The organism is Ensifer sp. LBL (genome assembly GCF_050435225.1).
Classification (GTDB): domain Bacteria; phylum Pseudomonadota; class Alphaproteobacteria; order Rhizobiales; family Rhizobiaceae; genus Ensifer.
In genome coordinates this window covers 500,113-614,106 of the sequence record NZ_JBNDJY010000001.1, presented here as the reverse complement: position 1 = coordinate 614,106, position 113,994 = coordinate 500,113, and the positions used below count along the sequence as shown (strand labels likewise).

Here is a 113,994-nt window from a genome sequence, read left to right as displayed (position 1 = left end):
CTTAACCCGCATGGCCGCATCCCCGCGATCGTGGATCGCGAGACGGGCATCATTCTTTTCGAGTCGGCGGCCATCCTGCTCTACCTTGCCGAGAAGACCGGCCGGCTCCTGCCGAAGGAGCAAAGGGCGCGCTGGGAGGCGATCAAGTGGCTGCAGTTCCATGCATCGAGCATGGGACCGATCCTCGGCCAGCGTGTCCATTTCGAGATCTTCGCCGATGAGAAGATCCCTGCCGCCATCGACCGCTACAGGCGCTTGACCGACGATGCTTTCGCCGTTCTCGACGGGCAATTGGCCGGCAATCGCTGGCTTGCGGGCGAGGACTACTCGGTCGCTGACATTGCCACCTTCGGCTGGACTCATATCGCTGCGATCAGCGGCTTCACCTTCGCCCAGCACCGATATCTGACGCGTTGGCACGAACAGGTGAGTGCACGCCCGGCCGTCGCGCGCGGCGTCTTGCTTCCTGCGCCGGCGACCGGCCCCTGATGATAGAAGAGGAGTTTCCCTTGAACATTGCGACTTCAAATATTGCAACGTCCGGCGCGCTCGCGGGCGCTTCGTCCGAGACGTTTGCCGACCACCCGGGCTATCGACGCATGTTCGCCCGAGATCACCTGACCGTCGGCATCTTCCTGCCGCTGCGTTTCTATCAAGGCGACATGGCGGTAGTGCAGGGGCAGGCTGATCTTGTCGCTGAGGCGGATCGGCGCGGCTTTGCGGCAGTCTGGGTGCGTGACGTACCGTTGTTCGATCCCGCATTCGGCGACGCCGGGCAGCTTTTCGACCCTTTTACCTACCTGTCCTATCTCGCGGCGCGCACGAACAGGATCGCGCTGGCGACCGGCAGCGCGATCTTTTCGCTTCGGCATCAGATCGATCTGGCAAAGGCGGCAAGCACCATCGATCATCTTTCAGGCGGTCGGCTTGTACTCGGAATCGCATCGGGCGACAGACCGGTCGAGTTCCCGGCCTATGGCCTGGACATGGACGAGCGGGGTACTCGGTTTGCGCAGGCCGTGGCCTATTTCCGGCAACTCCTTGCCCCCGGACGTTTGGCCATCGATACGGGCCTCGGCATGGTCACCGGCGCGGATTTCTTGCCCAAACCGCCGGTCGGCCGAATTCCGCTGATCGTCACGGGTTCCAGCCGGCAATCTTCCGCATGGGTCGCGGAACAGGCCGATGGTTGGTTGACCTATCCGCAAGCCACGCATACGGCCGATGGTCCGCGGCGGCTCGCTCTGAACATAAGCGCCTGGCGCGAGCGGATCGCGGATGGCGGGTTCAGGCCGCACATGACCAATGAATGGATCGACCTCGTCGACGATCCGAATTTTCCGAGAACGCCGCCTCGCGGCGGCTTCGTCCTCAAGACGGGTCGAAAGGGATTGATCGATCTTCTCGGCGAGTGGCGCGAGGCAGGGGTCAATCACGCCGCACTGGGAATGCAGTTCGCCGACCGGCCGGCGCCCGAAATTATCCAGGAACTGGCGGAAGAGGTCTTGCCCCAATTTCCGTCGCTGGAGGGGCCGAAGCCGCTTGCCGCAAAATGGTAACACCGGCCAAGGACGCGGCCTCACCCGATGCGGCGTTGAAATCGCTGTTCGCGCAGATTCCTACCGCAGTGACGATCGTAACGGTGGGAACCGGAGGGGAGCGCTACGGGGCGACGGTCGGATCGGTGGGGGCCCTTTCGCTCGATCCTCCATTGCTGATGTTTGCGATGAAGGAGGATTCCACCCTTCTGCGTCGCCTCGACGTGGGCTCGCCGATCGGCTTCAATCTGCTCGCAGCCAGGCAGCACGACATAGCCCGGCGATTTTCAACACCTGGTATCGACCGCTTTGACCTGACACATTGGTGCGAGGAGAATGACCTGCCTCGCATCGATGATGATCTGGTCTGGATTGCTGCGCGGGTGCGGGACCGGGTGCGTCTGGGCGATCACATGCTCGTCACGGCCGAAGTCAAACACGCAGAGATCGAAGCTGGCGCACCGCTGGTATACTGGAGGCGGGAATTCCGGTCGCTTGCCGAACACGGGACGGCCGGGCCCGATTCGAGATAGCGGGCACGGTCTTTCGTTCGCCAGCATCCCGGCAATCTGCTCCATCATTGGACGATTTGCAGACGGTTGCTCAGAAACTGGGCATATGCCATCGTCGATCGATAAGCGGAGTATGAGTTTATCTTTTTGAAATTGCTGATTATTTTCGCCGGATGTGAATCTGGCACGCATCCTGCATTTCTATTGGCATGTCCAGAGGGGACTAAAAAGAAGACAGCGCCCACGAAGGTCGCGATGAAAAGGGCCACTGCCCGCTCAAAGGTGATCCCGGATGTACGGACACCAAGGCGGGTGGTGGCCCTTGCTTTTTCCGATATGTCGCATTGGCGAAGCGCCTAGCCTCGACTATCTAAGAGATAACAAAAGAATGAGAGGGCGCGATGCCGGAAGTCACGAAAGAAGTGGTGCTTGAAAAACTGCGCGCGGTGCGTGGCCCGGGCATGGAAGGCAACATCGTCGACCTCGGGCTTGTGTCTGACGTCTTCATCTCCGACGGCAAGGCCTATTTCTCGATCACCGTGCCGGCCGAACGCGCCAAGGAACTGGAGCCGATGCGGGCTGCAGCCGAGCGCGTGGTGCGCGACATTCCCGGGATCACCGCGGCAATGGTTGCTTTGACGGCCGATCGCAAGGCAGCTGCCGGCAGCGCGCCGGTGCAGCGCCCGCAGCCGCAGGCGCCATCCCATGCAGGCCATTCCCACGCGCCGCGTCCTGCTGGCGGACCGCCTGCCAAGGCGGGCATCCCCGGCGTCGGCGCGATCATCGCCGTCGCCTCGGGCAAGGGCGGTGTCGGCAAGTCGACCACCTCGGTCAATCTGGCGCTGGCGCTCAAGGCAAACGGCCTGAAGGTCGGCCTGCTCGACGCCGACATCTACGGCCCCTCGATGCCGCGGCTCCTGAAGATCTCCGGCCGGCCGCAGCAGATCGAGGGCCGGCTCATCCGCCCGATGGAAAATTACGGCCTCAAGGTCATGTCCATGGGTTTCCTCGTCGATGAGGAAGTGGCGATGATCTGGCGCGGACCGATGATCCAGTCGGCGCTTCTGCAGATGTTGCGCGAAGTTGCCTGGGGCGATCTCGATGTTCTCGTTGTCGACATGCCGCCGGGCACGGGTGACGCCCAGCTCACCATGGCCCAGCAGGTGCCGCTGGCCGGCGCGGTCATCGTCTCGACGCCGCAGGACCTGGCGCTGATCGATGCCCGCAAGGGCCTCGCCATGTTCCGCAAGGTGGAAGTCCCGGTGCTCGGTATCGTCGAGAACATGAGCTACTTCATCGCGCCCGACACCGGAAATCGCTATGACATCTTCGGTCATGGCGGCGCCCGCAAGGAGGCAGAACGCATCGGCGTGCCCTTCCTCGGCGAAGTGCCGCTGACAATGGGGATTCGCGAAACGTCGGATGCGGGAACGCCGCTGGTTGCCTCCGATCCGGCCGGCGAAGTCGCGCGCGTCTATCGCGATATCGCGACCAAGGTCTGGGAGCAGGTATCGGCCACGCAGCAGGACAAGAGCCGCGCCGCGCCGAACATCGTGTTCGAGTGAAGTTCCCCAGGGGAACTTTGGCTCTTCGCCCCGCGTAGTTTTGCCCTTGATTCGATTTTGATTTAGGCGAACATGGGATAGGGTGGCGCCGAACTGGCGGCGCATGCCCGCGTGCCGGATTGCAAGAGGGCATTGATTTTGCGTTTGCGTTGCGCCATATGCCTTGCCGCACTTGCGAAGGTGCCCAACTTGACGCCCTCTCGCCCGAGATCTTGGCCTCTCGCGATGACTGAGTTGAAGACTTTGTCCTGACTGGCGGAACGTTCCATCCGATGGATCTCTATTGTGGGTATTTTGTGGCGCACGACCTTTCGCCTCTTCCATTCGACCCTAAGGTTGGCATGACGAGGATGCTCGCATGATCACCGGCTATTGCGCCGATGGAACGGCCGTCGTCCTGACGCCCGCCGAGCCGCCCGATAGCTTGCGCCCGGACGTCATCTGGGTGGATCTGCTCGAACCGAGCAAGGCCGAAGACCTGATGATGGAAAAGCTGCTCGGCATCTCCATCCCGACGCGCGACGACCTCAAGGACATCGAGCCTTCGAGCCGTCTCTATGTCGAGGAGAGCGCCGTGTTCATGACGGCGTCGCTGGTGTTTCGGTCGGAGACGGAGATACCCGGCCTGACCGACGTCGGCTTTATCCTGGCGGGTAGCCGGCTCGTCACCATCCGCTATGCCGAACCCCGGTCTTTCGCCCTCTTCAAGGCGTCGATGCACCGCTTCCCCGGAAACTGCCGCGACGGCGCGGTGGTTCTGACCCGGCTCCTGGAAACGATCGCCGACCGAACTGCCGAAATTCTCGAAGAGGCCGTGACCAAGATCGACGATCTGTCGATCGCCGTCTTCGGCGACAAGGCCGCCGGCAAGCGCCGCCCGCCGCATTTTCTCGAGGCACGCCTGCGTGACGTCGCCGGACATCATCGCCTGGTCGCCAAGACCCGCGACAGCCTTGCCTCGCTCTCGCGCCTGCTGACATTCGTCTACACGGTCCCGCAGGTGCAGGACGACAAGGAAACGCGCGAACTCTGCCGCTCGATTTCGCGCGATATCCAATCGCTGTCCGAACATGCCGGCTTCATTTCCGGCAACATTACCTTCCTGCTCGATGCATCGCTCGGCCTGATCAACGTCGAGCAGAACGCCATCATCAAGATCTTCTCGATCGCGTCGGTCGTGCTCCTGCCGCCGACGCTGGTCGCCTCGGTCTACGGCATGAACTTCCGCGTCATGCCCGAACTGGAATGGCAATTCGGTTATCCCTGGGCGATCGCGGCGATGGTGATATCGGCCGTGATCCCCTTTTTCTTTTTTCGCTGGAAAGGCTGGCTTTGAACGCCAGTAGGTTTGCATGACCCAATCGCATGCCCCTTCCACTCAAGAGCCGAAGGACCTGCGCCGCCTGCTGGTCCTCGGGCTTGGTTCGATCGGTGTCGTCTATGGCGACATCGGCACCAGCCCGCTCTATGCCTTTCGCGAAGCGTTGCGCCCGGTCTCCCATGACGGTGTGACCGATGCGGAGATTATCGGCCTGATTTCGCTGATGATCTGGACGCTGACGATCATCGTCACGATCAAATACGTGCTGTTCCTTCTGCGCGCCGACAACCAGGGCGAGGGCGGCACGCTGTCGCTGCTGGCCCTGTTGATGAAGTCCGCCAACGGCCACGCGTCCATTCTCTTCTTTATGGGCATTGCCGGCGCCGCGCTCTTTATCGGCGACGCGATGATCACGCCGGCGCTCTCCGTTCTTTCGGCGGTCGAAGGCCTGAAGCTGGTGACGCCGGCGCTGTCGGAATATGTCGTGCCGATCGCGGTGGTCATCCTGCTCATGCTTTTTGCGGTGCAATCCAAGGGAACGGCGGCGGTCTCGAACTTCTTCGGTCCGATCACCCTCGTCTGGTTCCTGGTGATGGGCGGCATCGGCTTCGTGCACATCGCCGACGACCTGTCGATCTTCAAGGCCTTCAATCCCTATTACGCCGTGAGCTTCATGCTCAGCGAAGGCTATGTCGGCATCATCGTGCTGGGCGCCGTCTTCCTGACGGTGACGGGTGCCGAGGCGCTCTACGCCGACCTTGGCCACTTCGGCCGTCGGCCGATCCAGTGGGCCTGGTTCCTGATCGTCTTTCCGGCGCTGACCCTCAACTATCTCGGCCAGGGCGCCTTCGTCCTGAAGAACCCGGAAGCGATGTCGGATCCGTTCTTCCTGATGTTCCCGAAATGGGCGCTGCTGCCCGTCGTCATTCTGGCGACGGCGGCAACCATCATCGCCAGCCAGGCGGTGATAACCGGCGCCTTCTCGCTGACGCGCCAAGCGATCCACCTCGGCTTCCTGCCGCGCATGGCGATCTTCCATACGTCCGAGACCCATACGGGCCAGATCTACCTGCCCAACGTCAACACGCTGCTGATGTTCGGCGTTATGGCCCTGGTCTTCGTCTTCGGTTCGTCCGAATCGCTCGCGACCGCCTACGGCATCTCGGTCACCGGCGCGATGGTGGTGACGACCGTGCTTTCCTTCGAGTTCCTGCGCATGCGCTGGAACTGGTCGGCGCTCGCGGCTGCCGCGGTGCTGGTGCCGCTCTTTGCGCTGGAGTTCATCTTCCTCGGCGCCAACATGCTGAAGATCCACGACGGCGGCTACGTTCCGGTGCTGATCGCCGCCACCTTCATCATCATCATGTGGACCTGGCGGCGCGGCACACAGATCCTGCACGCCAAGACGCGCCATATCGACATTCCGCTGGCAAGCTTCATCAAGTCGATCGAACGCAAGAGCGAACACGCGCCAGTGGCCGTGCCCGGAACCGCCGTGTTCCTGACGAGCGATCCGGAATCGACGCCGGCCGCACTGCTCCACAACATCAAGCACAACCACGTGCTGCACAATCAGAACTTCATCCTGACGATCCGCACGGCCAATACGCCGAAGGTGCCGAAGTCGGAACGGGTGAGCATGCAGCCGTTGTCGGACCGCTTCACATTGCTCGAAATGCGCTTCGGCTTCATGGAAACGCAGAACGTCTCGCAGGCACTCGGCCTGTTCCGCAAGTCGGGCCTGAAGTTCGACATCATGTCGACGTCCTTCTATCTCGGCCGCCGCAAGCTCGTGCCCGATGCGGAGAGCGGCATGCCGCACTGGCAGGACCGGTTGTTCATCGCGCTTGCGAATGCGGCAATCGACCCTTCGGATTACTTCCGGCTGCCGACCAACCGTGTGGTCGAACTCGGTTCGCACGTGATCATCTGACCTTATCCGGTCCTTGGTCGAGCGCGAGAAGCGCTGATCTGCAACAGAAGAAGCCGCCTTCCGACGGGAGGGCGGCTTCGCTGCTTTATGGGGCATCCGCCTTTCAGCGATCGCGCATTAACCAAACATCAAGGTTAATGCTTCATTTTCAAAGCACGAACGGAGCGGTCCCGGCGAAGTGTCCGGCTGCTTGATTGTCTAATCTTCCCGCGCGGAATTCTCGACGCTGGCGCATAGCCGGCGCGGGCGAAGCCGTGCCGCCTGATAGCGTTGCGTGGAGTCGGTTGGTGCGTAAGAGTCGGAACCTGCGTCTAAAGTCTCGCCTGAGCCCGTCTGCCTGGATGGCGCCCGCGATCATCGGCCTTGCACTATATCTGGGCTTTCCCTCGGCTGCCGCCTATGCCGACCTTGCGACCTTCCTGTCCGGCATCAACCGGGGCGGCGAGCGCTGGCGCATGTATATGACCGCGTCGCCCGCCGGTTCGATCCACGAAGCCGAAATGGTGTTTGCCGATCCGGTCACCACGGGCGCGCTCGACGGCGATGCCGGCATCACCATGCCCGATGGCAGCCGCGTCGCGCTGACCGCGGAAACCAAGCATTCGGGCACGCCCGACGAGGACCGCGTCAACCGTCAGGCAAAGAAAGGCCGCGTCGTCGCCGTGACCCCGGTAACGCCGCCCAAGGATTTCTCCGCCGGCTCCATCCTGCAGCGCACCAGCTCCCTGATGGAGCCAAGCCTGGGGGAGGGGGAGAAGATGGTCTTCGCCAAGTCTCGCATCGAAGGCAAGGAAATCGAGATCGCCACCGCCTTCTATCGGAAGACGCCGCCAAAGGCGGAGCCCGGCGTCTCGCCGATGCTGGCCAAGCTCGTTACGAACGATCGCCCCGACATTCTTGCGACTGCTTACGTCCGGCCCGAGCCGGACTATGCGCGTGAATCGCCCTTCGATTCGATTCTGCGCGAAGACAAGAACGCCGGTCGCTTCATTCCCGAGATTGCGCCGGACGATCACGCCTGGGCCGCCACCGCATTGCCGGGCTCGGTTTTCAGCAAGGAAGAGCAGACCTGTCTGGCCGAAGGCATCTACTTCGAAGCCCGCAGCGAGCCGCTCAAAGGCCAGGCCGCTGTCGCGCAGGTGATTCTCAATCGCGTGCGCAATCCCACCTATCCGAAGACCATTTGCGGCGTCGTTTACCAGAACAAGGCCTGGCGCAACCGTTGCCAGTTTTCCTTCGCCTGCGACATGATCCGCGACCTTATCTATTCCCGCTCGCACTGGAAGACCGCCAAGGAAGTTGCGATGGCCGTCACCGCCGGCAAGATCTGGCTGCCGGAAGTGGGCTCGGCCACCCATTACCATGCGACCTACGTCAATCCGCCGTGGGCGAAGACGATGAAGCGGGTCGGCAAGATCGGCATGCATATCTTCTACCGCACCTACGGCGGCGGCTGGAGCTGACCGGCGCCTGACGCGATTCCGCCGTCTTTCCCGAGCGCACGCTAAAGGGGAGATTCCCGCCGGTCTCCGGCCGGAATCCTGCCGCGACCTTGTTGCAGATCGGTGAATGCGTGCTTAACCCATTGAATTTCATGGAAAACATTGTCCACGATCAAGCGGCCTGCACGCCTTGACTATGCGGGTGCCTAAAACTATGTTGCGCGCGACTTCAAATGGGGCCGAAACGTGGCTTGTGCGAAGGCCTGTTGTGTGACCGAAATCGCGGTCTGAGACCCGATAAGGACGACAAGGGAGTAGCCACGTGGCGGAGAAACCTGAAGAAAGTCTGGAAGCGCGGCTGAAGCAGCTCGGCGACAAGATTGAGTCCAAGCGGCCCAATACGCCTGATGCAGCGGAAGCCAGAGCCGCCGAGAGCCGTAAAGGCTATGCGGCGGCGATGAAGCTCTCGAGCGAGTTCATCGCCGGCATCGTTGTCGGGGCGTTTCTGGGCTATCTTTTGGACCACTTTGCGGGTACAGGGCCGTGGGGATTGATTATCTTCCTGCTTCTCGGCTTCTGCGCTGGCGTGCTGAATGTGCTGCGCTCGGCCGGTATGGTGGCGACACCGGAAGCCGGAAGAGGCGGTTCTGGGAATGACAAGAAGGACGGCGACGCCCGCTGAGGCGTTGCCCCGAAGAAAACGGTTTCCGCTTCCGGGCGGGTAGAACGAAAGAGAAGCGCGGTGTCAAACGATCCGACCCACCAGTTCCTGGTCAATAAGATTGTCCCGATCGAAATTGGCGGAATGGACTTTTCCTTCACCAATGCGTCGCTGTTCATGGTTGCGACCGTAGGTGTTGCCGCAGGCTTTCTTTATCTGACGACGTCGCAGCGCGGTCTTATCCCGACCCGCATGCAGTCGGTCTCGGAAATGTCCTACGAATTCATCGCCTCGATGCTGCGCGAAGGCGCCGGCAACGGTGGCATGAAGTTCTTCCCGATGGTGTTCTCGCTGTTCATGTTCATCCTGACGGCGAACCTGCTCGGCATGATGCCATACTTCTTCACGGTCACCAGCCAGATCATCGTCACTTTCGCTCTGGCGCTGTTCGTCATCGGTACCGTCATTCTCTACGGCTTCTACAAGCACGGTCTTGGCTTCCTGAAGCTCTTCGTGCCGCATGGCGTTCCTGGCGTGCTTCTGCCGCTCGTCGTCGCGATCGAAGTCATCTCGTTCCTTTCCCGTCCCATCAGCCTTTCGGTCCGTCTTTTCGCCAACATGCTGGCCGGCCACATCACGCTGAAGGTCTTCGCAGGCTTCGTCACCTCGCTCAGCGCCCTCGGCGCAGTCGGCATCGGTGGCGCCATCCTGCCGCTCATCATGACCGTCGCCATTACCGGTCTTGAGTTCCTCGTCTGCTTCCTCCAGGCCTATGTCTTCGCGGTACTGACTTGCATGTACCTCAACGACGCTGTCCATCCCGGAAGCCACTAAGGAATAACAGTCGCTTGCTTCCGGCCGGTCCTCCGTCGGAAGCGCAATCCTAAGCCGCAACACCATTCGAAGGAGTTCACACATGGAAGCGGAAGCAGCAAAGTACATCGGCGCAGGTCTCGCTTGCCTCGGCATGGCCGGCACGGCTCTCGGCCTCGGCAACATCTTCGGCAGCTACCTCTCTGGCGCGCTGCGTAACCCGTCGGCTGCTGACGGCCAGTTCGGCCGCCTCGTATTCGGCTTCGCCGTTACGGAAGCTCTGGGCATCTTCTCGCTGCTCGTAGCCCTGCTCCTCCTCTTCGCCGTCTAATTATCGGCTGGAGTTTCGGCCGCGACCCGTCAAAAGGTCGCGGCCGCGCATATTCTTGAGTGCACCTGGAGGTGAGCATGTTTGTGACCGCGGCTTATGCCCAGTCAACCACCACTGAAGGCGCCGAAGCACACGATGCCGCTGCGGCCGGTGAGGTGCACACCGAAACGGGTGTGGCTCACGAAGGCGAGGCTGGCTCCGGCGTGTTCCCGCCCTTCGATACGACCCATTTCGCATCGCAGCTGCTTTGGCTCGCGATCACGTTCGGCCTCTTCTATCTCCTGATGTCGAAGGTCATCATTCCGCGGATCGGCGGAATTCTGGAAACCCGTCACGATCGGATCGCTCAGGATCTCGATGAAGCGTCCCGCCTCAAGGGCGAAGCCGACGCTGCCATCGCTTCCTACGAGCAGGACCTGGCAGCCGCCAAGTCCAAGGGTCACAAGATCGCCGACGACGCCCGCGAATCCGCAAAGGCCAAGGCCAATGCTGACCGCACCGCCGTCGAAGCCGACCTTGCCAAGAAGATCTCGGCTGCAGAAGACCGCATCGCCGACATCAAGGCAAAGGCACTGGCCGACGTCGGCGCCATCGCCGAGGAAACCGCAACGGCTGTCGTCAAGCAGCTGATCGGCGGAACTGTCACCAAGGCCGAGATCACCGCTGCCGTCAAGGCATCGGGTGGCAACTGAGGAGCACTGAACTATGCATCTTGATGCAACTTTCTATGCCTTCGTTGGCCTGATCCTGTTCTTCGTTCTGATTGCCTATCTCAAGGTTCCGGGCATGGTCGGCAAGGCGCTCGACGCCCGCGCCGAAAAGATCGGCAACGAGCTGACCGAAGCCAAGCGCCTGCGCGAAGAAGCTCAGGGCCTCGTCGCTGAGTATCAGCGCAAGCGCAAGGATGCCGAAGCGGAAGCTGCCGGCATCGTCGCTGCCGCCCAGCGCGAAGCCGAAATGCTGACCGCGGAAGCCAAGCAGAAGACCGAGGAATACGTCGCTCGTCGCACGGCTCTTTCGGAACAGAAGATCAAGCAGGCCGAAAGCGATGCGATCAACGCGGTTCGTTCCGCTGCCGTCGATCTCGCGATTGCCGCTGCCGAGAAGGTCGTTGCCGCCAAGGCCGACGCCGGCGCCCAGAACGATCTGTTCAAGAAGGCACTTGGCGACGTGAAGGCGCGCCTGAACTAAGCGTTCGGACATTCCGATTGAAAGAGCCCCGCCTCGTGCGGGGCTTTTTTTGTGCCTGTCTGTAGAGGCCGCATTGGCCCGAAGGGTGAGGCGCCAAGCTCCGCTGGGATTTCGGCAGGCGTCTCGCCTTCAGCTGCCGAAGCGAAGTAGTGCCAGCGTTCAAGGCCAAACGTGGCGCACGGCAGCATGTGCGGCACCGGATGGCTTCTGACGCGAGAAAAGCTGTTGGCGAGATATGTCAGAACCGAAACCGGAAGCGCCGGCGTGGCGCTCGCTACGCGGTTGCGCGGCGGTTAGCCGTCCTGGCGCAGTGGCCGGAAGCTCATGCGGTGCAGCGGGCAGGGGCCGTGGGTTTCGATGGCGCGACGGTGGGTCACCGTCGCATAGCCGGCATGGAGCGCAAAGCCGTAGCCGGGATGCGCAAGGTCGGCGCGGGCCATCATGCGGTCGCGGGTAACCTTGGCGACGATCGAAGCAGCGGCGATCGACAGCGACCGCGCGTCGCCCTTGACCACCGCCTTGGCGTGGCAGGAGAGGCCGGGCGGTACGTCGCGGCCGTCGACGAGCACGAAGCGTGCGTTCGAGGGCAGGCCGGCGACGGCCCGCCGCATCGCTTCGAGGCTTGCCTTGCGGATGTCGGTGGCGTCGATCGTGCCGGCCGACGCCGAGGCGATCGACACTTCGGATGTGGCGAGGATTTCTTCGAACAGTTTTTCGCGCGCCTGGGCCGTCAGCTTCTTGCTGTCGTCGAGTCCTGCGGGAATGGCGTCCGGATCGAGAATGACGGCGGCGGCAACCACCGGTCCCGCGAGCGGCCCACGACCGGCCTCATCCGCTCCGGCGACCGGCCAGAACCCATCGCCCTTGGCCGAAAGCTCGAAACTGAAATCGGGCGCTACGATGATATCGGGAAAAAGGGGAGAATCGGACGATCTGCGAGACATAAGTCTAGATCGCATGATCGACCGATTCTCTTCAAGCCCCCAGGTCCGAGTGCGGCGGCGGACGGGGGATTACCGGGGCCCACGGCGGGTAAGGGGGCACCGGAACTGCTATATGGTCTCAGGCGCCCGCCATCGGTCTTGCCTGGCGGGGCGGGGCGATCATCTCTCACCGTGCGCCATTACGGGTAGCGACGGTTACCGAGACATCGGAAAGCCGTCAAAGAAGCGAGAGCTGCACCCCCGTTCCAAGCGGCGGCACGAAGAGATCGTCCCGCAGTTGCCGGCGCGTCGGGTTGAAGCCGAGACGCTTGACTGCCAGGTCGAAGCGGCGGCCGATCTGCCACGCATAGGGGCCGGCGCCCTTCATGCGCTTGCCGAACTCGGCGTCATAGTCCTTGCCGCCCCGCATGGAGCGGATGAGGGACATGACGTGCCGGTAGCGGTCCGGATAATTGCGCAGCAGCCAGTCGCGAAAGAGCGGGCTGACCTCGAGCGGCAGCCGTAGCAGCACATAGCTTGCTTCGGTTGCTCCGGCCGTCCTTGCACCTTCGAGCACGCGCTCGATCTCGTGGTCGTTCAGCGCCGGAATGATCGGCGAAACGAGAACTCCGGCCGGGATGCCCGCTTCGGCGAGCATGCGGATCGCCTCCAGCCGCTTGCTCGGGGTCGAGGCACGCGGCTCCATCGTGCGGGCCAGCTTCCGGTCGAGCGTCGTGACGGAGATGCCGACGCGCACCAGCCCTTTTTCCGCCATCGGTGCTAGGATATCGATGTCGCGCGTGACCATCGCCGATTTGGTGACGATCATGACTGGATGGTTGGCATCCCGCAGCACCTCGAGGATCTGGCGCATGACCCGCCACTCCTTCTCGATCGGCTGGTAGGGGTCGGTGTTGGTGCCGATCGCGATCGGCCGCACCCTGTAGTCCTGCCGCGCCAGCTCGCGCTCCAGAAGCCGCGGTGCGTCCGGCTTGGCAAACAGCTTCGCCTCGAAGTCGAGGCCGGCCGAGAGGCCCATATAGGCGTGTGTGGGGCGGGCGAAACAATAGATGCAGCCGTGCTCGCAGCCGCGATAGGGATTGATCGAGCGGTCGAAGGAGATGTCAGGCGACTCGTTCCTGGTGATCACCGTGCGCGGCTTCTCGACCTGAACTTCGGTCTTGAAGGGCGGCAGATCCTCCAGGCTTTCCCAGCCGTCGTCGAACGTCTCGCGGCTGCGCGGTTCGAAGCGGCCGGACATGTTGATCCCGGCGCCGCGCCCGCGACGGCGATCGATATCGATCCGCAGGCCCGTTGCGCTCATCATCGCTTCGGCCACATCTGCCGTATTGGCGGGCGCAAGCGCACCCTGCCTGATCTGAGACAGCTCGGTCATTGGAATCTCCCCGGAATCAGATATTTGATCCCGTTTTGTTCTGACAATTTTCCTATCTCGAATGGAGGAACAATTCAAGAACAAAATTGGAGTTTCGAATTTGCCGATCAAGGCGCCGCTGCGGGCCGTGTCCCGGATGTAGCAATTGCCGTGCCGATGCGTTACGAGAAACCATGCTCACGATCATCATGGAAACCCGCGACAACGAGGCCGAACTGGCACAGACGCTTGCTGTGTTGGTGGCGGGCGCCGTGGAAGGCCTGGTCAGCGATGTGATCATCCTCGATCACGGCTCGAAGGACGGTTCGTCCGACGTGGCCGATGCCGCCGGATGCCGTTTCTGCCGGGATTGGGATCTCGCCGATGTGGTGGGCTCGGCGCGCGGCGAATGGCTGATGTTGCTGGAGCCGGGCGCGCGCCCGATCGGCCGCTGGATCGATGAGTTGGCCGAGTACGTGTCGATGAACAAGGCACCGGCCCGTTTCTCCGGATCGAGACTGCACCGCAAGCCTTTCTTCCGCCGGCTGACCGGGCGTGGAAAGCCGCTGGAGACGGGATTTCTCCTGCGCAAGAACGACGCGCTTGCGGCCGCCCGTGGCAAGGTGGGCCTGGATGCGATGACAAATGTCCGCTCAGTCCGCAAGCTTTCGACCGAACTCGTTCCGGCCTGGGTCGCTGTCGAAGCCAGGCGGTAACGCCGGTTCCCGCGCGAAAAATTAAAGGTGCCAGTCCCTTAGGGGACGGCACCTCCAAGCGGCTCTCAAATGACCTTGTTTGGAAGATTTCTGTCCGGGCAGCATTCTGGCTGCCCGTCGTATCCAACATTTCATTCCGCCCGGGGGACAGAGGCGGAAGGGTCTTGCGGTGCGAGGAACGGAACGTGCGGCGGTCGTTCCTCGCTGTGTCAACGCTTGAAAACTATCGGGAGGCGAAGCGAGCGTCAGTTACTAAGGTAACAGGTCGGCCGGGCCGGAACGGTCCATGCTCTTCAGCCGCGTTTCAGGTGCTCGTCGAGTCGCGGCATGATCTCCACGAAATTGCAGGGCATGTGCCGGTAGTCTAGCTGCTGCTTGAGGATGCCGTCCCACGCATCGCGGCAGGCGCCGGGCGAACCCGGAAGGACGAAGATGAAGGTGGCGTTGGCAACGCCGCCGGTTGCGCGCGACTGGATCGTCGACGTCCCGATCTTCTCGTAGGAGATACGGTGGAAGACCTCGGAGAACCCGTCCATGCGCTTTTCGAACAGCGGTTCCAGCGCCTCGGGCGTCACGTCCCGCCCGGTGAAGCCCGTTCCACCTGTCGTGATCACCACGTCGATGGTGGGACCGAGCGTCCAGGCCTTCACCTGGTCGTAGATCTTCGTCTTGTCGTCGGGAACGATGGCGCGCGCCTCAAGGCGGTGCCCGGCGTCACGCACCCGCGCTTCCAATGTGTCGCCCGACTTGTCGTCGGCGCGCGTGCGGGTGTCTGAGACCGTCAGGATGGCGATCCCGACAGGAATGAAGGGGCGCTTTTCGTCGATGCCAGCCATGTTAATTCCCTTTGCTCACCGAATTGCAGGCGAGAACGTACCACCCGGGGTAGGCCTCCGAAAGAGCGCGCGCTGTCGCAGCCGCGCGCGCCTCGCTGTCGAAAAGGCCGAAGCACGTGGCGCCTGAGCCGGACATGCGCGCGAGTGTCGCTCCGGCTTGCGTCAGCGCTTGGCTGACCTCGCCGATCACGGGTTCAAGGCTCTCTGCCGGCGGCTGCAGATCGTTGCGCATCGTGGCCATGGCGGAAATCCACTCGGCAACAGTTCCGGCACCGTGAGGCGCAGCGAGCGGCGGGTTCGTTTTGTTGGAGAGCGTCCGGAACACGACCGGCGTCGAGACGGCGACGAGCGGATTGACCAGCACGATCGGCAGGGCGGGGAAATCGTCGATCGGCGTGATCTCCTCGCCGATCCCCTTCGCCAAGAGGGGCCTGCCGGCAAGGCACATCGGCACGTCCGCCCCGAGCCGCAATGCGATGGCGGCGAGGCGGGAAGGCTCGATCGTCGCGCCCCAGAGTTCGAGAAGCCCAAGAAGCGTCGCCGCGGCATCCGCCGACCCACCGCCGATGCCCGAGGCGAGCGGCAGGTTCTTTTCGAGATGTAGGTGAACCGGCCCGGCCGCGTCGGGGGCATGCGCCCGCAGTTCGGCGCGCAGCAGGTCGCGCGCCTTCAGAACCAGATTGCCGCCATCAGCGCCGGCATCCATCGGCAACGCGGCGGCAAACGCGCCCGATACGGTGAAGCGGTCCGCATCCGCCAGCGAGAGACCGATGCGATCGCCGCGATCGGCAAAAGTGACGAGGCTTTCGAGAAGATGGTGGCCGTCGGCGCGCTGGCCGACGACGTGAAGGGCCAGATTGATCTTGGCGGGGGCTGCGCGCGTCAGCGCGAAGCCCACGATGTCACCTTCCGACATGGAACGATCAGGACTTCTTGTCCGGCGCCGGTGCTTCCGGGGTCACCTTCTTCGGCGCAGTTTCCTTGGCATCGGCCGAGGCGGGAACCGTTTCCTTGAGCGGCGGCAGCCCGTTCTCGATCTTCGCCTTGATCTTCGGGATCTCGGCTTCCTCGGGCTTCAGTTCGAGCGTCTGCGTCCACTGGAACACGGCCTCGAGCTTGCGGCCGACGCGCCAGTAGGCGTCGCCAAGGTGATCGTTGATCGTCGGGTCGCCGGCCATCAGTTCGGCCGCCTTCTCCAGCTCCACAACCGCGTCGTCGAAGCGGTTCATGCGGAAATAGGCCCAGCCGAGGGAATCGACGATATAGCCGTCATCCGGCTTCAGCTCGACGGCCTTGCGGATCATCTCCAGGCCTTCTTCGAGATTAATGTTCATGTCGACCCAGGAATAGCCGAGATAGTTCAGCACCTGCGGCTGGTCCGGATTGAGCTCCAGCGCCTTGCGGAAGTTCGGCTCGGCCTTGTCCCAGAGCTTCTGGCGCTCGTATGCGATGCCGCGCTGGAAGAACACGGTCCAATCGCTGCGCGTCGGCACGGAGCCGATCTGGTCGACGGCGCGATCGTAAAGCTCGCCCATCTCCTTGTAGTCCTTGGCGTCGGAAAGCACGCTGCCATAGGCGAGATAGTTGCGGATGTTCTTCGGATCGACGTCGATCAGCGCCTTCAGGTGCTTCTTCGCCTCGTCGACCTTGCCGATGCTGGCGAGGCTGAGGCCGAGCTGCAGTTCCGAAACGCGCCGCATCGGCGAGGTCTCGGGAATGGCCTTGTAGAGTTCGATCGCCTCGTTCGGCTTCTTCAGGTTTTCAGCGATGCCGCCGAGCATGACCAGGATGTCGGCGCTATCAGGGTCGAGCCGGCGCGCGGTCTGCAGGTAGAGCGAAACGATGTCTTCGGCGCCGTCGCGGTTGAGTGCGGCACCGATCGAAAAGAGCACGGCCGCAGTGCCCTGGGTGGCGTTCTTGACCTGCTGTTCCTGCGGGACGCCGTTCTCGATCTCGGTCCTCAGCGCCTGCAGCGGCGTGTAGTTGTTGACCATGTTCTCGCCGACGGCGACCGTGTCGAGCGCCTTCTGCTTGTTGCCTTCGCGCGCCTCGAAACGGGCGAGCGCTTCCACCGCACGCATGAAGGTGTCTGGAGCGGCACTTCCGCCCTCGCGGTCGAGAATGGCGTCGTTGAGCCTGCTGCGTGCCGTCTGCTTGTCACCCGCGGCAACCGCGATCGCGCCGGCATGGTAATTCTTGAACACGCGGAACCATTCGGGACCGTCGAGTTCCTTGATCTGGGCGAGCGCTTCCTTCGGCTTGCCCTGGCCGAATTTCGCCCAGGCAGAGAGCAGGCCGTTCATCAGCCGGTCGAGATCGTTCGGGCCCTGGTAGTTCAGAAGCTTCTGCGCGTTGCGATACTCGCGCTTGCGGATCGCTTCGATCGCCCGAATGACCGTCGTGATGCGCTCGACGGCTGGGTCGGACTTCAGTTGCTCGGCGATCTTCGCGCCTTCGTCGAACTGGCCCGCCATCAAAAGCGTGATCATCAGCCGCTGCTTGACGTCGTTGTTGTTCGGCTCGAACTGTAGCGCGATCCTGTAGAGCTCGGTGGCGGAAGCGAAGTCGCGGTCCGTATCGGCGGTGCGGGCAGCGAGAAACGCGCCGGAAAAGGTATTGACCGATTTGATGTCGAAGGGTTCGCTTTCCTCGGCGGCTGCAGCCTTCTCCTCGGCAAATGCCTGGTGGCCGCCGCTGACAGCAGCAAGAGCCAGCAGTGCTGCGCCGCTGAGGAGGCGGAGAATCGTCTTTTGCCGCATGTCAAACCTTTCGCGCCGATTGCTCGGCTTTCGCACCACTAAGGGTTGTTTCGGAGTCAGCCACATATTGCCCAACGCAACTCTTGAGGAACAGAATGGCTTTTTTGGCGCAACGCGGCAAGAAAATCCTGTCGTTCGTTCTGGCCTGCCCGGAGCCCGTCAGCTGACGCGATCGATGCAGAAGTCGATGACTTCCGTAAGCGCCGATTTCCAGGGTGACGCCGGCAGCGGCGCCAGGGCGTCGCGGGCAATCGTGCCGTAGTGCTGGGCGCGCGCGATGGTATCGCTCAAGCCGCCATAGCGCTTGATCAGCCCGAGCGCCTTGTCGAGGTTGGCGTCGCTGCTGTCGCCGCCTTCGATCGCCTCGCGCCAGAAGGCACGATCTTCCGCCGTCCCGCGGCGGTAGGAGAGGATCACCGGAAGGGTGATCTTGCCTTCGCGGAAGTCGTCGCCGACATTCTTGCCGAGATCGCTCGACGAGCCGCCATAGTCGAGCACGTCGTCGACGAGCTGGAAGGCGAGGCCGAGGTTCATGCCGTAGGATTTCAGTGCGTTGCGGTCGGATTTGCTGGTCTGCGCGACGATCGGGCCGACTTCGGCGGCAGCGGCAAAGAGCGCTGCGGTCTTGGCGCGAATGACCTGGAGATAGTCGTCCTCGGTCGTTTCCATGTTCTTGGCGACCGACAGCTGCAGCACTTCCCCTTCGGCGATGACCGAAGCGGCGGTCGACAGCACGTCGAGCGCGTCGAGCGAGCCGACATCGACCATCATGCGGAAGGCCTGGCCGAGCAGGAAGTCGCCGACCAGCACGCTTGCCTGGTTGCCCCAGATCGTGCGCGCGGTGGACTTGCCGCGGCGAAGGTCGCTTTCATCGACGACGTCGTCATGGAGAAGCGTCGCCGTGTGCATGAATTCGACGCTGGTTGCGAGCTTGACGTGGGCGTCGCCCTCGTAGCCGAACATCGCAGCGGAGGCGAGCGTCAGCATCGGGCGCAAGCGCTTGCCGCCCGAGGAAATCAGGTGGTTGGCGACTTCGGGAATCATCTGAACGTCGGAGCCGGCCTTCGACAGGATGAGCTGGTTGACGCGCTCCATGTCCGCCGCTGTCAGGTCAACGAGCGGCTTTACGGACGCCTGTTTGTTTTTGCTGTCTTCCAGCGGTATCACTACGCCCACACCGGGACTCCTGTTTTCATTGTCGCTTTCGACAATAGGAAGGGGTGTCCCGTGCGGCAAGAGGCGAATTGTCCCGCTTGCTGAAATAGGACAGGAAAAACCGCCGGATGAAGGAATTGATCCGTACCAACGATGCCGTCCTGCTCTCCTTCGCCGAGAGCCTGATGAAAGACGCCGGCATCGCAAGCCTGATTGCCGATCAGGGGATGAGCATTCTCGAGGGCTCGCTTGGCCTCTTGCCCCGCCGCTTTCTGGTCGCCGAGGAAGACGCGGATGCCGCGCGCCGGATCCTGATCGACGCCGGGCTCGAGGCGGAGTTGCGATCGTGAACTCGGCTCCGGCTCCGGTGGCAGCAACCGAAACCGTCGATGCCTTTCACCGGGGTAAGTTCCATATCGTCCAGCCGCTCGGCCAGGGCCACCGGTCGGGCATGGACGCCATGCTGCTTGCGTCGCTCGTCGCATCGGATCGTCCCTGTCGTGTCGCCGATCTCGGCGCCGGCGCGGGTGCGGCCGGCATGGCGGTTGCTTCGCGGATCGACGATGCGGAAGTGGTGCTGGTGGAACGATCGCCGGTTATGGCGGAGTTTGCCCGCCGCAGCCTGGCGCTCGCAGAAAATGCCCGCTTTGCGCAGCGGGTCTCGGTCGTCGAGGCAGACGTTTCGTTGACAGGTAAGGCGCGCGTCGCGACGGGCCTGGCGGATGACAGCTTCGACCATGTGATCATGAACCCGCCCTTCAACGATGCCTCCGACCGCAAGACGCCGGATGCGCTCAAGGCCGAGGCCCATGCGATGAGCGACGGGCTGTTCGAGATCTGGGTGAAGACGGCAGGCGCGATCATGAAGCCGGGCGGGCAACTGTCGCTGATCGCCCGGCCGGAATCGATCGCCGAGATCATCGCCGCCTGTGGCCGCCGCTTTGGTGGTATCGAGATCACGGCGTTGCATCCGCGGGTTGGCGAAAACGCCGTGCGCATCCTGGTGACGGCGATCAAGCAGAGCCGCAAGCGACTGGTCCTCCGCGCGCCGCTCGTCATGCACGAGGAGGGGCATCGCTTCGCCGACCATGTCGACGACCTCAACAATGGCCGTGCCGCCTATCGCCGCCGTTGATTTACCGTATGCGGCATTGCGTTCGCCGCGTCAGTGCATACATGGCATGGAAGAGCCCCTGACGACGATCCGGGCAGGGGAGGCGAAGCGTTCCGCTTATCGCCGATGAGACGCGGTCACGTCTATGATTTCCGGCTGTTCCGGCCCAAGATCATAGGCATGGCCCAGCAGGCAGGAGTTGAAATGAAGGCGTTCCTGAGACGGTTGTTGCCCAAGCGTTTTCGCAAGGAAGGCGTAACGATCCCCGTCGTCCGGCTCCACGGCGCGATCATGGCCGGCGGCGGGCAATTTCGGCCGGCGCTTAACCTCGCAACGGTCGCCCCGCTTCTCGAAAAGGCCTTCGCCGTAAAGGAGGCGCCGGCGGTGGCGATCTCCGTCAATTCGCCCGGCGGCTCGCCGGTGCAGTCGCGGCTAATCTACCAGCGCATCCGTGATCTCGCCCTTGAGAAGAAAAAGCGCGTGCTGATCTTCGTCGAGGACGTCGCCGCATCCGGCGGCTACATGATCGCGCTTGCCGGTGACGAAATCATCGCCGACCCAACCTCGATCGTCGGCTCGATTGGCGTCGTCTCCGGCGGGTTCGGTTTTCCGGAACTCCTGAAGAAGATCGGCGTCGAGCGGCGTGTCTATACCGCCGGCGAAAACAAGGTGATGCTCGATCCGTTCCAGCCGGAGAAGGAAAACGACATCGCTTTCCTGAAGAACCTGCAGCTCGATATCCATGATACCTTCATCCAGATGGTCAAGGCCCGCCGCGGCCAGCTGCTCGCCGACGATCCCGATATCTTCTCCGGTCTTTTCTGGACCGGTCGGCGCGGGCTGGAGCTCGGCATCATCGACGGGCTTGGCGATCTGCGCGGCGAGGTGAAGAAGCGCTATGGCGACAAGGCGCGGCTCGAACTCATTCAGCCGGTGCGCAGCCTTTTCGGCCGCCGGCAGAGCGGTGCCGCCGTCGCCGGCGCGATCGCCGCTCCATTGGCCGCTTCCGCAGCGGCGGGACTTGCCGAAGCCATCGAGGAAAGGGCATTGTGGGCCCGGTTCGGGCTTTGATGCCTGCCCGGCCTGACATGTCCTTGGAGGGAAAATGCCGCAACTCATCCTGCTCCTGATCGCAGGTTTCGTCTTCTGGCTCGGCTATCGCAAGTTCGTGGCGGATGCCCAGAAGCTGACGCGCCAGCGCGAGCGGGCGCGTCGCGAGGAGCAGACCGGGGCCCAGGGAACATTGGTGAAGGATCCGGAAACCGGCGAATACAGGCTGAAGCGCGACGGCGAGTGAGGGCGGTCTGAACGCGTCAGTGTGGCGGCGGTCTATTTGCCTGCCCGCTGCCGTAGCGCTTGACCCCTGTCATCAGGCGTGGCACCTGTCCGGCACATTTTCCAGAAGAAATCCGGACGCGATCCATGACCACTCTGCCTGATCATATGAACCCGAAGCGCTCGTTTCAGGCTCTGATCCTGACACTCCACAACTACTGGGCCGACAAGGGTTGCGCCGTGCTGCAGCCCTACGACATGGAAGTGGGCGCCGGTACCTTCCATCCGGCAACGACCCTGCGTGCGCTCGGCCCGCGTCCCTGGCGCGCGGCCTACGTTCAGCCGTCGCGTCGCCCGACCGATGGCCGCTACGGCGAAAACCCGAACCGCCTGCAGCACTACTATCAGTATCAGGTGATCCTGAAGCCGAACCCGTCCAACCTGCAGGAACTCTATCTCGGTTCGCTCGAGGCGATCGGCCTCGACCCGCTGCTGCACGATATCCGCTTCGTCGAGGACGACTGGGAAAGCCCGACGCTCGGCGCCTGGGGTCTCGGCTGGGAATGCTGGTGCGACGGCATGGAAGTGTCGCAGTTCACGTACTTCCAGCAGGTCTGCGGCATCGAGTGCTCGCCGGTCTCGGGCGAACTGACCTACGGTCTCGAACGCCTGGCCATGTATGTGCAGGGCGTCGACAACGTCTACGACCTGAACTTCAATGGCCGCGAGGGTGCCGAGAAGATCAGCTATGGCGACGTCTTCCTGCAGGCCGAACAGGAATATTCGCGCTACAATTTCGAATACGCCAATACCGCGATGCTGCATCAGCACTTCATCGACGCAGAGGCCGAGTGCCAGGCGTTGCTGGCTGCCGGCGCTCCCGGCGACAACAGCAACAACCACCTGCACAAATGCGTCTTCCCGGCCTATGACCAGTGCATCAAGGCGAGCCACGTGTTCAACTTGCTCGACGCCCGCGGTGTGATCTCGGTCACCGAGCGCCAGAGCTACATCCTGCGCGTACGCACGCTCGCCAAGGCCTGTGGCGAAGCCTTCCTTTTGACCGACGCCGGTGGCGCGAACCTTAGCCGGGACGCCGCTTGAGCGTCGAACCGTCCGGCCTTGTCGTTCATATCAACGGCTGGCCGGGCACCGGCAAGCTGACGATCGCGCGCCATCTTGCCGAAAGGCTGGGCGCGCGGCTCGCCGACAATCACACGCTGATCAATCCGGCCGAGGCGCTGTTTGCGCGCGGCACGCCGCTCTACCGGTCGCTGCGGGCGGCGATCCGCGAAAGCGTGTTCGAGCACGTCGCCAAGGCGCCGGCCGAGCAATCCTTCGTCTTCACCGATGCACTGTCGGATGATGCCGCCGATAGCCGTGCCTTCGAAGACTATGCAGCACTCGCGCAAAGGCGGGGTGCGCGCTTCGTCGCGGTCGTCATCGATTGCGATCTTGAGGAGAACTTGAAGCGGCTGACGCGCTCGGGCCGGGCCAAGCAGCACAAGCTCACCGATCCCGAGGTGCTCCTCGGATTGCGGCGCGCCCACGGGCTGTTGCGCGGCAACGGCGACCTGCTGATCGAAATCGACGTCACTGGTCTGGGCGCGGATGAGGCGGCAGAAGCAATCGTGTCGCAGATCAAGGGGCGGTCGGCGGTCAGATGATCCGGGTGGCGCCGACGTCGTTCTTGCAGAACGGTTTCATCGTCGGGTAGGCGCCGGTATAGACTTGACCGGAATAGGTCTGCAGGGCGCGGCGAACACCGGCCGGCCGTTCGGGCGAGTGAGCGCTCGCATAGGCAACGAAGAGCGCCGAAAAGGCGATCACGTTGATGAGAGTTGCGAGCGTTTTCATGGTCTTCACTTCGGTTCCGGGTTGTTCGATGAAACGACTATCGCCGATCGCCGGCGGGTCCGCCGTTACCATTGGAACAGGAATCGAGAGGTTTTCGCCTGGCGGGGCGTTGCTGCGGTGAACAGTCTGTTCACGCTGCAAATCGCAATTGGGGAGGAGTGCGTTTCTCGGCCCGATTGCTGCAGAAAGCGCTATGAAGCTGAGAAGCGAATGCTAATCTCTGCGCGAGTTTTTTGGAGGGTGCCCTATGATCGGTCTGGCAATCGCCGTCGTCGTGATCCTGTATCTGGTTTTCGTCTATAACGGTCTCGTCAAGGCGCGGCAGATCGCCGAGGAGGCGTGGTCCGGCATCGATGTGCAGTTGAAGCGCCGCGCCGATCTGATCCCGAACCTGATCGAAACCGTGAAGGGCTACGCCGCCCACGAAAAATCGACGTTCGAAGAAGTCATTGCCATGCGCAACCGCGCGCAGGCGGTGCCAGCAGGCGACGTCGAGGGGCGGGCCCAGGCGGAAGGTGCGCTTTCCCAGGCGCTCGGCAAGCTGTTTGCGCTCGCCGAAGCCTATCCGGACCTGAAGGCCAACGAGAATTTTGCCGAGCTGCAGCGCTCGCTGGAAACGATCGAGGGCGAGATCCAGATGTCGCGCCGCTACTACAACGGTGCGGCCCGTGACCTGAACGTCAAGGTCGAGAGCTTCCCGTCCAACCTGATCGCCAACGCCTTCCGCTTCGTCAAAGCCGGCTACTTCGAAATCACCAACGAGGCCGACCGCGCGGTGCCGCAGGTCAAGTTCTGACCGCCACGCTTCCCGAACATTCCTCGCCGCGGGATCCCGCCGCGGCGCCATTCGCATCAAGAGACCCATTCGATGACCTCCGATAGCATGAAAAAACTGACCATCCTGCCGACCGACCATCCGCTCCGCGGTCATGTCCGCCCGCCGGGCTCGAAGTCGATCACCAACCGGGCGCTGCTTCTGGCCGGCCTTGCCGAGGGCACGAGCCGGCTGACCGGTGCCCTGAAGAGCGACGACACCCGCTACATGGCGGAAGCCTTGCGCGCGATGGGCGTCGAGGTCAGCGAGCCGGATGAAACGACCTTTGTCGTGACCAGCACGGGCAAGTTGCTCCCGCCGGCAGCTCCCTTGTTCCTCGGCAATGCCGGAACCGCGACACGCTTCCTGACGGCGGCGGCCGCTCTCGTCGATGGCACGGTCGTGGTCGATGGCGACCAGCACATGCGCAAGCGGCCGATCAAGCCCTTGGTCGAGGCACTCGGAACGCTCGGCGTCGAAGTCACATCCGAGACCGGCTGCCCGCCGGTCACCGTCAAGGGCACCGGCGGTTTTCCGGCCGGCCGCGTCGTCATCGATGCCGGCCTTTCGAGCCAATACGTCTCGGCCCTGCTGATGGCGGCTCCCGGCGCCAAAGGTCCGGTCAGCATCGAGCTTGCCGGTGACGAGATCGGCGCGCGCGGCTACATCGATCTGACCGTCGTCGCCATGCGCGCCTTCGGTGCCGAAGTCGAGCAGGTGAGCCCGTCCGTCTGGCGGGTTGCGCCGACCGGCTACAAGGCAGCCGACTATGTCATCGAGCCGGATGCTTCGGCGGCGACCTATCTCTGGGCTGCGGAAGTCCTGACCGGCGGCGCCATCGATCTCGGCGTTCCGGCGGACGCCTTCTCGCAGCCGGATGCCCGCGCCCATGCGGTGATCGCGAGTTTCCCGAACCTGCCCGCCATTATCGACGGTTCCCAGATGCAGGACGCGATCCCGACGATCGCCGTGCTTGCAGCCTTTAACAACACGCCGGTGCGCTTCGTCGGTCTCGCCAACCTGCGCGTCAAGGAATGCGACCGCGTGCGTGCCCTGTCGCTCGGTCTGACGGTGATCCGGCCGGATCTGGCGCATGAGGAAGGCGACGACCTGATCGTCTCCTCCGATCCCACGCTTGCCGGCCAGACCTTGCCTGCCTCGATCGACACCTTTGCCGACCATCGCATCGCCATGAGCTTTGCGCTTGCCGGCCTGAAGATCCACGGCATCACCATCGAGGATCCCGGCTGCGTCGCGAAAACCTATCCGGCCTATTGGGACGCGCTCGCTTCGCTGGGCGTCGAATTCAGCGGCGACCGGCCTTGATGCCGGGCGGGATGCGGGGCCGCGACCGCGGTTTCCGCGCGCATCCCGCTCTCACCCATAAGAACCGATCTCGTGCCTTGAACCTCAACCGGAAGAAAGCTTGATCCTTATGCCTCGTTTCGCTGCCGCATTTGCCGTTCTGGTGTTTTTGCTGGCAACGGCGGGGGGTGGTCGGGCGGAGGAGGTCTTCTCCGCCTATCGCTCCGTCATCGATGTCGCCAAGGACGGCACGATGACGGTGACCGAGACGATCACCGCGACGGTCGAGGGCAACAAGATCCGTCGCGGCATCTATCGCGATATGCCTTTGACTTTCACGGACGCCAAGGGCAAGCGCAGCAAGGTCGATTTCAAGCTGCTCTCGGTGGAGCGTGACGGTGAGGAGGAGCCTTACCGCACCGAGACGATCAGTGGCGGCATCCGCATCTATACTGGTTCGGCTGAGGTTTTTCTGGAGCGGGGCGAGCATACCTTCCAGTTCACCTACGAAACCGGCCGGCAGATCCGCTTCTTCGACGATCATGACGAACTCTATTGGAACGTGACCGGCACCGAGTGGGATTTCCCGATCGACGAGGCGAGCGCGACCGTGACGTTGCCGCAGGGTGTCAGGGCCGAAGCGCTCGACTACTTCACGGGCGGCTATGGCGCGACCGGCAAGGATGCGCGCGCTTCCAGGGACGGCAGTGAGATCTTCTTTGCCACCACCCGCCGTCTCGATCCCCGCGAAGGCTTGACGATCGCGATCAAGATGCCGAAGGGCAGCATCGACAGGCCCACTTCCAGCCAGGAAAATGCCTGGTGGCTGCACGACCATCTGGCGCTCGTCATCGCCGGCGCAGGACTGGCCGTCGTCCTTCTCTACTATAGCCAGGCCTGGCTCAGGGTCGGGCGTGACCCGGACCGCGGCGTCATGGTGCCGCGCTGGGATCCGCCGGAGGGCATCTCGCCGGCTCTGGTCAACTATATCGACAACAGGGGCTTTTCCGGCGAAGGCTGGACGGCGCTGTCGGCGGCCGCACTCAATCTCGCGGTCAAGGGACACGTCGTTCTCGAAGACCTGAAGAACGCCATCGTCATTGCCGCCACCGGCAAGAAAGCCGACGAAAAACTGCCGACCGGCGAGGCGGCGGTGATGAAGGCGGTCAATGCGAGCGGCGGCAAGCTCACCATCGACCGCGCGCATGGCACCCGGGTGCAGGCGACCGGCGCCGATTTCCGCAACGCCATGGAGCGCGAGCATCGCGGCAAGTACTACCACGCCAACAGCGGTTACATCGTCGCCGGCGTCATCCTGTCGGTATTGGCGGTTGCGGCGGTCTTCCTGTTCGGCGACCTCAGCGAGGACAGCCTGCCGCTGGTGATCGTGCCGGTTTTCATCGCCTTCTTCGTCTCGATCCTCGCCGTCTCCTTCGGCAAGTCGCTTCGTCGCGAAAGGAGCCTGATGAGCCGGATCATGTCGATCGTTGTGGTCGCCTTCATCGGTTTCGTCGCCTTCACCATCTTCTCGACCATTCTCGCAGCCGTCTTCTATTCGGCAGCCGAAACCGACGAACTGCCGCTGCTCTTTGTCATTGGCGCGATCGTGCTCATCAACGTGCTGTTTTTCTTCCTGATGGGGGCGCCGACGCCGCTTGGAACGCGGATGATGGATGGCATCGACGGGCTTAGGCAGTACATGACGCTCGCCGAGAAGGACCGCATGAACATGCAGGGGGCGCCCGAAATGTCGCCCCGGCATTTCGAGACGCTGCTCCCTTACGCCGTGGCGCTCGGCGTCGAGAAGCCGTGGACCGAGACCTTCGATCGCTGGCTGCTGGCCGCGGCGGCTGGGGCGGCCGCGGCCGCCGCTTATCAGCCGGGCTGGTATCACGGTGACGGCTTCGGCTCGAGCACCTTCGGCGATCGCATCGGCGGTTTTGCCGGATCCATGGCCGACACGATGACGTCCTCCCTGCCGCCCCCACCCAAATCGTCGTCGTCGGGCTTTTCTTCCGGCGGCGGCTTCTCGGGTGGCGGCGGTGGTGGCGGTGGCGGTGGCGGCTGGTAAATCCGCCTCGCACTTGCCCTTCGAAAACCAAATTCATCGCGGCGCTTGGTGACAATCTTGCCAGAGATTGCTAAGTCCGCCGCAACCGTCAGGAACAGAAAAAGTCACTCCCATGCCCGATCTTCTTATCGAACTCCGCTCCGAGGAAATTCCTGCCCGCCTGCAGCGCAAGGCGGCCGGCGACCTCAAGAAGCTGCTGACCGATGCCCTGGTCGAAGCGGGTCTGACCTATGAGGGGGCGCGCGAGTACTGGACGCCGCGACGGCTGACGCTCGACATCCGCGGCCTCAACGCCCGCTCGGCCGATGTTCGCGAAGAGCGCAAGGGCCCGCGCACCGACGCCAACGAGAAGGCGATCGAAGGCTTCCTGCGTGGCGCCGGCCTTTCCTCGATCAGCGAGGCGCATGTCCATAGCGACCCGAAGAAGGGCGACTTCTACGTCGCCCACATCGTCAAGCCTGGCCGTCCTGCCGAAGAGATCATCGCCGCGGCGATGCCCGAAATCATCCGCAATTTCCCCTGGCCGAAGCCGATGCGCTCCGGCGTGGCGTCGGCCAAGCCCGGTGCCTTGCGCTGGGTTCGCCCGCTGCAGTCGATCGTCTGCACCTTCGGTTCTGAAACCGACGAGACCCAAGTGATCGCGTTTGAAGTCGACGGCATCGTCGCCTCGAACGTCACCTATGGTCACCGCTTCCATGCACCGGAAGCGATCACCGTTCGCCGCTTTGCCGACTATGCAGAGAAGCTGGAAAAGGCGAAGGTCGTTCTCGATGGCGAGCGCCGCAAAGAAATGATCCTTGCCGACGCGCGCAACGTCGCCTTCGCCAACGGCCTCGAACTCGTCGAAGACGAAGGCCTGCTCGAAGAAGTCTCCGGCCTCGTCGAATGGCCGCAGGTGCTGATGGGCAGCTTCGAAGAAGCCTATCTCGAAATCCCCTCAGAAATCATCCGGCTGACGATCAAGACCAACCAGAAGTGCTTCGTTACCCGCGCACCGGGTGCAGACACGCTCTCCAACAAGTTCATCCTGGTCTCGAACATCGAGGCGAAGGACGGCGGCAAGGAGATCGTGCACGGCAACGGCAAGGTCGTGCGCGCCCGCCTGTCGGACGCAGCGCACTTCTGGCACCGCGACCAGGGCAACCTGCCGGACCTCGAAACGCTGGAAGCATCGGCGAAGACATTCAATCTTGATCTCGCCAAGCCGCTCGACCAGCGTATGGCCAAGCTCGATGCCCTGAACGTCACCTTCCATGCCAAGCTCGGCACCCAGGGCGAGCGTGTCGCCCGCATTCGGGCGCTGGCCGGTGAGCTCGCCAAGGTGACCGGTGCCGACGCCAAGCTCGTCGACCGCGCGGTCGTGCTCGCCAAGGCGGACCTGCGCACCGAAGCCGTCGGCGAATTCCCCGAGCTTCAGGGCATCATGGGCCGCAAGTATGCATTGCTTCAGGGTGAAGACGACGCGGTGGCCACGGCGATCGAAGATCACTGGAAGCCGAACGGTCCCTCGGACCGTGCGCCGACCGATCCGGTTGCAGTGACCGTGGCACTTGCCGACAAGCTCGACACGCTCGTCGGCTTCTGGGCGATCGACGAAAAGCCGACCGGCTCGAAGGATCCCTTCGCGCTGCGCCGCGCCGCACTCGGCGTCATCCGTCTTATCCTGGAAGGCAAGGCGCGCCTGGCGCTGTTGCCCGCTTTTGAAACGGCGCTCGTCGCCCTTCGCGCACAGAAGCCGGCGCTTGCGGACGACGTTTCGGCCGATCTGCTTTCCTTCTTCCATGACCGCCTCAAGGTCTACCTGCGCGACCTCGGCGCCCGTCACGACCTGATCGACGCCGTACTGACGCCGGATGCCGACGACCTGCTGATGATCGCCCGTCGTGTGGAGGCGCTGACCGCCTTCATCACCGACGAGGAAGGCCGCAACCTCTTGGCCGGCACCAAGCGCGCCACCCAGATCCTGGCCGCCGAAGAGAAGAAGGGCACGGCTGTCGCCGACGCCGTCGACGCCGGCCTCTTCCGTCTCGACGCCGAAAAGGCGCTGCACCAGGCCGTCGAAATTGCTTCGGCTGAAGCACGCGATGCGATCGCCAAGGAAGATTTCCGTTCGGCCATGGAAGCGCTGGCCAAGCTGCGCGAACCGGTCGACCAGTTCTTCAACGACGTCCTCGTCAATGACGACGATGCGGCAATCCGCGCCAACCGCCTGGCGCTGCTCGGCCTGATCCGCTCGGCCACCGGTACGGTCGCGGACTTCTCGAAGATCGTCGGATAAGGCGGAATCGCCGCCGGGAGACCGGCGGCATCACGCCGCGCACAAACGTTCAAGCGGTTCGCTGCCCGGCGACCTATATCCTGTCTCCATCACACAGATGGAGACAGCCGATGACGATCGCGACGAAGACTTACAAGCCGATCAATTTCGCCGAAAAACTCTCGCTCTTCAGCGATCAGTGGCAGCCGCGGGTCCTTGCCGAACTCAACGACTACCAATTCAAGATCGTGCGCATCGAGGGCGACTTCATCTGGCACGATCATCAAGATACCGACGAGGCCTTCATCGTGCTCGAGGGCACGTTGCGCATCGATTTCCACGATGGGGCTGTGACGCTCGGTCCGGGCGAAATGTACGTCGTGCCGAAGGGCGTCGAGCACAAGCCTTATGCGGAGCAAGAGGTGAAGATGCTGCTGATCGAGCCGCGCGGCACGCTCAACACCGGCCACGAGGGTGGAGAGCGCACTGCGGAGAACGACCGCTGGATCTGATCCCTTGTCCCAGGGCACCACGATCGCACTTGCTGATCGGCATGGCGCCGGAGTAGAGAAAAGCATGCCCGCAAAGATCCTCGTCAGCGCCTGCCTCATGGGCCATGCCGTTCGTTATGATGGCCAGTCGAAGCCGCTTGTTCATCCGGCGATCGACCGCTGGCGCGCCGAAGGCCGTCTCGTGACTATCTGTCCGGAAATGTCGGCCGGCATGCCGGTGCCGCGCCCGCCGGCCGAGATCGCCGCCGGCGCCGTCGGCAAGGATGTACTTGCCGGCAAGGCGAGGGTGGTGGAGATCAGCGGTGGCGATGTCACCCAGGGATTCATACAGGCGGCTGAGAACGCGCTTTCGCTTGCCAGGCAAGCCGACTGTCGCTTCGCGCTCTTGATCGATGGCAGCCCGTCCTGTGGGTCGGGTTTCGTTTACGACGGCAGCTTTTCCGGCGTGCGCCATCCGGGTGAGGGCGTAACGGCCGCCTTGCTGCTTGCCAACGGCGTCGAAGTCTATTCGGACAGGCAGATCGAAGCGCTGGTCGCGCGGATCGAAGAATTGGAAAGCTCGCAATAAGATTGCGCCCCCGCTTCTCTCAGGGGCGCAATCTCTCGCTTTTGCAGCGATACGCCCGTCAGCCATTTAGTGCAGGGGACGGCTGAGCGGGGCAGGGAACTTTCCCGATAGGCGATCAGTCTAGCCGAAGTTCGAGGGTGGACGGATCAAAATCCTGTGAGCCGTCCTTGGCCGCAGGCGCGGCCACCATGGACGCACTGATCGGGGTCACCGCGGCGGTCTTTGCGGTCTGATCGATGGCAAGAAACTCCGGCTTGGAAACCTGCGGGTTCTGGTCGTTCGAGATGTTCGAGACTGTCACGGTTGCAGCGTCGCCGCCGGTTTCGGCTGCGGCCGTCTTGATCATCTCGTGAGACGGCTTGCGGACGAAGACCACCGGCGAACCGCCGAGCCAGGCCTCGGTGCGCACCATCTTCATCTCGCCGTTGATTTTCTTGAGCTCGATCGTTTCGTCGCCATTAGCAATCGTCGGCACGACATAGGTGACCTTCTTCCGCGATTGCAGCGGCGGGCAATCGGCGCAGGAAACCGTGGAGACGCTGGCATTGTCGGTCGTGCCGGAAGCGATCGCTTCGATCGACGACGCCGCGGCGTTGCCTGCGGCAAGGCCAAGGACGGTGGTGATCAGCAACAGGCGCATTGTTTTTCTCCCGGATCGTTATCGGGGAGAATATGCGTGCTCCCTTACTTTCCCGTCAGGAGAATTGGTAAAAATAGAATGATCCGCGAATTGACCGGCTTCCGGTCACGCCTTCTCGCGTGCGACCGCGCGCCAGCCGATATCGTGCCGGTAGAAACCGTTCTCCCAGGAGACGGCCGAAAGCGCCGCATAGGCCCTGTCCTTGGCGGTGCCGGCGCTTGCCCCCATCGCCGTGATGTTCAGCACGCGGCCACCGGTTGCGACCAGCACGCCGTCCTTCATCGCTGTACCGGCATGGAACACCTTGGTGGTGTCGGATGCCGCGGGAAGGGCGTCGATCGGCGTGTTTTTCGCATAGCTGCCCGGATAGCCCTTGGAGGCCATCACGACGGTCAGCGCCGTCTCGTCGCGCCACTCCACAGCCATGCCGGCGAGCGTGCCGGTCGCGGCGGCATAGAGAAGCGGTAGAAGATCGCTCTTCATCCGCATCATCAGCACCTGGCACTCGGGGTCGCCGAAACGGACGTTGTATTCGATGAGTTCCGGACCCTTGGCGGTGATCATCAGCCCGGCGAAGAACACGCCGGAGAAGGGATGGCCGCTTTCCGCCATGCCGCGCATCGTCGGCTCGATGACTTCCTTCATCGTACGCTCGATCATCTCCGACGTCATGACCGGGGCCGGCGAGTAGGCACCCATGCCACCGGTGTTCGGCCCGGTATCGCCGTCACCGACGCGCTTGTGGTCCTGCGCTGACGCCAGCGCCAGGGCCGTCTTGCCGTCCGAGAGGCAGAAGAAGCTCGCTTCTTCGCCGTCGAGATAGGCTTCCACCACCACCTCCGCGCCGGCGGCGCCAAAGGCACCGGCGAAACAATCGTCGACGGCGGCGAGCGCCTCGTCGAGCGTCATGGCGACAGTGACACCCTTGCCGGCGGCGAGGCCATCGGCCTTGATGACGATCGGTGCACCTTGTTCGCGCACATAGGCCTTGGCGCTCTCGGCATCGGTGAAGCGGCCATAGGCGCCGGTCGGAATGTCGTAGCGGGCGCAGAGATCCTTGGTGAAGCCCTTGGAGCCTTCGAGCTGGGCGGCGGCGGCAGAGGGGCCAAAGACGGCGATGCCGGCAGCGCGCAGCACGTCGGCAAGACCGGCGACCAGCGGTCCCTCAGGCCCGACCACGACGAAATCGATCGCTTCCTTCAGGCAGAAGTCGGCGACGGCCGCATGGTCGTCCGTGTCGAGTGCTATGATTTCCGCTTCTTCGGCAATGCCTGGGTTACCCGGCGCGGCATAGAGCTTCGTCAGTTTCGGCGACTGCGCGATCTTCCATGCAAGGGCGTGTTCGCGCCCACCCGATCCGATCAGAAGAACCTTCATTGCAGCCCCCGATATCCCGAAAATGTTGCGCTGCGGTTAGGACGGCAGGCCGGCAAGGTCAAGGGAAAATGGGAGTCCGGGTGGCGATTCTCGCAATCGCCACCTCTCAGGCGATGGCCTGGCGGCTCTGTTGCTCGTCCAGCGCTTCGTCATGCGCATAACGGGCGGTGCGTGTCAGCGCCCAGATCGCCAGATCCTCGATCGGCAGCGGCTTGCTGATGAGGTAGCCCTGGAACAGGTCGCAGCCGGCCGCCGTCAGCATGGAGAGCTTCTCCGGCGTGTCGATGCCTTCGCCGACGACCGCGACGTCCTTGGCGTGGCAGAGCGCGATCAGCGCCTTCAGAACCGGCAGGGAATGCGACGCGGTGAGGTTCGACACCAGCGCCCGGTCGAGCTTGATGGTATCGGCGGTGTATTCGATGATCTGCTGCACGGACGTGTAGCCGGCGCCGAAATCGTCGATCGAAAGCCGGAAGCCGTTCTGGCGCAGCGCGTCGATGTTGCGGCGAAGCTGGTCGCTGAACTTGACGGCGAAGGTTTCGGTCAGCTCGATCTCGATCGAGCGCGCCTCCAGCCCATGCCGTTGCAGGCAGTCGGCGAAATGGTCGGCAATCGCCTTGGAGTGCAGTTCGGCCGAGGAAATGTTGATGGCGAGCACGGTTTCGGGGCCGAACAGGGCCTTCAGCTGGCCGCAGTCGGACATCGCCTTGTTGATCACCCACCAGTCGATCTTGGTGAAGAGCCCCGAGCTTTCGGCGATCGGCACGAATTCGTCCGGGGTGACGTTGCCGAGCACCGGCGAATACCAGCGCAGCAGCGCCTCGCAGCCGGTGACCCGGCCCTCGGTATCGACCATCGGCATGTAGACAAGGTGGAACTGTTCGTCCGGATCGAGGGAGCGCAGTTCATCCTGGATCTGGCGCAGGCGCGTGCGCTTGTCGTGAAGCGCGCGCGAATAGCGGGCGGAGCGATTCTTGCCGCTCGTCTTGGCCTGATACATCGCCGCATCGGCATTCGCGATCAGCTCGGTGAGGTTGGTGGCGTCATCCGGGCAGATCGCGGCACCGATGCTTGCGGTCACCGGATAGCGCTTGTCGGAGACTTCGAAGCCGTCCTCGAACAGCGAGAGGATGGCGCCCGAGATTTCCCGGACCGTCCCGTCGCCCGGGCGCGAACGCACCAGCACGGCGAATTCGTCGCCCGAAAGGCGCGCGAGGATGGCCGGCTTCTGGCCGCGGCGCTCGGTAATCGCGTCGACCCGCTCGGCGATGCGGGTCGCCAAGGTCTTCAGGAGTTCGTCGCCGATCTCGTGGCCATGCTTGTCGTTGACGAATTTGAAGTTGTCGATGTCGATGAACAGCAGGCTGCACTTCTCGCCGGCCGCGATCGCCTCGCGCACGACACCGGCAGCGAGCGCATTGAAGTGGCCGCGGTTGCTGATCCCCGTCAGCGTATCGGTCCACGAGCTGCGCTGCACCAGCTTCAGCGATTGCACCGACTGGCGGTGCAATTCGCGGATATTTTCGGTGAGGCGCCCGATCTCGCCTTTTTCTTCCATGTCGCGGATTTCGTCGCGCGCGCCCACCATCACGGCCATCACATTGGCGTCGAGGGTGGCGATCGGATCGGTGATGAAGCGGCGGATCAGCATGATGATCAGCCAGATCGAGAACAGGCTCATGGCGACGGCGCCGAGCGCCAGCAGGAATTTCTGCCGCGCCATCAGCGCGTCGAAATGCTCGCTCGAAACGGTGAGCGTCGCATAGAGCGAGGGCCCGAGATGCACGCTTGCCGAAAGGTCGTCGGTCACGGCCAACGGCCAGGGCTGCAGAACGATGTCGGAGCCATACTCTTTCTTCAGCGCCTGCTGCATGTCGAGGAAGCGGTCGGGCTGGATCGCGACCTGGACGAGCAGGGCGTTCGATTTCTTGCTCGGCAACGGCCGGGTAAAGGCAATCGGGTCGAGGAAGAAGGAATAGACGATACGCGGTCTCTGGCCCGCTTCGTAGAGATAAGTCCAGTCGGCGAGCTTGTCTTCGCGGATCAGCCGGCGGGCGAGGTTCAGCTGCGCCTCGTCGATCTCGGCGAACGGATCCCAGCTGTTTTCGAAGTAGTATTCGGACTTGAGCTCGGAACTGAGAAGTGCCAGCGAAACATAGCCCGTCGGATCGTCGAGCAGCGATTTGACGCTCTCCTGCAGCCGCACGCCAAGCGCATTGGCGCGGTAACTCGCATCTGTTTCGGAAACGTACTGGCGCAGCGAATTGCCGTTCAAGAGCGCATTGAGAAAGCCCTTGCTGCGGCCGATCTCGTTCTGGAAGACGGCGGCCGCATGTTCAAGGCGCTGCGACAGCTTGGCATGCTCGAGCGCGCGAATGGAGCGGCTCTGCGTGACGTGGACCGAGATCGCCGCCAGCAGATAGCCGGCAAGCACCACGGGAAAAATCAGGATGAGCGCGCGTTTGCCGAGGTTCACTGGAAATTCGCCAATGTGCTGATGATCCGTCGGCGCAGTTGCACCGATTCTGTGGACAGTTCCTGTTGATACTGGCTCTTGGCCAGAATGTCGGGCGAGGGGTAGATCGCCGGGTCGGAGCGGACCTCTTCCGGCAGGAGTGCGTGGGCCGCCCGGCTTGCCGTCGGCATGTTGAGTGCCAGCGCATTGGCGGCGGCACTCCCCGGCGATCCGAGATAGTCGAGCAGCGCCAGCGCCCGATCCTTGTTTTGCGAATTGGCAACGACGGACATGCAGTCGAGCCAGGAGAGCGTGCCCTCCTTCGGAACCGCATAACGCCATACGCCAGGGGTGCCGGCCTTGGCATTGAGGACATGCTGGTCGCCGCTGTAGCCGAGCGCCATGTAGATGTCCTTGCTGACGGCAGGGTTCTGGATCGCGCTGATGATGTATTCGTAGGTGAGCACTGAAGGGGCCTGTTCCTTCATCAGCGTGAAGGCGGCCCTCAGCGTGCTGCTGTCGTTGGTGTTGATCGATTGGCCGAGCAGCATCAACGGCGCGACGAAGGCCTCGTTGTGGTCGTCGTACATCGCCACATGCTTGGAAAGCGCAGGGGCGGGGCGCATCAGATCCTGCCAGGAGGTCGGTGCTTCGGATAACACGTCGGAGCGGTAGAGAATGCCCATCGTGCCCCAGAGATAGGGCAGGCCCCGGCCGGAGCAGCGCGTGCGCCAGCTTTCGTCATAGTCCCTGAGCGAGGCGACGTTGGTCTCGTCGATTTTTTCGAGAACGCCCTTGCGACCGAAGAGGGCCGCGCTGTTTTCGCCGGTTACCACCAGGTCGACGCGGCTGTTCGGATCGGCCAGCACCTCGTCGCGGGTATCGCCGCTGTCGTAATAGACCTGGTGCACCGCAACGCCCGTGATCGACGACCAGCGGTCGAGGATCTTCTGGTCGATATAGGATTCCCAGATGAGCAGGTTCAGGGTCTCGGCCGGTGCCGCCGTTGCGAATAGCAACGTCGCCAGTAAGGCCGGAATCGCCGTTCGCCCCTGCATTGTATACCCCTGCCCAAGCCCGTCAGACGACCGTAGCGCGCAAAAATTTATGAATGATTACGTAGGGCTGCGACGAGTAGCAGGGGTGCAGCATACCGTTTGCCGCGCAGACGGAAACCGGGCGCCGCATGGCGGCGCCCGGTTGGATTTCCTGAGTTTATCTGACCGAGCGGCTACCGCGCCGGGATCCTCGGCAGGAGGATGGTGAGCACACCGAGCAGCGGCAGATAGGAGCAGATCGTATAGACGAACTCGATGCCCTGTCGGTCGGCGAAGATACCAAGCACGGCAGCGCCCATGCCGCCAAAGCCGAAGGCGAACCCGAAGAAGACGCCGGCAATCAGCCCGACCCGGCCCGGAACCAGTTCCTGGGCGAAGACGACGATCGCCGAGAAGGCCGAGGAGAAGATCAGGCCGATGATGACGGAGAGCACGCAGGTCCAGAAGAGGTTCGCATAGGGCAGAATCAAGGCGAAGGGGATGACGCCGAGGATCGAGAACCAGATGACGAAGCGGGCGCCGTAGCGGTCGCCGATCGGGCCGCCGAGGAAGGTCCCGGCCGCGGCCGCACCCAGGAACAGGAACAGCATCAGCTGCGCCTGCTGCACCTCGACGCCGAACTTCTCGATGACGAAGAAGGTGAAGTAGCTGGAGATGCTCGCCATGTAGACGTTCTTGGTGGCCGTCAAAAGCACGAGCACGGCAACCGCCCACATCACCCGGCCCTTCGGCAGAGGCAGGGCCCGGCTCGGTGCTGCGCGGCTCATGGTCGTGCGGCGATGGCGGACATACCACGTGCTAACCCAGGAGAGCACGAAGAAGCCGATGATCGCGACGATCGAGAACCAGCTGAGGCTGCCCTGGCCGAACGGGATGACGATAAAGGCGGCGAGCAGCGGACCCATGGCGCTGCCGGCATTGCCGCCCACCTGGAACAGCGATTGAGCAAGGCCGTGGCGGCCGCCGGAGGCAAGGCGGGCGATGCGGGAGGATTCCGGATGGAAGATCGCCGAGCCGACGCCGATCAGGCTCGCTGCGACCAGCAGAACCCAGAAGTCATGCGCATTGGCGAGCAGGATCAGGCCGCTGCAGGTCGAGAGCATGGCGAGCGGCAGGGAATAGGGCAGGGCCCAGCGGTCGGTGATGATGCCGACGGCCGGCTGCAGCATCGACGCCGTCAGCTGGAAGGTGAAGGTCAGGAGGCCGATCTGCACGAAGTCGAGCGAGTAGTTCGCCTTCAGCAGCGGATAAAGCGCGGTCAGCAGCGACTGCATGATGTCGTTCAGCATATGGCAGAAGCTGACGGCGAGGATGACGGAGAAAGCCGTCTTCTCCGGGGAGATCCCGGAAGTTGAAGTCACGGTAGACATGGGTGATTCCTTGCCGTCTCGAAGGTTGTGTGCGGCGTGGCCCCATCTCTACTGAGGTTGCGATTGGCCTGCTTTTGTGATCTGGTCGATTTCTTTCGTGAGTGGGCCAAATGGCGATCCGTCGATATCCGCTTCCGCAGCTTCCCGATGACGATCACTTCCGGAACCTCGACTGGGTCGAGACCGGAAACGCACCGGTGCTCGCCCTCGGGCGGGATTACAATGCCGGCCTCCTCGTGCCTTTTCACAAACACACCCGGACCCAGCTCTGGTGGGCGCGCGGCGGCGTCGTGCTGATGCGCACCGAGCGCGGGCGGTGGATGGTGCCACCCGGCCACGCCCTTTTGATCCCGGCGGGCATGGAGCATTCGGCCGAGATGATCAGCGACGTGCGCATGCACTCGATCTACTTTGCCCCGGACCTTTTGCGCGCCGAGCGGCCGATGGTCATGGAAATCAATCCTTTGGCCGGCAGCCTCGTCGATGCCCTCGTCAGCGTCGAGAACGAGGCGATGTCGGAGCGGCGCGAACAATTGGTGACCGATCTGCTTCTGGAGGAAATCGGCCGCCTGCAGGAGCGCCCGCTCGGCCTGCCGTTCCCGCGCGACGAAAGGCTTGCGGCGCTCTGCCGCCAGTTTCTGCAGGCGCCATCGGCGGCTGCCAGCATCGACCAGTGGGCCGACAGGCTGGGTCTCAGTCGCCGCTCGTTCACGCGGCTGTTTCGCAACGAGACGGGCGTCAGCTTCGTCACCTGGCGCCAGCAGGCCTGCATCTTCGCCTCGCTGCCGCTTTTGGCCGACGGCGAACCGATCATCAACGTGGCGCTCGATGCCGGCTATGAGAACGTCGCAGCCTTTACGACGATGTTCCGCCGCATGCTCGGCAGCCCTCCGAGCGTCTATCTGAAGACCTATCTCGGCCAGTGATTGCGGGCAGATAAGCGCTCATGGGAAACGAAAGCTGAATTGACCTGGTTAACGGAATCGTAGGAACAAGGGCCAATAACTCGCCCTGTGCCGTTCCTGCCCACTCCCTCCTTCGGCCCGACGGCACGGCCAATTTCGCCCCGGCGAATGTATCTTCCGGAGTTGTTTCTTGCGTATCCGTTCTCTTGTTTTCCTTTCTGGAACCCTTTTGCTCTCGGCAAATGCCGCCTCCGCCGGCGATGGCCAACATTTCTGGTCCGGCGACTGGTACCTGAAGGTCGGCGCCACCGGCTTCTACGGTCCGAAATACGAAGGCGCTTCCAAGCGCATGTTCCAGGCGGCCCCGCTGATCTCGCTCGGCAAGGCCGGCAGCACGGTCCGCTTCTCCTCGCGCAACGACAACATGTCCTATGCGCTGGTCGATCAGGGCAGCTTCCGCGCCGGTCTCGTCGGCAAGCTGATTTTCGAACGCGATGCCGGCACGTCCAGCGATCTCAAGGGACTTGATCCGATCAAGTTCGGCGGTGAAGCCGGCGGCTTTGCCGAGGTCTACCCGACCGATTGGCTGCGTGTGCGCGCCGAAGTTCGCCAGGGCATTCGCAGTCACCATGGCGTCGTCGCCGATGTCGCGGCCGACGCCTTTACCGATGTCAGCAGCAATGTCCGCATTTCCGGCGGCCCGCGCCTGTCGGCGGCCACCAGCGGCTACTATACGGCCTATTACGGTGTGAATGATCGCGAGGCGGCGGCCTCCGGTCTCAGCAACTATACCCCGCATGGCGGCGTCGGCTCGGCCGGCATCGGTGCCGCGATCACCTGGCAGGCAACCGAAAAGCTCGAGACGAGCGCCTATGCCGAATACAAGCGCCTGCTCGGACCGGCAGCCGATTCCAGCCTCGTACGCGAACGCGGCAGCCGCAACCAGGTTCTCGTCGGCCTGTCGGCAACCTACCGCTTCGATTTCACACTTCCCTGATCGGGCGTTTTGCTCCCTTGGTCGGCGGCGATCTCGCCGCTTGACCGGTCGGGCCTGCGGCGTCAAACAGGGATATGAACACAATCTCTGCCGATTCCGGCCGCGTTCAGGACGCGCCATCCAACAACTGGGTCTATCGCGTGCTGCCGCGTGCGCTCTGGCCCTATGCGCAGCTTGCTCGTTGGGACCGTCCGATCGGCTGGCAGTTGCTGCTGTTGCCGTGCCTGTGGTCCGTGGCCCTGGCGTCGGGCGCGGCGGCCAGCGCCGGTCAATTCTCCTCCGGCCGCTTCCTGTTCCATTGCTTCCTGTTCACCGTCGGCGCCATCGCCATGCGTGGCGCCGGCTGCACCTACAACGACATCGTCGATCACGACATCGACATGGAAGTTGCCCGCACCCGCTCGCGGCCCTTGCCGTCGGGTCGTGTTTCGCGCCTTCAGGCCAAGGTGTTCATGGTGCTGCAGGCGCTCGTCGGCCTTGTGGTGCTGTTGCAGTTCAACACCTTCTCGATCGTGCTCGGCATCCTGTCGCTGGCGATCGTCGCGATCTACCCATTCGCAAAGCGGTTTACCGACTGGCCGCAGTTCTTCCTGGGGCTGGCGTTCTCGTGGGGAGCGCTGATGGGCTGGGCGGCCGAGTTCGGCACGCTCTCCTTGGCCGCCGTTCTGCTTTACGGCGCGGCGATCGCCTGGACGATCGGTTACGACACGATCTACGCTTACCAGGACAAGGAGGACGACGAGCTGATCGGCGTGCGCTCGACGGCGCGGCGCTTCGGTGAAAACCCGCGCCCCTGGCTGATCGGCCTTTACGGCATCGCGACGCTGCTTGTCCTTCTGTCCTTCGTCGCAGCCGGCGCCGGTGCGGTCGCCTATGTCGGTCTCCTGATCGCAGCGGCGATGCTGACCTATCAGATCCTCGTCCTGAACATTCACGATCCTGCACAGTGCCTGGCGCTGTTCAAGTTCAACGGCATCGTCGGCCTGATCATCTTCGCCGGGCTGGTGCTGGCGCTTCTCCTGCGCCTGATATGAAAAATCCTCCGTTGCGGCGGAGAATCGTCTTCATTGCCCCATGGTTGGCCCGCCCGTTGCGGGCCTGCAAAAATCTCAGGCCCAGCTGATATCGCGGGCGGCCTTGCGCTTGCGTGCCTCGTGACGCGCACGGAAGCTGGACAGGACGGCGGCAACGATTGAGGCGATGTGCTTGCGCATCGGGTTTCTCCTTCTTTCGTGGTCTTGGCTATGAAGCCCATATGGCACGAAGAAGGCGATACGACTGTTTCCGGGGGAACATCCGGTAAATCGTCGGGGGAGGCGGCAACGCCGTCAGGGCACGCGTGCCCGCAGGAAATATCCCGACAGATCTGACCGCACCAAACGCGACAGCCGGCCGCAGGGAACGGCCGGCTGTCGCGCTGGAGGTAGGCTCTGCAATTAGCTGCGGGCGATGATCTCGCGCCCGTCGATCTTCATGTGTACGCCAAGCGTGCCGGTGGAACGGCGCACGAGGAAGCGTGGGCGGCGCTCGGCGAAGAAGGAGTGGCGGCGGCGCGGCTTGACGGGCGCGGTGCGTACGTCGCCAAGGTGCTCTTCGAGCGGCCTTGCCACGCCATCCGCTTCGACCATCAGCATCGGAATGCGGTAAGCTTCTGCCCAGGCGCGCCAGTCGGCCGCGATGTCGGACAGGTCGTGTGCGACGAGCAGCGGGACACAGAGGTCCGGGTCGTCGTGATGAAGTTCCAGCGTCACTGTAACGTCTCCGTCGCCGTGATCGATCGCGCGAGCCGCGACCCCCTTGAATGCGCGCGCCGGCAGTGCGATCGAAAGCGGCAGGCCGCTCGATGGTAGCACCTTGCGCAGAACTGCGCCACGCTCGTCCAGGCTGATCGTGACATTACCGGTGTGACCGCGCAAAGCGTAGCTCGCCTGCTGTGGAAAGCGCTGCGGATCAAGACGGAGCGTGTTTTCGACCCATGCGGGTTGAGAGAGTGTGTTGCGCATTTCAATCGCCCTTGTTTTTCCTTGAGAGCCGGTTTCCGGTCTTCTCGTCGGGACTTTTTCGTCCTCTATGTGCAGGAGAATAGGCGGCGCCCTTTCCGAACGACTTAAAATTCGCGGTTAAGAAAACTTTGCGTTTTTCGATGGTTAGCAAAAGCCGACCGGTCAGGGTTTCCGTTTCGTCAACAGTGCGGCTGCATTCGTTCCGATCAGGCGCACCTGCGCTGTCGCTCGAACGGCCGGGAAAAGCCACACGCAAGCCAGCTCTGCAATCATGACGCGTCAGAATTCTGTTTCGGGGCTCGGGTCCGGCCTGTCCCCATGGGTAACCGACGAGGCGCCAGGGCATGGTATCGACCTATCTCGACTACAGTCGCATCACGCGGGACATGAGGAGCAGCCTCAACCGCATTGCCCAGCAGCCGCAGATCGCGCGTGAAGCCGAATATTATAAAGAGAACATCGGCAGTGTGAAAACTGTCGAGGAGTTTCTGGACGACTATCGACTCTACTCATACGCGATGAAAGCGCATGGCCTGGAGGACATGACCTATGCCAAGGCCTTCATGCGCAAGGTCCTGGAAAGCGACCTTTCGGACGAAAACAGCTTTGCCAACCGTCTCACCGATGAACGCTACCGCAACTTCGCGCAGGCCTTCAGCTTCAGCTCGTCGAAACCGGTGGCTCAAACCAACGCACAGCAGGATGCGCTGATCGGTCTCTACAACGAGCGCATCGCCAGTCTCGACACGGTCATGCGGGGCGAGATGGCCTATTTTGGCGCGGCCATGGACCTCGTTACCGATGTCGATCAATTCCTCGGCAACGAAAGGCTGCGCTCGTTTGCGTTTACGGTTTTCGACCTGGACCCGAAGACATTCAACTACACGGAAGTTCGCGACGGGCTGACCACCAGTTCTGCGGACCTGGGCAACGCCAGGTTCGCCGCAGCGACGAGACGGGATGAAGCGCTCAAGCTGTATACGGATCTCGACACGCGGATCAAGACTCTCGGTGCGATCGACAAGCTGACCGCCGAACTGGCGGAGGCGCCCGCTGCCGACAAGCCGGCGATTCAGGCGAAGATCGACGAACAGAACGCCATCGTCGCCGATCTCGATGCCAAGCTGCCGCCACGCGACCAGGCGCCGGCGCTGATGACGTCGCTCGGACAGGAATTGAACACGCTGAACGGACGCATCCGCAATCTCGACACCTATATCGCCATGAAGAATTTCTTCAACTTCAACCCCGACGGCAGCGTGCCGGCTGGCGGGAAGGCGATCAGCGACGCAAAGAAGACGGAACTCAACAATATCTACGTCTTCAAGAAACCTGGGGAGACGCCATTGGGGGGCGAGCGCCTGACGGGCGCCGGGGCGCTGCTCAACAAGGAATACTACGAACAGAAGATCGCCGGCATCACCACCATCGCCGAGCTGACAAGCGAAACCCGGCTGTTCAATTACATCGTCACGGCCTTCGGTCTCAAGGCATCGACGACGATGCCGTCGACGATCGAAAACATCCTCACCAGCGACATCAATGACCCGAACAGCTACGTCAACACACAGGGCGGCGAGTACAATGCCGCCTTCAAGGAACTGCACAAGGCCTTCAACTTCCAGCCCGACGGCACGCTGCAGCCGGGCAAGACGGCCCAAGACGCCGATCAGTTGAAGAAGACGTCCGACAGCTACATGGTGCGCTACAACGACAAGGGCGATGCCGAAGACGAAGCCGTGGTCAGGAGGTTCAAGCTCTTGGTCAACTCGATGGAATCGGTCGACAAGTTGCTTGCCGACAAGGGCGTGCTGACGTTCACGCTGCGCGCCTTCGGGCTCGAAGAAGAGGGGCTGAGCACGCGTGAGCTGAAGCGCATCCTGACCAGCGATCTCAACGATCCCAGGAGCTATGCCAACACGCTGCGTGACGAGCGCTACGTCAAGCTCGTGAAGGCGTTCAATTTCAATCCGGACGGAACACTCGGCGCGCCGAAACTCGCGCAGAGCGACAACGACATCATGAGCACGGCGCGGGACTACATCATCGCCAAGTCCCGCTTCGGGACCGAAGACGAGAAGAAGGTCGCCAAGCAAAAGGCCCAGGACGAAGCCAAATACTACACCGCCGAGATCGCGAAGATCGAAACGCTGGATGACTTCCTGAAGAACCGGCGACTGGTCGATCTGGTCCTTGTCGGCTCCGGTATCGATCCCGAGACGGTCAAGAGCGATTATCTCAGGGAGATGTTCACGTCGGATCTCGAAGATCCGAAGAGTTTCATCAACACCGACCCGAACGGGCTGAAATACCGCGAGATCGTCTCGTCCTTCAACTTCGACAAGGACGGCAAGATCGTCAGGGGCGAGGCAGGCCAGATCCAGACCCGTCGAGGTCTCATCACCACGGTCGATCTCTTCCTCAACCAGTCCCTCGAAGAACGGGAAGGCGCGGACAACGGCGGCATTCGTCTTGCGCTCTACTTCAAGCGCAAGGCCCCGGAGATCAATACGGCATACGACATCCTGGCCGACCGCGCCCTCTTCGAGGTGATCAAGACCGCCTACAGCATGCCGGAGGGCTTGCAGAACGCCAAGATCGAAGCCCAGGCGGCCTATATCGAGCGCACGATCAACCTCAAGGAATTGCAGGAGCCCGGGAAGATCGACAAGCTGCTGCAGCGCTTCACTGCACTCTATGACGTCGAAAACAACCAGGACGTTTCGCCTGGTCTCGCGATCCTGACCGGCGGCGGGGGCGGCAGCGTCAGTGCCGAAACGCTGATGACGCTCTCGCAGCTACGCGCGGGCGGCCGCTGACGCCAGCCGCCTGATGGCCGAGCTTGAGCGCGGCGGCTGCTTCGCAGCCCGCCGCGCAGACGGGCCGTCGTCATCTATCAGCGCGCAACACCTTGTCGGGGTTCATGATACCAGCGGGATCGAATGCGTGCTTGATGCGTTGCATCAGCTCGATTTCGATCGGCGCCCGGACCTCGGCGAGTTCGTCACGCTTCAGCTGGCCGATGCCGTGTTCGGCAGAGATCGAGCCGTTATACCCAAGCACGATGCCGTGGACGATGGCGTTGATTTCGCGCCAGCGGTCGAGGAAGGCCTGCTTGTCGGCACCGACAGGCTGCGAAATGTTGTAGTGGATGTTGCCGTCGCCCATGTGGCCGAAGGAGCAGATGCGCGCGCCGGGGATGGCTTTCATGACGGCCGCATCCGCCTCCTTCATGAAGGCCGGAATGCTGGAGACGGGCACGGAGACATCGTGCTTGATCGAGCCGCCCTCGGGCTTCTGCGCCGGCGACATGCTCTCGCGCATGTGCCACAGCGCCTTGGCCTGTGTCTCGTTGGCGGCGATCACGGCATTTTCGACGAGGCCGGCCGCATATCCCTGTTCCAGAAGATCCTGCACCATCCGTTCCGCGCTTTCGGCGCTATCGGATGTTGAGATATCGATCAGCGCGTACCAGGGATGGATCGTGTCCATCGGGTCACGAACGCCGGGGATATGCTTGGCGGTGAATTCGACGCCGAGCCGCGGCATCAGCTCGAAACCGGTCAAAGCCGGCCCGCAAAGGCTGGACGCTTTTTCGAACAAAGCGAGCGCATGCTCGACGCTGCCGACCCCGGCAAAGGCGACCTGATGCCCGAGCGGCTTCGGAAAGAGCTTGAGCACGGCGCCGGTGATCACGCCGAGCGTACCTTCGGCACCGATGAAGAGATCGCGCAGGTCGTAGCCGGTATTGTCCTTCTTCAACCGGCGCAGCCCGTCCCAGATTTCGCCGGTCGGCAGCACCACCTCGAGGCCGAGGCAGAGCTGGCGCATGTTGCCATAGGCAAGCACGGCGGTGCCGCCGGCATTGGTGGAGAGGTTGCCGCCGATGCGGGCCGAACCTTCCGAGCCGAGCGACAGCGGGAACAGGCGATTGTGCTCGTCCGCCGCTTTCTGGATGTCGGCAAGAATACAGCCGGCATCGGCGACGATAACATTGCCGACCGGATCGATGTCGCGAATGCGGTTCAGCCGTTCCAGCGAAAGAACGATGTCCGCCTTGCCCTCCCGCGGGATCTGCCCGGCGACGTGGCCGGTGTTGCCGCCCTGCGGCACGATCGCCGTGCGGGTGGCGCTCGCAAGCTTCATGATGCGCGAGACCTCGTCGACGGAGCCCGGACGCAGCACCATCGGCGTCGTGCCACGGTAAAGTCCGCGCGATTCGACGAGATAACGCGCCTTGTCCGGTTCGGCCGTCAGCACGTTGGCGCTGCCGACGATGTCGGCGAAGGAGGCGATGAGTTCGGGAGAGGGAAGGGTGGTCATGGGCCTCACTTCGTGTTGCGCCTGTGCGCTATCGGATCGGTCGATCTGAGGATGTGATCCTCGGTTCCTGGTCGGCGGCGATCATAAGCGCAATGGGTGCCGTTCGGTGAGGGCGGGTGCGCGGAAAATGCCGCACGCCATCTTACCCTCGTGGTGCGGCTGCCCGCTGCAACCGATCGATGATGGCTTCCCCCAGCCCGTCCGAAGGGATCGGCCCGAAGGCGATGGTCTCTGCGCCGCTGGCATCCGCCCGCTTCATGTAGTCGAAGAGATTGGCGGCGGCTTCGCGCAGATTGCCGGTCGGGCTGAGGTCGAGAACGACGGCCGCTCGTTCCTCGCCGGCGATCCGATTGCCGCCGAAACGGATCAAGGCTTCGCCGGCATGCACCTCGGCGGCATCGAGCCGGACGGCAGCGCCGGGCGCATAGTGCGAGGCGAGCATGCCCGGCGCCTCGATCGTCGCTCCTGCCGTCTCCGGCCGGATCACCGGACGGTCGAGCAGGCGTTCGATCTCGGCGGCATCGAGGCCACCCGGCCGAAGCAGCCGGATCTCGTCGCCATCGACCTTGATGATTGTCGACTCAAGGCCGATTTGGGCCTGGCCGGCGTCGAGGATCAGCTTGAGCCTTTCACCGAGATCGGCCTCCACATGGGCCGCACTGGTCGGGCTGATCTTGCCCGAGGTATTGGCGCTGGGCGCAGCCAGCGGGCGTCCGAAGCGGGCAATCACCCGGCGCGAGAAGCCGTCCGGCATGCGGATGCCGAGCGTGTCGAGGCCGGCGGACGCCAGCGCATGAACCGTGCTGTCGGCGCGCTGCCGAAGGATCAGCGTCAGCGGGCCGGGCCAGAAGGCGTCGGCCAGCTGCCGGGAAACCGGATCGAAGTGCACATGGGCTTCGGCCATCGCCATGTCGGAGACATGCGAGATCAGCGGATTGAAGCGCGGGCGCCCCTTCATCTCGTAGATGCGGCTGATCGCATCAGGATTGGTGGCGTCGGCGGCAAGGCCGTAGACGGTCTCGGTCGGTATGGCGACCGGTTCGCCTTCGGCAAGAACGGCGCAGGCGCGCGCGATCGCGCGGTCCGGTTCCCTTTCCGTATCGATGATCTCAGCCATGCCGTTTCCTTTCCGACGCTTCCTTAACGGACGCACCGGAAAAACAGAACGATTTTCTTTGAAGCAACCGGTTCGGCTCAGAGGCTGCGGATGATGCGGCGCAACGCGTCGTCCTTGGCACCGAGCATCAGCACGTTTTTCAGCGCGACCTTGGGATCGTCGGTGCGAAACAGCAGACCGTTGTCACGAAAATTGCGGTTGATGACCATTTGGCCGGCTTCCGCGCCCGGTTCGATGGCGACGGCGAAATACATGCGCGAATAGCCGGGCTGGATGCCTTCGAAAAAATGCGTCTCATGGCCGAGGTCGCAGTAGAAGTTGGCGAAGTAGAAGGACCAGGTGATGTCCTTGGAGGGCGTGACCGGCGTGCGCGCCGCCGTCACGTGACAGTAGCCGAGATGCGGCCGGCCGACGAGCGTGCGGTGGAAGATCATCTTCGGGAACTGGATCGAGGTGTGAAAGCCGTTGATCCGCTTATGGGTCGTGTCGCCGGCGGTGTTGAGCTTCTTGCCCGTCCTGTCCGCAACTTCCTCATAGCTCAGGTAGCGCCGTTCGCTCGGCACCCATTGCCTGCGATTGATCCGGCCCGTGCGCAGGAATTCGGTATGAACCGCCGTCTTCGGCGGGATTGTCGGCGGCGCCTCGGCTGCCGCGTCGTAGTATCTCAACTTTGCCATGATCGTCAGCGCGCCATCTGCCTGCCTGCAGGACCTCTCTCGTCCGCCGGCTAGGCTAGCGGCTCATGGTTAATGAATGATTGCCTCCTGGCTGCATCATGAGCGTTCCCTATCTGACGGGATGTCGCAAACGGGCGAAGCTTTCCCGCGTCTGCGCCGCCCGCGCCGCAAAAGGCGGCAAATGCCCAAGACGTGGGCTATCTATATGTTTATAGTGTAAAAAATCTATGACAGGCACCGGTGATGGCGGTTTTTCCCGTGTCGTCATTCTGGAATTGGATGTCGCTATCCGGCAGCTGCCAGGGCGGTTTCCGCGATTACATATCCTTACTCAAGGTGCCGTCTTCGAAGAGAAGTCGGAGAATTGGGAAGCCGGTCAAATCCCGGCGCTGCCCCCGCAACGGTGGTGGAGCGAAAGCCTCGGCAAAGGCCACTGGACGGTTCGTCCGGGAAGGCGCCGGGCTGGTCCGAAAGGACGGCTCCTGAGCCCGGAAACCAGCCTTGACGGACATAACCGTAACAGGTTGCGGCGGGCAGCCGGATCGGAGCCTTAGACGCATGGGCGTGCGCCCGTGCGGGTTCCTGTCCTGCCTCTCCGAAACATGGCGCATGAGGACAGGACATGGACACCAGAAACGATATGCTGCGAAAGCTGAAGGGTCGACGCGACGGCTACAGCCTCGATCGGGCCTTCTACATCGATCCCGACTACTATCGGCAGGATCTGGAAAACATCTGGTACAAGGATTGGCTGTTCATCGGCCATGACTGCGAGATCCCGCGGGCCGGCAATTACTTCACCGTCCAGGTCGGCGACTTTCCCGTCGTCATCACCCGTGACCGCCAGGGCACGATCCGCGCCTTGCACAATTCCTGCCGCCACCGCGGCTCCCGCGTCTGCACGCAACAGAAGGGCTCGTCGGCAAAACTCGTCTGTCCCTATCACCAATGGACCTACGAGCTCGACGGTTCGCTGCTGTTCGCCCGACAGATGGGCGAGGATTTCGACAAGGCCGCCCACAGCCTGAAACCGATCCACTGCGAAACGGTCGGCGGCTACATCTTCATCAATCTTTCGGAGAACCCTGCGGACTTCGCGGCATTTCGCGAACTGGTCACGCCCTATCTCGCGCCGCACCGCCTCGGCGAAACCAAGGTCGCCTTCGAAAGCACGATCATCGAAAAGGGCAACTGGAAGCTCGTCTGGGAGAACAACCGCGAGTGCTACCATTGCGCCGCCAATCATCCAGAACTCTGCCGCACCTATCCGGAAGCCCCGACCGCGACCGGGGTGCAGGGCGCCAAGGATGATCCCGTGATCGCCGAACATTGGGCGAAATGCGAGGCCGAAGGCTTGCCGAGCGAATTCAGGATGTCGCCGACCGGCCAGTTCCGCGCCGCCCGCATGCCGCTTGTCGACAATGCCGAAAGCTACACCATGTCGGGCGCGCGCGCCGTCAGGCGGGCTTTGTCGGCCGATGTTTCCCAGAGCCAGATCGGCACGCTTCTGATGTTCCATTACCCGACCACCTGGAACCATGTGCTTGCCGACCACGCCATCACCTTCCGCGTACTGCCGCTCGGGCCTGAACTTACCCAGGTGACGACGAAGTGGCTGGTCAACAAGGATGCGGTCGAAGGCATCGATTACAATCTCGAAGAACTGACGCATGTCTGGACCGAGACCAACGATCAGGATCGCCAGATCGTCGAGGAGAATGCCTTCGGCATCCGCTCGCCGGCCTATGAGCCCGGTCCCTATTCGCCCGAGCACGAAGGCGGCGTGATGCAGTTCGTCGAGTGGTACTGCAAGTTCATGGAGCAGCGCCTTGCCGGCGACGCGGCTCCGCTTTCAAGGGTCGCCTGACATGCAGATGGCCTCCTCGTTTCACCATTTCGACGCGCTGCATGTCTGGATCGACCGGCAGCAGATGCTCGAATGCACATCGGCGGTGGTCGAGACCGCCGATGTCATGACCTTCACCTTCCGGGCGGAAAAGCCCGCCTGGTTCCGCTATCTGCCCGGGCAGTTCGTAACGCTCGAACTGCCGGTCGCCGACGAGCCGGTCATGCGCACCTACACGCTGTCGTCGACGCCGTCGCGGCCGCTTTCAATCGCGGTCACGGTGAAGGCGCAGGCCGACAGCATCGGCACCCGCTGGATGTTCGACCATCTGAAGCCGGGCATGAAGCTCCGGGCCTTCGGTCCGCTCGGCGATTTCAGCTTCGTGCGCCATCCCGGCGACAAGTACCTGTTCATCTCGGCGGGTTCTGGCGTCACGCCGATGATGTCGATGACGCGCTGGATGGCGGACTGCGTGCCGGAGACGGATGTGACCTTCATCTCCTGCGCGCGTCGTCCGGAGGATCTGCTGTTCCGCTCGGAGCTGGAGGTTCTGGCGACGCAGATGTCCGGGCTGAACCTCGGCTTCATCGTCGAGGGGCATGAGGCCCGTCACGGCTGGCACGGGCTTCGCGGCCGCATCGATGGCGCCAAGCTGCCATTACTCGCTCCGGATTTCATGGAGCGTACTGTGTTCTGTTGCGGCCCAGAGCCCTTCATGCGCGGCGTGCGGGAGGTGCTGAAATCGGCCGGTTTCGACATGGGCCGCTATCACGAGGAGAGCTTCCAGCCGGCGGCGGCACCCGCCGCGGAAGAGATTGCCGTGCGCGCCGGCGGTGGCGACGACAGCGAGGTCCAGGCCGCCAAGATCGCCTTCACCATGAGCGGCAAGGAGGTCGAGGCCAAGCCCGGCCAGACGATCCTGCAGGCGGCGCGCGCCAATGGGGTGCGCATCGGCGCTGCCTGCGAAGGCGGCATCTGCGGCACCTGCCGGGTGATGAAGGTCGCGGGCGAGGTCGAGATGAACCACAATGGCGGCATTCTCGACGACGAGATCGACGAGGGCTACATCCTCGCCTGCTGCTCGCGACCACTTGGCGACGTCCAGATCGAAGCTTGAGGGCGTCAATGCATGTCGCGAGAAGTGCGCCGCGGTCTTTCAGCAGCGACGTGCATAAAAGATGAGAGCTTAAAGCCTGGCGCGAGATCCTTTTTCACGCGACAGGCTTAGGGCGCGTTGCAGGGGATCGGATTGGCCGAAACGCTTGCCGGGGCGTCGGTGCCGGTCGTCGTTTTCGGGCATGCGCCCTGGGCAGCTTCATTGCCGGCAATCGCCACCTGCAGGGCGCGCTCTTGGCGGGCGAAATCGATCGAGCCGGTCACCATCATGTCGACGCCGCTGCCGACGCCGCTCGCAGCGTCGGCGCGGCTGACGAGCAGCGGCTCGCTAAAGATCGCAGTCGCCCGTGCGACCGCCTGCATGCCCGTTCCCCGCTCGGCTTGGGCGACGAGCATCAGCGGCAGCGGCTTTTCCGGCAGCAAGGCGCCTTGTGCCCAGATCGCTTTCAGCGCCGGCGGCGACATCGCCGCCACATTGACGTCGATGTCGTCAAGCGTTCCCGGCACGCGGTAGGGGCAGCGGCGCTTTCCGCAGTTGATGCCCGAGGAGAACTGCCACAGCGCGTAACTGTCCCAGTTGCCCATCGGGAAAACCTGGCGGATATCCGGCTTGTAGCGGGCGTACCAGAGCGGCAGACGCGACAGCAGCCGGTGCTCGGCCCGGTGCGCGGCGATGTATTTGGCGGTGATGTGGTTGGTGTAGAGGATCGGGTAGCGCCCGGTCCGGGTCTTGATGTGCCCGGCGAAGATGGCGGCGTCCTCGAGCGACATGTACTTGTCCGGGTCGATGCCTTCGAGATCGAGCACCATCAGTTCGTCGTCGCGCGGCTCGGCGTAGTCGAGGAAATGGTTTGCCTGGTCGACGGGGTTGCCCGGACGGGCGAGATGATAGGCGCCCCAGAGCAGTCCGTGCGAGCGGGCAATCATCCGGCGGGTCTGGTAGAGCTCGCGGCTGACGGCGTATTTGCGCCACATGGTCTTGCAGTGGTTGAAGGTGTCGCCGTTGTGGTCGCCGGTGCAGGAGAAGCTTTCGGGCAGGCCGTCGGAGGCCTTGGCGATGAAGCCGGAAATGCGCTTGTCGCCAAGCATCGTTTCCCAGTCGATGCTGTTCATCTCATAGGCGTCGACGATGATGGCGTTCGATTTGGTCTTCCAGGGCTCCAGTTCACCGGCGCGTGCGATCGCCGCCGCGAAAGCCAGACCGATGAAGGTCGCGAGGCGCAGAATCATCCCTGTCGTGGAGATACACCGCTTTGCCATTCTCTGAGATTGCCGACAGTATCGTTAACGCATCGTAAATCCCAGCCCCCGCGCGGACTGTGCGGGAGCGGCGCGCGAATGTATACCGACCTGCAGCTGTATATAAGCAATTGCTTTCATGGTCGCGGCAGGTGGTCGATGATGCGGCAAGGCGCGCCACGGCAACGGGTGTCGGCCGCGCGGGCTGATCCCAAAGGACGCGGAAGATGGAACAAAACCGGTGACTTATGCGTTATCGGTCGATTTCGGATTTCCCGGCTGAGGGACATCCCCGGATCGGCCTCGGTCGGGGTGAAATCATGGAAAAGGTTGAAATGTCGCGGCATCCCGAAGCCGGGGGCGCGCAACATGCTTTCGGTGATGGAGGGATTTGATGAAGAACGTGCTGAAGTCCGGGATGGGCCGGTGGTTTTCCGTGGTCGTTGCGGCGGCCGTGCTGGTGACGTCGGCTGCCCCGTCGCAGGCCTTCACGCCGACCCCGCCGCGCGTCGAGCGACAGAACGATGTGGTCAATGTCCAGTATCGCAGACCGGGCATGGAGCGTCGCGGCGGCTATTATTACTACAACGGCTACCGCGGTTATAACTACCGCCGTCCTGGCTATCGCTACTACAATGGCTGGTGGTATCCGATGGCAGCCTTCGGCACCGGCGTCATCATCGGCGGAGCGATTGCCCAGCCGCCGCGCTACACGCGTCCTGCCCCCGTTTATGGCAGCCGCCATGTGCAGTGGTGCTACGACCGCTACCGCTCATACCGGGCCTACGACAATACCTATCAGCCCTATGGCGGCCCGCGCCGCCAGTGCTATTCGCCCTACAGCTAAAGGGGAGGCAGGGCCGGGCGCTTCCGCTCCTGGCCCTTTTTCGCCTGGGATCACATGAGGCCGCCATAGCCGCGAGCGATGGGCCTGGCCGATGATCGGCGCTGTGCCTGGCGAGAACTTGTCCGGCAGTGGCTAAAGTTCTTGGGCAAGGCCGATGAGCAGGCCTTCGGGTCCACGTATGTAGCAGAGCCTGTAAGTGTCCCTGTACTGGACCACTTCGCCGACCAGTTGCGCACCGCGTTTGCGAAGCCGCTCAAGCGTCTCTTCGACGTCGTCGACGGCGAACATGACGCGAAGGTAGCCAAGCGCATTGACCGGAGCCGTGCGGTGATCGGCGACGACCGGCGGCGCGAGGAAGCGGGAAAGCTCAAGCCTGCTATGGCCATCCGGCGTGCGCATCATGGCAATTTCGACATGCTGATCGCCGAGCCCGGTAACACGCCCGGCCCATTCTCCTTCGATCTTCGCCCGTCCTTCGAGCTCAAGGCCAAGTTCACGAAAGAAATCGATCGTCTCTTCGAGGTCTTCGACGACGATGCCTATGTTGTCCATTCGCTTGAGCGCCATGCTTCCAATCTCCACGGTGTCGTTCTGGTTGCTCTCTTCAACACCGAACGCTTGGTGAGGGTTCCGAGCGGCGTCTCAGAGAATGCCGATCCGCCGGAGAATCCACCAGGCAAAGGCCATGGAGAGCGCGATGAACAGCGCTGCGTAAAGCGTGCCAGTGCCGTCGGCGAAGGGCAGTGCCCCGGTGTTCATGCCGAAGAAGCCGGTGACGAGCGTCGGCGGCAAGAGGAAGGCGGTCATCAGCGACAGGATGTAAAGATGCCGGTTGGTCTCCGAGGAGATCTTGCTGTCGATCTCTTCATGCAGCAGCCGTGCCCGCTCTTGCAGCGCAAAGACGTCGCGGTCGACCGCTTCCAGCCGGTCGGAAAGCCGCTCCGCTGCGTCGATGAAGCCCGGCGGCACCTCGTCCTCATCCGATGCGCCCGCACGCCGCAGCAAGGCGAGGATCGTGCGCAGGTGCCGATGCAGCCGCACCACGGTCCTGCGCAGCGGCGCAAGCCCCGGCTGCTGGCGATGCCCGGCCTCGCCATAGACATGGTCCTCGATGACGTTCAGGTCCTCGGTCAACTCCAGAACCAGCGAAATCAGCGTGCGCTGGAATTCGACGACGATCATCTCGAAGAGGTCGATCGGGCGTGCACATTTCGTGCTCTTCTCGACAGCCGCCTTGACCCGATCGATGCTGCGCAAAGGATGCAGGCGCGTGGTGATGATGATGCGGTCGCTCACGGCGAAATGCAGCCAGCCGATCGTCTTCGTCACCGCGTCGAAGGTGCGCTCGAAGTCGACGAGCGTGCCGTGCACGATATCGTCCGAAACGGTGATGGCGGCCTGTGTGTCGTGGCTCGTCAGCGTGGCGACCGCGAGCGGCGGCAGGTTGCCGATCCTCTCGATGAGCGCGGGCGTTCGCGCGTCCGAGAGCGCCAGATGAACCCACACCCATCCGTCGCCCCCAAGCAGGCTGTCGATCGAGGCGTCGGTGGCGATCCGCTGGCAGCGGCTTTCGCCCGGCACGAAACGATAGGCCCAGACGATGCCGGGTATTTCGGGGGAAATCAGGTTCATCTGAACGCCTTGTCCAGGGTGGGCCGTCTGTTCCGATCCATGGCTGGCAATGGAAGGGCAGAACATGCAGCCATTCAAAGTGCTACAGTGACCGCCGCGTCTTCGACAACGTGCGGCACTGTCTGTCTTGGCTTCTATGCGCCGTTGATGACAGTTTTGTTACAGGTGGCCGAAGCCCGACGCTCGGGATGCCGACGGCAATTGACGTTGACGTTTACGTAAAAATCAATAGTGTTCGGCGCACAAGGCAGCGCCCGGCGCGACCTGGCTATCTGGGAGGATCATCATGTACAAGGCACCCGTCGACGAGATCGCGTTCACGCTGAAGCACGTGGCCGGCATGGGCGATGCGCTGCAATCGGGCGCGTTGGGCGATCTCGGGGAAGACCTGGTCGATGCCATTCTTTCCGAGGCCGGCCGGTTCGCGACGGAGGAGGTGGCACCGCTTGGCGACATCGGCGACAAGCAGGGCTCGCGTCTTGTCGAAGGCAAGGTCGAGACCCCGGATGGCTGGCGCGACCTCTATCACAACTGGATCGCCGGCGGCTGGAATGGGCTGACGGCACCGGAAGAGTTCGGCGGCCAGAAGCTGCCGCACATGCTGCACGTCGCCGCCATGGAAATGTGGAACGCCGGCTCCATGGCCTTCGCACTTGGCCCGACGCTGACGATGGGCGCCGTCGAGGCGCTGGAAAAACACGGCTCCGATCAGCTCAAGGCCACCTATCTGCCGAAGATGGTTTCCGGCGAATGGACCGGCACGATGAACCTGACCGAGCCGCATGCCGGCTCCGACTTGGGTGTGTTGAAGACCCGTGCCGAGCGCCGCGACGACGGCACCTACCGCATCTTCGGCCAGAAGATCTTCATCACCTGGGGCGAACACGATTTCACCGACAACATCGTCCATCTGGTGCTGGCGCGCCTTCCGGACGCGCCGGCCGGCACCCGCGGCATCTCGCTGTTCCTCGTGCCGAAATTCCTGGTCAACGCGGATGGTTCGCTCGGCGAACGCAACGATCTCTTCTGCCATTCGCTCGAGCACAAGCTCGGCATCCATGGATCGCCCACCTGCACGATGATCTATGGCGACGGCAAGTTCGGGGCTGAAAAGGGCGCGATCGGCTATCTGATCGGCGAGGAGAACCGCGGCCTCGCCTGCATGTTCACGATGATGAACAACGCCCGCCTCGCGGTCGGCATGCAGGGTGTGGCCATCGCCGATGCCGCGACCCAAAAGGCGATCGCCTTTGCCAAGGAGCGCACCCAGGGCAAGGCGCCCGGATGGACGGGGCAGGGCATGAGCCCGATCATCGAGCATCCCGATGTCGCCCGCATGCTCCTGACGATGAAGGCGCTGACGCAGGGTTCCCGCGCGATCTCCTATGCCTGCGCCCACGCCGTCGACATGGGGCACGCGGCTGAAGGCGAGAAAGCGAAGTTCTGGCAGGAGCGCTCCAGCCTGCTGACGCCGATCGCCAAATCCTTCTCGACAGACGCCGGCGTCGATGTCGCCTCGATGGGCATCCAGGTCCATGGCGGCATGGGCTTCATCGAAGAAACCGGTGCCGCGCGCTACCTGCGCGACGCCCGCATCGCGCCGATCTACGAGGGTACCAACGGCATCCAGGCGATCGACCTCGTGACCCGCAAGCTGCCGCTCTCCGATGGTGGCCCCGTGCGCGGCTTCATTGCCGAATTGCGCGAGATCGCAGCGGCGGTTCGTGCCTCGAACCGTGACGGTTTCGGCGAGACGGCTGCGCGCCTCGATGCGGCGCTGGACGATCTTTCGGCTGCGACCGAGTGGCTGATTGCGGCGGTTGCCGGCGGCAAACTCGCAGAAGCGCTCGCCGGCGCCACCGCCTACCAGCGCCTCTTCGGCCTGGCGCTGACCGGCGCCTATCTCGCAAAGGGTGGTCTGGCGGAAGTGAGCGATGGCAAGGACGATCAGCGCATCGCGCTCTGCCGCTTCACCGCTGAAAACCTGCTGGCCGAGACTGCCGCGCTGAAGGACCGTGTCGTCAACGGCGCCGACAGCCTCGCCGTCGCCCGCGCCGTTCTGGCTTGAAAGGATCCATCATGACTGACCACGTGCTCATCGAACGGCCGGAAGCCCATCCCGGCGTCCAGGTGATCCGTTTCAACCGGCCGGAAAAGAAAAACGCCATCACCCGCGAGATGTACGCGAAGATGACCAATGCGCTGACGGTTGCGTCGAGTGACCCGGCCGTGCGCGCCACCGCCTTTCTCGGCACCGAGGGCTGCTTCTCGGCCGGCAACGACATGGCGGACTTCCTGGCCTTCGCCATGGGCGGCTCCATGGGCATGGAAGTCATCGAATTCCTGAAGGCGCTCGCGACCGCAACCAAGCCTGTCGTTTCGGGCGTCGATGGCCTGGCGATCGGCATCGGCACGACCATCCATCTCCATTGCGACCTGACTGTTGCCTCCGAGCGATCGCTGTTCAAGACACCTTTCGTCGATCTGGCGCTGGTGCCGGAGGCGGCCTCCAGCCTGATCGCGCCGCGCATCATGGGCCACCAGCGCGCCTTTGCTCTGCTTGCCGCCGGTGAGCCGCTCACCGCACGCGAGGCCGCCGACGCCGGGCTGATCTGGAAGATCGTCGGTCAGGATGCAGTCGAGAGCGAAACGCTGGCGCTCGCCGCCCGGCTCGCCAAAAAGCCGCCGGAAGCGCTTCGGATTGCCCGCGATCTCGTTCGTGGCGACCGCAGCGACGTGCTGGCCCGGATCGACGAGGAAGCAAAACACTTCGCAGCGCAACTGAAGAGCGCCGAAGCGCGCGCCGCCTTCGAGGCCTTCATGCGCCGCTGAACCAGCTTGGATTTCGTGAAGGACGAGACGGGTGCCGCTGTGCACCCGTTTTGCATTCGGGGGCAAGCTCCTACTCGCCCGGCGGTAAAGATCCCGTTGCCGCCGCTATCGCGAACTTGCATATATCAATTTTAATTTGTTCTTAAATACCGGTCGCTAGCGTCCTGCGCGATAGGCCTATCCTCTTTTCGGGATGGCCCCAGCCGCATGAAGCAGGGCTGGCCCCGCCTTCTGGCATGTTCAACGTTTTCCCGTCAGCCTCTGCGTGCCGTCTTTCTGACGGACGATGGATGCTGCGCGAAAATCATCAAGAGCTCATGTCCGGCGGTCGCCGCCGGCACCCATTGGGAGCCCACCTTGTCCAAGCGATCGAACCTCATGACGCGCATTCTCGTTGCCGCGTCCTGTGTCGTCGTCGGCGCCTTCGCCGGCTTTTCCGTATACATCGACAGCCTGCAGCGCGACACGACCACCAAGGCCGTCGAGGAGAACATTGCCTCCTCCGGCACCCAGGCTGCGCAGAGCGTCGCCAAGTGGCTTAACGGCCGCGTCACGTTGACGGCAATGGTTGCCGATGCCACCGGCAATGTCGCGGATGACGGCGCCGTCCAGCCGATCCTGAAGAACGATGTTCTCACCAGCGAATTCATGTCGACCTATGTCGGCAACGAGAGCGGCAAGTTCATCACCTGGCCCGACAATCCGATGCCGGCCGGCTACGACCCGCGCCAGCGCCCCTGGTACCAGCAGGCCGTCAAGGCTGACGCCCGCGTGCTGACCGAACCCTATGTCGACGCGTCCAGCGGCGCGCTGATCATCAGTGCGGCCGTCCCGGTCAAGCGCGACGGTAAGCTCTATGGCGTTGCCGCCAGCGACTTCTCGCTCGAAACCCTGGTGACCATGATCAAGGGCGTCGATGTCGGCGGCGAGGGCTTTGCCTTCCTCGCGAGCAAGGACGGCCAGATCCTCGTCCATCCCGATGCAAAGCTCGTCACCAAGTCGCTTGCCGATGCCTTCCCGATCGACACGCCGGCAATCGGCACCGGCATCATGAACACCGAGCTCGACGGCAAGCCGATGCTGGTGAGCTTCGTTCCGGTCCAGGGCCTGCCCTCGGTCGAATGGTATGTCGGCTTCGTTATCGACGCCGATGCCGCCTATTCGGCGATCGATCAGTTCCGCATTGCCGCGACCATCGCCACGATCCTTGCGGTCGGCGTGATGCTCGTCTTCCTCGCAACCTTCCTCAACCGCCTCGTCATCCGTCCGGTCACGGACATGACCGGCGCGATGGAAAAGCTCGCTTCGGGCAACCACAACGTCGAGATCCCCGGCGAAGAGCGGACCGACCAGATCGGCTCCATGGCCGCCGCCGTCGCCGTGTTCAAGGCTAATGCCGTCGAGCGTGCACGCCTTGAGAGCGAAGCGGATGCGAACCGCTCGCTGTCGGAGCGCGAACGTCTTGAGCGTGAGGCGCAGAAGGCGCGGGATGCGGCAGAGATCCAGCAGGCCGTTGATGGCCTCGCATCCGGCCTTGGCCGCCTTGCCGAAGGCGATCTCGCCTACCGCATCGACAACCCCTTCGCCGATCGTCTCGATCGCCTGCGCGCCGACTTCAACAACTCGGTCGCCAAGCTGCACGACACGCTCTGCGCCGTCGGCGCCAATGCCCGCGGCATCGATGCCGGCGCGACGGAGATCCGCTCGGCCGCCGACGATCTCGCCCGCCGCACCGAGCAGCAGGCAGCCTCGGTCGAGGAGACCGCCGCAGCGCTCGAAGAGATTACCACGACCGTCAAGGACTCGGCCCGCCGGGCCGAGGAAGTCGGCGCGCTCGTCGCCCGCACTCGCGCCGGGGCCGAGAAGTCCGGCGAGGTTGTGGCGAACGCCGTAGACGCGATGCACGCGATCGAGAAGTCCTCGGGCGAGATCTCCAACATCATCGGTGTCATCGATGACATCGCTTTCCAGACGAACTTGCTTGCGCTGAACGCCGGCGTCGAAGCGGCGCGGGCCGGTGAAGCCGGTAAGGGCTTTGCAGTCGTCGCCCAGGAAGTGCGTGAACTCGCGCAGCGCTCGGCCAATGCCGCCAAGGAAATCAAGGCGCTGATCACCACCTCGGGCAACCAGGTCAGGAACGGCGTGACGCTCGTCGGCGATACCGGAAAGGCGCTGCAGACGATCGTTTCCGAAGTGCAGGAGATCAACAAGCACGTGAGCGCGATCGTGACCGCGACGCGCGAACAGTCGACCGGACTTCAGGAGATCAACACGGCGGTCAACACCATGGACCAGGGCACGCAGCAGAACGCGGCGATGGTCGAGGAACAGACGGCCGCCAGCCATGGCCTCGCCTCCGAAGCCGCCTCGCTCAACGCGCTGCTCGCCCAGTTCAATCTTGGTGATACGCAGAGCGTATACGCATCGGCGACCAGCCACCGCCGCCGCGCAGCCTAGTCTTCGCCGACATTCGACAGCTAAAGGCCCGGGAGACCGGGCCTTTTCTTTGCGCACTGCATCAGGATTCTCGCTTTTCACTGCAGGATCGCGAGTCATCCCCTTGTTTCTTAAGCTTTGATAAAGCGGTCGCGCATACCGTTTCTTCGCCGCGAAATGACTTCGCCCGCACGTCGCCTCCAGCATTTATCATCGCGATGTGCTCCAGACACCTGTCCCAATGCTCAGCGTGCCCGTCACGCAATCGATGATTTGGCCGCGCACGACCGCAATGGCGGAGGCGCGAGGGGAGACATACGGTGATCCTAAAGACTGCAACGGCAAGAAACATGTTCGCCATCGTGATGACCGGCCTTCTGACCTCGATGGTCACCGCCGCCGTCGTCTTCTGGCTCTCCTATCAGCAATTGCGCGAGCGCAGCATCGCCGAGATGACCAATGCCGCATCCGCAAGCGCGCGCAGCGTCGAGACGAAGTTTGCCGAGGCGAAGACGCTCGCAAACAACATCCGCTCCGCGCTCTATGCGGTGAAGGGCACCGGCGAGCCCTCGCGCGCCGAAATCGAAACCCTGATGAAACGCTGGATCGTCGACAACCCGCTTGCCGTCGGCATGAGCACCGGCTGGGAGCCCAACGCCTTCGACGGCAAGGACGCCGAGTTCGTCGGCAAGCCCGGTCACGACGCGACCGGCCGCTTCGTTCCCTATATCGCCCGCTCCGGTGACAAGGTGATCCACGAGGCGCTGGCCGACTACGACAAGCCGGGCCCCGGCGACTACTACCAGATCCCGAAGAAGACCGGCCTCGACATGGTCACCGAGCCCTATGTCTACCCGATCAACGGCAAGGACGTGCTGATGACCTCGATCATGGTGCCGCTGAAGAAGGACGGCGCCTTCATCGGTGTCGTCGGCGTCGACATGGCACTCGGCGAACTGTCGACCGAGCTCGCCAAGCTGAAGCCCTTCGGCACCGGCTTCGTCTCGCTGCTCAGCAAGGACGGCAGCATCATCAGCCACCCCGATGCCAAGGTGCTCGGCAAGGTGCTGAAGGACACGCCGCTTGCGGGTGAGGGGTGGGGAGACCTCTTGAGCCACACCGGCCAGGCCTTCGCGCTGAAGCACACGGACGGCAGCGCGCATTTGGCCGTCGCCGTGCCGGTCAACCTGCTGCCCGACACGGAATGGTATGTCGTGGTCTCGGTTCCCGAAGCCACGGTCTTTGCCGGCCTTTCGCAGCTTGCGATGATCTCGATCGCCGTCATTGCCGTTGCCGCCGCGATCATGATCATCGTCGGCTGGACGCTGGCAAGCCGCTTCCGCAAGCGCGTCGCCAATGTCATCGGCGTCACCGGCCAGATCGCGGCCGGCGAGACCGACGTCGACCTGTCCGAGGCCGAGCGCAAGGACGAGATCGGCGATCTCGCCCGCTCCCTGCGGGTCCTGCGTGATGCGACGATCGCCAAGATGCAGCTCGAAAGCGAGGCGGATGCGAACCGTTCGCTGTCAGAGCGCGAGCGTCTGGAACGTGAAGCACAGAAGGCGCGCGATGCGGCCGAAATCCAGCAAGCGGTCAATGGTCTCGCGACGGGCCTTGGCCGTCTGGCCGAAGGCGATCTCGCCTACCGCATCGACAACCCCTTCGCCGATCGCCTCGACAGTCTCCGGGCCGACTTCAACAACTCGGTCGCCAAGCTGCATGATACGCTTTGCGCCGTCGGCGCCAACGCCCACGGCATCGACGCCGGCGCGACGGAAATCCGCTCGGCGGCCGACGATCTTGCCCGCCGCACCGAGCAGCAGGCAGCCTCGGTCGAAGAGACCGCCGCAGCGCTCGAAGAGATCACCACGACCGTCAAGGACTCCGCCCGCCGGGCTGAAGAGGTCGGCGCGCTCGTCGCCCGCACCCGTGCCGGGGCCGAGAAGTCCGGCGAGGTCGTCGCCAACGCCGTAGACGCGATGCACGCGATCGAGAAGTCCTCGGGCGAGATCTCCAACATCATCGGCGTCATCGACGATATCGCCTTCCAGACGAACTTGCTTGCGCTGAACGCCGGCGTCGAAGCGGCCCGTGCCGGGGAAGCGGGCAAGGGCTTTGCCGTCGTCGCCCAGGAAGTGCGTGAGCTTGCCCAGCGTTCGGCACAGGCCGCCAAGGAGATCAAGGCGCTGATCACCACCTCTGGCAACCAGGTGAGGAGCGGTGTGAGCTTGGTCGGCGAAACCGGCAAGGCGCTGGAGACGATCGTTGCCGAAGTGCAGGAGATCAACAGACATGTGAGCGCGATCGTCACGGCGACGCGTGAGCAATCGACCGGGCTTCAGGAGATCAACACGGCCGTCAACACCATGGACCAGGGTACCCAGCAGAACGCGGCAATGGTCGAGGAGCAGACGGCGGCAAGCCATGGTCTCGCGTCCGAAGCCGCCTCGCTCAACGCATTGCTTGCCCAGTTCAATCTGGGTGACGTTCAGATGCGTGGTGGTGGTCGTCGTCGCGCGGCCTGAGTACGAGTGGATCGACAGAACGTTGCAATAACAAGGTGATAGGGCGCTTGCCGTAAATCAAAATGGCAAGCGCTTCAAGCCTGACACGATAAAGGCCGGGGAAACCGGGCCTTTATCGTTGGTACGCCTCTTCTTCGTTCGCCGACGCCTCCACCTGTCCTCCTCGGGCTTGACCCGAGGATCCAGTGCGATGGAATTCGAGGCTCGGAGATGGATGCTCGGGTCAAGCCCGAGCATGACGGAGGGAGCGGAATAGTCTGGGGAAGCTGAACAGCAGGCGGGCCCGGAAACCGGGCCTGTTCACTTCTCCAGCGTCACCACTGCCTCGACGTGAGACGACCAGAGGAACTGGTCGATCGGCGTCACCGAGGTGATGCGGTAGCCGGCGGCGGTCAGGATCGAAAGGTCGCGCGCGAGCGTGACCGGATTGCAGGAAACGGCGACGACCTTCTTGACGCCGGAGCGGGCGATCTCGTGACACTGCACCTCTGCGCCGGCCCGTGGCGGGTCGAAGACAACGGCATCAAACACCTTCAGTTCCTGCGCCATGACCGGGCGGCGGAAGAGGTCACGCTTCTCGACCGTCACCGGCTTCAGACCTTGCGTATTGCGGGCGGCGACGTCGAGCGCCTTTAGCGCCTTGTCCTCGCCTTCGACCGCATGCACGCGTGCCTTGCGGGCGATGCGCAGCGCGAAGGTGCCGCAGCCGGCAAAGAGGTCTGCGACGCGCTTGGACTTGCCGAGATGGTCGAGCACCAGCTTCGCCATCGCTTCTTCGGCCTGCACCGTCGCCTGGGTGAAACTGCCGGGCGGCGGCGAAACGGAAACGCCGCCGAAATCGATGACCGGCTTCACCGGCTCGACGATGATTTCGCCATTGAGGCTGACGCGCGCGATGCCGCGCTCGCCAAGCACGGCTTCGACCGTGCGGCGGCGCACGCTGTCGTCAAGCTTCTTGATGCCGTCGACGTTGAGATCGAGCCCGGAGAGCGTTTCGAGCACGGTGATGCGGAAAGGCTCGGCATTGACCGCCATCGCAGTGCCGATCCTGGCGATGGTTGCGAGCTGCGAGACGATGCCCGGGCTCGCGATCGGACATTCCGAAATCGCGACGATGTGGTGGCTTTCGGCTTGGTTGAAGCCGAGCAGCAGGTCCTTCTCGGTCTTGCGCGCCGTGAAAACCGCACGCCGGCGCTGGCCCGGCTCGGCGGTGATGAGCGGCGCCACCTCGGGCGTCAGGCCCTTCGACTTCAGGGCGGCGATCACCAGATCGCGCTTGAAGCCGTGGTAGAGCGTATCCGAGGCATGCTGCATCGTGCAGCCGCCGCAGGTGCCGTTGACGCCATCCGGCCCGAAGTGCCGACAGTGCGGCTCGACGCGTTCGGGAGAAGCTGCTCTCACCGAGATCAGCGTGCCGTGCGATTTGTTGACGGCGAGCGCGACGCTTTCGCCGGGCAGCGTGAAGGGCGCATAGATCGGTCCGTCCGGACCGTCGGCAATGCCGTCGCCCTGGGCGCCCAGCCGTTTGACGGTGACGGCTTCGGTGGTCATGGCTTCTTGCCCGCGAGCAGGAATTCGACATTGCCGTCGCCGCCGGCAATCGGCGAGGGGATGAGCCCGAGGCTCTGCCAGCCCATGTCTTCGACAAGCCAGCGCTCGAGTTCGGCGGCAACATCCGGCGCGCTCTCGGGATCCTTGAGCAGGCCCGCCTTGCTGATGGCGTCGCGGCCCGCCTCGAACTGTGGCTTTACGAGCAGGATGCAGTGCGCGCCCGGCAACGCCATGTCGAGTGCCGGCGGCAGGGCGAGCTTGAGCGAGATGAACGAGACGTCCGAGACGACGAAGGTGATGTCGCGGTCGTCGATATCCTCTTCGGTCATGGCGCGGGCATTGAGGCCCTCGATGCTGGTGACGCGTTCGTCGCCCTCGATGCGCGGATGGATCTGGCCATGGCCGACGTCGATCGCGACCACGTGCTCGGCTCCACGCTTCAACAGCACTTCCGTGAAACCACCGGTCGAAGCGCCGATATCGACGCAGCTTTCGCCTGAGGGGTCGAGCCCGAAATGATCGAGCGCCGCGACCAGCTTCAGCGCAGCGCGCGAGACGTAGTCCTGCGCCGGATCGTCGATGGTGATCGTCACGGTCTCGGCAAACATGGACGCTGCCTTGGTGACCGTGCGGCCGTCGACCTTGACGGTCCCGCGCTGGATTGCGTCACGGGCGCGCGCGCGGCTTGCGACGAGCCCCGAGTTCAGCAGCAACTGATCGAGGCGGACCCGGTTCTTGTGTTCTTCGTTCTGGCGATCTTCTGACATGTGCTTCTCATGGCGGCTTGCCGGCGCATTGGCAAGCCCCCCGCGCTCACGGCGATCGGAGGACACAGTTAGAAACCCCTAAAAAATAACTGAATATTCACCCAACCTTAAATGATGGGTGCGACATTGCGGGGATGTCGCACCTGCATGACGCAGGACTTCCGCAAGCCGGACCTTCCGACACAATCCGTTCTTCCCCACCTGACGCCTCCGGGCGCAAGGAGTTGCTGCATGCCGCGTTTTCACCTCAGGATCTCCCATCGCATCGGTCTGCTCGTGCCGATCGCCGTCGCCGGTATCCTGGCGATCGTCGCAATCTTCGTCGTGGAGAAGGGCATCGAGGAAGACTACCGACGGCAGGTGCAGGTGCATCGTGACGCGGAGCGCGCCTTGCTGAGGCTGGAGATACAGTTCCTGCAGAACCGCCGTGCCGAAAAGGACTTCCTGCTGCGCAGGGAAGATCGATATGCCGCGGCCCATGACGAAACCGCCGCAAAGGCGCAGGCGACGATGGCCGAGCTCGGCAAGCTGCTCGACAGCTCGTCGACACGGAGCGAGCTGCAGACGATTTCCGAGGGCTACGAACGCTATCTGAAGGCCTTCTCGGCCGTTGCCGAGGCCAACCGTACGCTCGGTCTCGATCCGGCGGCGGGCAAAGAGGGCGCGATGCGCACCGCCGTCCATGCGGTCGAGGAGTTGTTGAAGCCGATCAAGGACAAGGGGCTCCAGGCGAGCATGCTGACAATGCGTCGCCACGAGAAGGACTTCATCATGCGGCGCGACCACAAATACGTGGAGAAGCACGCCGAGGAAGTGAAGGCTTTCAACGGCGCGCCGGCAGAGCTGTTCGGCGGTGCGGACCTGCAGGGCAAGGTCCTGGCGGCGCTCAAGGACTACGCGACTGCCTTCAACGACTACGCGGCTCTTGCGGAGAACGAGACGGCGCTGCGGGCGACGATGTCGAAGGCCTTTGCCGATGTCGAGCCGGTGTTCGAGCAGATGGCGGGCGCCATCGAAACGGAGAAGGTCAAGTCCGAAACCGAAAGTGCGTCTACCCAGAAGTCGCTCGAGGCGATCGCACTGGCGGCCGTTGTCGCGGCGATTGCTGTCATTGCAGCGACCGTCTTCCTCGTCGGGCGCACCATCTCGCGGCCGATCGTTGCCACAACCCGCTCCATGACCCGCCTTGCCGAAGGTGATGTCACATCGTCGATCCCCTATGCCGGCCGCAAGGACGAGATCGGCGAGATGGCCGGCGCGGTCGAAATCTTCCGCCAGGCGGCGATTGCCAACCGCAGGCTGGAGGCGGAGGCCGCTGAAAACCGCAAACGGGCCGAGGCCGAACGCATTCGCCTGCAAGAAGACGCCGAAGCCGCTGCACAGGCCCGCCTGATCCAGGCGACATCCGGCCTTGCCGGCGGTCTCAAGCGCCTTGCCGCCGGCGATCTCGCCTTCCAGCTTAGCGAACCCTTTGCGCCCGATTTCGAGCAGCTGCGCCACGACCTGAACAGCGCCGTCGCCCAGCTCGGCGATGCGCTATCGGCGGTCGCCGACTCGAGCCGCTCGATCGACGGCGGCTCGCGCGAGATCAGCGAGAGCGCCGACGACCTGTCACGCCGCACGGAACAGCAGGCCGCGGCCCTGGAAGAAACCGCGGCCGCCCTCGACGAGATCACCGCGAATGTCGCCAACTCGACGAAGCGCGCAGAGGAAGCCCGGCATGTCGCCGTGGAAGCCAACGCCAGCGCCGCAAAGTCCGGCAGCGTGGTTGCCGATGCGGTCGAGGCCATGCGCCGGATCGAGCATTCCTCCGGCCAGATCTCCAACATCATCGGCGTGATCGACGAGATCGCCTTCCAGACGAACCTTCTGGCCCTCAACGCCGGCGTCGAAGCGGCGCGTGCGGGCGAAGCCGGCAAGGGCTTTGCGGTCGTTGCCCAGGAGGTCCGCGAGCTTGCCCAGCGCTCGGCGCAGGCCGCCAAGGAAATCAAGGAACTGATCCGCAATTCGTCCGTCGAGGTCGAAGGCGGTGTCCGGCTGGTGCGCGACACCGGTGCGGCGCTACAGGCGATCGGCGCTCATGTGGTCACCATCAACGAACACATGAGCGCAATCGCCGTGTCCTCGCGAGAACAGTCCGTGGGCCTGACCGAGGTGAACACGGCGGTCAACCAGATGGACCAGGTGACGCAGAAGAACGCAGCCATGGTCGAGGAAGCCAACGCCGCAAGCGCCCAGCTTGCCAACGAGGCTGTCCGCCTGCGCGAGCTGATCACCCGCTTCACCCTTCCGGGCCAGGCGCGCGCAGCAACGACCGCAGATCTGCGCACCGCCGCCCGCGCCATGGCGGCACCGGCGGCAGCCACGCCCACACAGCGCTTCACACCCACCCGCCCGCTGTCACGGGGCAATGCAGCGGTGGCGCAGGACGATTGGCAGGAATTCTGAGTATTCTCGCAGGCAGCGGCTACGGGCGCTGCCTGCCTACCTGCCGAGGATGCGCGGCTTTGTGCGGCGGCGCTTGGTTTCGGACAGGCGGATACCAGATGCATTCTATGGTTGATTGTACTTGCAAAGAACAACTATTCAAAGCACTCTGTTCGACTATCGCTACGCCTAACCGTCCTCCGGAAGGTGTGACAGAAGCAGGTTCGATTTGAAGGCTGCCGCGAAGGACTTTGAAACTCAAATTTCGCAACTGATGGCATCGGCGGGCGTACCCGGCCTGTCGATCTTCGTTGCCCGGGAGGGCGAACGGTACACTCGTGGTTTCGGCATTCGAAACAGGCAGACGAGCGAGCGGGTTTATAGCCAGACCGTGTTTGAGGCCGCATCGCTCAGCAAGCCGGTCGTGGCACATGTTGCACTGCAACTCGTCGATGCGGGTATTCTCGATCTCGACACGCCGCTATCGCAGTTTGTTGGTCCGCTGGTCGCGGACGATCCTCTCGCTGCACGCATCACCACGCGCCATGTCCTTGCCCATACGGCCGGGCTACCGAACTGGCGCCGCGACGACTATCCGCTACGAACCTATTTTCAGCCCGGTTCTCGTTTCAGTTATTCTGGCGAGGGATTCGTGTACCTCCAATCAGCGCTCGAACGCCTAACCGGCGAGCCCCTCGAAGTTGTTGTCCAGCGGTTGGTCATCGAGCCGCTCGGAATGAACAGTTCAAGTTTCGTATGGCGAGACAGCTTCAACGGTAACGTTGCGTTCGGTCATGACGATGAGGGGAATGCGGGAGCCAAGTTCAAGCCGGATCGCGCGAATGCTGCCTATAGCCTTCATACCACGGCCCGGGACTATGGCCGGTTCGTCGTCGCAGCGATGGAGGGTACGCTGCTGTCGCAGAACACAGGTCGTGTCTGGATGGAGCCGCAGGTTGCCACGCCGAAGGCGCGTATCGAAGCACTGGACAGCACCTCACCTGAAACGGAAGCCGGGGTCTCGTGGGGCTTGGGTTGGGGATTGGAGCCCGAGGTCGGGGCGTTTTTCCATTGGGGCGCGAACCCGGGAGCGAGGGCCTTCGTGATGGGGATACCCAAACAGCGCACGGCCTTCGTCGCATTCATGAACAGCGATACGGGATTAGATGTCGTTCCCGGCATCGTCGAACACGTCACGCAAGGTCAGCATCCTGCCTTGTCATGGCTGGGTCTATCGTGACGACCGACCGATCCCGCGCAGCGATGTTCACTTGAGCTCGAATACTTGTGACCGATACTTGCCGCAGGCGGACCCCGCGAGGGGTCAGCCGGCAGCGCCGATGCCGATATCCTGCTTCTGGCCGAGTGCCTTGAAGACGGTCGAGACGATGCCGGCGCGGTCGAGGCCGGCGGCGGCATACATCGCCTCGGGTTTGGCCTGCTCCATCCAGACGTCGGGCATGACCATCGGGCGCACCTTGAGGCCGCCGTCGAGCAGGCCGTCTTCGGCCAGGAACTGCAGCACGTGGCTGGCAAAGCCGCCGACCGCACCTTCCTCGATGGTGATCAGTACCTCGTGGTTGCGGGCAAGCTCGCGGATGAGATCATGGTCGAGCGGCTTGGCAAAGCGCGCATCGGCGACCGTGGTCGAAAGCCCGGCGGCGTCGAGGTCTTCGGCGGCCAGCAGACAGTCGGCCAGGCGCGTGCCGAAGGACAGCAACGCCACCTTGGAACCCTCCTTGACGATGCGGCCCTTGCCGATCTCGAGGATCTGGCCCCGCTCCGGCATTTCGACGCCCACGCCTTCGCCGCGCGGATAGCGGAACGAGATCGGGCCGGCGTCGTAGGCAGCGGCCGTGCGCACCATGTGCTTCAGTTCCGCCTCGTCGGCAGCCGCCATCACCACGAAACCGGGCAGCGTCGCCAGATAGGTCGTGTCGAAGGAGCCAGCGTGGGTTGGACCGTCGGCGCCGACGAAGCCGGCGCGATCGATCGGGAAGCGCACCGGCAGCCCCTGGATCGCCACGTCGTGTACCACCTGGTCGTAGCCGCGCTGCAGGAAGGTCGAATAGAGTGCCGCGAACGGCTTGTAGCCTTCGGCGGCAAGGCCGGCGGCAAAGGTGACCGCGTGCTGCTCGGCAATGCCGACATCGAAGCAGCGTGAGGGATGAACCTTGGCGAACTTGTCGAGACCGGTGCCCGAGGGCATGGCGGCGGTGACGGCGACGATCTTGTCATCGAAGCCGGCTTCCTGCGTCAGCGCATCGGCAAAGACCGAGGTATAGGCCGGCGCATTCGGCTTGGCTTTTGCCTGGGCGCCGGTGATGACGTCGAACTTGTTGACGCCGTGGTACTTGTCGGCGGCAGCTTCCGCCGGCGGATAGCCCTTGCCCTTTTGTGTCACCACATGGATCAGCACCGGACCCTTGGCATTGTCGCGCACGTTGCGCAGCACCGGCAGCAGATGGTCGAACGAATGCCCGTCGATCGGGCCGATATGGTAGAAGCCCATCTCTTCGAACAGCGTGCCGCCGGTGACGTAGCCGCGGGCGTGTTCGACAGCGCGGGTGATCGCGCGGTCGACGGTCTTGCCGAGATAGGCGGTCAGTTTCTTGCCGACTTCGCGGATGCCCATGTAGGTGCGGCCGGAGGCAAGGCGCGCGAGATAGGCGCTCATCGCGCCGGTCGGCGGCGCAATCGACATGTCGTTGTCGTTGAGGATGACGATCAGGCGCGCATCGAGCGCGCCGGCATTGTTCAGCGCCTCATAGGCCATGCCGGCCGAAAGCGCGCCGTCGCCGATGACGGCAATGACGTTGCGGTTCTTGCCGTCGAGATCGGCGGCAACTGCCATGCCGAGGCCGGCGGAAATCGATGTCGAGGAGTGCGCGGCACCGAAGGGGTCGTATTCGCTCTCGGCGCGGCGGGTGAAGCCCGAGAGGCCCCCTTCCTGACGGAGCGTGCGGATACGGTCGCGGCGGCCGGTCAGGATCTTGTGCGGGTAGCACTGGTGGCCGACATCGAAGATCAGCCGGTCATGCGGCGTATTGAACACCTTGTGGATGGCGATCGTCAGTTCGACGACGCCGAGGCCTGCGCCGAGGTGGCCGCCGGTGCGCGACACTGCGTCGATCATTTCCGCCCGGACTTCTCCGGCAAGCTGCGGCAGATCCTTGTCGTCGACCTTCTTCAGATCGTCGGGGTAGGTCACCTTGTCGAGCAAGGGAGTAGCCGGCATCGGATTGGTTGGCAGTTGTGTCACGCTGCATGCCTCATGCGCGCCCCAAAGGTCGGGCGCGCGATAGTTGGTGGGTACCGTCGAAGCGGCTCTTTAGACGCAATCGTTGCTGAATGCAAAATTAGGCGTTCCTGCGTCGTCAACCAAGAGACTAGCGCATGATTCTGTGAATCGAAATCGATTCAAGCACCATGAGGCAATGTTGCGCGGTTTTCCGCACCCAGCCTGTGCCACTTTAGGTCGCGGTCAGCCCTCGGGCAGCGGAACGAATTCCTCTTCGTCTCCGGGCACGATGTCGAAGCGTCCGCTGCGCCACTCCTCCTTGGCTTTCTCGATGCGCTCCTTGGACGAGGAAACGAAATTCCACCAGATGTGGCGGGACGATCCAAGCGCTGCGCCGCCGAAAAGCATGACGTGACAGCCCTGCGGTCCGGCCGTGACCGTGATCTCGTCTCCGGCGCGGAAGACGAGCAACTGGTTGTCGGCGAAATGATCGCCGGCGATGATCGCCTCGCCGGAGAGGATATAGAGCGCGCGCTCTTCCCACTGCGCCGCAAAGGGGGCGCTCTTGCCGGGTGCGATATTGAGGTCGACATAGATCGTGTCGGTGAAGACCGATACCGGCGACTTCGCGCCCTCGAAATTGCCGATCACCACCCGCGCCTTGATGCCGTCGTCGCTCATATGCGGCAGCATGCGCTCTTCGGTGTGGCTGAAGATCGGGTCGATTTCTTCCTTGTGGTCGGGCAGTGCCAGCCAGGTCTGCAGGCCCGAGATCGAGCGCTCGTGGCCGCGCTGGTTCTCTGGCGAACGCTCGGAATGCACGATGCCGCGGCCGGCCGTCATCAAGTTCACGTCGCCGGGGCGGATCACCATTTCGGTGCCGAGGCTGTCGCGATGCTTGATCTCGCCGTCGAAGAGATAGGTGACTGTCGAAAGGCCGATATGCGGGTGCGGGCGCACGTCGATCGCCTCGCCGGCGCGCAGCAGCGCCGGTCCCATGCGATCGAAGAAGATGAAGGGGCCGACCAGGCGGCGCTTCGCCGTCGGCAGGGCGCGGCGGACCTGTAGGCCGCCGATGTCGCTGGTGCGCGGAACGATCAGATGTTCGATGGCGTCGCAGGCGGGCTTGTCGCCGGCGAGCGGGTCGGGGCCTGGAAAGAAAGACATGGCGCGTGCTCCCGTTTTTGCTGTCGCATCAAGTACTAACGCCTATGAGACCAGGCGGGTAGGGGCGAAGCCGGGACGCAGTGTTTCCGCGCGGCGATCAATCTGATCTCGGCAATTCCGGGAAACGCGTGAAGCGGTTTCCGTCCGGAATTGCGATGAGTGATCAGTCGGCGTCGAGCGGCTCCACGCCCTGCGGCTTGCCGGCGCGGTCGAGGCGGATCTTTTCGATGCGGTCCTCGGCTGCCTTCAGCAGGGCCTCGCAATGCTTCTTCAGCGCTTCGCCGCGCTCGTAGATCTCGATCGACTTGTCGAGGGCGACATCGCCGCGCTCCAGCGCCGAAACGATCCGTTCCAGTTCTTCGACGGCCTGCTCGAAGGAGAGGGCGGAAACGTCCGGTTGCGTGGTGGTGTTCATCGTTACCCTCTCATCAGTCTCAAAATGTGCAGGCCGGCCGATTCGGCCAGACCCTGAAGGTCATAGCCGCCTTCGAGCAGGCTGACCATGCGGTTGCCGGCGCTGCGATCGGCGATCTCGTGCAGGCGCCCGGTCGCCCAGTCGAAATCCTCGGCGACGAGATTGATCTGCGCCAGCGGATCGCGGTGGTGGGCGTCGAAGCCTGCGGAGATCAGGATGAAGTCCGGGCGGAAATTGGTGAGGGCTGAAAGCACCCGGCTTCGGAACGCCTCGCGGAAATGCTCGCTACCCATGTTCGGCGACAGCGGTGCGTTGACGATGTTGCCCTTGACGCCCGTCTCGTCCTTGGCGCCGGTGCCGGGATAGAGCGGCATCTGGTGCGTCGAGCAGAAAAGCACCGAGGGGTCGTCCCAGAAGATGTCCTGCGTGCCGTTGCCGTGGTGCACGTCCCAGTCGACGATCGCAACGCGCTCGGCCCCATGAACCTTCTGGGCGTAGCGGGCGGCGATCGCCACGGTGTTGAACAGGCAGAAGCCCATCGCCTTGTTCTTCTCGGCGTGGTGGCCGGGTGGCCGCGCCGCGACGAAGGCGTTGTCGGTCTCGCCGGTAAAGACGGCGTCGACCGCGGCGGTCGCCCCGCCGATCCCGGTCAGCGCCGCGTCGAGACTCAAGGGGCTCGCATAGGTGTCCGCCTCGAAATTGTTGAGGCCTTCCTCCGGAATGGCGCGCCTGACGGCAGCGAGATGCTCTTCCGGATGGGCGAGCAACACGAGGTCTTCGCTTCCCTTCTTCGCCTCGATCCGCTTGAGATCGGAGAAGTTCGGGTGTTCGAGTGCAAGGTTCAGCGCCTTCAGCCGGTCCGGCCGTTCAGGATGCCCCTCCGGAACCTCGTGTTCCAGAAAGACCGGATTTTCGTAGAGGAACGTGGTCATGTCCGGAACCTAGTGCTCCAACCCCGCAAGGTCCATGGCGAGGCGATGGAAAGGCGGAATTTTCAACAGCGCGGATCGATCAGCAACTTGCCGTCGCGGCCCGGATCCGCCTGATGCGCAAGCGCCGCGTCGAGCCGGCTCAGCGGATAGATTTCCGCGATGCGGCTGGAAAAGAGACTCGATCGCAAACCTTCAAAACTCCTGGCAAAGGCTGCCTCGATCGCCGGTCGCCCGGCCGAATGCACCCAGGTGCGCAGCCATAGGAAGGAGAAGCGGATATCCGGCCGCGCCTGGATCGCGGCCTGCGGGACCGGAACGCCGCTGAGCGCCCCGTACTGGATGAAGGCGCCGCCGGGGTCGAGCGTGCGCTGGATGAGATCGCCGGCAAACGCACCGCCGACCGCGTCGATGATAGCATCGAGGCGAAGCTGCGGCACATGGCTCTCGTCGCCAAGCACGATGTGGCCGGGGACCTCGGTTGCCAGTCGTTCAGCGCTGCGCGCGCTTCGAACGATGCCGGTGGTATCAGCGCCTTCGCCGGCCAGCAGCTTCATCAGCATGCCGCCGATCGCCGAGCCTGCCGCGGTGACGCCGATACGGCGGCCATCGAGCGAGCCGAAATGCGTACGCAGCGCCTCGATCAGTTGCAGCGCCGTCAGCGGATTGACGTAGCAGGTAGCAGCATCGGTCTCGCCGATATCCTCGGGCACGGCGAAACACCATTCGGCCGGCCGGATCAGATATTCCTGCCACAGACCGCTGGCGCCGATCGGGACCACGCGGTCGCCGACTTTCAGCGTCGTGACGCCGGTGCCGATGCGCGTCACCGTGCCGAAGCCCTCGAAGCCGGGCACGAAGGGCAGCGTGGTGCGGGCGCTATAGGCGCCGGTCACCGGGATGAGATCGGACGGGTTGATGGCGGCGAGCGACAGCGCCACCTCGACTTCGCCCGCCGCAGGCGCCACGCGTTCGGCGTCAACGAGCGCAATCACTTGCCGGGGATCGCCGAACTGGCTAACGAGGGTGGAGCGCATCGTCAGGGAGCCTCGCATGGACGGCAGGGAGCTGGAGAACGTCACGGAAATCCGTATTCCGTTTCGCGATATAGACATGCACGGCCATATGCACAATGCCGCCTATTATGCCCATGCGGAGGCGGCACTTTCCAGCCTCTGGCGTCACCGTCCGCATGTGGTGAACGAGCCAAGCTATCTCGTGCGCCGCTCGGCCTGCGTCTATCACCGTGGCCTGCGTTACGACGAGCCCGCCCGTCTTACCGTCAACGTGGCGAAGGTCGGCGGCAGCTCGATCAGCTTTGTCGTCAACGTCGAAGCGCGCGGCCAACTCGCGGCCGAAGTCGAGGTTGTCTGGGTCGCAGTCGATCCGCAGCGCCACACGCCGCTGCCGCTGCCTTCAGCGACGCGCGAATGGCTGGCGGCCTATTCGGTCTAGCCCAAGCAATTCCAGGAAAAGTGCGAAGCGGTTTTCCGTCCGGAATTGCTGACCAACAGACCAATTCCAGGAAAAATGTGAAGCGGTCTCCATCCGGAGCTGCGCTGCTTAAACCGGATGGACCGAACGAAACAGCGCGACGATGCCCATGCCGCCGCCAACACCCATCATCGCCAGCCCCTCCGCGTCTTCCGGCGATGCGAGCATCTGCGAAAAGAGCCGAACCGTGAGGATCGCCCCGGAGGCGCCATAGGGATGGCCGAGCGCGATGGCGCCGCCGTCGAGATTGACCCTATCCGCGGCGATATCGAGCTGATCGAGGCTGCCGAGCACCTGCGAGGCGAAGGCCTCGTTGAATTCGATAAAATCGATCTTTGCCGGATCGAGCGCCGGTTGTCGGGCTTTCAGCTTCTGCATCGCCGGAACCGGGCCAAGCCCGAGCAGGTTGGGATCGACGCCCGCGGTCGCCGCATCGACAAATTCGAGCACGAAGGGAATGCCGAGCCGTCGCGCTTCGGCAAGGCTCGTTACCAGGACCACGGCTGCGCCGTCGTTGATCGGGCAGGCATTGCCGGCCGTCACCGTGCCGCCCTCGACGAAGACCGGCTTCAGCCTCTGCAGTGTTTCCATCGAGGCATTGGCGCGCGGGCATTCGTCGCGCAACACAGGACCTGCCGCTGTTTCGATCGCCACGATTTCGCGGGAGAACCGGCCGGCCAGATCGGCATCGACGGCGCGGCGATGGCTTTGAAGCGCAAAGGCGTCCTGCCGTTCACGGGAAATCCCGCAGGCGGTCGCGACGTTTTCGGCGGCCACGCCCATGTCCGGATCGCCGATCTCGTCCGGCGCCATGCGGGCGCGCTTGACCGGCGCGAGCTCGCCGCCGCGCTCCAGCGGCGGCCGCAGGCGGATATGCGCACGGCTGGCGCTTTCCGTGCCGCCGGCCAGATAGAAGCGCCCGGCGCCCGCCTGGATCATCCGCGCCGCAAGCGCGATCGCCTCCAGCCCGGAACCGCATTGCCGGTCGACGGTCACGCCCGGTGTCGAGACCGGCAGGCCGGCTTCAAGAGCGGCGAGCCGGGCGAGATTGCCGGCGCTATTGGCGGCATTTCCGAGAATGACGTCGTCGATCTCGCTCGTCTTAACGCCGGTATCGCTGAGAATTCGGGCGATCAGCGGTGCCGCCAGCCGCGACGGTTCGATATCGCGAAGCGTGCCGTTGACGCGGCCGATCGGTGTGCGGAGTGCGGCGACGATGACAGGTATGCGTGCCGGGTCAGTTGATGAGGTCGAGAGCATCGTTTCCATCCGCGATCCATTGCCTGAGCGTGCCCGCCGCTACCTTGCCCGACTGCGTCATCGGCATGTTCGCGCAGAGCCAGATGCGCCGTGGATGCTTGTAGCGCGGCAGCTGGGAGGCGAGATGACGCTCAAGCGCCTCCCGATCGAACATAGCACCTTCCGGCTCGATGACGGCGACCAGTTCGCTGCCGAGATCCGGGTGATCGAGGCCAAGCACGAGTGCCGCGTGAACGCCGGCATCGGCGACGAGCACCGCTTCCACTTCCTGCGGGTAGATGTTGTTGCCGCCCGAAAGCACCATGCCACCAGAGCGGCCGAGAAGGTGCAGGGTGCCGCACTCATCGAGGAAACCGACATCGCCGACCGTCGCCAGCGACCCAAGACGATGGAACCCGGCGCCGTCGGCGCCGCCGATATAGCCGTCGGAGATGAGGGCGCTGTCGACGAAGATCGTGCCCGTCTCGCCGCTCGGCAGCTCGTCCCCCTTGTCGTCGCGAATGCTGAGCGTGACGCCGGGAAAGGCGCGGCCGACGGCGGTGGCCGAAGCGGTATCGCCCTTGGTCGCAACGCTGATGAAGCCCAGTTCAGAGGCGCCGTAGTATTCGATGATATCGGCTTGCGGAAACGCGAGCGCCGCGATTTCTCGATCGTTTTCGGTCAGCTTCGCGCCGGCGACGGTGATCTGTTTGACCGACATTTGTGGCCGGCCGGCGGCTGCCGCGCAGAGCCGCCGCAACACGGTCGGCACCAGCGCCAGTCGCTGGACCGCTTTCGCCTCGATGACGGACATTGCCCGGGATGCCTCGAAATGTGTGGCCCCGATGAATTCGGCGCCGGCGACGAGGGTTTCGGCAAGCGCATAGAGCGTCAGCCCGTGCGCGAGTGGCCCGGGGGCAAAGGTGCGGGTGGCGCAATCGATGCCGAAGAAGGGCTCGCCCGTGGCCAGGCTCCTGCGCCACGAGCCGCGATCGCGGATGATCGCTTTCGGCGTGCCCGTCGTGCCCGAGGTGAAGACGATGAGGAACGGCTCGCTGTCGTCGCCGGCTGCGAGCGGCTTTCGCTCTTTGCCATCGGTCTCGCGGAAAGTCCGCGTCTCGCCGCTTGCGGGCGCTTGAAGCGACAGGTTGGCGCCATCGGCGCTGATGATGAGATCGGGCGACAGGCGATCGCGCATGGCCTGGCGCGCCGCCTCAGGCAGATGCGGATCGATTAGTGCGACGCAGTTGCCGCCGCTGGTGGCGGCAAGCAAGGCCGCGGCGAAGAGCGGATGATTGCCCGCCTCCAGCGCGATCAGCCGTGAGCGGTCGCCGAGCACGCTACGGCGCGCGACACTTCCGGCCAGCCCGTCGAACGTTTCGGCAAGCGTCCCGGCGATGCGTGCGAGGTCACCGAAAGTGAAAACCCGGCCTTCGATTTGGAAGGCCGGGGCATGCGGATGGTCTTGCGCGTGGCGACGGATCGCGGCGGCAAACGGCATCGGCTCAGGCGCGGGCCGGCAGCAGCGGATAGCCGGCGTAGACGGCGCGTGCGGCAAGCGTCGCGATCGCAGCCTTCAACAGGTCGCCCGGAATGAAGGCGAGCGAGCCGGCAGCGACGGTCATGAGCGGGGTGCCGGTGACGGCGGAAACCCAGGGCATGCCGATCGCATAGAGCACAACGATGCCGCCGAGGACGGAGGCGAGGAAGAAGCCGATGAACTGGCGCGTTTCTGCCTGGCCTTCACGCACGGTGCGCTCGGCGATCAGGCCGGTGACGAAGGTGGCGATAACCCAGCCGATGATGAAGCCGCCCGACGGGCCGGCAAACACGGCGAGACCGCCGCGGCCGCCCGAAAGCACCGGCAGGCCGATGGCGACCAGCAGCAGGAACAGCAGGAAGGCGAGCGCGCCGCGCTTGGCGCCGAGGATGCAGCCGGCGAGCATGACGCCCATGGACTGCGCGGTGATCGGGACCGGAATGAAGCCGAGCGTGATCGGCGGAATGAGGCCGAGCACGACGACGATCGCGGCGAAGAGGGCGATGAGCACGAGATCTCTGGTATTCATGTAGTTCCGGTTCCCTGTCTTTTAGAATTCGCGAATTTATTGACGGCGAAATCCGCGCGCGTCAATCGCCGCGGCAATCGTATCGGCATCCTTCAGCGTCAGGATGATCAGCGGCCCGATGATCGTCAACGGCCGAACAGGCAGTCCGCGAGCGCGATGGGCTTCGCGGATCGCCTGATAGCGCGCAAAGATATCGGGAACGAAGCGCAGCACCAGCCCGAGCGCCAGGCTGACATCGGCCGCCTTCAGCCAGCCAAGCCGTTCCAGCGGGCTCAGGAGAATGGTGATCTCGTCCATGAAGGCGCCGATCGTCGTCGCCGCCGTGACGGCGGCAGCGAAAAGAACCAGCGCCATCAGCCGCAAGGTCAAAGTCGCGACCTCGGAAACCGGGAGGTAAAAGAGATTGACGGCCGCCAGAAAGAAGATCGTCAGGAAGACGAAACCGACGCGCTTCAGCGCTTCCTTGGGCGAGAGACCGACGGAGAGATAAAGAGCGGCGGCAACCACGAAGGCGATCGCCTGAACCGCGAGTGAGGCGCTCAGAAAAAGCCCGATGCTCGACGCCACCAGTGCAATCAGCTTGACCCTGACCGGCAGCCGGTGGAGCAGGCTGTTGCCCTCGATATGCAGGCTCGTCAGCATCCGGCGATCTCGTGATAGTGGCGGATCGCCTCTTGCGGGTTGCCGTCGAACGCAAGCCGACCTTCATGGAAGAGCAGCATCCGTTCGACAGTCTCGACGAGCCCAAGATCATGGGTGATCACCACCGTATCCTCCGGCAGGTCATCAATCGCCGTGGCGACGCGGCGGCGGTTCTTCAGGTCGAGCTGGTTCGTCGGCTCGTCGAGGATCAGGATCTTCGGATCGGTAACGACGACGCTCGCCATGGCGACGAGCTGTGTTTCCCCGCCCGAAAGCTCATGCACGCGCCGCCTTGCCAGGTGTTCGATGCCGAAGCGCGAAAGTGCCGCCTGCATGCGGCGGTCGATCTCGTCACGCGAAAACCCGCGGTTCTTCAGCCCGAAGGCGATGTCCTCGGCAACGATCGGCATGATCAGCTGGTTGTGCGGATTCTGGAAGATGAAGCCGGCCTCGGAAAGCACGGCGCGATCGTCCTTGACGGTATCGAGCCCGTTGACCGTGACGCCGCCGGAGGAGGGCTTAACCAGGCCGTTGATCAGGCGGGCGAAGGTCGTCTTGCCGGAGCCGTTGAGGCCGATGATGCCGACGCGTTTTTCGTTGAGCGTGAGCGTCAGGGGGTGCAAAGCCACCCACTCGCCGAAGCGGACCGCGCAATCGGTAAAGCGGATGTCCATTCCGTTCCTCGCTGTCTCCGGCCCGCGCCGTTTTCGGGTTGCTCTATAGGCCAAGTGCGACAACAAGGGCAATGCTGTCCGCGGACCGATGCGGCATTTGAATTATGGGAATAAAAGCCTATTGTTATCGCTATGACGATTCGCCTTTCCAACAGCGACGCCCGTCGCATCTTCCTCGCCAAGCAGGGCCTTTCAGGCGCGCCCAATCGCGCGCTCGGCAAGGAGGGCCTGTTGAAGCTCATCCACGACATCGGCTTCGTGCAGGTGGACAGTATCGCCACGGTCGAGCGCGCCCATCACCAGATCCTGTTCTCCCGCAACCAGACCTATCGTCGGGAACATCTGACGGCGCTGCTGGAGGACGATCGCGACCTCTTCGAGCATTGGACCCACGATGCCTCGATCATTCCCAGCAGCTTCTTCCGCTATTGGAAGCATCGCTTCAAATGGGAAGGCGAGACGATCGTCGAGCGCTGGAAGGCGTGGCGAGGCGAGGGTTTCGAGAAAGGCTGCGACGACACCTATCAGCGGATTGCCGAAGGCGGCCCGGTGCTTGCCCGCGATCTGAAGGAAGCCGAACACCAATCCGGTGGCTGGTGGAACTGGCATCCGTCGAAGACGGCGCTGGAAGTGTTGTGGCGCACAGGCAAGCTAGCGATCGCGCGGCGCGAGAATTTCCAGAAGGTCTACGATCTCACGGAAAGAGTGATCCCATCGCACCACAACGAAGGCGACGTCAGCCATCCGGAATTCGTCGACTGGGCCTGTCGCAGCGCGTTGGAGCGTCTCGGCTTCGCCACCCATGGCGAGATTGCCGCCTTCTGGGATCTGGTCTCGCCCGAGGAGGCCAAGACCTGGGTGGCCGAACATCGCGACGAACTCGTGGAAGTGCAGATCGAAGCGATCGATGGCGGACGTCCGCGTGTCTCCTACGCCTTCGCCGGATTTCCGGAAGCACTCGGGGATATCCCCGAGCCGCCCGGCCGGGTGCGCGTGCTCAGCCCCTTTGATCCCCTCTTGCGCGATCGCAATCGCACCGAACGGCTCTTCGGTTTCTTCTATCGCATCGAGATCTTCGTGCCCGAGGCCAAGCGCGAATATGGCTATTACGTCTTCCCGCTGATCGAGGGCGACCGGTTGATCGGCCGCATCGACATGAAGGCGGACCGCAAGCGCGGCAGCCTCGATGTCCGCAGGCTCTGGCTCGAAAAGGGTGTCCGCGCCTCGGCCGGACGCCTGGAACGCATCGATGCCGAGCTCGATCGGGTTGCCCGCTTCGCCGGCGTCGAGCGCGTGGAACGGCTCGATGGCTGGAACGCGTCACTATAGCGACTTGAATCCGCATGTTGGCGTCGATCGGTGTGGATCGAGGGAAACATGCGTCCCGTGATATTTTCCTTGGCTTGAACCCGCCGCCTTCCTAAATGGAGGCGATAGAAATTCCTGACGCGGGAGCGTGCCACTATGAACACCGATCTGATGAGCCTCTTCGATGCCGACGAGGCAACGGTCCGCAAGGTTCTCTCGGAAACGCTCGCCGGTGCCGACGACGGCGAACTGTTCCTCGAACATGCCCAGGCAGAGGTGCTGTCCTTCGACAACGGCCGGCTCAAGGGCGGCAGCTTCAACACCGACCAGGGCTTCGGCCTTCGCGCCGTTGCCGGCGAAGCGGTCGGTTATGCCCATTCCGGCGAGCTTTCCCTGTCGGCACTGCGCCGCGCCTCGGACGCGGTGGCGCAGGTGACGCGCGGCTATGCCGGCTCCTATGCCGCAGCCCCGCAGCGCACCAACAAGAAACTTTATGGCGACGAAAACCCGATCGGCGAGCCCAGCTTCGAGGCAAAGGTCGCGCTGCTTCAGGAAATCGATGCCTATCTGCGCGCCAAGGACCCCAAGGTCCGCCAGGTGACGGCGACCATCGCCGCAAGCTGGCAGGTCGTCGATATCCTGCGCGCCGACGGTCATCGGGTCCATGACGTCAGGCCGATGACGCGCATCAACATCTCCGTCGTGACCGGCGATGGCGACCGCCAGGAAAGCGGCTCCTTCGGCACCGGCGGGCGCCGCGGCTTCGGCGATTTCGTCACCGAGGAAAACTGGAAGATGGGCGCGGACGAGGCGCTGCGCCAGGCGCTCGTCAATCTCGAAGCGATCGACGCGCCGGCCGGCACCATGGACGTGGTGCTTGCCTCCGGCTGGCCGGGCGTCATGCTGCACGAGGCCGTCGGCCATGGTCTGGAAGGCGACTTCAACCGCAAGAAGACTTCGGCCTTTGCCGGCCTTTTGGGCGAGCAGGTGGCTGCCAAGGGCGTCACCGTCGTCGACGACGGCACGATCGAGGCGCGCCGCGGCTCGATCTCGATCGACGACGAAGGCACGCCGTCCGGCTACAACGTGCTGATCGAGGACGGCAAGCTCGTCGGCTACATGCAGGACCGGCAGAACGCCCGGTTGATGGGCATGCAACCCACCGGCAACGGTCGGCGCCAGGGTTATGCCCATGTGCCAATGCCGCGCATGACCAATACCTACATGCTCTCCGGCGACAAGTCGCCGGAGGAAATCATCGCCTCGGTGAAGAAGGGCATCTATGCCGTCTCCTTCGGCGGCGGCCAGGTGGACATCACGTCGGGCAAGTTCGTCTTCGGCTGCACCGAGGCCTACCTGATCGAAAACGGCAAGATCGGCGCGCCGGTCAAGGGCGCCATGCTGATCGGCAACGGCCCGGATGCGATGAAGCGGGTGACCATGGTCGGCAACGACACCAAGCTCGATACCGGCATCGGCAATTGCGGCAAGGCCGGCCAATGGGTGCCGGTCGGCGTCGGCCAGCCGCATCTGCGCATGGACCAGATCACGGTGGGCGGCACGCAGGCGTAAGTTCCGGTGGCGGTCTTCGTGCTTTCGTTCCTGTCGCCGGAGACCGCTACGCCCAGCCACGAACTGCGGTTCGATGGGGATGCGGGAGACATCGCGCGTGCCCTGGACCTGGACGGCGGCGCCATTGCCGACCATGCCTGTTACCTGCTTGACCGCAAGGATCTGACTGCGCTTGCCCCGGCGCTCGGGTTTGTCTTGCCGGATACGGGGGAGGAGGCCCTGCTTCGCCGGCCACACCGGATCGATGCAACGCCCTACCTCGTCCATACCGGCTACGAACTTCCGCTGATGCTGGAAGGGCGCAAGCCCTTTGCCTATTTCGGCGACGATCCCGCTTCGCCTTGGCTCGAGGAAACGAAGGCGCTCTTTGCCCCGCATGTTGCCACCGGTGTGCTGCTGCTGGACACGTTCGAGCTGGCAAAGATGTGCCCGACGACCACGGGAGGCGAGAAAGAGGAGCGGGTTCGCTATTTCCTCTATGCGCTGCCGGGCGAGACCTGGCGCTTCGAGCGCTTCAGGAAGCGCTGCGACCAGCTCTTCTACAATTGGCGTCCATGGACGGATGAAGATGAGCGCGAGGAGGGATTGCTTCTCGGCTACAGCGAAGAGCAGTGCGACTGGTGGATGGCCAATCGCGCCCACAGAGCCGCAAGCGCGTGAAGCTGCGGCGAACCGCTGCCGTCAGCCGCGCGACGGCAGCATCATGCAGTCATAGGAGCGCTGCTTGAGAGCGTCACAGGCGGCCGCGGCCGCATCCTTGCTCGAAAAGCCGACGAAGCGGGCGCGGTAGATCGCCTTGGCACCCTTACCGACGGCTTCCGTATAGGGCGTGGCGCCTGCGAGCGGCGCACCGGCCTCCGAGCGCGCCTGCGCCAGCAGCATGCGCGCAGCCTCAGCCGAAGGTGCGGCCGAAATCTGGATCTGCCAGCCGCCTGACGCTGCCGGAACCGCAGCGGTCGTTTCGATCTCGGCAACCTCGGTCGGGCGTTCCGCCGGGATCGCGGTCGTCGATGTCGCCGCAATCAGGGCGGCAACCGAATCCTGCTTGGCCCGCTGCGGTGCGGCGTAGGGCATCGGAACCTCGGATGTTGCGACCGCGGCCACTTCGACGGGGGCTTCGACCGTCTTGCCGCCGCGCGTCGACGCCATGAGCTGCCGTCCACCCTTGGCCGCCTTGCCGACGTGACGATCGAGAAGGGCCGCCATCTTGGCGTCGCGGCTGCGCGCCGTCTTGCCGCCGAGCACGACGCCGACCACGCGGCGATTGCCGTCCTTGACGGCGCTGACGAGGTTGAAGCCGGAGGCGTTGGTATAGCCGGTCTTGATGCCGTCCATGCCGTCGTAGCGATACATCAGGTTGTTGTGCCCCCGCACCTTGCGGCCGCGGAAATTGAAGCTCTCGGTCGCAAACAGCCGGTACTCCCTTGGGAAGTCGCGCATCAACGCCACGGCAAGCGTCGACATTTCACGCGCCGTCGTCACCTGCTTGCTGGCCGGCAGGCCGGAGGCATTGATGAAAATGGTCTTGCTCATGCCGAGCTGCCGCGCCTTGGCGGTCATCATCCGGGCGAAATTCGTCTCGGAGCCGCCGAGCTTCTCGGCCATGGCGGCTGCGGCATCGTTGCCCGAGCGCACGATCATGCCGAGGACCGCCTCGCGCACCGTGATCGTCATGCCGGACTTGAGGCCGAGACGCATCGGCGGCTTGGAGGCCGCCGCCTTCGAAACCTTGATCTTGCTGTCCCAGGAAAGCTTGCCGCTCTTCAGCGCCTCGAAGGCCATGTAGACCGTCATCATCTTGGTCAAGGAGGCCGGATGGTTGAGGACATCGGCGTTTTCGGACGAGAGGATCTTGCCGGTGCGCGCATCCAGCACCAGCGAGGCGCTTCCGGCCACGGCAGTCGCCGTCCCGAGCGCCAGTGCGAAGGTCGCCAGCAGGAGGCAGCGCAAAGTTTTCATGTCGATCCCCGTCGAAAGGCGCCCGCGGTCAGGCGCAAAGCTGTTTCGTTTTGTGACAAGATCCGTGTCTTTGCTGCAACTTTAGGGCGGAATGTGGCAAGCCGACCTTGTTTTCGGGGGTGTGGTAAATGGCCGATGAACGCTCTCCCCGTTCAACAAGGTTTAACGCCCTCGCCGTTAACTTTCCAGGCTTGCAGGCCGTGCGGGGAGCGCTTGGGCCAGATTTTGGGGGCGACCATCAAGGGTATGATCAGGACAATTGTTCGCCGCGCCGCAATTGCCGGCGGGCTGGAAGTCGCCGGGGGCCTGAGCCGCGCCGGGCTGATGGCCGGCGCGCGCGGGCAGGGGGCGATCTTTACGCTGCACCATGTCCGGCCGAAGCTTGCCCGTGCCTTCGATCCCAACGCCCATCTGGAGATCACGGCGGAATTTCTCGATGTCGCGCTGCGGACGCTGAAGCGCGACGGCTATCGCTTTGTCCCGCTCGAACACTTGCCGCAGGCCGTGGTTGCCGAGGGCGGACCGGTCGCCTGCTTTACCCTCGACGACGGTTACAAGAACAATCTCGAGCACGCCTTGCCGGTCTTCGAGCGCCACCAGGCGCCGTTCACGGTGTTCGTTGCCGGCGGTTTCGTCGACCGCACCCATACGCTTTGGTGGGAGACGCTCGCCGATATGCTCGAAACGAACGAGACGCTACACTTTGACTTCGGCGGCGGTGTAGAAACACTGCAGGCGTCGACAACGGCCGAAAGACAGTCCGCCTTCAATCGCATTGCGGCGTTCATCCACGGCCATGACGAGGCAAAGGCGATCGCTTCCCTGAACGCTGCCGCCCGTGACCGCGGCATCGATCCCCTGGCGATCACCGAAAAGCTGACGCTGGACGAGGCCGGGTTACGGCGCCTGATCGAAAGTCCTCTGGCGAGGCTAGGCGCGCACACGGTCAGCCACCGCGCGGTCGCGCGCCTGTCTGATGCCGAGGCGAAGCGGGAGATCGAGGGATCGCTGCAGCGCGTCGAGGCGATCACCGGTCGGCCGCCCCAGACCTTCGCCTATCCCTATGGCGACGCGCCGGCGGTATCCGCGCGCGACCATCGCATCGTCGCCGATCTGGGGCTTACCCTGGCCGTCACCACCCAACCCGGAACGCTTACGGCGCGGACGCAATCCAGCCCTTATGCGCTGCCGCGCATTTCGCTGAACGGCCACTTCCAGCGCGCCCGCTATGTCTCGGCGCTGGCATCCGGCATCCCGTTCCGGCTGAGGGCCGGTTAGAAAAGGCGAGTTGTACAGCCGAGCGCTTTGGCGTCAATTGAAGGCGAAAGCCATGAGAATGCTGTCCTGGTAAACGCCGTCGTGTTTCCAGTCGCTCACGCGGCGGCCTTCGATTTGGAAGCCGAACCGCGCGTAGAGCGCCCGGGCCACAGCATTCTCATCAAGAACGGATAGTTCGATGCGTTCCAGCCCCCGCTCGCGGGCACGCTGCATCGCCAGTTGCAGAAGCCGGCCGCCGATTCCCTTACCGCGATAGGTGGCGAGAAGCCCCATGCCCAAGGTCCCGACATGCGCGCGAACGGGCGAAGCATCCAGCCGGATATCGCACCAGCCGATCGCGCGATCGTCGACCGCGACGATCTGGGGTGCCCGGCCGCGATGCAAGTCGGTCATGTATGCGGCAAAGCCGTCGAAGGGAGGAGCGCTCAGCCGTGAAAGCCAGCGGCCTTCCCGGGCAACCTCGTCGAGGCAGCGGTGACAGCCGGCGACATCGTCGAGCGTCGCGTCACGAACATCGATCGTCATCAAAAGCCACTCGATGAAAACGCCCGGCTCGGGCCGGGCAAAGAATAATATCCGCTCGGCCACCTGCATGACCGGGCGTCGTCATTGCATCTGGCGTCTCTCTTTTAAGAGACAGGCAGGCTAAGGGTACATACGTACCTTTTCCCAGCCGCCTTCGGGCGTTTCGCGGCGAAACTCCATCCGGTCATGCAGCCGGAACGGGCGGTCGTGCCAGAATTCGATCGACGTCGGGCGGATGCGGAAGCCCGACCAGTAGCTCGGGCGCGGGATTTCGCCGAGGGCGTGGCGGGCGGTGTACTCGGCAACGGCCTTCTCCAGCGCGAAGCGGCCTTCGAGCGGTCGTGACTGCTTCGAGGCCCAGGCGCCGATGCGGCTGCCGCGCGGCCGGCTCTTGAAGTATTCGTCCGCCTCTTCGTCGGTGACGATCTCGACCGGGCCGCGCACGCGCACCTGCCGACGGAGCGATTTCCAGTGAAAGCACATCGCCGCCTTGCGGGCGCCGAGGATCTCCTCACCCTTCTGGCTTTCGAAATTCGTGTAGAAAACGAAGCCGCGTTCGTCGAAACCCTTGAGCAGAACCATGCGGACATTCGGCAGCCCGTCGGCATCGACGGTCGCGAGCGCGACCGCGTTCGGGTCGTTGATCTCGCTGCCTTCCGCGTCCTTCAGCCATGTGCCAAACAGGGAAAAGGGTTCATTTGATTCGGTGAAGTCACCGCTTGTTAACTCATTCGCCGCCATTATTGCGTTCCAATGCCGTGATGTCTGGCGCGGAAATGCTTCGGGATGAGCCCGACCGGTGTTTCCGCATCGAAAATGTCGGAGCCTGTATGTTGACCTTGTCGAGAAACGTGCGGCTCCAGCGAGTCTGACAGGATTGCCGTGCAAGACATAGCAAAGTGGATCGACGCCAAGAAGGGGTATTCCTTCGCCTTGCTACGTAGCGCGGCAATTTGCCTGCCGGTCCTGGCGCTGTCCGGCTGCATGGGGGCTGGCCTCGACCTTTTCGGCAGCGGTGTCGACCGCACGGTTTCGACGGGCACCGTTCCCGTCGCCAAGACTTCCGATGGCCTTTCCGACGCAGTGATGGTTCGCAATGCCGTGACGTCGGCCGAACTCAACAGTGGCGCCATTAATCCTATTCCCTGGGCCAATGCGACCTCCGGCAGCGCCGGCGTCATCAGCAGCATCCAGGAAGACCGCGCCAGTGGCATGCTTTGCCGCCGCTTCACCACGACGCGTCATTCTTACGAGGGCATCGCCAAGTTCGACGGCAGCACCTGCCAGGGCGGCGACGGCGCCTGGTATCTGACGAGCTTCGGCCCGCGCGCCTGAGCGGCGCCCGACCCAAGTCGTTGAAATCGGTGGTTAACCACGTTTCGGCAAATGCGCGCATGACGGCCCACGATGCCGTCCCAATGGCCGCATGAGCACCCGTGGCTAACCACTATTTAGCAACTTCTCCTGATCATCGGCATTCAACGGACGGGCGACGATGGCGCCTGCAATCGGGGCGAAGGCGGGCGTCAGGGAGCGGCTGCCGATCAGAGAAGATGGTAAAACCATGCGTGATCCCTATGTGATCCTCGGGGTACGGCGCAACGCCGGGCAGGATGAAATCAAGGCCGCCTGGCGTTCGCTGGCAAAGGCCGTGCATCCGGACCACAACCAGGACGATCCCAACGCCGCCGAGCGTTTTGCCGAGGCCGGCAAGGCCTATGAACTCCTGCGCGACCCGAAGCTCAGAAGCCGCTACGATTATGCGCGCCGCGAGGCCGAGCTTCGTCGCATGGAGGCGATGAAGGCAAAGATGCGGCCTCAGGAAGAGGCACCCGTCGACGCCGAGACCGCCGAGGATGCCATTTCACAGATTTTCGGTGCGGAGACCCGCACCAAGTCGGCCCGGCCCTCCCCAAAGCCCACACCCAAGCCAGCGCCCAAGCCGGCTGCGGCGGCGAAGGAGCCGGAGCGCCCGGCCCAGGCTTCCGAAAGCAAGCCGGAACCAACGCCCGAGCCCCAGCAGGAAAGCGCTCTCAAGACCGAGACGCCGCTGATGCAGCGTGCAGCCGCACCGGCAGCCGAGCTTGTAGCGGCGATCGTCCGGCGCATCCGGGGGCGCGCGGCAAAGACGGCCGAGAAAGTACCTGATCTTCCCGTCGATCTCGCCGTCAGCATCGATGACCTGATCAACCGCCAGCGCCTCTCCGTCGAGCTTCCTGACGGCGAAAGCCTGAAGGTGCAGATCCCACCGGGCGCCGTCGACGGTCAAAGCATTCGTCTGGCGGAGCAGGGCTATCGGGTGACCGGCATGACCCGCGGCGACGTCGTCGTCACGCTCAGGGTCGACCAGGGCGGGACGTTCCGCACCCGCGGCCTCGATCTCATGACCACTTTGCCGGTCGACCTGCAGGGCGCCGTGCTCGGCTGCGAACAGGTGCTCGAAACTCCGGTCGGGCAGGTTACCGTGGTCGTTCCGGCCTGGTCCGGCTCGGACAAGGTCATCCGTCTTGCGGGCAGGGGGATGCCCGGCGCTTACGGTACGCATGGCGACCTGCTGGTCGAATTGCGACTGGTTCTGCCCGAGGCGCCCGACGACAAGATCACCGATTTGATGAAGTCGCAACGCGACGGCCTCTATCTGTGACAGGCCATTTGTGACAGTTCGCTGACACACTGACCCAATATTACGGGGACTAACAGTTCCTGATCTCAGCCGCGCTTGAACCACCCTTGCGGCTATGCCATAGGCAATTCTCGACATTTTGCCGCACCCGTTCTCGTGGGGCGTCTTTGACATTTTTGATCTTTGGCACCGGCGCCCGCCGATGCTGGAATAGTATTGGGGACTTACCATGGCTCAGGCATCCGGTCTGATGAAGGGCAAGCGCGGCGTCATCATGGGCGTTGCAAACAACCGTTCCATCGCATGGGGCATTGCCAAGGCCATCCACGCGCAGGGTGGTGAAGTTGCGTTGACCTATCAGGGCGACGCTCTGAAGAAGCGCGTCGAGCCGCTGCTTGCGGAAATCGACGGCTTCATGGCTGGCCATTGCGACGTCAGCGACGAAGCCTCCATCGATGCCGTCTTCGATACGCTCGAGAAGCAGTGGGGCAAGATCGATTTCGTGGTGCACGCGATCGGCTTTTCCGACAAGGACGAACTGACCGGCCGCTACGTCGATACCTCGGCCGACAACTTCGCCAAGACGATGCAGATCTCGGTCTACTCCTTCACCTCGGTTGCCCGTCGCGCTGAAAAGCTGATGACGGACGGCGGCTCGATGCTGACGCTGACCTATTACGGCGCCGAGAAGGTCATGCCGAACTACAACGTCATGGGTGTCGCCAAGGCTGCTCTCGAAGCAAGCGTCAAGTACCTCGCTGTCGACCTCGGCCCGAAGAACATCCGCGTCAACGCGATTTCCGCCGGCCCGATCAAGACGCTGGCTGCCTCCGGCATCGGCGACTTCCGCTATATCCTCAAGTGGAACGAATACAACGCGCCGCTGCGCCGCACCGTCACCATCGAGGAAGTCGGCGACGTCGGCCTCTACATGCTTTCGGACCTGTCGCGCTCGGTCACCGGTGAAGTGCACCACGCCGACAGCGGCTACCATGTGGTCGGCATGAAGGCAGTGGATGCGCCCGATATCTCCGTGATCAAGGACTGACCGAACCGCAAAGTCGGATTCGGCAGCCTGCTGCCCGGAGACATGTTGTGCTGATCTATGTGATCCGTCACGGACAGACCGACTGGAACGCCGAAAGCCGGCTCCAGGGGCAAAAGGATATCCCTCTCAATGACTTCGGTCGCCAGCAGGCGACCGGCAACGGCGTGGCGCTTGGGGGCATCCTCGGCGCCGATATCAGGCATTTCGACTTCGTCGCCAGTCCGCTCGGCCGCACCCGCGAGACCATGGAGCGCGTCCGGCGGGCCATGGGGCTCGATCCGGAGGCCTACCGCACCGACGAGCGGCTCAAGGAAGTCTCCTTCGGTGATTGGGAAGGGCACACGCTGCCCGAACTCAAGCGCTCGGCGCCGCAGCGGATCGCCGAGCGGCGCGCCGTGAAGTGGGACTTCATTCCCCCCGGTGAGGACGCCGAGAGTTACGAAATCCTGTCCTGGCGCATAGCTGCCTGGCTCAGGGACGTGACGAAGCCGACGGTCTGCGTCAGCCATGGCGGCGTCATTCGTGTGCTGTTCAAGCTTTTCGGGGAAATGGAAGCCGAGGAGGCCGCGACCGCGGCGATCCCGCAGGACCGCCTTCTGCGGATCTCCGGCAACGCCATCGGCTGGGTCTGAAGCCTGGGGCGTAGTTTGGCGCGGTGGCGCGCAACGCGCTTCACATGGATGCCCGCGCGCGGGGCATCCGAGAAACCTGTTTCAAGAAATGTGAAGATCGGCTCGTCCGAACCGTGCAGTGGCCGCTAGGAAAGGCCGCGCCTTGTTATTGAACGATTTCGAGGTCGTTGATGACCCGCTTGCCGTCTACTTCCGTGTAGAAGACGAGAACTTTTACGCCGGCCTTCAGGCCTTCGAAATTGAATTCCTCGGGCGCCTGGTAGTTCTTGCCGTCGTCAAGCGACAGGCTCAGCCTATCGGTATCAACACCCGTAATGGTAGCTTCAACGTCGGCGCTTTCGGCCAGGGCGGACAAGGGGGAGAGCAGCCCTGCGGTGGCCATGAGTGCGGCAATAACAAAACGCATTCTTCTTGCCCTCTTCAACGTTTCTGCGAACATCCTTGTCACTCCCTTTGATCCCCGATTGTGGCAAAAATTGCCTTGCGGCGTGGCTTTTGGCCGGACGCCCCGCTTTTTTGATGGTCTATCCAGAACTCTGGAGACTGGACGGCGATACCGTATTTTTCAAGCGGGCAAGGGCCGAACTGCGGGTATCGGCGGGGTGGTTTCCCCATGAATTATAGGGTTTGCCAAGGAATTGTGACGAAAGCCAATCTTAAGACTCGCTCGCTACCTTTGGTTGGGGATCGAGGGGAAGAGATTGAAGATCATTGACGTTCTGCGCCAGCGCATTCGGGCCGCCGCCAGATTTGCGAAACCGTCGCTCATTCCGGCGGCGATCGCTGGCCTTGTCGTTTTTACGGGCGGGCATGTCTATGAGCGACAAAATCGCGAGAATTTCCAGAACGACCTTCGGATCGACGTCGAGAACGAACTGAACCTCATTGCCAACCGGCTGCAATCGGAGGTTAATACCAGCATTGCGGCGCTGAACGGTTTTGCCAACAGCATCGGCGTCCATCCGGCCATGACGTCAGACGACTTCACTGTCATGGCGACGAAGCTCCTCCTGCAGAATCCACAGATGGTACGCGCTTCGGCAGCGCCGGGCGGCGTGGTGCGGATCGCCTTTCCGCGCGAGAGCCAGCAATGGTTCGTCGGCAGCGACTTCAACCGATTCGGCGCGACAAGACACGCCATCGAGCGCGCGTCCTCGACGGTCAGGCCGGTGATGATCGGCCCGATCCGGCTGCCGAGCGGCCGCAATGGTTTCGAACTGTTCCTGCCGGTCTTCTCTAAGATCCAGGGCCGCATGGAGCGTTGGGGCTATGTCGAGGCGATACTCGACGAGAAGGCGCTTTACCGCGCGGCACGCCTGCTCGAGTCGGGCGGCGAAGCGCCGGAACTGGCGCGGGATCACCGCCACATCGACGTTCATCTGGCGATCCGCGATATTTCCGAGCCGGACCGCATACAGGATGCGTTCTACGGCGACGACGCTCTCTTTCGCGCCGCGCCGGTCAAGCGTCGGCTGGAGCTCGCCGGCGGCGTGTGGGAGCTTGCGGCCATGCCGGTCGGCGGATGGAAGCAGCTTCCCGAAAACAGCAGCTTCATCCAGATGGCGATCGTTGCCGCCGTCACGGTGGTGGTCATCCCGATCCTCCTGGCCGGCGGCCTCGTCAACGAGCGACAGCGCAACATCGCCAAGCTGAAGGCGCGGGAAGGGGAGGTGATGACGCTGTCTCATCGCCTGAACCTGGCGCTCGACGCGTCGAAGATCGGGATCTGGGAGATCGACGTCGAGAGCCAGCAGCGCTCCTGGGACGACCGGATGTTCCACCTGCACGGGCTGGAGGCCCATGTGGACGAGCCGACATATGACGAGTGGCGGGCGACCGTGCATCCGGACGATATCGGCATTGCCGCCAATGCGCTCTTCCGCAGCCTCGACGATGGCCTGGACTACCGGTCGCAGTACCGTGTCATCCTGTCGGACGGAACGATGCGCCATATCCGCAATGTCGGATCCAGTTACCGCGGCGCCGATGGACGCGCAAAGGTCACCGGCATCAGCTGGGATGTCAGCGATGACGTGCTGAAAAACGAGCGGCTGAGCGCGGCCAAGGCGCAGGTCGACCAGCAGAACCACGAACTCGAACAGGCGCTGAAGGGTCTCTACGAACGGGAGCAGGACCTCGAGCTCCTGTCGCGGCGCCTCGACCTGGCGCTCGATTCCTATCGTTGCGGCATGTGGGAGGCCGACCTCGACAACAGCGTCGCCTACTGGGACGAGCGCATGCATCAGCTCTACGGTATCGTCTATACAGACGGCGCCACGAATGAGGAAATATGGCTCACCGCCCTTCATGCCGATGATCGCCAGGCGGCCCTGGAGGCCGTCAACCGCGCCATCGCGGCGGACGAAACCTACGTGCATCAGGCGCGCGTGGTGCTGTCTGCCGGGGGCATTCGCCACATTCGGTCGGTCGGCAAGCTCCATGTGGCGCCGGACGGCGCGCGCAAGCTTGTCGGTATGGCGCTCGATGTCACCGAAGACGTCCTGTTGACCGAGCAATTGCGAGCGGCCAAGGCGATGGCGGATGCCAAGAACGCCGAGCTGGAGCAGGCGCGGGTGCGCATCGAGCACAATTCGCTGCACGACCCTCTGACCGGGCTCGGCAACCGTCGCATGCTCGACAAGGCGCTCGAACGCCTGACCAGGGCTGGCGATGGCGACGGCATCGCAATCCTGCATATCGATCTCGACCGGTTCAAGCAGATCAACGATACTTTGGGCCATGCCGCCGGCGACGCCATGCTGGTCCATGCCTCCGAGATCCTCAGGGCGAACACCTCGCCCGGCGATATCATCGCGCGGATCGGCGGCGACGAATTCGTGGTTGCCGTGACCGGGGTTGTCGGCGAGGCCGCACTTGCGCCGCGCTGCGACCGCATCATTGCCGCCATGCGGCAGCCGGTCGACTACAACGGGTTTCCCTGCCGCTTCGGCGTCAGCATCGGTGTCGCGGTCGGAGAAGGCCCGGAAATCGACGCGCGCAAGCTGCTGGTCAACGCCGACATCGCGCTCTATCGCGCCAAGGAAGCTGGCCGAAACCGCTATCAGTTCTTCACCGAGACGTTGCAGGCGGAGGTGGTGACTGCCAAACGCATAGCCGATGAAATTCTCGAAGGCATCGAGCGGGACGAATTCGAGCCCTGGTACCAGCCACAGTTCGACGCGACCTCGCTTGCGCTTTGCGGCGTGGAGGCGCTGGTGCGTTGGAAGCATCCGCGCGAGGGTATCCTGACGCCGGACCGTTTCCTCGGGATCGCCGACGAACTCAACGTCACCGCTGCGCTCGACCGGCTGGTTCTGGAGAAAGCCCTCAAGGACCAGATGCGCTGGGCCGCCGCCGGCGTGCGCGTTCCCAAGATTTCGGTCAACGTCTCGGCCAAGCGGCTTCAGGACGACGATCTGCTGCTTTCGCTTGAAGGCCTGAGCATTGCGCCCGGCCAGATCTGTTTCGAGCTGGTGGAATCGATCTTCCTTGATGAGAGCGACGATATCGTCGCGACTAACATCGAGGGTATCAAGCGACTGGGTATCGACATCGAGGTCGACGATTTCGGGACCGGGCACACCTCGATCGTCAGCCTGCTAAAGATCAAGCCGAAGCGGCTGAAGATCGACCGCCAGCTCGTGGTCCCGGTCTTGAGCGCGCGCAGCGAACAGGCGCTGGTTCGCTCGATCATCGAGATCGCGCGCTCGCTCAACATCGAGACGGTGGCCGAAGGCGTCGAGACGATGGCGCATGCCGAAATGCTCGGCATCCTCGGCTGCGACGTGCTGCAGGGCTACGCCTTCGCGAGGCCCTTGAGCTCCGAGAAGTTTCTCGCCTTCGCAACCGAACGGGGTCTGCGCCTGGCATCGTGACGGAGGACGTCGCGCTGGGTCGCGAAAGTCTTTCCCCGTCTTCGGCTTTCCTCTACAGCGCCGCGCGTCTTTTAAGACGCGCTAAGGCCGCTGTAGCACTCTGAAGTGCTACATAATTTTGTCCTTAAATCGATATCGATTTGAGGAATTATGCAGTAAGAGAGGGCATCCGCGTACAAACGTACGGCCGTTGCTTGCTTAGGGTCGGTTGCCTTCATGTCGCATAACACTTTCGGTCATCTCTTCCGCGTAACCACCTGGGGCGAAAGCCACGGGCCGGCGCTCGGCTGCGTCATCGACGGCTGCCCGCCCGGCATCCGTTTCACCCTCGCCGAGCTCCAGGTCTGGCTCGACAAGCGCAAACCCGGCCAGTCGCGTTTCGTGACGCAGCGCCGCGAGGACGATCTGGTCAAGGTGCTCTCGGGCGTCATGTTCGACGAAGACGGCGAGACGATGATCTCGACCGGAACGCCGATCTCGATGCTGATCGAAAACACCGACCAGCGCTCGAAGGACTATTCCGAGATCGCCAAGCGCTACCGTCCCGGCCACGCCGATTACACCTACGATCTGAAATACGGCATCCGCGACTATCGCGGCGGCGGGCGTTCGTCGGCGCGCGAAACGGCGGCACGTGTGGCTGCCGGTGGTATCGCTCGCAAGGTCGTGCCGGGGCTCGTCGTGCGCGGCGCACTCGTGCAGATCGGCAAGCACAAGATCAACCGCGCCAACTGGGACTGGGCCGAGGTCGACAACAACCCCTTCTTCGCGCCGGATCCGGAGATCGTGCCGGTCTGGGAAGAGTATCTCGATGGCATCCGCAAGTCGGGATCCTCGATCGGTGCCGTTGTCGAAGTGGTGGCTGAGGGCGTGCCCGCCGGCATTGGTGCGCCCATCTATGCCAAGCTCGACCAGGACATTGCCTCGAACCTGATGTCGATCAACGCCGTCAAGGGCGTCGAGATCGGCAACGGCTTCGGTGCGGCCGAAATCACCGGCGAAGAGAATGCCGACGAGATGCGCATCGGTGCCGATGGCAAGCCGGTCTTCCTGTCGAACCATGCTGGCGGTATTCTCGGTGGCATCGCCACCGGCGAGCCCGTAGTCGCGCGTTTCGCCATCAAGCCGACCTCGTCGATCCTCACCGAACGGCGCTCGGTCGACAGCGACGGCAACGAGGTCGACGTGCGCACCAAGGGGCGCCACGATCCGTGCGTCGGCATCCGTGCCGTGCCGATCGGCGAGGCGATGCTTGCCTGCACGATCGCGGATCACTACCTGCGTGACCGCGGCCAGACCGGCCGCCTCAAGTAATTCGGCTTCAGCCGGCCCAGACAAATTCGGGAAGAACACCATGTCCTATGATCAGAAGCGTGTCGTCGATGCCATCCGCGCTTTCGAGGCCGGCGAAATCGTCGTCGTCACCGATGACGACGGCCGCGAGAACGAGGGCGATCTGATTGTCGCGGCGGTGCATTGCACGCCGGAAAAGATGGCTTTTATCGTCCGCCACACCTCCGGCATCGTCTGCACGCCGATGCCGCGCGATGAGGCCAAGCGCCTGAACCTCAACGCCATGGTGGCGGAAAACGATTCCGCCCATACGACGGCCTTCACCGTCTCGGTGGATTTCAAGCACGGCACGACGACCGGCATTTCGGCCGACGACCGCACGCTGACGGTTCGCAACCTTGCCAATCCCAATGTCGGGCCAACCGACTTCGTTCGCCCCGGTCACATCTTCCCGCTGGTCGCGCGCGAAGGCGGCGTGCTCATGCGCTCCGGCCACACGGAAGCAGCAGTCGACCTTTGCAAGCTCGCAAGTCTGCCGCCGATCGGCGTCATCTGCGAACTGGTCAATGACGACGGTACCGTGATGCGTGGCCCGCAGGTCGCAAGCTTTGCCGAGACCCACGCCCTGAAGCAGGTGTCGGTCGCCGACCTCATTGCCTACCGCCAGCGCAAGGAGACGCTGATCGAGCAGGGCGGTTCCTTCGATATCGAAACGCCCTATGGCCCGGCCAAGGGGCATTCCTATTCCCTGCCCTGGGACCCGATGCAGCATCTCGCCGTCGTCTTCGGCGACATCCGTGACGGCGTCGATATCCCGGTGCGCCTGCACCTTGAAAATGTCGGTGCTGACGTCTTCGGCAAGGACTGCCAGATCGACCGCATCATGAAGCGCATTGCCGACGAGGGCAGGGGGGTCATCGTGTATCTGCGCGAAGGCTCGGTTGGCGTTGGCGTGTCGCAGACGGCGCGCAAAGGCAAGCACGACCGCGAGGCCCACGACGAGGCGCAGGCCCGTGAAAACGAGTGGCTGGAAATCGGCCTCGGCGCGCAGATCCTGAAGGATCTCGGCATCAGTTCCATCAGGCTACTCGCCTCGCGCGAACGCCACTATGTCGGCCTCGAGGGCTTCGGTATCAACATCGTCGGGACTGATATCATCTAAAGACGCGTCGCCTCCGCGATGTATCAAGCCCGGATCATCCATCCGGGCTTTGTCTTTTATGCTCGCCAACAAAAAAAGCCGCGCTCGAAGCGCGGCTTTTTTGTTTGTCTTTGAATATGTCGCCGATCAGGGCAGCGCGTCGTAGCCTTCGCCGAAACCCTTGAGGTCGACGGGAATGCCGATGCCTTCTTCGGGTGACTGGAAGACGATGAAGGTCGCGGTTGCGCCGGAGCGGAAGGTCTTCAGGAGTTCGTCCTCGAGCACCACTTCCGCGTAGCAGCCGTCGGAGAAGCAGCGCACGAAATAGGCGCGGCCGATATCCTTGCCGTCGACGTTGAGGCCGAGGCCGTTCGGCAGAAGCACGCCGAGCGGAGCGAGCACGCGCAGGATCTTGGCCTTGCGATCCGCCGTCTTCAGAACGACCACCGAAAGGCCGACTTCCGGCCGGTCTTCGGCGATGACGTTTTGCATCAGCGCGCACTGGTCAGCGGAAGCGCCCGGCGGCTGATCGCAGACGATCGACCACGCGCCATGGTTGGACTTGACCGTGCCGGGTGTTCCGGCGGGCTGCTGGGCCAGGCTCTGAGCCGGGAGAGCGAGAACGGCAAGGCCGAAGGCGGCGAAGGCCGACAGTCGGGAAAAGAGGGGCAGGCCCATGTAAACCTCAAAACGTCGAATCATCAGGGCTATTCTTGAAGTGCGCAGGAATAAATGAAAAGCCCTGCGGGGCACATTCCAGCGCCATATGGCGGAAATTGGGCGGGTTCGGCGCCCTATCCGGCGCGCCGCCGTCAAAGCGCTGTGCAATCGGATCGCCAAGCGCGCAGAACAGCCCCTATAGGTGGTTTCGCCACGGGTTTCGAGGGGTGCCTGTGTGAAAAGCAACGTTTGTGCAAAAATGCCGCATGGGGTTGATTGGTCAGATGTTGCGGCATCGGACAAACTGTGGTTTGAAGCGCAGCAGTATCGCAGGGATTCTGCGTTCCGGTTTGATCCTGATCAAGCGCATTGGGGAGACACATTGTGAAAAACAAGGCTTATGCAGTTCTGGCAGCGCTTGCCTGTCTGCTTTTTGCTTCGAGCGCCTTTGCTGACAAGCCTGTCGAATGGCAGACGAACTTTCAGTCGGCCGCTACGGGCATCATGGAAGAAATCACGTGGTTTGAACATTATACCCTGTGGTTCATCATTCCGATTACACTTTTCGTTCTCCTCCTTTTGATCATCGTTGTGATCAAGTTCCGCGAAAGCGCGAACCCGGTTCCGTCCAAGACCAGCCACAACACCGCGATCGAAGTCGTCTGGACCGTCGGTCCGGTCGTCATCCTTCTCTTCCTCGCGATCCCGTCCTTCCAGCTCCTGACCGCGCAGCTGACGCCGCCGGCCAATCCGGACCTGACGCTCAAGGCGACCGGCAACCAGTGGTACTGGTCCTACGAGTATGAAGTCGGCGAAAGCCCGCTCACCTTCGACAGCATCATGATGAAGGAAGAGGACCGCGCGACGCTCGGCAAGGAAGACAAGAAAGAATATCCGCGCCTGCTCGCCGTCGACAACGAAGTCGTCGTGCCGGTCGGCAAGACGGTTCGCGTTCTCGTCACCGCTGCTGACGTGATCCATGCATTTGCAATGCCTGCCTTTGGCGTGAAGATCGACGCCGTTCCCGGCCGCCTGAACGAAACCTGGTTCAAGGCCGAGCGCGAAGGTCTCTACTACGGCCAGTGTTCCGAGCTCTGCGGTAAGGACCACGCTTACATGCCGATCGCCATCCGCGTGGTTTCGCAGGAAAAATACGACACCTGGCTCGCAGCCGCCGCAACGAATGTTGGCGATGCGAACAAGGCGCTCATGGCGTCCATCGACTCGGCCAAGACCGTCGACGTCGCCGCTAACGCCGCACAGTAATCGGAAGGGGAGCTCGACCCATGGCTGGAACAGCCGTTCATCAAGACCAACGCCATGATCACTCCGATCATGGCCACGCAGACCATGCGCACAAGCCTTTGAGCTTCTTCCAGCGCTGGTTCCTGTCGACCAACCACAAGGACATCGGCACGCTCTACCTGATCTTCGCGATCTTCGCGGGCATCATCGGCGGCACGCTGTCCATCTTCATGCGTGCCGAGCTCCAGGAGCCGGGCATCCAGATCTTCCACGGTCTGGCGCAGATGGTTTACGGCTTCGAGGGCGATGCTGCCATCGACGGCGGCAAGCACATGTTCAACGTGTTCACGACCGCGCACGCGCTCATCATGATCTTCTTCATGGTCATGCCGGCGCTGATCGGCGGCTTCGCCAACTGGATGGTTCCGATCATGATCGGTGCGCCGGACATGGCATTCCCGCGCATGAACAACATTTCCTTCTGGCTGATCATTCCGGCCTTCCTGCTCGTGCTGCTTTCGATGTTCGTCGAAGGTCCGGCCGGTGCCTATGGCGCAGGGGGAGGGTGGACGATCTATCCGCCATTCTCGACATCGGGCATGCCAGGACCGGCGATGGACTTCGTCATCCTCGGCCTGCACATTGCCGGCGCGTCCTCGATCCTCGGTGCGATCAACTTCATCACCACGATCCTGAACATGCGCGCTCCGGGCATGACGCTGCACAAGATGCCGCTTTTTGCCTGGTCGGTTCTGATCACCGCGTTCCTGCTTCTGCTCTCGCTGCCGGTTCTGGCAGGCGGCATCACCATGCTGCTCACCGACCGCAACTTCGGCACGGCCTTCTTCGCGCCTGAAGGCGGCGGCGACCCGATCCTGTTCCAGCACCTGTTCTGGTTCTTCGGTCACCCGGAAGTGTACATCCTGATCCTGCCGGGCTTCGGCATCGTCAGCCACATCGTTTCCACCTTCTCGCGCAAGCCGATCTTCGGTTACCTCGGCATGGCCTACGCTATGGTCGCGATCGGCGCCGTCGGCTTCATCGTGTGGGCTCACCACATGTACACCGTCGGCATGTCGCTCGACACGCAGCGCTACTTCGTCTTCGCGACGATGGTCATCGCTGTCCCGACCGGCGTTAAGATCTTCTCGTGGATCGCGACGATGTGGGGTGGTTCGATCCGCTTCACGACCCCGATGGTCTGGGCGATCGGCTTCATCTTCCTGTTCACCGTCGGTGGCGTCACGGGCGTTCAGCTCGCCAACGCCGGCCTCGACCGCTCGCTGCACGACACCTACTACGTGGTTGCTCACTTCCACTACGTTCTGTCGCTCGGCGCCGTCTTCGCAATCTTCGCGGCCTGGTACTACTGGTTCCCGAAGATGACCGGCTACATGTACTCCGAGTTCGTCGGCAAGCTGCACTTCTGGGTCATGTTCATCGGCGTGAACCTGATCTTCTTCCCGCAGCACTTCCTCGGCCTCGCAGGCATGCCGCGCCGTTACATCGACTATCCGGATGCCTATGCCGGCTGGAACATGGTTTCGTCCTACGGCTCCTACGTCGCAGCCGTCGGCGTCCTGATCTTCCTCTTTGGCGTCTTCGAAGCCTTCGCAAAGAAGCGCGTCGCTGGCGACAATCCGTGGGGCGAGGGTGCGAACACTCTGGAATGGCAGCTGTCTTCGCCGCCGCCGTTCCACCAGTGGGAACAGCTCCCGCGCATCAAGTGACGGGCAACGAACAGAAGCCGCCGTTTCCGGCGGCTTCACCCCGCCGGGAAACCGGCGACACACGGCCCTTGCGGCCGGGACTTTTGCAGGGACAAGACATGACGGTCATCGACAATCACGAAGCAGTCGGCATGGAAGGCGTACCGCGCCTGTCCGAAGCCTCTGCGCGCGATTACTTCGAGCTTCTGAAGCCGCGTGTCATGTCCCTGGTCGTCTTCACGGCGTTCGCCGGGCTGGTGCTCGCACCAGGACATATCAATCCTTTCATCGGTTTCATCGCCATCCTGTGCATCGCAGTCGGCGCTGGCGCCTCGGGCGCGCTGAACATGTGGTATGACGCCGACATCGACGCGGTGATGACCCGTACCGCCAAGCGCCCGATCCCGGCCGGCAAGATCCTGCCGCAGGAAGCGCTGGCTTTCGGTCTGACGCTGTCTGCCTTTTCTGTGATGATCCTCGGGCTCGCCGTCAATTGGCTCGCAGCCGGGTTGCTCGCCTTCACCATTTTCTTCTACGTGGTCATCTACACGATGTGGCTGAAGCGTTCGACGCCGCAGAACATCGTCATCGGCGGTGCTGCCGGCGCTTTCCCGCCGATGATCGGCTGGGCCTGCGTGACCGGCGCCGTGTCGGTCGAAAGCATCGTTCTCTTCCTCATCACCTTCCTATGGACCCCGGCGCACTTCTGGGCGCTCGCGCTCTTCAAGATGGGCGACTACGGCGCCGTCGGCGTGCCGATGATGCCGAATGTCTGCGGCCAGGCGACCACCAAGAAGCAGATCGTCATCTACGCCGTGCTGACCGCACTGATCGGCATCTGTCCCACCTTGCTCGGTTTTGCGAGCATCGGTTACGGCGCAGTCGCAGCGGCTCTCGGCCTCGGCTTCGTGTGGTACTCGATCGGCGTCTTGCGCATGCCGGAAACGGACGAGCGCATGCTGCCGGCCAAGAAACTCTTTGCCTTCTCGATCATGTATCTTTTCGTGATCTTCTCCGCCCTGATGGCGGACCACCTGATCGTCAATATCTGGCTGAATGCCGGGAGTATTGCCTGATGGAAACCGTCAAGCTCACTGATGCCCAGAAGAAATCGCGCCGCGGCCGCAACATCGCGCTCGGCTTCGTCCTCTTCGGCCTCGTCGTCCTGTTCTACATCGTGACGCTGATCAAGTTCGGCAACGGCATGGTCAACTGAGGCGGGATGGCATGACGATTTCACCGCAGACCACAAGCTCGCAGCGCTCCAACCGCGTCGTCGTGGGCACTTGCCTGGCCTTCGTTGGCGGCATGGTCGGCATGGCCTATGCGGCCGTGCCGCTTTACGACATGTTCTGCCGCGTCACCGGCTACAACGGCACGACGCAGCGCGTCGAGCAGGCGTCCGACGTCATCCTGGACGAGAAGGTGAAGGTCACCTTCGACGCGAACACCTCGGGCGGCCTGCCCTGGGAGTTCAAGCCGGTCCAGCGCGACATCGACATCCGCATCGGTGAAACGGTGCAGGTGATGTACAAGGCGAAGAACCTGTCGTCGAAGCCGACGACGGGTCAGGCGACCTTCAACGTCACGCCGATGCAGGCGGGCGCCTACTTCAACAAGGTACAGTGCTTCTGCTTCACCGAGACGACCTTGCAGCCGGGAGAGGAGATGGAGATGCCAGTGGTATTCTTCGTCGATCCGGACATGGTCAAGGCGGTGGAGACCAAGGACATCAAGACGTTGACGCTTTCCTACACCTTTTATCCGCGCGAACCGTCTAAGCCGGTCGCGCAGGTGAAGACGGAAGAGAACAAACTTTGAATGGAGGTCCTTTTCGGCTATGCCGGAAGGGCGACGAGAGAGAGACATTTCGGGGATTACTGACATGGCCGGTGCGCATCAGAAGAATCACGACTACCACATCATTGACCCAAGCCCCTGGCCGCTGCTTGCCTCGATCGGCGCCTTCGTCATGGCGTTCGGCGGCATCTGCTACATGCGCTATCTGTCGGGCAGCTCGCTGAAGATCTTCGGCCTCGAGTTCGCAAACGTCTGGATCCTGCTCGCAGGCCTCATCATCGTTCTCTACACCATGTACGGCTGGTGGTCGGACACCGTGAAGGAAGCGCATGAGGGTCACCACACCCGCGTCGTTGCCCTGCACCTGCGCTACGGCATGATCATGTTCATCGCTTCGGAAGTGATGTTCTTCGTCGCCTGGTTCTGGGCTTATTTCGATGCCAGCCTGTTCCCGGGCGAAGCCATCCAGGCAACCCGCACCGCCTTCACCGGCGGCGTCTGGCCGCCGAAGGGCATTGAGGTTCTCGATCCCTGGCACCTGCCGCTCTACAACACCGTCATCCTGCTTCTTTCCGGCACGACGGTGACCTGGGCGCACCACGCGCTGCTGCACAACGACCGCAAGGGCCTGGTCAACGGTCTGGCGCTGACGGTCGCGCTCGGCGTGCTGTTCTCCTACGTCCAGGCTTACGAATATGCTCACGCTCCGTTCGCCTTCAAGGACTCGATCTACGGCGCGACCTTCTTCATGGCGACCGGCTTCCACGGCTTCCACGTCCTGGTCGGCACGATCTTCCTGCTCGTCTGCCTGATCCGTGCGCTGCGTGGCGATTTCACCCCGAAGCAGCACTTCGGTTTCGAGGCGGCCGCCTGGTACTGGCACTTCGTTGACGTCGTATGGCTGTTCCTCTTCTTCTCCATCTACATCTGGGGTGGTTGGGGCGCGCCTGTCGCTCACATGTAAGCGAATAGAGCCTACGCTCGTTTCGACAAGGCGGTTGCAGTCATGCAGCCGCCTTGTTCTTTTGGTGGTGTGCCCACAGGACGGCTCGAGGGGTGACGGAAATGAGGTTGGGATTGGCGGCGGCGGCGCTTGTGGTATCCGGCTGTTTTCCCGTCGTGGCCGCCGATAGCGCAGACAGAGTGGTCGTGCACAAGGAACGGCGGCTGTTGCAGCTCTTCCAAGGGGACCAGGTGATCCGTGAATACACGGTTGCGCTCGGCGGCAACTCCATTGGCCACAAGCGCCAGGAGGGGGACCAGAAGACGCCGGAAGGGCTCTATTCGCTCGACTGGCGCAATCCCGGCAGCGGCTACTACAAGTCCATTCACGTCTCCTATCCGGCGCCGGCCGATGTCTCTGCCGCCGCCGCAAGCGGCGTCGATCCCGGCGGCATGATCATGATCCATGGCCAGCCCAATTATTTCGGCTGGCTGGCCTTTTTGACGCAGCGCTTCGATTGGACGAATGGCTGCATTGCCGTTACCAATGCCGAAATGGAAGAAATCTGGGCCATGGTGCCCAACAACACGCCAATCGAGATCAAGCCGTGAGTGAAGACAAGGCACATTTCCCGCCGGTTGATCCGGTGATGACCGGGATCAAGGGGCTTTGCCCGCGCTGCGGCCAGGGCAAGCTTTTCGATGGGTTTCTGAAGGTCAAGCCGTCCTGCGCGAGCTGTGATCTCGACTACAAGTTCGCCGATGCCGGCGACGGCCCTGTCGTGTTCGTGATCCTGATCGTCGGCTTCATTGTCGTCGGCGCGGCGCTTTGGGCTGAGGTCAACTTCAACCCACCGCTCTGGCTACACTTCATCCTGTGGATCCCGCTTGCGGTGATCTTCAGCCTCGGCCTGACGCGGATGCTCAAGGGCATCCTGATCAACCTGCAATTCCGCAACAATGCGCGTCCGGGCGAGATCGACCGTGGCTGAGATCGCGACCAGGAAAAAGAGCGGCCTGATCGGTCGCATCGGCACGTTGCTGCTGCTCGTCGCGACATTTGCCATTCTCGTCTCGCTCGGCACCTGGCAGATGCAGCGGCTGCACTGGAAGGAAGGCCTGCTTTCGGCCATGGCCGAGCGCAGGTCTGCACCACCGGCGACACTTGCCGAGATCGAGAAGATCCTCGCCGATGGCGGCGACATCGACTACCGCACCGTCACGGTTACTGGCGGGTTCGACCATAGCAAGGAGCGGCATTTCTTCGCGACTTTCAATGGCCGCACCGGCTATTACGTCTTCACGCCGCTACGGTTGGACGACGGCCGCTTTCTCTTCGTCAATCGCGGTTTCGTGCCTTTCGAGCAGAAGGATTCCTCGACCCGGCTTGCCGGCGAGCTTCCCGCCTTCGTCGGCATTCATGGTCTTGCAAGGCCGAAGCTTGACGGCAAGCCGTCGTCGCTCGTTCCGGACAACGACCTCGCCAAGAACATCTTCTACTGGAAGGACCTCGACACGATGGCGTCTTCGGTCGGCCTTCCCGCCGACAAGGTCGTGCCGCTGTTCGTCGATGCCGATGCAACGCCCAATCCGGGCGGCCTGCCGATTGGCGGTGTGACCCAGTTCGACCTGCCCAACAACCACCTGCAATATGCGCTGACGTGGTATGGGCTGGCAGCGGCTCTGGTGCTGGTCAGCGGGATCTATGCAATGCGGCGCGGGCGATAGCCGCGGGTTTACCGTCATGCTAACCGTGCATGACGAACGGCAGCGGGGGGAACGATGACGATCATCGCGAACACACTGATTGCTTTGACCGGCTTGCTGCATATCGGTTTCCTGGTGCTGGAAATGTTCCTTTGGACCGGGCCGAAGGGAAGGGCCGTGTTCCGCATGACGGCCGAGCAGGCCGAGACGACACGGGTGCTCGCGGCCAACCAGGGGCTCTACAACGGTTTTCTTGCCGCCGGCCTGTTCTGGTCGTTGGTCCAGGCGGAAGCCGCCTTTGCCATCCAGCTGAAGGTGTTCTTCCTTGTGTGCGTGGTCGTTGCCGCTATATATGGCGCGTGGTCGGTCAAGCCGCGTATCCTCCTCATCCAGGGCGGCCCGGCGATCGCAGCGCTCGTTTTCCTCCTAATGGCATCCTGATCCATGGCATCATCAGCGGCAGAAAAATCCCCGATCACCATCCGCCTTTGCGGCCCGCGCGGCTTCTGCGCCGGCGTCGACCGCGCGATCCAGATCGTCGTCTTGGCGCTGAAGGAATTCGGCGCGCCGGTCTATGTCCGCCATGAGATCGTCCACAATCGATACGTCGTCGAAGGTCTCGAAGCCAAGGGTGCGATCTTCGTTGAAGAGCTCGACGAGATCCCGCCGGAACACCGCAAGCAGCCGGTCGTCTTTTCGGCGCACGGTGTGCCGAAGTCGGTGCCCGCCGACGCGGATGCCCGCAACCTGTTCTATCTCGACGCCACCTGTCCACTGGTCTCCAAGGTCCACAAGCAGGCCATGCGCCACAATCGCCTCGGTCGCCACGTCGTCCTGATCGGTCATGCTGGCCATCCCGAAGTGATCGGCACCATGGGCCAATTGCCGGAAGGAACGGTATCGCTGGTCGAGACCGTCGAGGATGCCGACGTCTACCAGCCGCCGGACCCGGACAACCTCGGTTTCGTCACCCAGACGACGCTGTCGGTCGACGACACCGCCGGCGTCATCAAGCGGCTGCACGAGCGTTTTCCGAACCTCACGGCGCCCGCCGCCGATTCGATCTGCTACGCCACCACCAACCGCCAGGAAGCGGTGAAGCAGGCAGCCCCCGGCTGCGACCTGTTCCTCGTCGTCGGTGCGCCCAACTCGTCCAATTCCAAGCGCCTCGTAGAAGTGGCGCTGAGAGCCGGCGCGAAAAAATCCGTGTTGGTCCAGCGGGCGTCGGAAATCGACTGGGATGAAATCGGCGATATCTCTACGGTGGGCCTGTCGGCCGGTGCGTCTGCGCCGGAAGTGATCGTCAACGAGATCATCGAGGCGTTTCGCGAACGCTACGAAGCTTCCGTGGAACTCGCCGATACGGTCGAGGAAAACGAGAACTTCCTCGTCAACCGCGAGATCCGCCACGTGCCGCTGACGGCTGCCGACATGGCCTTCGTCAACGGCGAATAAGCCGCATTTCCTGCCCGCATTTTCTTGAGAGTGGACACCCTTGGCCGTTTACACCGATATCACGGAAGACGATCTCGCCCGTTTTCTCACCGCCTATGACGTCGGCCAGCTGACCTCCTACAAGGGGATCGCCGAGGGCGTCGAGAACTCCAATTTCCTGCTGCACACGACCAAGGGCTCCTACATCCTCACGCTCTACGAAAAGCGCGTGAATGCCGGCGACCTGCCGTTCTTCCTGGGCCTCATGCATCATCTGGCCGAGCGTGGTCTGTCCTGCCCGCTGCCGCTACCACGTTCCGACGGCGAGCTGCTCGGCGAGCTCTCGGGTCGTCCTGCCGCCGTCATCTCCTTCCTTGAAGGCATGTGGCTGAGAAAGCCCGAAGCCAGGCACTGCCACGAAGTGGGCAAGGCGCTGGCGGCCATGCATGTCGCCGGCGAGGGTTTCGCGCTGAAGCGCACCAATGCGCTCTCCGTCGGCGGCTGGCGGCCGCTCTGGGTCAATTCCGAAGCGCGCGCCGACGAGGTTCAGGCCGGTCTCAAGGACGAGATCTCGGCCGAGCTCGAACATCTGGAGCGCCAGTGGCCGAAATCGCTGCCGGAAGGCGTCATCCACGCCGACCTCTTCCCGGACAACGTCTTCTTCCTCGGCGACCAGCTTTCCGGGCTCATCGACTTCTATTTCGCCTGCAACGACTATCTCGCCTATGACGTCGCCGTCTGCCTCAATTCCTGGTGCTTCGAGAAGAACGGCTCCTATAACATCACCAAGGGCATGGCGATGCTTTCGGGCTACGAGAGCGTGCGCAAGCTGACACCGGCCGAGATCGACGCTCTGCCGCTGCTTTGCCGCGGTTCGGCGCTGCGCTTCTTTCTGACGCGGCTCTACGACTGGCTGATGACGCCCGCTGGCGCGCTCGTGGTCAAGAAGGATCCGCTCGAATATCTGACGAAGATCCGCTTCCACCGCGCGATTGCGTCCAGTGCCGAATACGGCCTGCGCCGCGACGGAGGCCAGGCATGAAACATATCGACATCTTCACCGACGGCGCCTGTTCGGGCAATCCCGGACCGGGCGGCTGGGGTGCTGTGCTGCGCTATGGCGAGGTGGAAAAGGAACTCTCCGGCGGTGAGGCCGAAACCACCAACAACCGCATGGAGCTGCTGGCGGCGATCTCGGCGCTCGACGCGCTGAAGAGCGCCTGCGAGGTCGATCTCTACACCGACAGCAAGTATGTGATGGACGGCATCTCCAAGTGGATCCACGGCTGGAAGAAGAACGGCTGGAAGACCGCAGACAAGAAGCCGGTGAAGAACGGCGAGCTCTGGCAGCGGCTGGACGAGGCCAACCGGCGGCACAAGGTGACTTGGCACTGGGTCAAGGGCCATGCCGGTCATCCGGAGAACGAGCGCGCCGACGAACTCGCGCGCAAGGGCATGGAACCCTACAAGAAGAAACGTGGTTTGGGCTCGCTTCTGGTGAAATGAAAAACGGGCCGTTGAGGCCCGTTTCCATGCGCACTTGCTTCTTTTCTGCTCAGAGCTGCTCGAGCATCGCGGCAGCGCCCGAAACGGTCGCCTGGCCGGGGCTTTCCTCAAGATTGAGCGACTTTACCACGCCGTCCTCGACGAGCATCGAATAGCGCTTGGAGCGCACACCGAGCGTGCCGGCCGACAGGTCGATATCCATGCCGAGCGCCTTGGTGAAGGCGGCGTTCCAGTCTGAGAGGAAGTGGATCTTGCCCATGCCGCCCGAGGTGGTTGCCCAAGCGCCCATCACATGCAGGTCGTTGACCGAGACGACGGCGATGTCGTCGACGCCGCGGGCAAGGATCGCGTCGCGGTTTTCGAGATAGCCGGGCAGGTGGTTAAGCGAGCAGGTGGGCGTGAAGGCGCCCGGGACGGCGAAGAGCACGACGCGCTTGCCGGCAAAGAGCTGATCGGTGGTGACCTCGACGGGACCGTCGGCGGTCTTTTCCTTGAAGGTTGCGGCTGGCAGCTTGTCTCCGACGGCAATGGTCACGGCATTCTCCTTGCGTTGCTTGCGTCTCGCTCCTCCGCACTCGTCGGAGAACTCGGCGGACTATAGATGCGCCCTAATCAAAGGCAAGGGTCGTCTCCATGCTGCGGCCCTGGGCGCGCACAGTCAAAACGATCGGCTTGCCTTTGAGTTCCCTGTCCTTGCCCGTGAGCCTGACCGGAACGGCTGCGTTCAGCGCCCTGTCGCCCGCAGGCTGGATCTCGGGCTTGCCGAACGAAATGCCCGAAGGCCCGGCGAGGAAGACTTCCGGATCCTTGTCGTCGGCGGGTAGGCGAACCGACAGATGCATCATCGCCTTTTCGGCGTCGTAGCGGCTCGCGGTGACTGCGAAATCCGTGGACGGCGCCTCCGGCAGTGCAGCCACGGCATCGTCGATCCGCGCGCCGTCGAGCGGATTGTCGAAGCCGCCTTGCTTGATGGCAAGCGTGAGCTCGCCCTGCACCGGAATGCAGATGTCCTCACAGATGCCGAGGAAAACGGAGGCGCGAATGGTAACGTCGCCGCTGCCGTGGAGGCGCTTCAATGTCAGCGGGAAGGCGACCGGCTTGTCATAGCCGATGTAGCGCACGACGCCATCGTCAAACGTCTTCGGCACCGGGAAGCCGATCTTTTCCAGCTCCACGCCGCCCTTCGGGTCGAGGGTCACCTGCGGGGGAATACCGCTTGCGCCGGGTTCGCGCCAATAGGTCTTCCAGCCAGGGTTGAGCTTGACCTCCAGTGTTGCCGGGATCGTGCCGTCCTCTTTGGGCTGGGCGGCGACCAGACGGATCATGCCGCCGGGGGAGGTGACCCACTCGCTGGTGGCCGCGTTGGCGCCGAAGGGGAGAAAAAAAGAGCCAGCAAGGCTTGCCGCGCCGATGAACTGGGCCATTTTCTGGTGTGTGAAGCTCTGGATCATACGGCAAGCAATATCGCTTTTGCCAAAACCGCTCCAGACGCTGCGACGGAGGCAACGATCATAATTGCTTGATCGGACACGGCGAAGTGAACGCCGTGCGTGCAATAATTATGGGCCGCGACGCTGAGGCGCTTTTCATTTCGCGGCGAATTGATAGGCTGTTCGCATGATGGCTACTCCGATGGCGCAAAAGAGACGCGAGCGAGGCTTTCTTGACGGTCAGTTCCTGATCGCCATGCCTGGGATGTTTGACGCCAATTTCGCCCGCACGGTCATCTTTATCTGCGCCCATTCCGACGATGGCGCCATGGGCTTCATTCTCAACCGGCCACAGCAACTGACCTTCCCTGACGTGCTGCTTCACCTTGATCTTCTCGATGAGGATGAGGCGATCCGGCTTCCCCAGGTAACACGGGATTTCCAGATCCAGGCGGGCGGTCCGGTCGAGACCGGGCGCGGCTTCGTGCTGCATTCCGACGACTATCTGAGCGACTCCAGCATTCCCGTCAGCGACGATATCTGCCTGACGGCGACGCTCGACATCGTCCGTGCCATTTCGCGTGGGCAGGGGCCGGTGCGCGCGACGATGATGCTCGGCTACGCCGGGTGGGGACCGGGGCAACTGGAAGCGGAAATCACCCAGAACGGCTGGCTCACATGCCCGGCGCGCGACGAGCTGATCTTCGACAAGGCGCTCGACGACAAATACGATCGGGCGCTGGCGCTGATGGGTGTTTCAGCCGCGATGCTCTCCATGGATGCCGGCCACGCCTGATTGGCGGTTGGACGACCTTTCCTGATCCTTGACGCAGAAATGAAAAAGCCCGTCGGGGTGTAACCGACGGGCTCAGGGATGATGGTCTGCCTGCTGAGCGGCGGCGCCTTGGCGAACCTACGCCCGTTTCATCAGCGGAAAGCGCTCCTTCAACAGGCGCTGGATCGATTCCGAACCGATCGGCGGGCCGAAGAGGAAGCTCTGTCCGTAATCGCAGCCCATCTGCGACAGCTGGATCGCGTCGTCCTCGGATTCGATACCTTCGGCCACCACCTGCATGTCGAGTTCGCGCGCCATGGTGATGACGGAGCGCAAGAGGATGCCGCGCTTGTCGCTCGGGTCACGCACCAGCGCCTTGTCGATCTTGATCGTGTCGAAGGGGAAGCGGGTGAGGTAGGAGAGCGATGAATGGCCCGTGCCGAAGTCGTCGAGCGCGAGCTTGAGGCCGGCTTCCTTCAGCTTTTCGAGGACGAGGCGGGCCTGCTCCGGATTTTCCATCACAAGCGATTCTGTCAACTCCATCTTCACCTTGCCCGGATCGCAGCGGTTCTTGGTGAGGATGGCGCGGACGTCGTCATAAAGCTCGTTGTTGAGCAGTTGCGCGCTCGAAAGGTTGATCGAGACGAAGATCGGCAGGTCGCCGGTCTGCAGCTGCCATTCCGTCAGGTCGCTCGTCGCCCGGTCGAAGGCGAACATGCCGAGCTGGTTGATGAGATCGGAATTCTCGGCGATCGGGATGAACTCGGTCGGGGAGATGTTGCCGCGCTTGGGGTGATCCCAGCGCATCAGGGCCTCGAAGCCGGCGATCTCGGCATCGTTCAGCCGCACGATCGGCTGGTAGACGAGCGAAAGTTCCTTGCGCTCGATTGCCTTCTTGAGGTCGGCTTCGAGCTGCATGCGGTCCGAACCGGAGGTCCGGAAGGCCGGGCGGAACGGCTCGACGCGGTTGCCGCCTTCCTTCTTGGCCCGGAACATGGCGAGCTCGGCATCATCGAGAAGCCCGGCCGCACTCTGTTCCTGGTCGAGCCAGGAGACGAGCCCGATGGATGCGGTCAGGTTGATTTCGCGGTTGCCGTAGTTGAGCGGCACCATGATTGCCTTGCTCACCGCGTCGGCGAAATCGGCCACCTTGGCCGGATCGCGCTCGGACATCAGGATCAGGCCGAACTGGTCGCCACCGAGACGAGCCAGCGTGTCCTGCGGGCGCAGCAGCCGGCGCAGGCGCCGCGTCAGTGCGATCAGGATGTTGTCGCCAGCGGCGATGCCCAGGAGATCGTTGACCTGCTTGTAGCGGTCGATGTCGATCGCAAGCACCGTCGGACGCACGGAATTGCTGCCGTCGGCCATCAAGAGCATCGCCTGCAGCCGGTCAAGGAAGACCTGACGGTTCGGAAGGCCGGTCAGGTTGTCGAGAAGTGCGTTATGCAGCAGCCGTTCGACGGAATTGCGCTGTTCTGTGATGTCGATGATCGTGCCGACGCAGCGGATGATTTCGCCGTTGGCGCCAAGCACAGGGCGGGCGCGAATGGAGAGCCAGTGATAGTGGCCGTCCTCGGCGCGCACGCGGAATTCATGATTGAGCTTGCCGCGGCGGCGCTCGAGGAGCACGTCGAGCGTGGCGCGGAAGCGGTCGCGATCGTCGGGATGCAGCCGCGGCAGCCAGTTGCGCAAGGGGCCGTGCATGCTACCGAGCGACAGGCCGAGCTGGGTCGAGATATCGGGCATGGTCACCACACGGTCGCGGGCGACGTCCCAGTCCCAGACGGTGTCGCCGGATCCGGTGAGGGCCAGCGACTGGCGCTCGAGATCGGAGAACAGGCCCTGTTGGTAGCCGCTGCCGGCAACGGCATGCTGCATGACGGTGAAGCCGATCAGGAGCACGATCAGCACGAGACCGCCACCGAGCGCCGGCTGCACGATGTCGTTCGCGAGCTGACCGGTGACGGTCAACCATGCGCCGAACAGCCAGACGAGGATCAGCAGCCAGGCGGGAACGAGCAGGATCGCGCGGTCGTAGCGGTTGAAGCCGAGATAGGCGATCAGCACGATGCCGACGGTGCCCGTCAGCGCAAAGGAAAGACGGGCGATGCCGGCCGCAATCGCCGGATCGTAGACGGCGACGCCGAAGAGCAGACCGAGACCGAGGATCCAGGCGAGCGTGGCATAGCCCAGATGCTGGTGCCAGCGGTTGAGATTGAGGTAGGTGAACAGGAAGATCACGAGGCCGGCCGCGAGGAAGACCTCGGTGCCCGCTCGCCATATTCGCTCGTCCCCCGCCGTCACGCTGATGAGCTTCGACAGGAAGCCGAAGTCGACGCAGATATAGGCAAGCACGGCCCAGGCAAGTGCTGCCGTCGCCGGCAGCATCGAGGTGCCCTTGACGACAAAGAGGATAGTCAGGAACACTGCAAGCAGGCCAGCGATGCCGAGCACAATGCCGCGATAGAGCGTGAAGGCGTTGACCGTGTCCTTGTAGGAGTCCGGCTCCCAGAGGTAGATTTGCGGCAGGTCCGGTGTCGCCAGCTCGGCGACGAAGGTGATGATGACGCCCGGCGCCAGCGAGACGCGGAAGACGTCCGCCTCGTCGCTCGGTTCGCGGGTGAGCGCGGAGCCTTCGCTCGGCGTGATCGAGAGCATGCGCTTGGAGCCGAGGTCCGGCCAGAAGAGCTTGGAATTCACCAGTCGGAAGTGCGGCGCGACGATCACGCGCTCGAGCTGTTCGGCCGAAACGTTGGCGAGCGCAAACACCGCCCAGTCGCCCTGATGGCCTTCGCTGTTGGAGCGCACTTCGATTCGTCGCACGATGCCGTCGGTGCCGGGTGCTGTCGAAACCTGAAAGGCTTCGTTGCGGCCGCTGTAGATTTCGGTCGTCGCCGTCAGGTCGAGCGCCGTGTCTTCACGCGAAATCTTGACCGGCTCCAAAGCCTGGGCCGCGCCGCCGAGCGCACAGAAAATCGTCGTGAGCGTTATCAGAAACGCTGCCAGCTTGGAGGCTGACCAGGCGAAGGGCGAGCGGGCTAGAGGCATCAAAGGGGCATATTCCTGTTCGGTACGGCATCGTCGGACAGGAGAGAAAAGAGCAGATGGTCTCGCCACTGGCCGTTGATTCTCAAGTACTGTCTTAAATAGCCTTCACGCTCAAAACCGGCCTTTTCAAGGAGCCGGATGCTTCTTGAGTTGTCCGGAATACAGGCTGCTTCAATACGGTGCAACTCAAGGGTCGAAAAGATGTAGGGGATCGCGAGCTTGAGGGCGGCAAACATGTGGCCTTTGCCGGCATGGCGCGCGCCCATCCAGTAGCCGATCATGCAGTTTTGCCCGGCGCCGCGGCGAATGTGGCCGATCGTCAGTCCGCCGAGCAGAACCTCGCCTGGCTTGTGGAAAAGGAAGAGCGGCACCGCCTGGCCGGAGGCATATTCCTGCTCGTTGCGGATGACCCGGCTGCGAAAGGCGCTCTCGGTCATTTCGTCGGTGCGCCAGGTCGGCTCCCACGGCTCCAGGAAGGTGCGGCTGTCGCTTCTGAGCTGATACCACTGGCGGTAATCGGAATAGCGGGGGAGGCGGAGCAGGTAATTCTGGTCGGCGATTTCGATCGTCTCCGGCTGCCGCGACAGGAACCGAAAAACCGATCGTGTCATAGCTGCCTCCGAGGCCGTTCCGTTTACGCGCGAGGACCTTGTACCATCCGCCCGACGGCACGCCTTTGCGCCGTCACAAATCGAAACGTTGCACAACTTTGCGCGCAAATCGAATCCGATTTTGCGAAAAGGTGCAAAGACTTCACCATTCGCACACGCTGTCGTCATCCGCGGCGCGCCGGCTGGCCGAACGCAGTTTCCGGGCGGCGCTTGAAAGCGCCTCCCGTGCGATATTGCTCACTGTTTGGGAGGCCGGGATCGCTTCACCGTTTTGATGAAGCGGAGCCCGGCCGTTAAGCCTTCGGCTTAGCTTGCGACGGCGTGCGGAACGGCGGCCTTGCCGGTCAGCGACGACAGGATGTCGTCCATCGGGGCAAGCTGCTCGAGCGGGCCGATCGCAGAAAGCGTCGGTATCGTGTCGAAGAACAGCCGACCGGCAAGGTCGGTCAGGCGCTCGATGGTGATGCCGGAGAGGCGCTCCATCAGTTCCTCGTTGGGGATCGGGCGACCGTAGAGCATCATCTGTCGGGCGATCTGGCCCGCGCGGGCCGCCGGGCTTTCTTGGCCCATCAGAAGCTGTGCGCGGATCTGGGCGCGGGCGCGCTCGATTTCCTGCTGCTCGATGTTCATCGAGGATTTGCGCAGCTCGTCGACGATGACGGGCATCAGTTCCGGCAGGTTCTCGCCGCCGGTCGCGGCATGCACGCCGAAGATGCCGGTGTCGGAAAAGCCCCAGTGGAAGGCATAGACCGAGTAACAGAGACCGCGATGCTCGCGGACTTCCTGGAAGAGGCGGGAGGACATGCCGCCGCCGAGGATGTTGGCGAGGATCTGCGAGCAGTAGAAGTCGCGGGCGTGATAGGCCTTGCCCTCGAAGCCGAGCAGAACCTGCGCATCCATGAGGTCGCGAGTTTCGCGGCTCTCGCCGCCGGTGTAGCGGGCGGCTTCCAGCACCGGCGTCGCGATCGGCGTGCGGGGCAGGGAGGCAAAGCGCTCCTCCACCTGGCGCACGAAGGCTT

The 113,994-nt window shown here is 63.2% G+C and carries 104 protein-coding genes, 1 pseudogene and 1 riboswitch (2 of these 106 cut by a window edge); of the genes and pseudogenes, 64 read left to right on the top strand and 41 right to left on the bottom strand.

What is annotated here, in order from left to right; all coding sequences use genetic code 11:
* The 12 genes from OKW20_RS03005 to OKW20_RS02950 form a co-directional block, all read left to right on the top strand.
* Positions 1-489, top strand: partial view of a glutathione S-transferase family protein gene (locus OKW20_RS03005; RefSeq protein ID WP_429112628.1) — the 3' portion only. It extends 135 nt beyond the left edge of the window; the window shows 489 of its 624 coding nt (coding positions 136-624); its start codon lies off the left edge, out of view; its stop codon occupies positions 487-489.
* Between the two features lie 20 nt (positions 490-509).
* Positions 510-1,559, top strand: coding sequence for an LLM class oxidoreductase (locus OKW20_RS03000; protein ID WP_429170109.1), 1,050 nt, complete (start codon positions 510-512; stop codon positions 1,557-1,559).
* Positions 1,553-2,071, top strand: a complete 519-nt coding sequence (locus OKW20_RS02995) for a flavin reductase family protein (protein ID WP_429170107.1) — start codon at positions 1,553-1,555, stop codon at positions 2,069-2,071. Before OKW20_RS03000 ends, OKW20_RS02995 begins: the two co-directional genes overlap by 7 nt.
* 380 nt (positions 2,072-2,451) lie before the next feature.
* Entirely contained in the window at positions 2,452-3,615 is a 1,164-nt protein-coding gene (locus tag OKW20_RS02990; RefSeq protein WP_429170105.1) for an Mrp/NBP35 family ATP-binding protein, read from the top strand.
* Between the two features lie 358 nt (positions 3,616-3,973).
* Positions 3,974-4,951: a magnesium transporter CorA family protein gene (locus OKW20_RS02985; RefSeq protein ID WP_043620938.1), complete on the top strand. Its 978-nt coding sequence runs from the start codon at positions 3,974-3,976 to the stop codon at positions 4,949-4,951.
* A gap of 16 nt (positions 4,952-4,967) precedes the next feature.
* A complete protein-coding gene (locus tag OKW20_RS02980; RefSeq protein WP_043620935.1) occupies positions 4,968-6,869 on the top strand; it encodes a potassium transporter Kup in 1,902 nt (633 codons plus the stop codon).
* Between the two features lie 341 nt (positions 6,870-7,210).
* Positions 7,211-8,332, top strand: a complete 1,122-nt coding sequence (locus tag OKW20_RS02975; protein ID WP_429171131.1) for a cell wall hydrolase — start codon at positions 7,211-7,213, stop codon at positions 8,330-8,332.
* A 301-nt stretch (positions 8,333-8,633) separates the two neighbouring features.
* Positions 8,634-8,993 (top strand): AtpZ/AtpI family protein, encoded by a 360-nt coding sequence (locus OKW20_RS02970; RefSeq protein ID WP_043620934.1) that lies wholly within the window; start codon positions 8,634-8,636, stop codon positions 8,991-8,993.
* A 60-nt stretch (positions 8,994-9,053) separates the two neighbouring features.
* The gene (locus OKW20_RS02965; protein WP_429170101.1) at positions 9,054-9,806 is read left to right on the top strand and encodes a F0F1 ATP synthase subunit A; all 753 of its coding nucleotides are present in this window, start codon (positions 9,054-9,056) and stop codon (positions 9,804-9,806) included.
* Between the two features lie 82 nt (positions 9,807-9,888).
* Positions 9,889-10,116, top strand: a complete 228-nt coding sequence (locus OKW20_RS02960; protein WP_025426100.1) for a F0F1 ATP synthase subunit C — start codon at positions 9,889-9,891, stop codon at positions 10,114-10,116.
* A gap of 77 nt (positions 10,117-10,193) precedes the next feature.
* Positions 10,194-10,808 (top strand): F0F1 ATP synthase subunit B, encoded by a 615-nt coding sequence (locus OKW20_RS02955; RefSeq protein WP_043620929.1) that lies wholly within the window; start codon positions 10,194-10,196, stop codon positions 10,806-10,808.
* A 13-nt stretch (positions 10,809-10,821) separates the two neighbouring features.
* The gene (locus OKW20_RS02950) at positions 10,822-11,307 is read left to right on the top strand and encodes a F0F1 ATP synthase subunit B (RefSeq protein ID WP_043620926.1); all 486 of its coding nucleotides are present in this window, start codon (positions 10,822-10,824) and stop codon (positions 11,305-11,307) included.
* 293 nt (positions 11,308-11,600) lie between these two features.
* Here OKW20_RS02950 and OKW20_RS02945 read toward each other — a convergent pair whose 3' ends face one another.
* Together OKW20_RS02945 and OKW20_RS02940 are read right to left on the bottom strand one after the other, a co-directional pair.
* Positions 11,601-12,251, bottom strand: a complete 651-nt coding sequence (locus tag OKW20_RS02945) for a ribonuclease HII (protein WP_429170099.1) — start codon at positions 12,249-12,251, stop codon at positions 11,601-11,603.
* Between the two features lie 217 nt (positions 12,252-12,468).
* Complete coding sequence (locus OKW20_RS02940) at positions 12,469-13,626, bottom strand: PA0069 family radical SAM protein (RefSeq protein ID WP_043620921.1); 1,158 nt, start codon at positions 13,624-13,626, stop codon at positions 12,469-12,471.
* A gap of 173 nt (positions 13,627-13,799) precedes the next feature.
* Here OKW20_RS02940 and OKW20_RS02935 point away from each other — a divergent pair, with 173 nt between their 5' ends.
* Positions 13,800-14,321: a glycosyl transferase gene (locus tag OKW20_RS02935; protein ID WP_429170097.1), complete on the top strand. Its 522-nt coding sequence runs from the start codon at positions 13,800-13,802 to the stop codon at positions 14,319-14,321.
* A gap of 293 nt (positions 14,322-14,614) precedes the next feature.
* Here the strand turns inward: OKW20_RS02935 and moaB are convergent, their stop codons facing one another.
* The 4 genes from moaB to OKW20_RS02915 all read right to left on the bottom strand — a co-directional run bounded on the left by moaB (position 14,615) and on the right by OKW20_RS02915 (position 19,092).
* Entirely contained in the window at positions 14,615-15,157 is a 543-nt protein-coding gene (gene moaB / locus OKW20_RS02930) for a molybdenum cofactor biosynthesis protein B (RefSeq protein ID WP_429170095.1), read from the bottom strand.
* Position 15,158: 1 nt separating this feature from the next.
* On the bottom strand, positions 15,159-16,073 hold the full coding sequence (locus OKW20_RS02925) for a 4-(cytidine 5'-diphospho)-2-C-methyl-D-erythritol kinase (protein WP_429170093.1): 915 nt from the start codon (positions 16,071-16,073) through the stop codon (positions 15,159-15,161).
* Between the two features lie 7 nt (positions 16,074-16,080).
* The gene (locus OKW20_RS02920) at positions 16,081-17,916 is read right to left on the bottom strand and encodes a tetratricopeptide repeat protein (protein WP_429112642.1); all 1,836 of its coding nucleotides are present in this window, start codon (positions 17,914-17,916) and stop codon (positions 16,081-16,083) included.
* A 159-nt stretch (positions 17,917-18,075) separates the two neighbouring features.
* Positions 18,076-19,092, bottom strand: coding sequence for a polyprenyl synthetase family protein (locus OKW20_RS02915; protein WP_034801067.1), 1,017 nt, complete (start codon positions 19,090-19,092; stop codon positions 18,076-18,078).
* Between the two features lie 107 nt (positions 19,093-19,199).
* Here OKW20_RS02915 and OKW20_RS02910 point away from each other — a divergent pair, with 107 nt between their 5' ends.
* The 6 genes from OKW20_RS02910 to OKW20_RS02885 all read left to right on the top strand — a co-directional run bounded on the left by OKW20_RS02910 (position 19,200) and on the right by OKW20_RS02885 (position 23,127).
* Positions 19,200-19,421 (top strand): DUF2007 domain-containing protein, encoded by a 222-nt coding sequence (locus OKW20_RS02910; RefSeq protein ID WP_043620908.1) that lies wholly within the window; start codon positions 19,200-19,202, stop codon positions 19,419-19,421.
* A complete protein-coding gene (locus OKW20_RS02905; RefSeq protein ID WP_429170090.1) occupies positions 19,418-20,206 on the top strand; it encodes a tRNA1(Val) (adenine(37)-N6)-methyltransferase in 789 nt (262 codons plus the stop codon). The genes OKW20_RS02910 and OKW20_RS02905 overlap by 4 nt, the downstream gene beginning before the upstream one ends.
* Positions 20,207-20,389: 183 nt before the next feature.
* Positions 20,390-21,256 (top strand): S49 family peptidase, encoded by an 867-nt coding sequence (locus OKW20_RS02900; protein WP_429170088.1) that lies wholly within the window; start codon positions 20,390-20,392, stop codon positions 21,254-21,256.
* Between the two features lie 34 nt (positions 21,257-21,290).
* Positions 21,291-21,482 (top strand): hypothetical protein, encoded by a 192-nt coding sequence (locus OKW20_RS02895; RefSeq protein ID WP_192447629.1) that lies wholly within the window; start codon positions 21,291-21,293, stop codon positions 21,480-21,482.
* Positions 21,483-21,607: 125 nt separating this feature from the next.
* Complete coding sequence (locus OKW20_RS02890) at positions 21,608-22,564, top strand: glycine--tRNA ligase subunit alpha (protein ID WP_082006116.1); 957 nt, start codon at positions 21,608-21,610, stop codon at positions 22,562-22,564.
* Positions 22,561-23,127: an AAA family ATPase gene (locus tag OKW20_RS02885; protein ID WP_429170086.1), complete on the top strand. Its 567-nt coding sequence runs from the start codon at positions 22,561-22,563 to the stop codon at positions 23,125-23,127. Before OKW20_RS02890 ends, OKW20_RS02885 begins: the two co-directional genes overlap by 4 nt.
* Here OKW20_RS02885 and OKW20_RS02880 read toward each other — a convergent pair.
* Positions 23,120-23,317 carry a hypothetical protein gene (locus OKW20_RS02880; protein ID WP_043621007.1) on the bottom strand — a complete coding sequence of 66 codons (198 nt, stop codon included), beginning with the start codon at positions 23,315-23,317 and terminating at the stop codon, positions 23,120-23,122. The genes OKW20_RS02885 and OKW20_RS02880 overlap by 8 nt on opposite strands.
* Before the next feature lie 247 nt (positions 23,318-23,564).
* Here OKW20_RS02880 and OKW20_RS02875 point away from each other — a divergent pair, with 247 nt between their 5' ends.
* The 6 genes from OKW20_RS02875 (at position 23,565) to OKW20_RS02850 (ending at position 30,844) form a co-directional block, all read left to right on the top strand.
* Positions 23,565-24,113 (top strand): LemA family protein, encoded by a 549-nt coding sequence (locus tag OKW20_RS02875; RefSeq protein WP_034801085.1) that lies wholly within the window; start codon positions 23,565-23,567, stop codon positions 24,111-24,113.
* Between the two features lie 72 nt (positions 24,114-24,185).
* Positions 24,186-25,457, top strand: coding sequence for a 3-phosphoshikimate 1-carboxyvinyltransferase (locus OKW20_RS02870; protein WP_429170082.1), 1,272 nt, complete (start codon positions 24,186-24,188; stop codon positions 25,455-25,457).
* 109 nt (positions 25,458-25,566) lie between these two features.
* Complete coding sequence (locus tag OKW20_RS02865; protein WP_429171129.1) at positions 25,567-27,507, top strand: DUF2207 domain-containing protein; 1,941 nt, start codon at positions 25,567-25,569, stop codon at positions 27,505-27,507.
* A gap of 112 nt (positions 27,508-27,619) precedes the next feature.
* Positions 27,620-29,785: a glycine--tRNA ligase subunit beta gene (gene glyS, locus OKW20_RS02860; protein ID WP_429170080.1), complete on the top strand. Its 2,166-nt coding sequence runs from the start codon at positions 27,620-27,622 to the stop codon at positions 29,783-29,785.
* Positions 29,786-29,895: 110 nt separating this feature from the next.
* Positions 29,896-30,276 (top strand): cupin domain-containing protein, encoded by a 381-nt coding sequence (locus OKW20_RS02855; protein WP_429170078.1) that lies wholly within the window; start codon positions 29,896-29,898, stop codon positions 30,274-30,276.
* Positions 30,277-30,340: 64 nt separating this feature from the next.
* Positions 30,341-30,844 carry a DUF523 domain-containing protein gene (locus tag OKW20_RS02850; protein ID WP_429170076.1) on the top strand — a complete coding sequence of 168 codons (504 nt, stop codon included), beginning with the start codon at positions 30,341-30,343 and terminating at the stop codon, positions 30,842-30,844.
* A gap of 115 nt (positions 30,845-30,959) precedes the next feature.
* Here the strand turns inward: OKW20_RS02850 and OKW20_RS02845 are convergent, their stop codons facing one another.
* The 5 genes from OKW20_RS02845 to OKW20_RS02825 all read right to left on the bottom strand — a co-directional run bounded on the left by OKW20_RS02845 (position 30,960) and on the right by OKW20_RS02825 (position 37,744).
* Complete coding sequence (locus OKW20_RS02845; RefSeq protein WP_429170073.1) at positions 30,960-31,484, bottom strand: plant virulence effector HPE1-like domain-containing protein; 525 nt, start codon at positions 31,482-31,484, stop codon at positions 30,960-30,962.
* A gap of 105 nt (positions 31,485-31,589) precedes the next feature.
* Positions 31,590-32,861, bottom strand: a complete 1,272-nt coding sequence (purD, locus tag OKW20_RS02840; protein ID WP_429170068.1) for a phosphoribosylamine--glycine ligase — start codon at positions 32,859-32,861, stop codon at positions 31,590-31,592.
* 106 nt (positions 32,862-32,967) lie between these two features.
* Positions 32,968-35,337, bottom strand: coding sequence for a putative bifunctional diguanylate cyclase/phosphodiesterase (locus tag OKW20_RS02835; RefSeq protein WP_429170066.1), 2,370 nt, complete (start codon positions 35,335-35,337; stop codon positions 32,968-32,970).
* On the bottom strand, positions 35,334-36,374 hold the full coding sequence (locus OKW20_RS02830) for a polyamine ABC transporter substrate-binding protein (protein WP_429170064.1): 1,041 nt from the start codon (positions 36,372-36,374) through the stop codon (positions 35,334-35,336). The genes OKW20_RS02835 and OKW20_RS02830 overlap by 4 nt, the downstream gene beginning before the upstream one ends.
* Before the next feature lie 173 nt (positions 36,375-36,547).
* Positions 36,548-37,744: an MFS transporter gene (locus OKW20_RS02825; RefSeq protein ID WP_043625948.1), complete on the bottom strand. Its 1,197-nt coding sequence runs from the start codon at positions 37,742-37,744 to the stop codon at positions 36,548-36,550.
* A 110-nt stretch (positions 37,745-37,854) separates the two neighbouring features.
* Here OKW20_RS02825 and OKW20_RS02820 point away from each other — a divergent pair, with 110 nt between their 5' ends.
* The 3 genes from OKW20_RS02820 (at position 37,855) to ubiA (ending at position 40,680) form a co-directional block, all read left to right on the top strand.
* Entirely contained in the window at positions 37,855-38,670 is an 816-nt protein-coding gene (locus OKW20_RS02820; RefSeq protein ID WP_192447617.1) for an AraC family transcriptional regulator, read from the top strand.
* 169 nt (positions 38,671-38,839) lie between these two features.
* Complete coding sequence (locus tag OKW20_RS02815; protein WP_429170060.1) at positions 38,840-39,646, top strand: MipA/OmpV family protein; 807 nt, start codon at positions 38,840-38,842, stop codon at positions 39,644-39,646.
* A 74-nt stretch (positions 39,647-39,720) separates the two neighbouring features.
* Positions 39,721-40,680: a 4-hydroxybenzoate octaprenyltransferase gene (gene ubiA / locus OKW20_RS02810; RefSeq protein ID WP_429112666.1), complete on the top strand. Its 960-nt coding sequence runs from the start codon at positions 39,721-39,723 to the stop codon at positions 40,678-40,680.
* Positions 40,681-41,082: 402 nt separating this feature from the next.
* Here the strand turns inward: ubiA and OKW20_RS02805 are convergent, their stop codons facing one another.
* The gene (locus OKW20_RS02805; protein WP_034801118.1) at positions 41,083-41,649 is read right to left on the bottom strand and encodes a DUF6101 family protein; all 567 of its coding nucleotides are present in this window, start codon (positions 41,647-41,649) and stop codon (positions 41,083-41,085) included.
* Positions 41,650-41,993: 344 nt separating this feature from the next.
* On the opposite strand from OKW20_RS02805, the gene OKW20_RS02800 reads away from it, so the two are divergent.
* Complete coding sequence (locus tag OKW20_RS02800; RefSeq protein ID WP_043625939.1) at positions 41,994-44,468, top strand: DUF1217 domain-containing protein; 2,475 nt, start codon at positions 41,994-41,996, stop codon at positions 44,466-44,468.
* A gap of 70 nt (positions 44,469-44,538) precedes the next feature.
* Here OKW20_RS02800 and OKW20_RS02795 read toward each other — a convergent pair whose 3' ends face one another.
* The 3 genes from OKW20_RS02795 to OKW20_RS02785 form a co-directional block, all read right to left on the bottom strand.
* Positions 44,539-45,972, bottom strand: a complete 1,434-nt coding sequence (locus OKW20_RS02795) for an FAD-binding oxidoreductase (protein WP_429170057.1) — start codon at positions 45,970-45,972, stop codon at positions 44,539-44,541.
* A 142-nt stretch (positions 45,973-46,114) separates the two neighbouring features.
* Positions 46,115-47,089, bottom strand: coding sequence for an L-threonylcarbamoyladenylate synthase (locus OKW20_RS02790; protein ID WP_429170056.1), 975 nt, complete (start codon positions 47,087-47,089; stop codon positions 46,115-46,117).
* 77 nt (positions 47,090-47,166) lie between these two features.
* Positions 47,167-47,766, bottom strand: a complete 600-nt coding sequence (locus OKW20_RS02785; protein WP_043625931.1) for a DUF6656 family protein — start codon at positions 47,764-47,766, stop codon at positions 47,167-47,169.
* A 317-nt stretch (positions 47,767-48,083) separates the two neighbouring features.
* A riboswitch (cobalamin riboswitch) is annotated at positions 48,084-48,284 on the top strand.
* Between the two features lie 104 nt (positions 48,285-48,388).
* Between OKW20_RS02785 and OKW20_RS02780 the strand changes: the two genes are divergently transcribed.
* Both OKW20_RS02780 and OKW20_RS02775 read left to right on the top strand, forming a co-directional pair.
* A complete protein-coding gene (locus OKW20_RS02780; RefSeq protein WP_429170054.1) occupies positions 48,389-49,633 on the top strand; it encodes an aromatic ring-hydroxylating oxygenase subunit alpha in 1,245 nt (414 codons plus the stop codon).
* Between the two features lies 1 nt (position 49,634).
* Positions 49,635-50,729, top strand: coding sequence for a 2Fe-2S iron-sulfur cluster-binding protein (locus OKW20_RS02775; protein ID WP_429170052.1), 1,095 nt, complete (start codon positions 49,635-49,637; stop codon positions 50,727-50,729).
* Between the two features lie 221 nt (positions 50,730-50,950).
* Here OKW20_RS02775 and OKW20_RS02770 read toward each other — a convergent pair.
* A pseudogene (locus OKW20_RS02770) lies at positions 50,951-51,988 on the bottom strand (glycoside hydrolase family 25 protein); the annotation flags it as partial.
* Between the two features lie 373 nt (positions 51,989-52,361).
* On the opposite strand from OKW20_RS02770, the gene OKW20_RS02765 reads away from it, so the two are divergent.
* Positions 52,362-52,814 (top strand): BA14K family protein, encoded by a 453-nt coding sequence (locus OKW20_RS02765; protein ID WP_429170050.1) that lies wholly within the window; start codon positions 52,362-52,364, stop codon positions 52,812-52,814.
* Between the two features lie 132 nt (positions 52,815-52,946).
* On the opposite strand, the gene OKW20_RS02760 is transcribed toward OKW20_RS02765, so the two are convergent.
* Together OKW20_RS02760 and OKW20_RS02755 are read right to left on the bottom strand one after the other, a co-directional pair.
* The gene (locus tag OKW20_RS02760; protein ID WP_429170048.1) at positions 52,947-53,381 is read right to left on the bottom strand and encodes a VOC family protein; all 435 of its coding nucleotides are present in this window, start codon (positions 53,379-53,381) and stop codon (positions 52,947-52,949) included.
* 75 nt (positions 53,382-53,456) lie between these two features.
* On the bottom strand, positions 53,457-54,446 hold the full coding sequence (locus tag OKW20_RS02755) for a transporter (RefSeq protein WP_429170046.1): 990 nt from the start codon (positions 54,444-54,446) through the stop codon (positions 53,457-53,459).
* A gap of 286 nt (positions 54,447-54,732) precedes the next feature.
* On the opposite strand from OKW20_RS02755, the gene OKW20_RS02750 reads away from it, so the two are divergent.
* From OKW20_RS02750 to OKW20_RS02735, 4 genes are all read left to right on the top strand, one after another.
* Positions 54,733-56,514: an acyl-CoA dehydrogenase gene (locus OKW20_RS02750; protein ID WP_429170044.1), complete on the top strand. Its 1,782-nt coding sequence runs from the start codon at positions 54,733-54,735 to the stop codon at positions 56,512-56,514.
* Between the two features lie 11 nt (positions 56,515-56,525).
* On the top strand, positions 56,526-57,278 hold the full coding sequence (locus tag OKW20_RS02745; RefSeq protein ID WP_429170042.1) for a crotonase/enoyl-CoA hydratase family protein: 753 nt from the start codon (positions 56,526-56,528) through the stop codon (positions 57,276-57,278).
* Positions 57,279-57,656: 378 nt separating this feature from the next.
* The gene (mcpU, locus tag OKW20_RS02740; RefSeq protein ID WP_429171127.1) at positions 57,657-59,735 is read left to right on the top strand and encodes a methyl-accepting chemotaxis protein McpU; all 2,079 of its coding nucleotides are present in this window, start codon (positions 57,657-57,659) and stop codon (positions 59,733-59,735) included.
* A 329-nt stretch (positions 59,736-60,064) separates the two neighbouring features.
* On the top strand, positions 60,065-62,239 hold the full coding sequence (locus OKW20_RS02735) for a methyl-accepting chemotaxis protein (RefSeq protein ID WP_429170040.1): 2,175 nt from the start codon (positions 60,065-60,067) through the stop codon (positions 62,237-62,239).
* Between the two features lie 300 nt (positions 62,240-62,539).
* Here OKW20_RS02735 and OKW20_RS02730 read toward each other — a convergent pair whose 3' ends face one another.
* Both OKW20_RS02730 and OKW20_RS02725 read right to left on the bottom strand, forming a co-directional pair.
* Positions 62,540-63,790: a class I SAM-dependent RNA methyltransferase gene (locus tag OKW20_RS02730; protein ID WP_429170038.1), complete on the bottom strand. Its 1,251-nt coding sequence runs from the start codon at positions 63,788-63,790 to the stop codon at positions 62,540-62,542.
* Complete coding sequence (locus OKW20_RS02725; RefSeq protein WP_043619809.1) at positions 63,787-64,557, bottom strand: TlyA family RNA methyltransferase; 771 nt, start codon at positions 64,555-64,557, stop codon at positions 63,787-63,789. Before OKW20_RS02725 ends, OKW20_RS02730 begins: the two co-directional genes overlap by 4 nt.
* 231 nt (positions 64,558-64,788) lie before the next feature.
* Between OKW20_RS02725 and OKW20_RS02720 the strand changes: the two genes are divergently transcribed.
* Together OKW20_RS02720 and OKW20_RS02715 are read left to right on the top strand one after the other, a co-directional pair.
* The gene (locus OKW20_RS02720) at positions 64,789-67,005 is read left to right on the top strand and encodes a methyl-accepting chemotaxis protein (protein WP_429170035.1); all 2,217 of its coding nucleotides are present in this window, start codon (positions 64,789-64,791) and stop codon (positions 67,003-67,005) included.
* A gap of 208 nt (positions 67,006-67,213) precedes the next feature.
* Complete coding sequence (locus OKW20_RS02715) at positions 67,214-68,224, top strand: serine hydrolase domain-containing protein (protein ID WP_429170033.1); 1,011 nt, start codon at positions 67,214-67,216, stop codon at positions 68,222-68,224.
* An 84-nt stretch (positions 68,225-68,308) separates the two neighbouring features.
* Here the strand turns inward: OKW20_RS02715 and dxs are convergent, their stop codons facing one another.
* The 5 genes from dxs to OKW20_RS02690 all read right to left on the bottom strand — a co-directional run bounded on the left by dxs (position 68,309) and on the right by OKW20_RS02690 (position 73,773).
* Positions 68,309-70,222 carry a 1-deoxy-D-xylulose-5-phosphate synthase gene (dxs, locus tag OKW20_RS02710; RefSeq protein ID WP_034801149.1) on the bottom strand — a complete coding sequence of 638 codons (1,914 nt, stop codon included), beginning with the start codon at positions 70,220-70,222 and terminating at the stop codon, positions 68,309-68,311.
* A gap of 246 nt (positions 70,223-70,468) precedes the next feature.
* Positions 70,469-71,392 carry a pirin family protein gene (locus OKW20_RS02705; protein ID WP_043619814.1) on the bottom strand — a complete coding sequence of 308 codons (924 nt, stop codon included), beginning with the start codon at positions 71,390-71,392 and terminating at the stop codon, positions 70,469-70,471.
* 163 nt (positions 71,393-71,555) lie between these two features.
* Positions 71,556-71,807, bottom strand: coding sequence for an exodeoxyribonuclease VII small subunit (locus OKW20_RS02700; protein ID WP_043619815.1), 252 nt, complete (start codon positions 71,805-71,807; stop codon positions 71,556-71,558).
* Between the two features lie 2 nt (positions 71,808-71,809).
* Complete coding sequence (locus tag OKW20_RS02695; RefSeq protein WP_429112692.1) at positions 71,810-72,739, bottom strand: histone deacetylase family protein; 930 nt, start codon at positions 72,737-72,739, stop codon at positions 71,810-71,812.
* 62 nt (positions 72,740-72,801) lie between these two features.
* Positions 72,802-73,773, bottom strand: a complete 972-nt coding sequence (locus tag OKW20_RS02690) for a zinc-dependent alcohol dehydrogenase family protein (RefSeq protein ID WP_429170031.1) — start codon at positions 73,771-73,773, stop codon at positions 72,802-72,804.
* 16 nt (positions 73,774-73,789) lie between these two features.
* On the opposite strand from OKW20_RS02690, the gene OKW20_RS02685 reads away from it, so the two are divergent.
* The gene (locus tag OKW20_RS02685; RefSeq protein ID WP_429112695.1) at positions 73,790-74,191 is read left to right on the top strand and encodes an acyl-CoA thioesterase; all 402 of its coding nucleotides are present in this window, start codon (positions 73,790-73,792) and stop codon (positions 74,189-74,191) included.
* A 108-nt stretch (positions 74,192-74,299) separates the two neighbouring features.
* Here the strand turns inward: OKW20_RS02685 and OKW20_RS02680 are convergent, their stop codons facing one another.
* Genes OKW20_RS02680 through OKW20_RS02660 form a run of 5 tightly spaced genes read right to left on the bottom strand, consistent with a single transcriptional unit; the run spans position 74,300 to position 78,854 of the window.
* On the bottom strand, positions 74,300-75,490 hold the full coding sequence (locus tag OKW20_RS02680; RefSeq protein ID WP_429113041.1) for a thiolase family protein: 1,191 nt from the start codon (positions 75,488-75,490) through the stop codon (positions 74,300-74,302).
* Positions 75,468-76,970, bottom strand: coding sequence for an AMP-binding protein (locus OKW20_RS02675; RefSeq protein WP_429170029.1), 1,503 nt, complete (start codon positions 76,968-76,970; stop codon positions 75,468-75,470). The genes OKW20_RS02680 and OKW20_RS02675 overlap by 23 nt, the downstream gene beginning before the upstream one ends.
* 4 nt (positions 76,971-76,974) lie before the next feature.
* Positions 76,975-77,538, bottom strand: coding sequence for a biotin transporter BioY (locus OKW20_RS02670; RefSeq protein WP_429170027.1), 564 nt, complete (start codon positions 77,536-77,538; stop codon positions 76,975-76,977).
* 36 nt (positions 77,539-77,574) lie between these two features.
* Entirely contained in the window at positions 77,575-78,180 is a 606-nt protein-coding gene (locus OKW20_RS02665; protein ID WP_429170025.1) for an energy-coupling factor transporter transmembrane component T family protein, read from the bottom strand.
* Positions 78,174-78,854, bottom strand: coding sequence for an energy-coupling factor ABC transporter ATP-binding protein (locus OKW20_RS02660; protein WP_429170022.1), 681 nt, complete (start codon positions 78,852-78,854; stop codon positions 78,174-78,176). Before OKW20_RS02660 ends, OKW20_RS02665 begins: the two co-directional genes overlap by 7 nt.
* A 132-nt stretch (positions 78,855-78,986) precedes the next feature.
* Between OKW20_RS02660 and OKW20_RS02655 the strand changes: the two genes are divergently transcribed.
* The 3 genes from OKW20_RS02655 (at position 78,987) to OKW20_RS02645 (ending at position 82,394) form a co-directional block, all read left to right on the top strand.
* The gene (locus OKW20_RS02655) at positions 78,987-80,183 is read left to right on the top strand and encodes a winged helix-turn-helix domain-containing protein (RefSeq protein ID WP_429170019.1); all 1,197 of its coding nucleotides are present in this window, start codon (positions 78,987-78,989) and stop codon (positions 80,181-80,183) included.
* A gap of 135 nt (positions 80,184-80,318) precedes the next feature.
* Positions 80,319-81,734, top strand: coding sequence for a metalloprotease TldD (tldD, locus tag OKW20_RS02650; RefSeq protein WP_429170018.1), 1,416 nt, complete (start codon positions 80,319-80,321; stop codon positions 81,732-81,734).
* 6 nt (positions 81,735-81,740) lie between these two features.
* Positions 81,741-82,394, top strand: a complete 654-nt coding sequence (locus OKW20_RS02645; RefSeq protein WP_429170016.1) for a hypothetical protein — start codon at positions 81,741-81,743, stop codon at positions 82,392-82,394.
* A gap of 21 nt (positions 82,395-82,415) precedes the next feature.
* On the opposite strand, the gene OKW20_RS02640 is transcribed toward OKW20_RS02645, so the two are convergent.
* Positions 82,416-83,693, bottom strand: a complete 1,278-nt coding sequence (locus OKW20_RS02640) for a serine hydrolase (protein ID WP_429170014.1) — start codon at positions 83,691-83,693, stop codon at positions 82,416-82,418.
* Between the two features lie 246 nt (positions 83,694-83,939).
* Between OKW20_RS02640 and OKW20_RS02635 the strand changes: the two genes are divergently transcribed.
* A complete protein-coding gene (locus tag OKW20_RS02635) occupies positions 83,940-84,971 on the top strand; it encodes a polysaccharide deacetylase family protein (protein ID WP_429170012.1) in 1,032 nt (343 codons plus the stop codon).
* A 33-nt stretch (positions 84,972-85,004) separates the two neighbouring features.
* On the opposite strand, the gene OKW20_RS02630 is transcribed toward OKW20_RS02635, so the two are convergent.
* On the bottom strand, positions 85,005-85,565 hold the full coding sequence (locus OKW20_RS02630) for an N-acetyltransferase family protein (RefSeq protein ID WP_429170010.1): 561 nt from the start codon (positions 85,563-85,565) through the stop codon (positions 85,005-85,007).
* Between the two features lie 51 nt (positions 85,566-85,616).
* Positions 85,617-86,237, bottom strand: coding sequence for a pyridoxamine 5'-phosphate oxidase (gene pdxH, locus OKW20_RS02625; RefSeq protein WP_043619841.1), 621 nt, complete (start codon positions 86,235-86,237; stop codon positions 85,617-85,619).
* 141 nt (positions 86,238-86,378) lie between these two features.
* Between pdxH and OKW20_RS02620 the strand changes: the two genes are divergently transcribed.
* From OKW20_RS02620 to OKW20_RS02605, 4 genes are all read left to right on the top strand, one after another.
* Positions 86,379-86,831 (top strand): RT0821/Lpp0805 family surface protein, encoded by a 453-nt coding sequence (locus tag OKW20_RS02620; protein ID WP_034801195.1) that lies wholly within the window; start codon positions 86,379-86,381, stop codon positions 86,829-86,831.
* Between the two features lie 229 nt (positions 86,832-87,060).
* On the top strand, positions 87,061-88,140 hold the full coding sequence (locus tag OKW20_RS02615) for a DnaJ C-terminal domain-containing protein (RefSeq protein WP_429170007.1): 1,080 nt from the start codon (positions 87,061-87,063) through the stop codon (positions 88,138-88,140).
* Positions 88,141-88,348: 208 nt separating this feature from the next.
* Entirely contained in the window at positions 88,349-89,167 is an 819-nt protein-coding gene (gene fabI / locus OKW20_RS02610) for an enoyl-ACP reductase FabI (protein ID WP_043619845.1), read from the top strand.
* 47 nt (positions 89,168-89,214) lie between these two features.
* Positions 89,215-89,799, top strand: a complete 585-nt coding sequence (locus OKW20_RS02605) for a histidine phosphatase family protein (RefSeq protein ID WP_043619847.1) — start codon at positions 89,215-89,217, stop codon at positions 89,797-89,799.
* A gap of 145 nt (positions 89,800-89,944) precedes the next feature.
* Here the strand turns inward: OKW20_RS02605 and OKW20_RS02600 are convergent, their stop codons facing one another.
* On the bottom strand, positions 89,945-90,205 hold the full coding sequence (locus OKW20_RS02600; RefSeq protein WP_043619849.1) for a DUF1344 domain-containing protein: 261 nt from the start codon (positions 90,203-90,205) through the stop codon (positions 89,945-89,947).
* 295 nt (positions 90,206-90,500) lie between these two features.
* Between OKW20_RS02600 and OKW20_RS02595 the strand changes: the two genes are divergently transcribed.
* The 3 genes from OKW20_RS02595 (at position 90,501) to ribB (ending at position 96,129) form a co-directional block, all read left to right on the top strand.
* Entirely contained in the window at positions 90,501-93,674 is a 3,174-nt protein-coding gene (locus OKW20_RS02595) for a bifunctional diguanylate cyclase/phosphodiesterase (protein ID WP_429170004.1), read from the top strand.
* Between the two features lie 216 nt (positions 93,675-93,890).
* The gene (gene aroC, locus OKW20_RS02590) at positions 93,891-94,988 is read left to right on the top strand and encodes a chorismate synthase (RefSeq protein ID WP_429170002.1); all 1,098 of its coding nucleotides are present in this window, start codon (positions 93,891-93,893) and stop codon (positions 94,986-94,988) included.
* Between the two features lie 40 nt (positions 94,989-95,028).
* Positions 95,029-96,129, top strand: coding sequence for a 3,4-dihydroxy-2-butanone-4-phosphate synthase (gene ribB / locus OKW20_RS02585; protein ID WP_429170000.1), 1,101 nt, complete (start codon positions 95,029-95,031; stop codon positions 96,127-96,129).
* A 126-nt stretch (positions 96,130-96,255) separates the two neighbouring features.
* Here ribB and OKW20_RS02580 read toward each other — a convergent pair whose 3' ends face one another.
* Positions 96,256-96,786 (bottom strand): invasion associated locus B family protein, encoded by a 531-nt coding sequence (locus tag OKW20_RS02580; protein WP_034801218.1) that lies wholly within the window; start codon positions 96,784-96,786, stop codon positions 96,256-96,258.
* 366 nt (positions 96,787-97,152) lie between these two features.
* Between OKW20_RS02580 and coxB the strand changes: the two genes are divergently transcribed.
* The 13 genes from coxB (at position 97,153) to rnhA (ending at position 107,111) form a co-directional block, all read left to right on the top strand.
* Positions 97,153-98,034, top strand: coding sequence for a cytochrome c oxidase subunit II (coxB, locus tag OKW20_RS02575; RefSeq protein WP_043619856.1), 882 nt, complete (start codon positions 97,153-97,155; stop codon positions 98,032-98,034).
* Between the two features lie 20 nt (positions 98,035-98,054).
* Complete coding sequence (gene ctaD / locus OKW20_RS02570; RefSeq protein WP_043619858.1) at positions 98,055-99,743, top strand: cytochrome c oxidase subunit I; 1,689 nt, start codon at positions 98,055-98,057, stop codon at positions 99,741-99,743.
* 98 nt (positions 99,744-99,841) lie between these two features.
* Entirely contained in the window at positions 99,842-100,798 is a 957-nt protein-coding gene (locus OKW20_RS02565) for a heme o synthase (RefSeq protein WP_043619860.1), read from the top strand.
* The gene (locus tag OKW20_RS02560) at positions 100,798-100,938 is read left to right on the top strand and encodes a hypothetical protein (RefSeq protein ID WP_043619862.1); all 141 of its coding nucleotides are present in this window, start codon (positions 100,798-100,800) and stop codon (positions 100,936-100,938) included. The genes OKW20_RS02565 and OKW20_RS02560 overlap by 1 nt, the downstream gene beginning before the upstream one ends.
* Before the next feature lie 11 nt (positions 100,939-100,949).
* Positions 100,950-101,543 (top strand): cytochrome c oxidase assembly protein, encoded by a 594-nt coding sequence (locus tag OKW20_RS02555; protein WP_429169997.1) that lies wholly within the window; start codon positions 100,950-100,952, stop codon positions 101,541-101,543.
* A 64-nt stretch (positions 101,544-101,607) separates the two neighbouring features.
* Positions 101,608-102,486, top strand: a complete 879-nt coding sequence (locus tag OKW20_RS02550; RefSeq protein ID WP_043619866.1) for a cytochrome c oxidase subunit 3 — start codon at positions 101,608-101,610, stop codon at positions 102,484-102,486.
* A gap of 101 nt (positions 102,487-102,587) precedes the next feature.
* The gene (locus tag OKW20_RS02545) at positions 102,588-103,076 is read left to right on the top strand and encodes a L,D-transpeptidase family protein (RefSeq protein WP_429169995.1); all 489 of its coding nucleotides are present in this window, start codon (positions 102,588-102,590) and stop codon (positions 103,074-103,076) included.
* Positions 103,073-103,456: a DUF983 domain-containing protein gene (locus OKW20_RS02540; protein WP_043619869.1), complete on the top strand. Its 384-nt coding sequence runs from the start codon at positions 103,073-103,075 to the stop codon at positions 103,454-103,456. The genes OKW20_RS02545 and OKW20_RS02540 overlap by 4 nt, the downstream gene beginning before the upstream one ends.
* A complete protein-coding gene (locus OKW20_RS02535; RefSeq protein ID WP_429169993.1) occupies positions 103,425-104,192 on the top strand; it encodes an SURF1 family protein in 768 nt (255 codons plus the stop codon). The genes OKW20_RS02540 and OKW20_RS02535 overlap by 32 nt, the downstream gene beginning before the upstream one ends.
* Before the next feature lie 54 nt (positions 104,193-104,246).
* Positions 104,247-104,612 (top strand): DUF1304 domain-containing protein, encoded by a 366-nt coding sequence (locus tag OKW20_RS02530; RefSeq protein WP_043619925.1) that lies wholly within the window; start codon positions 104,247-104,249, stop codon positions 104,610-104,612.
* Positions 104,613-104,615: 3 nt separating this feature from the next.
* Entirely contained in the window at positions 104,616-105,626 is a 1,011-nt protein-coding gene (gene ispH / locus OKW20_RS02525) for a 4-hydroxy-3-methylbut-2-enyl diphosphate reductase (protein ID WP_043619873.1), read from the top strand.
* A gap of 40 nt (positions 105,627-105,666) precedes the next feature.
* Entirely contained in the window at positions 105,667-106,647 is a 981-nt protein-coding gene (locus tag OKW20_RS02520) for a homoserine kinase (protein ID WP_429169990.1), read from the top strand.
* The gene (rnhA, locus tag OKW20_RS02515; RefSeq protein WP_043619877.1) at positions 106,644-107,111 is read left to right on the top strand and encodes a ribonuclease HI; all 468 of its coding nucleotides are present in this window, start codon (positions 106,644-106,646) and stop codon (positions 107,109-107,111) included. Before OKW20_RS02520 ends, rnhA begins: the two co-directional genes overlap by 4 nt.
* A 49-nt stretch (positions 107,112-107,160) precedes the next feature.
* Here the strand turns inward: rnhA and OKW20_RS02510 are convergent, their stop codons facing one another.
* Positions 107,161-107,646, bottom strand: coding sequence for a peroxiredoxin (locus OKW20_RS02510; protein ID WP_034801256.1), 486 nt, complete (start codon positions 107,644-107,646; stop codon positions 107,161-107,163).
* Between the two features lie 73 nt (positions 107,647-107,719).
* A complete protein-coding gene (locus tag OKW20_RS02505; protein ID WP_429169988.1) occupies positions 107,720-108,562 on the bottom strand; it encodes a protein-disulfide reductase DsbD domain-containing protein in 843 nt (280 codons plus the stop codon).
* A 169-nt stretch (positions 108,563-108,731) separates the two neighbouring features.
* Here OKW20_RS02505 and OKW20_RS02500 point away from each other — a divergent pair, with 169 nt between their 5' ends.
* The gene (locus tag OKW20_RS02500) at positions 108,732-109,337 is read left to right on the top strand and encodes a YqgE/AlgH family protein (RefSeq protein ID WP_043619926.1); all 606 of its coding nucleotides are present in this window, start codon (positions 108,732-108,734) and stop codon (positions 109,335-109,337) included.
* A gap of 117 nt (positions 109,338-109,454) precedes the next feature.
* Here the strand turns inward: OKW20_RS02500 and OKW20_RS02495 are convergent, their stop codons facing one another.
* The 3 genes from OKW20_RS02495 to OKW20_RS02485 form a co-directional block, all read right to left on the bottom strand.
* Positions 109,455-112,364, bottom strand: coding sequence for an EAL domain-containing protein (locus OKW20_RS02495; RefSeq protein WP_043619881.1), 2,910 nt, complete (start codon positions 112,362-112,364; stop codon positions 109,455-109,457).
* Positions 112,364-112,975: a GNAT family N-acetyltransferase gene (locus OKW20_RS02490; protein WP_043619883.1), complete on the bottom strand. Its 612-nt coding sequence runs from the start codon at positions 112,973-112,975 to the stop codon at positions 112,364-112,366. Before OKW20_RS02490 ends, OKW20_RS02495 begins: the two co-directional genes overlap by 1 nt.
* Positions 112,976-113,281: 306 nt before the next feature.
* Positions 113,282-113,994, bottom strand: the 3' portion of a protein-coding gene (locus OKW20_RS02485) for a M16 family metallopeptidase (RefSeq protein WP_429169986.1). 589 nt of this gene lie beyond the right edge of the window; 713 of the gene's 1,302 nt are visible here — the last part of the coding sequence; its start codon lies off the right edge, out of view — the gene reads right to left on this strand; its stop codon occupies positions 113,282-113,284.

Excerpts from the sequence above, each read along its gene's own strand:
- OKW20_RS02995 (WP_429170107.1), top strand. The coding sequence starts at position 1,553 with ATGGTAACACCGGCCAAGGACGCGGCCTCACCCGATGCGGCGTTGAAA.
- OKW20_RS02990 (WP_429170105.1), top strand. The coding sequence starts at position 2,452 with ATGCCGGAAGTCACGAAAGAAGTGGTGCTTGAAAAACTGCGCGCGGTG.
- OKW20_RS02985 (WP_043620938.1), top strand. The coding sequence starts at position 3,974 with ATGATCACCGGCTATTGCGCCGATGGAACGGCCGTCGTCCTGACGCCC.
- OKW20_RS02980 (WP_043620935.1), top strand. The coding sequence starts at position 4,968 with ATGACCCAATCGCATGCCCCTTCCACTCAAGAGCCGAAGGACCTGCGC.
- OKW20_RS02975 (WP_429171131.1), top strand. The coding sequence starts at position 7,211 with ATGGCGCCCGCGATCATCGGCCTTGCACTATATCTGGGCTTTCCCTCG.
- OKW20_RS02960 (WP_025426100.1), top strand. The coding sequence starts at position 9,889 with ATGGAAGCGGAAGCAGCAAAGTACATCGGCGCAGGTCTCGCTTGCCTC.
- OKW20_RS02955 (WP_043620929.1), top strand. The coding sequence starts at position 10,194 with ATGTTTGTGACCGCGGCTTATGCCCAGTCAACCACCACTGAAGGCGCC.
- OKW20_RS02950 (WP_043620926.1), top strand. The coding sequence starts at position 10,822 with ATGCATCTTGATGCAACTTTCTATGCCTTCGTTGGCCTGATCCTGTTC.
- OKW20_RS02945 (WP_429170099.1), bottom strand. The coding sequence starts at position 12,251 with ATGTCTCGCAGATCGTCCGATTCTCCCCTTTTTCCCGATATCATCGTA.
- OKW20_RS02940 (WP_043620921.1), bottom strand. The coding sequence starts at position 13,626 with ATGACCGAGCTGTCTCAGATCAGGCAGGGTGCGCTTGCGCCCGCCAAT.
- OKW20_RS02935 (WP_429170097.1), top strand. The coding sequence starts at position 13,800 with ATGCTCACGATCATCATGGAAACCCGCGACAACGAGGCCGAACTGGCA.
- moaB (WP_429170095.1), bottom strand. The coding sequence starts at position 15,157 with ATGGCTGGCATCGACGAAAAGCGCCCCTTCATTCCTGTCGGGATCGCC.
- OKW20_RS02925 (WP_429170093.1), bottom strand. The coding sequence starts at position 16,073 with ATGTCGGAAGGTGACATCGTGGGCTTCGCGCTGACGCGCGCAGCCCCC.
- OKW20_RS02920 (WP_429112642.1), bottom strand. The coding sequence starts at position 17,916 with ATGCGGCAAAAGACGATTCTCCGCCTCCTCAGCGGCGCAGCACTGCTG.
- OKW20_RS02910 (WP_043620908.1), top strand. The coding sequence starts at position 19,200 with ATGAAGGAATTGATCCGTACCAACGATGCCGTCCTGCTCTCCTTCGCC.
- OKW20_RS02900 (WP_429170088.1), top strand. The coding sequence starts at position 20,390 with ATGAAGGCGTTCCTGAGACGGTTGTTGCCCAAGCGTTTTCGCAAGGAA.
- OKW20_RS02895 (WP_192447629.1), top strand. The coding sequence starts at position 21,291 with ATGCCGCAACTCATCCTGCTCCTGATCGCAGGTTTCGTCTTCTGGCTC.
- OKW20_RS02890 (WP_082006116.1), top strand. The coding sequence starts at position 21,608 with ATGACCACTCTGCCTGATCATATGAACCCGAAGCGCTCGTTTCAGGCT.
- OKW20_RS02880 (WP_043621007.1), bottom strand. The coding sequence starts at position 23,317 with ATGAAAACGCTCGCAACTCTCATCAACGTGATCGCCTTTTCGGCGCTC.
- OKW20_RS02875 (WP_034801085.1), top strand. The coding sequence starts at position 23,565 with ATGATCGGTCTGGCAATCGCCGTCGTCGTGATCCTGTATCTGGTTTTC.
- OKW20_RS02870 (WP_429170082.1), top strand. The coding sequence starts at position 24,186 with ATGACCTCCGATAGCATGAAAAAACTGACCATCCTGCCGACCGACCAT.
- OKW20_RS02865 (WP_429171129.1), top strand. The coding sequence starts at position 25,567 with ATGCCTCGTTTCGCTGCCGCATTTGCCGTTCTGGTGTTTTTGCTGGCA.
- glyS (WP_429170080.1), top strand. The coding sequence starts at position 27,620 with ATGCCCGATCTTCTTATCGAACTCCGCTCCGAGGAAATTCCTGCCCGC.
- OKW20_RS02855 (WP_429170078.1), top strand. The coding sequence starts at position 29,896 with ATGACGATCGCGACGAAGACTTACAAGCCGATCAATTTCGCCGAAAAA.
- OKW20_RS02850 (WP_429170076.1), top strand. The coding sequence starts at position 30,341 with ATGCCCGCAAAGATCCTCGTCAGCGCCTGCCTCATGGGCCATGCCGTT.
- OKW20_RS02845 (WP_429170073.1), bottom strand. The coding sequence starts at position 31,484 with ATGCGCCTGTTGCTGATCACCACCGTCCTTGGCCTTGCCGCAGGCAAC.
- purD (WP_429170068.1), bottom strand. The coding sequence starts at position 32,861 with ATGAAGGTTCTTCTGATCGGATCGGGTGGGCGCGAACACGCCCTTGCA.
- OKW20_RS02830 (WP_429170064.1), bottom strand. The coding sequence starts at position 36,374 with ATGCAGGGGCGAACGGCGATTCCGGCCTTACTGGCGACGTTGCTATTC.
- OKW20_RS02825 (WP_043625948.1), bottom strand. The coding sequence starts at position 37,744 with ATGTCTACCGTGACTTCAACTTCCGGGATCTCCCCGGAGAAGACGGCT.
- OKW20_RS02820 (WP_192447617.1), top strand. The coding sequence starts at position 37,855 with ATGGCGATCCGTCGATATCCGCTTCCGCAGCTTCCCGATGACGATCAC.
- ubiA (WP_429112666.1), top strand. The coding sequence starts at position 39,721 with ATGAACACAATCTCTGCCGATTCCGGCCGCGTTCAGGACGCGCCATCC.
- OKW20_RS02805 (WP_034801118.1), bottom strand. The coding sequence starts at position 41,649 with ATGCGCAACACACTCTCTCAACCCGCATGGGTCGAAAACACGCTCCGT.
- OKW20_RS02800 (WP_043625939.1), top strand. The coding sequence starts at position 41,994 with ATGGTATCGACCTATCTCGACTACAGTCGCATCACGCGGGACATGAGG.
- OKW20_RS02795 (WP_429170057.1), bottom strand. The coding sequence starts at position 45,972 with ATGACCACCCTTCCCTCTCCCGAACTCATCGCCTCCTTCGCCGACATC.
- OKW20_RS02790 (WP_429170056.1), bottom strand. The coding sequence starts at position 47,089 with ATGGCTGAGATCATCGATACGGAAAGGGAACCGGACCGCGCGATCGCG.
- OKW20_RS02785 (WP_043625931.1), bottom strand. The coding sequence starts at position 47,766 with ATGGCAAAGTTGAGATACTACGACGCGGCAGCCGAGGCGCCGCCGACA.
- OKW20_RS02780 (WP_429170054.1), top strand. The coding sequence starts at position 48,389 with ATGGACACCAGAAACGATATGCTGCGAAAGCTGAAGGGTCGACGCGAC.
- OKW20_RS02775 (WP_429170052.1), top strand. The coding sequence starts at position 49,635 with ATGCAGATGGCCTCCTCGTTTCACCATTTCGACGCGCTGCATGTCTGG.
- OKW20_RS02765 (WP_429170050.1), top strand. The coding sequence starts at position 52,362 with ATGAAGAACGTGCTGAAGTCCGGGATGGGCCGGTGGTTTTCCGTGGTC.
- OKW20_RS02760 (WP_429170048.1), bottom strand. The coding sequence starts at position 53,381 with ATGGCGCTCAAGCGAATGGACAACATAGGCATCGTCGTCGAAGACCTC.
- OKW20_RS02755 (WP_429170046.1), bottom strand. The coding sequence starts at position 54,446 with ATGAACCTGATTTCCCCCGAAATACCCGGCATCGTCTGGGCCTATCGT.
- OKW20_RS02750 (WP_429170044.1), top strand. The coding sequence starts at position 54,733 with ATGTACAAGGCACCCGTCGACGAGATCGCGTTCACGCTGAAGCACGTG.
- OKW20_RS02745 (WP_429170042.1), top strand. The coding sequence starts at position 56,526 with ATGACTGACCACGTGCTCATCGAACGGCCGGAAGCCCATCCCGGCGTC.
- mcpU (WP_429171127.1), top strand. The coding sequence starts at position 57,657 with ATGACGCGCATTCTCGTTGCCGCGTCCTGTGTCGTCGTCGGCGCCTTC.
- OKW20_RS02735 (WP_429170040.1), top strand. The coding sequence starts at position 60,065 with ATGTTCGCCATCGTGATGACCGGCCTTCTGACCTCGATGGTCACCGCC.
- OKW20_RS02730 (WP_429170038.1), bottom strand. The coding sequence starts at position 63,790 with ATGACCACCGAAGCCGTCACCGTCAAACGGCTGGGCGCCCAGGGCGAC.
- OKW20_RS02725 (WP_043619809.1), bottom strand. The coding sequence starts at position 64,557 with ATGTCAGAAGATCGCCAGAACGAAGAACACAAGAACCGGGTCCGCCTC.
- OKW20_RS02720 (WP_429170035.1), top strand. The coding sequence starts at position 64,789 with ATGCCGCGTTTTCACCTCAGGATCTCCCATCGCATCGGTCTGCTCGTG.
- dxs (WP_034801149.1), bottom strand. The coding sequence starts at position 70,222 with ATGCCGGCTACTCCCTTGCTCGACAAGGTGACCTACCCCGACGATCTG.
- OKW20_RS02705 (WP_043619814.1), bottom strand. The coding sequence starts at position 71,392 with ATGTCTTTCTTTCCAGGCCCCGACCCGCTCGCCGGCGACAAGCCCGCC.
- OKW20_RS02700 (WP_043619815.1), bottom strand. The coding sequence starts at position 71,807 with ATGAACACCACCACGCAACCGGACGTTTCCGCCCTCTCCTTCGAGCAG.
- OKW20_RS02695 (WP_429112692.1), bottom strand. The coding sequence starts at position 72,739 with ATGACCACGTTCCTCTACGAAAATCCGGTCTTTCTGGAACACGAGGTT.
- OKW20_RS02690 (WP_429170031.1), bottom strand. The coding sequence starts at position 73,773 with ATGCGCTCCACCCTCGTTAGCCAGTTCGGCGATCCCCGGCAAGTGATT.
- OKW20_RS02685 (WP_429112695.1), top strand. The coding sequence starts at position 73,790 with ATGGACGGCAGGGAGCTGGAGAACGTCACGGAAATCCGTATTCCGTTT.
- OKW20_RS02680 (WP_429113041.1), bottom strand. The coding sequence starts at position 75,490 with ATGCTCTCGACCTCATCAACTGACCCGGCACGCATACCTGTCATCGTC.
- OKW20_RS02675 (WP_429170029.1), bottom strand. The coding sequence starts at position 76,970 with ATGCCGTTTGCCGCCGCGATCCGTCGCCACGCGCAAGACCATCCGCAT.
- OKW20_RS02670 (WP_429170027.1), bottom strand. The coding sequence starts at position 77,538 with ATGAATACCAGAGATCTCGTGCTCATCGCCCTCTTCGCCGCGATCGTC.
- OKW20_RS02665 (WP_429170025.1), bottom strand. The coding sequence starts at position 78,180 with ATGCTGACGAGCCTGCATATCGAGGGCAACAGCCTGCTCCACCGGCTG.
- OKW20_RS02660 (WP_429170022.1), bottom strand. The coding sequence starts at position 78,854 with ATGGACATCCGCTTTACCGATTGCGCGGTCCGCTTCGGCGAGTGGGTG.
- OKW20_RS02655 (WP_429170019.1), top strand. The coding sequence starts at position 78,987 with ATGACGATTCGCCTTTCCAACAGCGACGCCCGTCGCATCTTCCTCGCC.
- tldD (WP_429170018.1), top strand. The coding sequence starts at position 80,319 with ATGAACACCGATCTGATGAGCCTCTTCGATGCCGACGAGGCAACGGTC.
- OKW20_RS02640 (WP_429170014.1), bottom strand. The coding sequence starts at position 83,693 with ATGAAAACTTTGCGCTGCCTCCTGCTGGCGACCTTCGCACTGGCGCTC.
- OKW20_RS02635 (WP_429170012.1), top strand. The coding sequence starts at position 83,940 with ATGATCAGGACAATTGTTCGCCGCGCCGCAATTGCCGGCGGGCTGGAA.
- OKW20_RS02630 (WP_429170010.1), bottom strand. The coding sequence starts at position 85,565 with ATGCAGGTGGCCGAGCGGATATTATTCTTTGCCCGGCCCGAGCCGGGC.
- pdxH (WP_043619841.1), bottom strand. The coding sequence starts at position 86,237 with ATGGCGGCGAATGAGTTAACAAGCGGTGACTTCACCGAATCAAATGAA.
- OKW20_RS02615 (WP_429170007.1), top strand. The coding sequence starts at position 87,061 with ATGCGTGATCCCTATGTGATCCTCGGGGTACGGCGCAACGCCGGGCAG.
- fabI (WP_043619845.1), top strand. The coding sequence starts at position 88,349 with ATGGCTCAGGCATCCGGTCTGATGAAGGGCAAGCGCGGCGTCATCATG.
- OKW20_RS02600 (WP_043619849.1), bottom strand. The coding sequence starts at position 90,205 with ATGCGTTTTGTTATTGCCGCACTCATGGCCACCGCAGGGCTGCTCTCC.
- aroC (WP_429170002.1), top strand. The coding sequence starts at position 93,891 with ATGTCGCATAACACTTTCGGTCATCTCTTCCGCGTAACCACCTGGGGC.
- ribB (WP_429170000.1), top strand. The coding sequence starts at position 95,029 with ATGTCCTATGATCAGAAGCGTGTCGTCGATGCCATCCGCGCTTTCGAG.
- OKW20_RS02580 (WP_034801218.1), bottom strand. The coding sequence starts at position 96,786 with ATGGGCCTGCCCCTCTTTTCCCGACTGTCGGCCTTCGCCGCCTTCGGC.
- ctaD (WP_043619858.1), top strand. The coding sequence starts at position 98,055 with ATGGCTGGAACAGCCGTTCATCAAGACCAACGCCATGATCACTCCGAT.
- OKW20_RS02565 (WP_043619860.1), top strand. The coding sequence starts at position 99,842 with ATGACGGTCATCGACAATCACGAAGCAGTCGGCATGGAAGGCGTACCG.
- OKW20_RS02560 (WP_043619862.1), top strand. The coding sequence starts at position 100,798 with ATGGAAACCGTCAAGCTCACTGATGCCCAGAAGAAATCGCGCCGCGGC.
- OKW20_RS02555 (WP_429169997.1), top strand. The coding sequence starts at position 100,950 with ATGACGATTTCACCGCAGACCACAAGCTCGCAGCGCTCCAACCGCGTC.
- OKW20_RS02550 (WP_043619866.1), top strand. The coding sequence starts at position 101,608 with ATGGCCGGTGCGCATCAGAAGAATCACGACTACCACATCATTGACCCA.
- OKW20_RS02545 (WP_429169995.1), top strand. The coding sequence starts at position 102,588 with ATGAGGTTGGGATTGGCGGCGGCGGCGCTTGTGGTATCCGGCTGTTTT.
- OKW20_RS02535 (WP_429169993.1), top strand. The coding sequence starts at position 103,425 with ATGCGCGTCCGGGCGAGATCGACCGTGGCTGAGATCGCGACCAGGAAA.
- OKW20_RS02530 (WP_043619925.1), top strand. The coding sequence starts at position 104,247 with ATGACGATCATCGCGAACACACTGATTGCTTTGACCGGCTTGCTGCAT.
- ispH (WP_043619873.1), top strand. The coding sequence starts at position 104,616 with ATGGCATCATCAGCGGCAGAAAAATCCCCGATCACCATCCGCCTTTGC.
- rnhA (WP_043619877.1), top strand. The coding sequence starts at position 106,644 with ATGAAACATATCGACATCTTCACCGACGGCGCCTGTTCGGGCAATCCC.
- OKW20_RS02505 (WP_429169988.1), bottom strand. The coding sequence starts at position 108,562 with ATGATCCAGAGCTTCACACACCAGAAAATGGCCCAGTTCATCGGCGCG.
- OKW20_RS02500 (WP_043619926.1), top strand. The coding sequence starts at position 108,732 with ATGGCTACTCCGATGGCGCAAAAGAGACGCGAGCGAGGCTTTCTTGAC.
- OKW20_RS02495 (WP_043619881.1), bottom strand. The coding sequence starts at position 112,364 with ATGCCTCTAGCCCGCTCGCCCTTCGCCTGGTCAGCCTCCAAGCTGGCA.
- OKW20_RS02490 (WP_043619883.1), bottom strand. The coding sequence starts at position 112,975 with ATGACACGATCGGTTTTTCGGTTCCTGTCGCGGCAGCCGGAGACGATC.